At 59.6% G+C, this 82,563-nt stretch carries 61 protein-coding genes and 2 pseudogenes; 23 read left to right on the top strand and 40 right to left on the bottom strand.

The features are described 5' to 3' along the window. Nucleotides 1-133: pseudogene (locus AAFN47_RS25050) on the bottom strand (3-deoxy-8-phosphooctulonate synthase); the annotation flags it as partial. Between the two features lie 306 nt (nucleotides 134-439). Between AAFN47_RS25050 and AAFN47_RS25045 the strand changes: the two are divergent. Continuing rightward, entirely contained in the window at nucleotides 440-646 is a 207-nt protein-coding gene (locus AAFN47_RS25045) for a hypothetical protein (RefSeq protein WP_499812005.1), read from the top strand. A gap of 8 nt (nucleotides 647-654) precedes the next feature. On the opposite strand, the gene AAFN47_RS25040 is transcribed toward AAFN47_RS25045, so the two are convergent. The 7 genes from AAFN47_RS25040 to AAFN47_RS25010 all read right to left on the bottom strand — a co-directional run bounded on the left by AAFN47_RS25040 (nucleotide 655) and on the right by AAFN47_RS25010 (nucleotide 8,571). Further along, complete coding sequence (locus AAFN47_RS25040) at nucleotides 655-2,199, bottom strand: flotillin family protein (protein WP_499812004.1); 1,545 nt, start codon at nucleotides 2,197-2,199, stop codon at nucleotides 655-657. Nucleotides 2,200-2,210: 11 nt separating this feature from the next. Then, nucleotides 2,211-3,671, bottom strand: a complete 1,461-nt coding sequence (locus tag AAFN47_RS25035; RefSeq protein WP_499812003.1) for an aldehyde dehydrogenase family protein — start codon at nucleotides 3,669-3,671, stop codon at nucleotides 2,211-2,213. Continuing rightward, nucleotides 3,661-4,761 (bottom strand): ABC transporter ATP-binding protein, encoded by a 1,101-nt coding sequence (locus AAFN47_RS25030; RefSeq protein ID WP_499812002.1) that lies wholly within the window; start codon nucleotides 4,759-4,761, stop codon nucleotides 3,661-3,663. The genes AAFN47_RS25035 and AAFN47_RS25030 overlap by 11 nt, the downstream gene beginning before the upstream one ends. Continuing rightward, the gene (locus AAFN47_RS25025) at nucleotides 4,761-5,492 is read right to left on the bottom strand and encodes an ABC transporter ATP-binding protein (RefSeq protein ID WP_499812001.1); all 732 of its coding nucleotides are present in this window, start codon (nucleotides 5,490-5,492) and stop codon (nucleotides 4,761-4,763) included. Before AAFN47_RS25025 ends, AAFN47_RS25030 begins: the two co-directional genes overlap by 1 nt. Further along, nucleotides 5,489-6,415 carry a branched-chain amino acid ABC transporter permease gene (locus AAFN47_RS25020; RefSeq protein ID WP_499812000.1) on the bottom strand — a complete coding sequence of 309 codons (927 nt, stop codon included), beginning with the start codon at nucleotides 6,413-6,415 and terminating at the stop codon, nucleotides 5,489-5,491. The genes AAFN47_RS25025 and AAFN47_RS25020 overlap by 4 nt, the downstream gene beginning before the upstream one ends. Beyond that, the gene (locus AAFN47_RS25015) at nucleotides 6,412-7,275 is read right to left on the bottom strand and encodes a branched-chain amino acid ABC transporter permease (protein WP_499811999.1); all 864 of its coding nucleotides are present in this window, start codon (nucleotides 7,273-7,275) and stop codon (nucleotides 6,412-6,414) included. Before AAFN47_RS25015 ends, AAFN47_RS25020 begins: the two co-directional genes overlap by 4 nt. Nucleotides 7,276-7,359: 84 nt before the next feature. Beyond that, on the bottom strand, nucleotides 7,360-8,571 hold the full coding sequence (locus AAFN47_RS25010) for an amino acid ABC transporter substrate-binding protein (RefSeq protein WP_499811998.1): 1,212 nt from the start codon (nucleotides 8,569-8,571) through the stop codon (nucleotides 7,360-7,362). 195 nt (nucleotides 8,572-8,766) lie between these two features. On the opposite strand from AAFN47_RS25010, the gene AAFN47_RS25005 reads away from it, so the two are divergent. Beyond that, on the top strand, nucleotides 8,767-9,504 hold the full coding sequence (locus tag AAFN47_RS25005) for a GntR family transcriptional regulator (RefSeq protein WP_499811997.1): 738 nt from the start codon (nucleotides 8,767-8,769) through the stop codon (nucleotides 9,502-9,504). Between the two features lie 6 nt (nucleotides 9,505-9,510). Here the strand turns inward: AAFN47_RS25005 and AAFN47_RS25000 are convergent, their stop codons facing one another. Then, nucleotides 9,511-10,458: a GlxA family transcriptional regulator gene (locus AAFN47_RS25000; protein WP_499811996.1), complete on the bottom strand. Its 948-nt coding sequence runs from the start codon at nucleotides 10,456-10,458 to the stop codon at nucleotides 9,511-9,513. Nucleotides 10,459-10,648: 190 nt separating this feature from the next. Here AAFN47_RS25000 and AAFN47_RS24995 point away from each other — a divergent pair, with 190 nt between their 5' ends. Next, on the top strand, nucleotides 10,649-13,075 hold the full coding sequence (locus AAFN47_RS24995; protein WP_499811995.1) for a GcvT family protein: 2,427 nt from the start codon (nucleotides 10,649-10,651) through the stop codon (nucleotides 13,073-13,075). 14 nt (nucleotides 13,076-13,089) lie between these two features. On the opposite strand, the gene AAFN47_RS24990 is transcribed toward AAFN47_RS24995, so the two are convergent. The 7 genes from AAFN47_RS24990 to AAFN47_RS24960 form a co-directional block, all read right to left on the bottom strand. Beyond that, a complete protein-coding gene (locus tag AAFN47_RS24990; RefSeq protein ID WP_499811994.1) occupies nucleotides 13,090-13,812 on the bottom strand; it encodes an ABC transporter ATP-binding protein in 723 nt (240 codons plus the stop codon). Nucleotides 13,813-13,815: 3 nt separating this feature from the next. Continuing rightward, nucleotides 13,816-14,520 (bottom strand): ABC transporter ATP-binding protein, encoded by a 705-nt coding sequence (locus AAFN47_RS24985; protein ID WP_499811993.1) that lies wholly within the window; start codon nucleotides 14,518-14,520, stop codon nucleotides 13,816-13,818. Next, complete coding sequence (locus tag AAFN47_RS24980; protein ID WP_499811992.1) at nucleotides 14,517-15,512, bottom strand: branched-chain amino acid ABC transporter permease; 996 nt, start codon at nucleotides 15,510-15,512, stop codon at nucleotides 14,517-14,519. Before AAFN47_RS24980 ends, AAFN47_RS24985 begins: the two co-directional genes overlap by 4 nt. Nucleotides 15,513-15,515: 3 nt before the next feature. Beyond that, entirely contained in the window at nucleotides 15,516-16,388 is an 873-nt protein-coding gene (locus AAFN47_RS24975) for a branched-chain amino acid ABC transporter permease (protein ID WP_499811991.1), read from the bottom strand. Nucleotides 16,389-16,458: 70 nt separating this feature from the next. After that, a complete protein-coding gene (locus tag AAFN47_RS24970; protein WP_499811990.1) occupies nucleotides 16,459-17,718 on the bottom strand; it encodes an ABC transporter substrate-binding protein in 1,260 nt (419 codons plus the stop codon). Between the two features lie 81 nt (nucleotides 17,719-17,799). After that, nucleotides 17,800-18,828 carry a phenylacetaldoxime dehydratase family protein gene (locus AAFN47_RS24965; RefSeq protein ID WP_499811989.1) on the bottom strand — a complete coding sequence of 343 codons (1,029 nt, stop codon included), beginning with the start codon at nucleotides 18,826-18,828 and terminating at the stop codon, nucleotides 17,800-17,802. Next, complete coding sequence (locus tag AAFN47_RS24960) at nucleotides 18,815-19,843, bottom strand: carbon-nitrogen hydrolase family protein (RefSeq protein WP_499811988.1); 1,029 nt, start codon at nucleotides 19,841-19,843, stop codon at nucleotides 18,815-18,817. Before AAFN47_RS24960 ends, AAFN47_RS24965 begins: the two co-directional genes overlap by 14 nt. 259 nt (nucleotides 19,844-20,102) lie before the next feature. On the opposite strand from AAFN47_RS24960, the gene AAFN47_RS24955 reads away from it, so the two are divergent. Continuing rightward, nucleotides 20,103-21,104 carry an AraC-like ligand-binding domain-containing protein gene (locus tag AAFN47_RS24955; RefSeq protein ID WP_499811987.1) on the top strand — a complete coding sequence of 334 codons (1,002 nt, stop codon included), beginning with the start codon at nucleotides 20,103-20,105 and terminating at the stop codon, nucleotides 21,102-21,104. Beyond that, a pseudogene (locus AAFN47_RS24950) lies at nucleotides 21,001-21,630 on the top strand (glycine cleavage T C-terminal barrel domain-containing protein); the annotation flags it as partial. The gene AAFN47_RS24955 and the pseudogene AAFN47_RS24950, both read left to right, overlap by 104 nt. A gap of 31 nt (nucleotides 21,631-21,661) precedes the next feature. Here AAFN47_RS24950 and AAFN47_RS24945 read toward each other — a convergent pair. Next, on the bottom strand, nucleotides 21,662-22,738 hold the full coding sequence (locus AAFN47_RS24945; RefSeq protein ID WP_499811986.1) for a GlxA family transcriptional regulator: 1,077 nt from the start codon (nucleotides 22,736-22,738) through the stop codon (nucleotides 21,662-21,664). A 139-nt stretch (nucleotides 22,739-22,877) separates the two neighbouring features. Between AAFN47_RS24945 and AAFN47_RS24940 the strand changes: the two genes are divergently transcribed. Further along, nucleotides 22,878-24,272, top strand: a complete 1,395-nt coding sequence (locus tag AAFN47_RS24940; RefSeq protein WP_499811985.1) for an FAD-binding oxidoreductase — start codon at nucleotides 22,878-22,880, stop codon at nucleotides 24,270-24,272. A gap of 132 nt (nucleotides 24,273-24,404) precedes the next feature. On the opposite strand, the gene AAFN47_RS24935 is transcribed toward AAFN47_RS24940, so the two are convergent. From AAFN47_RS24935 to AAFN47_RS24900, 8 genes are all read right to left on the bottom strand, one after another. Continuing rightward, nucleotides 24,405-25,088: a phosphatase PAP2 family protein gene (locus AAFN47_RS24935; protein WP_499811984.1), complete on the bottom strand. Its 684-nt coding sequence runs from the start codon at nucleotides 25,086-25,088 to the stop codon at nucleotides 24,405-24,407. Nucleotides 25,089-25,218: 130 nt separating this feature from the next. Next, nucleotides 25,219-26,055 carry an HTD2 family dehydratase gene (locus AAFN47_RS24930; protein ID WP_499811983.1) on the bottom strand — a complete coding sequence of 279 codons (837 nt, stop codon included), beginning with the start codon at nucleotides 26,053-26,055 and terminating at the stop codon, nucleotides 25,219-25,221. Then, the gene (locus AAFN47_RS24925) at nucleotides 26,048-27,190 is read right to left on the bottom strand and encodes a CaiB/BaiF CoA transferase family protein (RefSeq protein WP_499811982.1); all 1,143 of its coding nucleotides are present in this window, start codon (nucleotides 27,188-27,190) and stop codon (nucleotides 26,048-26,050) included. Before AAFN47_RS24925 ends, AAFN47_RS24930 begins: the two co-directional genes overlap by 8 nt. Further along, nucleotides 27,190-28,350: an acyl-CoA dehydrogenase family protein gene (locus AAFN47_RS24920; protein WP_499811981.1), complete on the bottom strand. Its 1,161-nt coding sequence runs from the start codon at nucleotides 28,348-28,350 to the stop codon at nucleotides 27,190-27,192. The genes AAFN47_RS24925 and AAFN47_RS24920 overlap by 1 nt, the downstream gene beginning before the upstream one ends. Then, on the bottom strand, nucleotides 28,347-29,237 hold the full coding sequence (locus AAFN47_RS24915; RefSeq protein ID WP_499811980.1) for a fumarylacetoacetate hydrolase family protein: 891 nt from the start codon (nucleotides 29,235-29,237) through the stop codon (nucleotides 28,347-28,349). The genes AAFN47_RS24920 and AAFN47_RS24915 overlap by 4 nt, the downstream gene beginning before the upstream one ends. A gap of 15 nt (nucleotides 29,238-29,252) precedes the next feature. After that, the gene (gene hpaD / locus AAFN47_RS24910) at nucleotides 29,253-30,233 is read right to left on the bottom strand and encodes a 3,4-dihydroxyphenylacetate 2,3-dioxygenase (RefSeq protein ID WP_499811979.1); all 981 of its coding nucleotides are present in this window, start codon (nucleotides 30,231-30,233) and stop codon (nucleotides 29,253-29,255) included. Nucleotides 30,234-30,245: 12 nt separating this feature from the next. Next, complete coding sequence (gene hpaE, locus AAFN47_RS24905; protein ID WP_499811978.1) at nucleotides 30,246-31,763, bottom strand: 5-carboxymethyl-2-hydroxymuconate semialdehyde dehydrogenase; 1,518 nt, start codon at nucleotides 31,761-31,763, stop codon at nucleotides 30,246-30,248. Nucleotides 31,764-31,773: 10 nt separating this feature from the next. Further along, nucleotides 31,774-32,160 (bottom strand): 5-carboxymethyl-2-hydroxymuconate Delta-isomerase, encoded by a 387-nt coding sequence (locus tag AAFN47_RS24900; protein WP_499811977.1) that lies wholly within the window; start codon nucleotides 32,158-32,160, stop codon nucleotides 31,774-31,776. 172 nt (nucleotides 32,161-32,332) lie between these two features. On the opposite strand from AAFN47_RS24900, the gene hpaR reads away from it, so the two are divergent. The 4 genes from hpaR to AAFN47_RS24880 all read left to right on the top strand — a co-directional run bounded on the left by hpaR (nucleotide 32,333) and on the right by AAFN47_RS24880 (nucleotide 35,967). Continuing rightward, nucleotides 32,333-32,893, top strand: coding sequence for a homoprotocatechuate degradation operon regulator HpaR (hpaR, locus tag AAFN47_RS24895; protein WP_499811976.1), 561 nt, complete (start codon nucleotides 32,333-32,335; stop codon nucleotides 32,891-32,893). Between the two features lie 87 nt (nucleotides 32,894-32,980). Continuing rightward, nucleotides 32,981-33,832 (top strand): alpha/beta fold hydrolase, encoded by an 852-nt coding sequence (locus AAFN47_RS24890; RefSeq protein WP_499811974.1) that lies wholly within the window; start codon nucleotides 32,981-32,983, stop codon nucleotides 33,830-33,832. Nucleotides 33,833-33,871: 39 nt separating this feature from the next. After that, nucleotides 33,872-34,570, top strand: coding sequence for a fumarylacetoacetate hydrolase family protein (locus tag AAFN47_RS24885; RefSeq protein ID WP_499811973.1), 699 nt, complete (start codon nucleotides 33,872-33,874; stop codon nucleotides 34,568-34,570). Between the two features lie 8 nt (nucleotides 34,571-34,578). After that, on the top strand, nucleotides 34,579-35,967 hold the full coding sequence (locus AAFN47_RS24880; protein WP_499811972.1) for an acid sphingomyelinase family protein: 1,389 nt from the start codon (nucleotides 34,579-34,581) through the stop codon (nucleotides 35,965-35,967). Nucleotides 35,968-36,005: 38 nt separating this feature from the next. Here the strand turns inward: AAFN47_RS24880 and AAFN47_RS24875 are convergent, their stop codons facing one another. Next, nucleotides 36,006-36,887, bottom strand: a complete 882-nt coding sequence (locus tag AAFN47_RS24875) for an aldo/keto reductase (protein WP_499811971.1) — start codon at nucleotides 36,885-36,887, stop codon at nucleotides 36,006-36,008. A gap of 137 nt (nucleotides 36,888-37,024) precedes the next feature. Here AAFN47_RS24875 and AAFN47_RS24870 point away from each other — a divergent pair, with 137 nt between their 5' ends. Further along, entirely contained in the window at nucleotides 37,025-37,675 is a 651-nt protein-coding gene (locus AAFN47_RS24870) for a glutathione S-transferase family protein (protein ID WP_499811970.1), read from the top strand. A gap of 260 nt (nucleotides 37,676-37,935) precedes the next feature. Continuing rightward, nucleotides 37,936-41,178: an AsmA family protein gene (locus AAFN47_RS24865; RefSeq protein ID WP_499811969.1), complete on the top strand. Its 3,243-nt coding sequence runs from the start codon at nucleotides 37,936-37,938 to the stop codon at nucleotides 41,176-41,178. A 10-nt stretch (nucleotides 41,179-41,188) separates the two neighbouring features. Here the strand turns inward: AAFN47_RS24865 and AAFN47_RS24860 are convergent, their stop codons facing one another. From AAFN47_RS24860 to AAFN47_RS24840, 5 genes are all read right to left on the bottom strand, one after another. Beyond that, entirely contained in the window at nucleotides 41,189-41,767 is a 579-nt protein-coding gene (locus AAFN47_RS24860) for a dihydrofolate reductase family protein (protein WP_499811968.1), read from the bottom strand. Nucleotides 41,768-41,786: 19 nt separating this feature from the next. After that, entirely contained in the window at nucleotides 41,787-43,754 is a 1,968-nt protein-coding gene (locus AAFN47_RS24855) for a TRAP transporter permease (protein ID WP_499811967.1), read from the bottom strand. Beyond that, a complete protein-coding gene (locus AAFN47_RS24850; RefSeq protein WP_499811966.1) occupies nucleotides 43,751-44,218 on the bottom strand; it encodes a DUF1850 domain-containing protein in 468 nt (155 codons plus the stop codon). The genes AAFN47_RS24855 and AAFN47_RS24850 overlap by 4 nt, the downstream gene beginning before the upstream one ends. After that, on the bottom strand, nucleotides 44,215-45,174 hold the full coding sequence (locus tag AAFN47_RS24845; protein WP_499811965.1) for a TAXI family TRAP transporter solute-binding subunit: 960 nt from the start codon (nucleotides 45,172-45,174) through the stop codon (nucleotides 44,215-44,217). Before AAFN47_RS24845 ends, AAFN47_RS24850 begins: the two co-directional genes overlap by 4 nt. A 322-nt stretch (nucleotides 45,175-45,496) precedes the next feature. Then, complete coding sequence (locus tag AAFN47_RS24840) at nucleotides 45,497-46,222, bottom strand: ribonuclease activity regulator RraA (protein WP_499811964.1); 726 nt, start codon at nucleotides 46,220-46,222, stop codon at nucleotides 45,497-45,499. Nucleotides 46,223-46,967: 745 nt separating this feature from the next. Here AAFN47_RS24840 and AAFN47_RS24835 point away from each other — a divergent pair. The 4 genes from AAFN47_RS24835 (at nucleotide 46,968) to AAFN47_RS24820 (ending at nucleotide 64,616) form a co-directional block, all read left to right on the top strand. Next, nucleotides 46,968-48,662: a PfaD family polyunsaturated fatty acid/polyketide biosynthesis protein gene (locus AAFN47_RS24835; protein ID WP_499811963.1), complete on the top strand. Its 1,695-nt coding sequence runs from the start codon at nucleotides 46,968-46,970 to the stop codon at nucleotides 48,660-48,662. A gap of 37 nt (nucleotides 48,663-48,699) precedes the next feature. Further along, nucleotides 48,700-54,900 carry an SDR family NAD(P)-dependent oxidoreductase gene (locus AAFN47_RS24830; protein ID WP_499811962.1) on the top strand — a complete coding sequence of 2,067 codons (6,201 nt, stop codon included), beginning with the start codon at nucleotides 48,700-48,702 and terminating at the stop codon, nucleotides 54,898-54,900. Nucleotides 54,901-54,923: 23 nt separating this feature from the next. Next, complete coding sequence (locus AAFN47_RS24825) at nucleotides 54,924-62,486, top strand: beta-ketoacyl synthase N-terminal-like domain-containing protein (RefSeq protein ID WP_499811961.1); 7,563 nt, start codon at nucleotides 54,924-54,926, stop codon at nucleotides 62,484-62,486. 1,389 nt (nucleotides 62,487-63,875) lie between these two features. Beyond that, nucleotides 63,876-64,616: a hypothetical protein gene (locus AAFN47_RS24820; RefSeq protein WP_499811960.1), complete on the top strand. Its 741-nt coding sequence runs from the start codon at nucleotides 63,876-63,878 to the stop codon at nucleotides 64,614-64,616. A 207-nt stretch (nucleotides 64,617-64,823) separates the two neighbouring features. Here the strand turns inward: AAFN47_RS24820 and AAFN47_RS24815 are convergent, their stop codons facing one another. Continuing rightward, the gene (locus tag AAFN47_RS24815) at nucleotides 64,824-65,087 is read right to left on the bottom strand and encodes a hypothetical protein (protein WP_499811959.1); all 264 of its coding nucleotides are present in this window, start codon (nucleotides 65,085-65,087) and stop codon (nucleotides 64,824-64,826) included. Nucleotides 65,088-65,772: 685 nt separating this feature from the next. Here AAFN47_RS24815 and AAFN47_RS24810 point away from each other — a divergent pair. The 3 genes from AAFN47_RS24810 to AAFN47_RS24800 all read left to right on the top strand — a co-directional run bounded on the left by AAFN47_RS24810 (nucleotide 65,773) and on the right by AAFN47_RS24800 (nucleotide 69,016). Further along, nucleotides 65,773-66,579 carry a DUF2306 domain-containing protein gene (locus AAFN47_RS24810; protein WP_499811958.1) on the top strand — a complete coding sequence of 269 codons (807 nt, stop codon included), beginning with the start codon at nucleotides 65,773-65,775 and terminating at the stop codon, nucleotides 66,577-66,579. A 1,039-nt stretch (nucleotides 66,580-67,618) separates the two neighbouring features. Further along, complete coding sequence (locus AAFN47_RS24805; RefSeq protein WP_499811957.1) at nucleotides 67,619-68,260, top strand: hypothetical protein; 642 nt, start codon at nucleotides 67,619-67,621, stop codon at nucleotides 68,258-68,260. Nucleotides 68,261-68,713: 453 nt separating this feature from the next. Beyond that, a complete protein-coding gene (locus tag AAFN47_RS24800; RefSeq protein ID WP_499811956.1) occupies nucleotides 68,714-69,016 on the top strand; it encodes a hypothetical protein in 303 nt (100 codons plus the stop codon). A gap of 46 nt (nucleotides 69,017-69,062) precedes the next feature. Here AAFN47_RS24800 and AAFN47_RS24795 read toward each other — a convergent pair whose 3' ends face one another. Continuing rightward, a complete protein-coding gene (locus tag AAFN47_RS24795) occupies nucleotides 69,063-69,275 on the bottom strand; it encodes a hypothetical protein (RefSeq protein WP_499811955.1) in 213 nt (70 codons plus the stop codon). A gap of 90 nt (nucleotides 69,276-69,365) precedes the next feature. Further along, complete coding sequence (locus AAFN47_RS24790) at nucleotides 69,366-70,886, bottom strand: UxaA family hydrolase (protein WP_499811954.1); 1,521 nt, start codon at nucleotides 70,884-70,886, stop codon at nucleotides 69,366-69,368. 178 nt (nucleotides 70,887-71,064) lie between these two features. Between AAFN47_RS24790 and AAFN47_RS24785 the strand changes: the two genes are divergently transcribed. From AAFN47_RS24785 to AAFN47_RS24770, 4 genes are all read left to right on the top strand, one after another. Then, complete coding sequence (locus AAFN47_RS24785; RefSeq protein WP_499811953.1) at nucleotides 71,065-71,838, top strand: IclR family transcriptional regulator; 774 nt, start codon at nucleotides 71,065-71,067, stop codon at nucleotides 71,836-71,838. Nucleotides 71,839-72,232: 394 nt separating this feature from the next. Then, a complete protein-coding gene (locus tag AAFN47_RS24780) occupies nucleotides 72,233-73,348 on the top strand; it encodes a linear amide C-N hydrolase (RefSeq protein ID WP_499811952.1) in 1,116 nt (371 codons plus the stop codon). Between the two features lie 53 nt (nucleotides 73,349-73,401). Continuing rightward, nucleotides 73,402-74,775 carry a glutamate decarboxylase gene (gene gad / locus AAFN47_RS24775; RefSeq protein ID WP_499811951.1) on the top strand — a complete coding sequence of 458 codons (1,374 nt, stop codon included), beginning with the start codon at nucleotides 73,402-73,404 and terminating at the stop codon, nucleotides 74,773-74,775. Nucleotides 74,776-74,815: 40 nt separating this feature from the next. Further along, a complete protein-coding gene (locus AAFN47_RS24770) occupies nucleotides 74,816-75,679 on the top strand; it encodes a hypothetical protein (protein WP_499811950.1) in 864 nt (287 codons plus the stop codon). Nucleotides 75,680-75,709: 30 nt separating this feature from the next. On the opposite strand, the gene AAFN47_RS24765 is transcribed toward AAFN47_RS24770, so the two are convergent. From AAFN47_RS24765 to AAFN47_RS24740, 6 genes are all read right to left on the bottom strand, one after another. Then, a complete protein-coding gene (locus AAFN47_RS24765) occupies nucleotides 75,710-76,138 on the bottom strand; it encodes an ion channel (protein WP_499811949.1) in 429 nt (142 codons plus the stop codon). Between the two features lie 66 nt (nucleotides 76,139-76,204). Further along, a complete protein-coding gene (locus tag AAFN47_RS24760; protein ID WP_499812006.1) occupies nucleotides 76,205-77,224 on the bottom strand; it encodes a linear amide C-N hydrolase in 1,020 nt (339 codons plus the stop codon). A gap of 227 nt (nucleotides 77,225-77,451) precedes the next feature. Beyond that, complete coding sequence (locus AAFN47_RS24755) at nucleotides 77,452-78,897, bottom strand: TolC family protein (protein WP_499811948.1); 1,446 nt, start codon at nucleotides 78,895-78,897, stop codon at nucleotides 77,452-77,454. A 163-nt stretch (nucleotides 78,898-79,060) separates the two neighbouring features. Beyond that, nucleotides 79,061-80,743, bottom strand: coding sequence for an FUSC family protein (locus AAFN47_RS24750; protein ID WP_499811947.1), 1,683 nt, complete (start codon nucleotides 80,741-80,743; stop codon nucleotides 79,061-79,063). Nucleotides 80,744-80,804: 61 nt separating this feature from the next. Further along, complete coding sequence (gene mdtN, locus AAFN47_RS24745; RefSeq protein WP_499811946.1) at nucleotides 80,805-81,857, bottom strand: multidrug transporter subunit MdtN; 1,053 nt, start codon at nucleotides 81,855-81,857, stop codon at nucleotides 80,805-80,807. Nucleotides 81,858-81,863: 6 nt separating this feature from the next. After that, nucleotides 81,864-82,073, bottom strand: a complete 210-nt coding sequence (locus tag AAFN47_RS24740) for a YtcA family lipoprotein (protein ID WP_499811945.1) — start codon at nucleotides 82,071-82,073, stop codon at nucleotides 81,864-81,866. Nucleotides 82,074-82,563 lie beyond the last annotated feature (490 nt).

Below are 82,563 nucleotides of genomic sequence, written 5' to 3'. Positions count from 1 at the left end.
TCCGGACGACGGCTTCCGCCATCTTCATCGAATGGTCGCGACTTTCGATCTGACACGGCCCGGCAATCAGTACGAAAGGCATGTCATTCGAAAATATGACCTTGCCCACTTCGACGGATTTCGCTTGTGACACCGAAGGACTCTCCACTGTGTTAATATCATGCTGTGCCGTAGGCGATTATCGAACCAAGTTCAAGCATCATGCCTTTCGCGATATCACGCAAAAACTGGTTGTTCACTGGAGAGGGAAAATGCAAATATAGTCGCAAAATTATAGGTTTATGTGTCTATTTTTTAGTAAATCAGGAAACTAGGCGACGTGATTGTTAATCATTAGCAAAGCATTAACTATTTTTTTATGGACATGAGAAGCGGCGTCGATATGATTATGCCTTAATTAGTGGGGAAGGGTCAGGGCGTACCCGGTCAAGAGAACGACATGGTTTTTATAATCCTGGCGATCAGTCTGGTATCATTTGCAGGTTGCATGATTGTTGCGACGATGCTGCGTGAAAGCCTTCGTCTGGCGCGTGAAGACATGGAGACAGTCGGCGGCCGTCATCGCTATGCGTCCGTTGCAGCTACCGACACTGCGGCCCGGTGGCGGCACGCAAACAACAATACGCCAGTCTCGACGCGTTACTGATTCAATCGCTATTCCTGCTGCTCATCCCGCTTCGGCTTGCTGGCCGGAGTCGGACTTTCAATGTCCTCGTCCAGGATCCGGCTGACCTTTCGCAATGACGGAAGCTGTGCGGCCATATCGAGTATCGAGTCGATTGTCGCATTGACCGGTGATTTGTCGTTCTCGTCCCTGATCCTGCCGTAGCCGTAACCGCCGGTCACGTGATGAACCTTGATCGATTCGATTTTCTCGGCGGGCTTGACCAGCTGTTCCACAATTCCCGGCAGTGCTTCCAGGCGCGCGATATTGGTCCGCAATTCGGCGATTTCCGCGGTCAGCAGGTTTTCCGCCTCGTTGAGCGCCCTGTTGCCCTCGGCTCTGGCGGCCATTTCCTCTTTCATCGTCGCTATGCGCAGCTTCGCTGCCTTTGCCTGCTCGATTGACGCTTCGGCTTCGGCTTTCGCGCGAGAGACCAGTTCTTCCCGCGAGACCTGCTGGTCCCGACGCGCCGCGACCATGGCGACGTCGCTCGCCCGTTGCGCTTCAGCCAGCGCTTTCGCAGTTGCGATGGCTTCAGCCGCCTCCACGGCTTCCGCCCTCGCAAGATCGGCTGCCGCGATCGCCTTGCTTTCGTCCTGCGTCTTTTTTGCATTGGCGATGGCGCGGTCCTGTTCAGCCTCTTTGATGGCCTGTTCGCGGGCGATGTCGGCCTTGCGGATTTCCTGCTCCATTCGAATGCGGGCTTCGCTGACCGCCCGCTCGCTCTCGGCCTTTCTGGCGGCGATCTCTGCGATCTGGCTGGCCCTCAGGCTCTCCAGTTCCCTTGACTGCTCGATTTCGGCCGCCTGCCGCTCCAGGTCGATCTGCAGTTTGCGCTTGCTTGATTCCATCGCCGCCCGGTGCACGGCGACGTCCGCGTCCGTATCGATGTCGGCGCGTTCCTTTTTGGACGTCGCGATCACTTCGGCGAGCCTGCGCATGCCGACGGCGTTGAAGGCGTTGTTTTCGTCCAGCGACGCGAAGGGGGTCTGGTCGAGCGCTGACAGGGACACGCTGTCCAGCGACAGTCCGTTGCGGGCAAGCGCATCTTTCAGCGCCTCTTGCACGGCAGCGGCGAATTCCGAACGGTTTTCATGCAGTTCGTCCATCGTCCGCTTGGCGGCTTCGGATCTCAGCGTGTCGACAAGCTTGCCTTCGATCAGACCCTTCAGCCGGTCGGCGTCGAAGGTGCGGCTGCCCAGCGTTTGCGACGCTCTGGCGATGGCCTCTTCCTCCGGCTCCACCGAGACGTAGAATTCCGCCGAGATGTCCACGCGCATCCGGTCTCTTGTGATCAGCGCCTGGTTTCCATTGCGTTGCACATCGAGCCGCAAGGTCTGCATGTTGACTCGGCCGATATCCTGAAAATACGGAATGGCGATAACGCCGCCGTCCATGACGACGCGCCGTCCGCCAACGCCGGTCCTGATCAGGCTGACCTCGCGTGTGGAGCGATGATAGAAATAGGCGATCAGAACCACGGCGATCGCGACCACGATCAGCGCGAGAATGACAAGGGTTATGAAGGTGTTCATCTCGTATCTCCTCAGAACACCGGCGGTATGGGACGCTGTCCGCGATCCAGTGTGATCCAGCGTGTTTCGGTGAAGGTTTCATTCGACCAGCGGCCGCCATGCCGGCCGACGCCTGACGACTTGGCGCCTCCGAAGGGAATGTGGGGCTCGTCGTTCACCGAGGTGCAGTTGATGTGGCACATGCCGGTTTCCAGCGCCGAGGCGATGGCGAGACCTCGGCTTTCATTGGCTGTCAGCACGCCGGACGACAGTCCGTACTCGGTGTCGTTGGCGATCGCCACCGCTTCGTCATCCGTCTTGAACGGAATGACAGGAACAACGGGGCCGAAGGTCTCCCTCTGGTAGATCAGCATGTCCGGCGTTACGCCGGTCAGGATCGTCGGTTCGACGAAACGACCGTTGATTCCGCCGCCAAGTTCCACCTTGGCGCCGCGGGCGACAGCGTCCTCGAGCTGTTCGCGCACCTGGCTCGCCTGCTTGTCGTTGATCAGCGGGCCGATGACATTTGCGTTGTCGTCGAGAGGATTGCCGATCTTGAGCTTGGCGGCGCGCTCGACGAAGAGCTTGAGGAACGCATCGTAGACCGTTTCCTGCACCAATACCTTTTCCACGCTCATGCAGATCTGACCCTGATGCATGAAGCTGCCGAAATTGGCGAGTTGGGCTGCTTTTTCCAGATCCGTATCATCACAGACGATCAGTGAATCCTTGCCTCCCAGTTCGACGCAGACCTTCTTCAGATGAGCGCCGGCCTTGGCGGCGACCATGCGGCCGACCGCAGTCGAGCCGGTAAAGGAAATACCCTTGATCAGCGGGTTCTCGATCAGCTCGTCGCCGACAGCCTGGATGTTGTCGCGGGAACACGTGACGACGTTCAAGACGCCGGCCGGCAATCCGGCGGCCTCGCACACTTCGGCGAAGATCAGGCCGCCGCTATAGGGCGTCTCTTCCGAAGGCTTCAGGACAATTGTGTTGCCGGCGGCAAGCGGAATGGCGAAGCTGCGCGATGAGAGGATCGCCGGAAAATTCCAGGGCGAGATCACCGAGACAACGCCCATCGGTCGCCGAACCACCATCGACACCTTGTTGTGTTCGGATGGAAGGATCTCGCCGATCGCCTGATAGTTCATCGCCGCCGCGGCGCGGAAGACCTCGACCACGTAATGGGCTTCGAACATGCCCTTGCCGAACCATCCGCCGCCTTCGCCCTGAAGCGCCTTGACCAGATCGTCCGTTCGTTTCTCAAACTCGTCGGCGAGTTTGAGCATGTAAAGGGCGCGCTCGGTATGGGGCAGGGCGGCCCAACCCTCGAAGGCGTCCTGCGCCGTCTGGATAGCGCGCCTCACATCGCTGATACTGGCGTCGGGCGCCTCTGCCCAAACCGATCCGTCGGCGGGGTTCATGACCTTGAACTTCGAACTGGTCCCAACCCATCCGCCGCCGGCGTATATTCCTTCGAAATTACGAGCCATTGTGGTCATCCTCCGTTGTGTGTGAATTCCTGTCGGCGGCGCTTGCTCCACCGGACCTGGCCGCCCGCGCGGCCTGTTCGATCTCAGCAATGATGCGGGCGACCTCGGGGTCGCGCTGCGCGCTTGCACCCGGGGCGATCGTCGCTGGAAGCGACGCCGCAGGCGATCGACCTGTCGAGGTTCCTGATGCCGGTTTAGCGGCTGTGTAGCGTCCCTGCGCCGATACGGCGGCCCTCGAGATCATGCTGGTAATGGATTCGCCCGCCAGCGCGTCCGTGCTGGTCGGGTTGCGTGTCGCGCCGCCCGGCCGAATAAAATGTTTCTCGGAAGCAGCGGGCGCAGCCGGCGCGCTCGTCTGCCTGCCGCTCGGCGGCTTTGCGCTTCCGGCGCCGAGATAGGCGGCCTGAACGGCGGGGTCGTTCAGCAGCGAAGAGGCGTCGCCGCTTCCCGTTATTTCGCCATTCTCGATCAGGTAGCCCCGATCGGCGATCGCCAGGCTCTGCTTGGCGTTCTGCTCTACAAGCAGCACCCCCATTCCGGCGTCGCTGATATGCGCGAGGCTCTGAAACAGTTCCTTGCAAAGCAGCGGCGAAAGCCCGAGCGACGGTTCGTCGAGCATCAGGACCTTGGGATCGGCCATCATCGCCCGGCCGATCGCAACCATCTGCTGTTCGCCGCCGGACATGGTCCGCGCCACCTGGTTGCGGCGTTCCGTCAGTTTCGGAAACAGCGAATAGACCCAGGAAAGATTAGCGTCCTGCCGCTCGCGCGCACGCTGCGAATAGGCGCCGAGCAACAGGTTTTCCGCGACAGACAGGTCTCCGAAGATCCCGCCCCCCTCTGGTACGAAGGCCACGCCCCGGTCCACGATGTCATGCGGCTCCAGGGTCGTAATGTCCTCGCCCTCAAGCGCGATGCGCCCGGCCACCGAACCCTCGCACATGCCGGCGATGGATTTCAAAAGCGTGCTCTTGCCCGCGCCATTGGCGCCGAGGATGACGACGATTTCTTTCTGCTCAACCGCGATCGAAACCTCGGAGAGAGCCCTGTGCATGCCGTAGGAGACTGAAATATTGCAGACGTCAAGCATCACTCGTCTCCCAGATAGGCGCGGATGACTTCGGCGTCGGAAAGCACTTCGCCGGGCGCGCCCTCGGCGATCTTGTTGCCGGAATTCATCACCACGCATCGGTCGCACAAAGACCGGATTGCGTCCATGACGTGTTCCACCAGGATCACGGTGCGGCCTTCCTCGCGCAGGCTGGCGACCAGGTCCATGCCGATCTGCAACTCGGTCGGGTTGAGGCCGGCCAGCCATTCGTCGAGCAGCAGAACTGCGGGCTCGCCGGCGAGCGCGCGTGCGATTTCCAGCCGCTTCTGGTCGATGTAAGTGAGAGACGACACCGGCTGGTGGCGATGCGCGCCGAGGCCGATGCGCTCCAGCAGGGCTTCGGCGAAGAACCGCGCTTCGTCGCCCCAACGACGGCGATGACCGAAAACAGCGCCGGCCATCACGTTCTCGATGACGCTCAGGCCCGGCAGCACCCGCACAAGCTGAAACGTGCGGGCGACGCCAAGCCGCGCTATCTCGTGGGCCGGCGCCTGAGACAGCAGATGACCGCGCATGTCGATTGCGCCGCTGGTGACCGGCAGCGCGCCGGAGATCAGGTTCATCATCGTCGTCTTGCCAGAGCCGTTCGGGCCGATGATGCCCATCACCTCGTGCTCCTTCACGTCGAAGGTCATGTCGTTGACGGCGACAAGACCGCCGAAGCGCTTGGTGACGTTCCTTACGGTGAGAAGGGTGGAGCCGGTCGTCATGCGCGCGACCTCTCGACCAGATCCTCGATCAGCCCTATGAGACCGCGCGGAATGAAATACACAATCAACAGGAACGCGAGCCCTAGAAGCAGCGTCGTGTAGTTGGGAAATGAAATGCTGATTGCCTCCCAAAGCAGCGTGAAGGGGATGACGCCGACGATCGGCCCCCACAGGCGATGCGTTCCGCCGAGCAGCGCCATGATCACGACGAGGAAGCTGAGTTCCGGTTTGAACACCAGATTGGGTTCGATGTAGGAATAACGCGGTGCGATGATTGCCCCGACAATCGCCGCGAAGAAGCCGGTCGTCATGAAGAGCAACACCTTCGACCAGGCGGTGTTGATGCCGACATGTCGGGCCACAATTTCGTCATTGCCGATGATGCGCAGCGCAAAGCCGAGGCGTGAACGGTTGATCAGCCAGCCCAGGAGATACACCGCGGCCGCCACCGTCAGGAGCATCCAGTAGATGTCGGCGTCGGTAAAATCCGTCAGCACATAAAGGCCGCGCGAACCCAGAAAATTGTTTTGAATCCATGACACCAGGTTGCGGATCATTTCCGCCAGGCCCAGCGTGAAGATAACGAAATAGACGCCGGAAAGCCGCAGCGTTGCAAGGCCGATCAGTGCGGCGAGCAAGGTCGCAACGACTGCGGAAATCGCCATCATCAGCCAGAACGAAAGGTCGTAGTCGCTCATTCCAGTGCCGACCAGATAGCCGCCGATCCCGAAGAACGCTGCGGTCGCCAGAGAAATATAATGGGTCGGCCCGGAAAACAGCGCCCAGCTTGTCGCCAGCGCCATATACATCATCGCCGTGACGCCGATGCTCATCCAGTATCCGTCTGCGATCAGCGGAAAGCAGGCCGCCGCAATGATGCAGACGATTATCGCCGTCAGGCTCTGTACCTCTTTGCCGTTCATGTCGCGCGCCTTCCAAACAGTCCTTGCGGGCGGAACAGGAGAACCAGCAGGAAGATCAGATAGGCGGCTGCGAGCGTCAGCCCAGGATCGATCAGCGACGCCACGGCCGTTTCCACGAGTCCGAGGATCGCCGCTGCAATGATCGCGCCGCGAATGTCGCCGACGCCGCCCATGATCACGATGATCAGGGCCTTCATGGTGAAGATGACCCCGATCGAGGCGTCCAGCGTAATAAATGTGGAGATCAGCGTTCCACCGACAGCGGTGATAGCGCCGCCAAGCGCAAAGGCCAGCGCCGAAACGCGCACAACGTTAATGCCGACGAGTTTCGAGGCGTCGCTGCTGACAGCGACCGCCCGGACCGCCATGCCGGGACGGGAGCGATGAAGCCACAGATAGAGCGCGAGCCCGATAATGACGGCCATGATGAAGGCGATCAGCCGGTTGAGGGCAACAGTCGTTCCGAGGATCGAGAAGGGGTCTGCGAGAAAGGAATAGGTGAAATAGCCGCCCTGTATGCTCACCATGATGCCCACAAGCGCGAAACTCATGCCGAATGTCGCGAGGATCGAATCGACTTCGAGTTGGCCCTGGTTTTTGGCGCGGCGTACGAGCGGGCGCAGGAGAAAGCGATAGATCAGCCAGTTGAGAAGAAAGGCTGCGGGCGCGACGATAAACATCGTAAGAAGCGGGCTGAGCTGTATGCTGACATAGAAAGTGAAGGCGGCCAGAGCGCCCAGCACGAGCATCTCGCCATTGGCGAGGTTCATGATCCGGGCGACGCCGTATTGCAGGTTGAGCCCCATGGCCATAAGCGCATAGGTGCCTCCGAGCAGCAACCCGGAAATGATAATGTCCATCGCGAAGCCCGAAACCTAATGTTCTATTTGCTGTGACAAGTGACGCGCCCGGACAGGTGTCCGGGCGCGGCCTGCGACAACGGTTTATTCCCAGCCGGGTTTTGCGATCACCGGCACGGCGCCATCGATGTTGGACGAGGCGACGCCGCGGAAGACGCCGTCCTGCCACTGTCCGACGGTCCAGAACCGGTTGGAGATCTGCTCGTCGAAGACGATCGGTCCCATGATCGTGTCGAACTCGTTCTCCTTCAGATACTGGGTGACGGCTTCCCTGTCGGTGCTGCCGACGGCCTCGATCGCCTGGCCGAGTATCTGCATGCTGGCGTAGGTGTTAGCAGAAGCCCAGTAATCGGCTTCCTGGCCCGTGATTTCCTTGTGGGCCTTGCGGTACTCCGCGATTGCCGGCGTGTCGGGATTGACGCCGCCGGCTCCGAGAACGCCGTTGATCTTCGATCCGAATTTTCCGCCATAGGCGGGGAAGGCGGTGGCGACTGCGGTGTAGAAGGCCTTGACGTCGAGATCCTCGATCGCCGCCTGTTCGGTGATCGCGAACGTGTCAGGCGGGTAGGACCAGGCGACGAAGGCGTCCGGATTGGCTGCCTTTGCGCCCTTGACGACTGGAGAGAGGTCCGGCGTGCCAAGCGGATAGGATTTGTCGTAGACGATGTCGAAACCGGCTTCCGTGAAGATCGGACGGGCGACGTCGGCCAGTTCTATGCCAAAGGCGTCCGCGACGTTGACCATGGCGATCTTGTTGCCGATCGTGCCTTCGTCGCGCATCTTGACGAGGATGTCCTTGACGCCGTTGACGAAAGACGTGGTGTCGCCGAGCGTGAAGAAAAGACCCGGATAGCGCTCGGTGAGTTCGCCGACAAGGTCCGAAATGGAGGTCACTGCAATCTGGGGATAGCCGTATTTCGCGTAGATCGGCGCAACCGCGACGTTGAAGCCCGTGCCGTAGGGCGCGATCAGGAAGTCGACCTCATCCTGTGTGATTGCGCGCTGCACTGCCTTGATGTGTTCGCCCGGATCTGTCTTGTCGTCATATTCGATCAATTCGATCTTCTTCTGGCCGTCCTTCAGCGTCAGTCCGCCCTTGTCGTTGGTCTGCTTGACCCAGAGCTGGATGCTCGGCCAGTGGGTGACAGTCGATCCGCCGGCAAGTGGTCCGGTCTTCGGCGCAACGGCGCCCAGCTTGATCGTGTCGGCCGCCAGAGCGGTTCCGGCGAGAAGCGCCGCCATGCCTGCTGCGGCGACGGTTTTTGCAGCCGCCGCAACGAAATTGCGTCTGTTCATGATTTCCTCCCTACGGGCGAAACGCCCGGCAACTTTGAGCATCTGATAAATGCAAAAATTATGTATCCATAATAATTGCAATCTTTCAAGGCGAAATTCGAATTTTACATAATATCAGAAAATGTCGAGCAAAAATCCTTGATTCTGTTAAATTATGGATACAAAGTTAGTTGAAATTGGAGGAGACATCCAATCATGAACCAAGATGGCAGCGCTGCTGTCAGGCGTGAAGCGACGGACAGCGCTTCCGGCAATCTGGATACGCCGACATCGGACCAGCGCGCGCTGGCGATCCTGCGCCGCATGATCGTCGACGGTTCCATAGTGCCTGGCGAAAAGGTGACCGAAGTCGGGATTGCGGCGCTGCTGGACATGTCGCGGACGCCGGTGAGGCTGGCGCTCAAGACGCTGGAGGTCGAAGGCTTCATCCGCAAGCGCGACGGCCGCGGTTACACCGTGGTTCAGATCGAACTGGAGGATGTGTCGAAGGCCTACGAGGTGCGCGGCGTGCTTGAAGGGCTGGCGGCCAAACTTCTCGCCCAAAAGGGCTTGTGCGAGGACGTAGAGCGGAAGCTTTCGCGATCCGTCGCCACTTCAGAGCGGATCATTGCGTCGGATATCCCATATGAGGATCGCATCGAAGCCTATCAGAAGGCCAACACGCTGTTCCACGAAACGATCATGCATTCATGCGGCAATGATTATCTTCCGTTCACGCTGGCGAAGCTGGAATCTCTGCCCATGCTGAAGATCGGCAGCGTCGCCTTCAACCGCAAGAACATTGAACGCGAACTCCTGCGCCTGACTGTCGGGCACACACAGCACATGATCGTGTTCGACGCCATAAAAAGCGGCGACGGCCAGCGCGCCGAAGCCATGATGCGCGAGCACGCCAACGCGACGCTCGGCTATGCGGAACTGTTTGCGCTGTAGCGCCTGCTATGCCCGCACAGATGACGGCGTGCGTCCGTATTCCCTCTTGAAGGCCATGGAAAATCGCGAATTGGCGGTGAAGCCAGTCATCTGGGCGATTTCGGTGATCTGCAGGTTGGAGTGCCGGAGCAGGCCCATGGCCTTTTCCAGGCGCAGTTTCATGTAGAAGCGGCGCGGTGTGTCGCCGACCCAGCGCAGGAACAACCGTTCGAGCTGCCGTTGCTGGCAGCGGTTTCTTTGGCAGATTTCGGCGATCGAAAGCGGCGCTTCGATATTGGCGAGCATCAGCCGTATGACATTCTGCAAGAGGCCGGGATAGGTCGAAATCCGGGCCATGGAGCCGTCGGGCTGGTTTTCGCCGCCGCTGCGCATGCGGTCGAGATTGTACTGGTTGGCGACGGCCTGGGCAGTCGCTTCGCCGTGGTCGCGATAGATCAGTTCCAGCACGAGGTCCGCGCCGGCCATGCCGCCGGAACTGGTGTAGAGTTCCCGGTCGATCACGTAGAGATTTTCCTCAACGTCGACTTCCGGCCAGCTTTCGCGGAAGGTCGGCAGAAACTCCCAATGCACTGTACATCGGCGGTCCTTGATCAGGCCGGCTTCGGCCAGAAGGAACGTGCCCGCCGAAACCGCGCCCATGCGCACGCCGCTGCGGTTGGCGCGATGCAGGGCGGCGTTCATTCGTTTCCTGTCGGGCGGGCCAATGTCGAGGCCGGCGCAGATGAAAAGATAGTTGAGATCGCGCGCCGCTGCATCGAGTGGTTCGGTTTCCAGAACCAGGCCGCTGGACGATGTCACAGGACCCCCTTCCAGCGATACGAACGTCCATCCGTAGGCGTCGTATCCGAGAAGCCGGTTGGCGCTGCGGAGCGGCTCGAAACAGGCGACGACGCTCAGGATCGAAAAACGCTCGATCAGCAGGAAGCCCATTCTGGTTGGCGTGTTGTCTTGCATTGTTAAATCGAAATAAGTTTGATGCTGAAATTCGTTACATCTGAAATCGTCGCCGCCTCCATTGCAAGCAAAAAAAAATATAAAAGCGACAAATTTGTCGGTTTTGGCGATTTTTATGTCGGCTGGCATATTCCGTTCCCCGCGCCAGCTCATAGGGTGGAGCGTCTGGATTGCGAGCTGGGAGCCACCAATGAAGAGTCATGCGCAGGCAGTCGTTATCGGAGGCGGCGTGGTCGGATGTTCGATCCTCTATCACCTGACCAAATTCGGCTGGACGGATGTCGTCCTGCTTGAACGCTCGGAGCTCACCAGCGGTTCGACGTGGCACGCGGCCGGCGGCATGCATACCATCAACAGCGACCCGAACGTCTCCAGGCTGCAGAAATACACCGTCGATCTGTACCGCGAGATCGAGGAATATTCCGGCCAGGACATCGGGCTGCACATGACGGAAGGCGTCATGCTCGCCGCCACGCAAGACCGGTTCGAGTGGCTGAAATCGGTGCGGGCGAAAGGCCGGTACATGGGGCTGGAAGCGGAGATCATTTCACCCCGCGAAGCCCATGAACTGATGCCGTTGCTGGATCCGGACCAGTTCGTCGGCGCTCTTTACGACGAGGTCGAAGGCCATCTCGACCCCTATGGCGCGACCCAGGCCTACGCGAAATCGGCGAAGAAGAACGGCGCCGAGATCGAACTCCATACCATGGTGAAAGATCTCGTGCAGAATCCGGACGGCGCATGGCGCGTGATCACCGACAAGGGCGAGATAATCACGCAACATGTTGTCAACGCCGCGGGTCTCTGGGCCCGCGAAGTGGGACGCATGACCGGCCTTGAACTGCCGGTTCTCGCCATGGAGCATATGTATCTCATCACGGAAGACATGCCGGAGGTCGTCGAATTCAACGAGACGGCCGGCAAGGAGATGCTGCACGTTGTCGATTTCGACGGCGAGATATACCTGCGCCAGGAACGCAAGGGCATGCTCATGGGCACCTACGAGAAGGACTGCCGCCCCTGGTCGCCGAAGGTGACGCCCTGGGATTTCGGCCATGAGCTTCTGGCTCCGGATCTTGACCGCATCGCGCCGTCGCTGGAGGTCGGCTTCCGGCATTTCCCGGCCTTCAACAACGCCGGCATCAAGCAGATCATCAACGGTCCCTTCACCTTCGCGCCCGACGGCAATCCGCTGGTCGGCCCGATCGGCGGGGTGAGGGGGCTCTGGTCGGCCTGCGGCGTCATGGCCGGCTTCAGCCAGGGCGGAGGCGTAGGCCTCGCGCTCGCCAACTGGATGATCAATGGCGATCCAGGCTTCGACGTCTTTTCCATGGATGTCAGCCGCTACGGCGACTATGCGACGCTCGCCTACACCAACGCCAAGGTGCAGGAAAACTATGCGCGGCGTTTCTCGATCCGCTTTCCGAACGAGGAACTGCCGGCGGGCCGGCCCCTGCGCACAACGCCGATCTACGACCGCCTGGAAGCAGCCGGCGCCCGTTTCGGCGCCGCGTTCGGTCTGGAGGTCCCGCTCTGGTTTGCACAGGCAGGCGAGGTTGATACCTTCTCGTGGCGCCGGTCGACGGATTTCGATTGCGTCGGCGCGGAAGCGCGGGCGGTGCGCGAAAGCGTGGGCCTGAGCGAAACCTCCTCCTTCGCAAAATATCGCGTGTCCGGAGCTGGCGCGGTCTCCTGGCTCGACCGAATGCTGGCCTGCCGCATACCGGCGCCCGGCCGCATGACGCTTGCCCCGATGCTCAAGCATGACGGCAAGATTATCGGCGATTTCACGCTCGCCAATCTCGGTGACAACGAATTCTTCATCGCAGGCTCCGGCGTTGCACAGGACTATCACATGCGCTGGTTCGAACAGCACCTGCCGGGTGGCGGGTCCGTCTGGATCGCGCCCTACGGTCTCGAACTCGCGGGGCTGTCGATCGCCGGTCCGGATGCGCGCAAGGTTCTTGAGCTGGTGACGGACGAGGATGTCTCCCCTGAGGCATTCAAATTCATGGATGTCCGTCAACTGGACATCGGCTTGGCTCCGGCGATCGTTGGCCGCGTCTCGTTTACCGGCGACCTCGGTTATGAAATCTGGATGAAGGCGGAATATCAGCGATACGTCTTCGATCTTCTGATGGAAGCCGGCGGCGCGTTCGGCATTCGCCTCTTCGGGTCGCGCGCGTTGAACGCGCTGAGGCTTGAAAAGAATTTCGGAACCTGGGCGCGGGAATATCGTCCGGTCTACGGCGCGCTCGAATGCGGTCTGAGCCGCTTTGTGGCGCTCTCCAAGGAAGCCGATTTCATCGGCAAATGGGCTGCGGCAGCCGAAAAGGAAAACGGCGGAAAATTGCGGCTGCGCAGCTTCGTGGTCGACGCCCGCGACGCCGATGTCATCGGCGACGAACCGATCTGGCTTGACGGCAAGGTCGCCGGCTGGGTGACTTCCGGTGGCTACGCTCACGCGTCGGAAAAATCGGTTGCTATGGGTTACGTGCCGAAGGAAGTCGCGGACGTCTCCGAAGGCTGGGAAATCGAATTGCTGGGCGAGCGGCTCCCCGCCCGCCTGCAATCCGTCCCGCTGTTCGACGCCAATGCGCAGCGGATGCGGGCGTAGGGCGCGCAAAACAGCTACTGGCCGAAATAGATCGACCGCAATATCTCGGGCTTGTCCCGCAGTTCCCTGGCCGCGCCGGAGAATCTCAGGCGTCCGCGATACATGACGATCGCCCTGTCCGCCAACTCCAGAGCGAGGTGGGTGTATTGTTCGATCAGCAGGACGCCGACGCCGCGCGTGGCGAGCTTGGGCACGGCTTCCAGCAGGCGTTCGATGATGACGGGCGCAAGTCCCAGCGACATTTCGTCGATCAGCAGCACCTTAGGTCGGCCGACGAGGGCCTGGGCCAGCGCGACCATCTGCTGCTGCCCGCCGGAAAGCAGTCCGGCCCTGTTCGGGAGCAGCCTGTCGAGTTCAGGAAACAGGTCGCAGGCCTCCCTGACGCTTGTGTGCAGGCCGGCGTCGTCGAGCATGGAGCCGGCGGCGCGTAGATTGTCGATGACGGACAGGCCCGGTAGCACCTGGTGACCCTCCGGAACCGCGGCGAGACCGGCGAGCCTGATTCGGTCGGGCTTCAGCCCGGCCACCTCCTTTCCCGCCACCATGACCGAGCCCGACGATTTCGGCAGGACGCCTGCGATCGCCAGGACCAGTTCGCTCTTTCCGGCGCCGTTCGGCCCGACAAGGGCGACGATCTCGCCGGCCTTCACGTCGAGCGACATCTGTTCGACAACCGCTTTGCCATTGCTCTCCACGCAAAGATTGTCGACCTTCAAAACGGGTGCGCCGTCGTTCATGACTTATCCTCCGAGATAGGCGGCCTTGACCTTCTCGTTTCGAAAAACCGCTTCGGTCTCGCCAAAGGCGATGAGTTTTCCGAAATCGAGAACGGCGGTGTGCGAGCAGATCGCGCGGATCAGGTCAACGTCGTGGTCGATCAAAACAACCATCGCTCCGAATTCCTGTTTGATGGCTCCGATGAGCGACTGCAGAAGGCTCGTCTCGTTTTGCGACAGCCCGCCGCCGGGCTCGTCCAGGAGAACGATCTTCGGCGACGATGCGAGGCAGCGCGCGATCTCCGTCAGCCGCCGCTCAGCCGAATTGAGGCGTGCGCCGATGCGCCGCCGGTGTTCGGTCAGGCCGGTGAACTCCAGAACGCGCCCCAGAACCCGTTCGTTGTCGCGCTCGGGCAGGTGCTGAAAGTCGAGCGCCACGCGAATGTGGTCTTCGACGGTCCTGTCCGGCACGATCTGCGCTTTCTGGAACGATCGCGCCAGGCCCCAGCGCGCCCGCGCATGCGGTTTCATCGCCAGCAGATCATGATCGTGTGCAATTACAGCGCCGGAGGCGGGTTCGACAAAGCCCGAAAGCACATTGATCAACGTGGTCTTTCCCGCGCCATTTGGACCTATGATGCCGACAACATCGTCCTTCATCTCCAGCGACAGGTCGTCCAGCGCCCGAACGCCGCCGAAACTGACCGTCAGCGCCTCGATCCCGATCATTGCGTTTCTTCCCGCTTGCGACGCAGCCCGTCGAACGCATCGGCAATCTGGCCGGCCAGGCCGCGTTCGGCCGTGATGATCGCGTGCAGCAACGCCGCGCCGAAGATGATGAGCGACAGGTCTGCGTCCTGACCCAGATTGTTGAAGAGCGCCGGAACGCCCCGGTAGAGGAGGCCGGCGATGACTGCGCCAAGCCAGCCGTAGACGCCGCCGACCACCGACACAGCAAACAGCAGCACGGATTCGCCGGCCGCAAACGAGCGCGAATCGAGTATTTTCAGTGCGCCAGCCAGCAGACCGCCGGCTATTCCGGCGAGAAACCCCGCCAGCACGAAGGCCCGGACCTTGTATACGGTGACGTCGACGCCCGCCGCCATGGCGTTGGCCTCCGATTGGCGGATCATCGCCCAGGCGCGGCCGGATCTCGTTTCCTGATGCAGATGCACGATGATGAAGCAGATAGCCGCGACGGCGATCGTGTAGCGCAGATACGCTTCATCGCCGGGCGCTAGGAGCGGACGCCGCATTTCGCCGGGAGATTGCAGGGCGACGCCCCAGAACCCGTCGCCGCCGTTCGGAAACTGGAACGCGGTAAAGATGATCTGGAAAGCGCCTGCCGCCATCAGCGTGACGAGCGCCAGGTAAAGACCGCGCATGCGCATCGCCGGAATGGCGAGCAGCATGCCGACCAGCCCGGCGCCAGCGCCGCTCAAGAGCAGCGAAACCTCGAACGGAAACGCCGTTCCGTGATTGAGCCGCAGCATGATCCAGCCGCCCACGCCGACCAGCGCGACCTGCGCCAGGTTGACCAGCCTCAATTGTGCGTAGACCAGGGACGTCCCCGCGGCAGCGATCGCAAATATTGTTACTGACGTGAGTACCTTCACCCAGATGGCGCCCAGAACGAGCGGCAGCGCCAGCATCGATGCACTCGCGCAGGCCAGGATCACGAGAGTGTATCGGCTGAACAGGAGTTGAAAGGCCTTGGCCATAATCTAGGCTCCCGTCGCGAAGGTCAGTTTCTGCTTGCGCTGCATCCACAGGATCGCCAGCGCTGCGATGATGAACGGAGTCATCGAGCGAAGCGGCGCTACTGGTTTGAACATGGTCAGCATCGCCTCGACGACGCCGATGCCCAAGCCGCCCAGGAATGTCAGCCAAAGCGATTCCAGCCTGCCGCAAACCGCGGCCGCGATGGCGGGAATGACCATGAACGTGATGACGGTCGGATCGAGCCGGACGAGATCGCCGAACAGCAGGCCGGTGAACCCGGCGATCCCTCCGGAAATCGACCAGGCTGTCGTCTCGACCCTGCTGATCGGAATGCCGATCAAGGCCGCGTGATCGCGTCGATCCGCCAGCGCCCGCATATGCAGTCCCGTACGCGTTCGATCGAGATAGAGCACGGTCGCAACGACGATCGCTATGCACGACAGGAAGGCGATGAGGCGGGTGACGGTGATCCGCACGTTGAAGAGGGTGAGGCCGACAGAATCCGTCGGCAGGACCAGCTTGCGGGCTGCGTCGTCCCACAGGAAGCTGATGAGACCAAGAATGATCAGCGCGTAGCCAAGCGTCGCCACCGCCTTGACAGCCGGGTCACGCCAGGCCAGCCCCGGCGCGATCACCCGACCGTAACTGGCCGACAGAACGACGCCGGTCAGGATGGACGATAGCCAGGCGATCGGTCCCCAGAAACCCCATTCAAGCATCTGCCAGGCCGTCATCGCCGCGGCGGCTGCGATCGCCCCATAGGCGAAATTCAGAAATCCGGTCGCCCGCCGCAACACGACAAGTCCGATGCCGCCGAGCGCGTAGAGCGATCCCACTGCCAGTCCGGAGACTGCGAAAATGCCGTAAATGTTCATGAACAGCGTCCTGCGGCTGTATTGCGCGGAAAGATCGGCTGCGCCTTGGTGCAGCGCAGCCGCAGCGGCGTTACTCGGTCAGGCCGAGCGACGCCTCCTGTTCGCGAATATCGTCGAGATAGGATGAGTCGATATCGTAGCACTCGCGGACGATCTCGAATTTTCCACCCTTGAATACGACCATGCGACCGGCGTGGTTCGGCATGTGCCGATCGAAATCGCCGACATAGTAGGGGCCGCAGAGCAGGTCCGAGGTCTTGCCGGAAATCGACTTGATGGCCTCAGTCACCTTCTCCCGATCGATATCGGCGGGATCCATCTCGAGCAGCGCCTCGGTGAGGAATTTGGCGGACAGAAACCCCGACTGGGAGAATGTGTCCCGTCGATCATCGTCCTGACCGTATTTGTCCATGACGGCGGCCCAGTTGCGATTGTCCTCTCCTTCGGAATCGAACGGCGCCAACTCGATGTTGACATACAGGCGCCCGTCCCAGTAGTCGCCCAGTGCAGCCGGCACGCTGGGGTCATAGAGAGGAGTCGGCGAAACCCACTTGAACTGGTCGCGTCCTCCTTGTTCCTCGGCGACTTTCAAGACCCCGAGGGCGGGGCCCGCCGGCAGCATGAGCAGGATCGTGTCCACGCCTTCCGCGAGCGCTTGGAGGTAGACCGAGTTGAGATCGACGGCGGCCGGATCCATGAGAAACGCTGTCGACTTCTTGCCCTTCGACGCCATATATTTGCCCATCCATTCGCAGGCCCACCCGCCATTGTTGGGGATATTGAAGCCGATGCATGCGGCGTGCTCCGTCCCGAGTTCCTCGACCGCGTATTTCAGTGAGCCGATGCCCGACGGAAGCGGGCCCTGGTTGGAAGATACGATGTTGGCGTTTTCGTAGCAGTCGGAAATGGCGCAGGCCGAAGCCATCGCCATGATGTTTTCTTCTTCATACAGCTTTGCGTTGACAGCCATCGACACGACCGATCCGTTGCCGACCAGCGCCACGACGCCGTCGTCCTTGATCAGTTTCGCGGCGACCTGAGCTGCAAGCTCCGGGTTCCACTGGTCGTTTTCGACGATGTATTCGACGGGCCTTCCATTGACGCCGCCATTGTCGTTCACGCATTTGAAATAGGCGGCCGCGCCGTCTGTTCCGCCGGAAAAGTCACCGGGAGGCGCATTGCCGTTGATGCCGCCGACAAGAATCGGTTCTCCTGCGGCTTTCTCGCCGTTGTTCATTCCGCAGACCGGTTCGGCGGCGTTGGCGGTTCCCGACGAGAACAGCGCCGCAAGGGCGGCTCCCGCCAGCAGTTTGATTGCAAGTGTCTTCATGGTCTTCCCTCTGTTTTTGCTCGAGTTGGGATCACGACCGGACTGCGGCGCTGCCGCGCGCGGCCTGATCCGCATGGAAATTCAAGCGCTGCGCAGGCCTCCCAGCAGGCCGGTTCCCGGCGCGCAATTCACGTACTCGCCGAACTGGCGGTCGGACGGCAGGACCGAGACTTCGTGCCAGAGCCGCAACTGGAGATCCGGCCCGTGCCGGGGCGCGATTTCCAGGAAGGTGTTGAATATTGCGAGGTGGGTCGAATGGTGTTCCGCCCATGCCTCAAGTTCGCCAATCGTGCGGAAATAGGCGAGGCCGAAGGTCCTGTCCGTCTTGCTGCCGTCTTCATCGAACTCCCGCATATAGCGGCAGGAATAGCAGCCGACCTCGTCGCCGGAATCGCGAAGGAAGGTCATGCCGTCCTTCAGGACCGGCTCCATCGTCTCGACATACTCGCGACGCTGCTCGTCCGTAGTCAGGCTCCAGTCCTGACCTGAGCGGATGATGCAGAGGTTTTCGTGCGCGCGCACGCGCACGCGGTTCGCTTGCTCTTCGACGACCGTTATCGCGCCGCTGGCTTCCAGCGGGTCGTCTGCGGAGTGGGGAATGCGGTCGCGCATGCCGCCCCAGTACATGTGTGTCTTTATGGGGCCGGTAATTCCCATTCTGGCTTCACTCATGCCATGGTGATGTTCAGGTCCCGAGAACAACGTTTCGGAACGTTGAAAGGGAATATTGAAGACTTCCCGGAAAACCCCGAATTCGGTTCTGTCGGCGGTGTGCTTTTCCCAGAAGTTACGGAATTCAGCGCTTTCCAGCCAGTCGGCGCAACCGTCTTCGCCCAGCCAGTACAGAACGCCGACGGTCTGTCGCTTTCCATCGCGGTCCTCGCAACTGGCGTAATCCGCAATATCCGCATCGTCTGCAATGGCGCTCAGGTCCTGGACGAAACCGGAAACGTCCTGTCCCGCGTCATGCTGACATCCGATGACGCACATCGAGACCTGTCCCGCGCCCTGCGGAAAAACCGAACTCCAGGCCGGGACCGGCGGATCCCAGTCCGGCGGCATCCGCAATGGATACCGCCGGTCCGTGTCCGGGGAGTCACTCCGCCGCATCGGAAATCTCCAGGGCGGGGTCTGAAGCCGCGCCGTCTTCAAGGACCATGACCCCGGACGCGTCGTCGAAATGCATCACGGGACGCTGGCGTTTCCGGTTAAGCAGCAGTCGCGTCACGTCTCGGCGCGCATAATGGCCGGCAGGGTCGGCAGCCGCCTTGGCGAAGGCGATCATCCCGAGGTCGATCTCCGCCGTCACGAGACCTTCCTCGTCTTCCGCCAACGCGCTGCCGATCGACTGGCCGTCGGGCGCGAATATCTTCGTGAAGCCGCCGCCGACAGGGCAAAGGGCCTCTTTCTGTGGATCGCCCTCGCACAAAATGTCCTGCTGTTCCTTGCTCACGAAGGCGCACGCCGCCACCACGTAACATCCGCCCTCGACGGCGTAGATCAGGCTCGCAGCATTGTTGACGACATCGCCCAGCGCATAGGCGCCTCCGCGATACAGCGCCAGATTGGGCCATGCGGCGCAGTGGATCTGCTCGTTTTGCGCATACATCGCATATTTCGACAGGGGCTGAAGGTGTTCCCAGCAGGAAAGCTGTCCCACGCGGCCGATCGACGTCTCGACGACCGCGAGGTCGCTGCCGTCGCCCTCTCCGAAGACTGTCCGTTCGACATGGGTCGGCTTCAGTTTGCGCCGGCGACTGACGACACTGCCCGTCTCGCCATAGAGCCATTGGGCGATATAGAGGCTGCCGCCGTCACGCTCTGAAAGCCCCATGGAAACCTGTATGTTGTTACGGCGAGCAGCCTCGGCGATCGCTTTGTCTTCCTCCGATCCGGCGACCATGGAGTTGTCGAAATACCGCCCCACGAACTGCATTCCCCAGGCGACCGGGCCGAGCCAGATGTAGTTCGGATACCCGGGCAGCCACGTTTCCGGAAACACCACCAGCCTGCAGCCCTCGCTGGCGGCCTGCTCGATGAATGTCACGGCGCGTTCGACGCCGGAGGCGAGATCAAGAAAGGATGGCGCAGCCTGTACGGCGGCGACCTTGTAGAGTTCCGTCATGGACTATTCTCCCTGCTGGCTTGTCGCCGTCCGTGGTCAACACTCTCAATCGGGTGGACGGGATCCAGGATTTTCGAAGAACTATCAGAGCGAAAAAGCGCCTGCGTTTGCATTCGGGCGCATTCGCGTTCGATTCCGGGTTGCGTTGTGGATTTTTGGCTCCACCTTGCGTATCCTCGCCTGAAAGGCCCTCGATGAAGCCGATCGGACAGCGAAAATACGTGCGGCTTAGCGGGCCAGGCAACGGGGTAATCGAACGATGCTGCAAGCGTCTCAGCATGCCCGATATGACACACACGGGGTACGGGAGCCGGATCGCTTCAGTTTTTGGCGTGAAGCGGTTTGCGACTCCTTTGTGCGGCTTGGCTGTGAGTATGATGGCGGGGGACAGTTCGACGGATCGATCGACATAAACCGATATCCGGTGATCGCCTTCTCGAGAGTAGGCGGAACGCGGCACCGGGTTCTGCGCCGCCGCTACGACATCTCGCGTTCAACCGAGAACGACTTTCTGCTCAGTCTTCAGCTGAGACGCACGGCGTCCGTCGATCAGCATGGCAATTTCGCCGAGCTGCAACCACGCGATTTCGCCATCTATGACAGCACGGAGCCCTACGCGCTGAACCTGACCGACGGGTTCAACATGATGGTTCTGCAATTTCCCAAGGACAGGCTTCTGAGCCGCCTTCCGGACGCGGAGCTTCTGACAGGCCTCAAAGTCGATGGCGAGAGTCCGCTGGGCAGCATGGTGTCGGACAACCTGCTGCACATGGCCAGGCTGATGAACGACCAGTGTGACGTCACCCGCGTTCACTTGCAGGAATCCATTCTGGATCTGGTCGCCGGCGCCCTGGCGGGATTGCGTGGTTCGCGCTACGAACTGTCTCTGCCGGAACAGCATATTCTGTTGCGGGCCAAGACCCACATCATGGCGCATCTGGCCGATCTCGAACTCGGCAGGGAGAGCGTGGCGAAAAGCGTCGGCGTCTCCGTCAGACGGCTCAGCGAAATCTTTGCGTCAGCCGACCTGACGATCGCCGGCTTCATCCGCGAGAAGCGGTTGGAGAGGGCAGCCAGTGATCTGAGGGATCTCCGGTTCACGAACCATTCGATCGCCCAGATCGCATTGCGCAATGGTTTCGGGAACTTTCAGTACTTCTCAAGCCTGTTTCGCCAGCGGTTTCATTGCACGCCATCTGAGCATCGGCTTGGCGCCGGCGATCGTTGGCCGCGTCTCGTTTACCGGCGACCTCGGTTATGAAATCTGGATGAAGGCGGAATATCAGCGATACGTCTTCGATCTTCTGATGGAAGCCGGCGGCGCGTTCGGCATTCGCCTCTTCGGGTCGCGTGCGTTGAACGCGCTGAGGCTTGAAAAGAATTTCGGAACCTGGGCGCGGGAATACCGTCCGGCCTACGGCCCGCTCGAATGTGGTCTGAGCCGCTTTGTGGCGCTCTCCAAGGAAGCTGATTTCATCGGCAAATGGGCGGCGGCCGCAGAAAAGGAAAACGGCGGAAAATTGCGGCTGCGCAGCTTCGTGGTCGACGCCCGCGACGCCGATGTCATCGGCGACGAACCGATCTGGCTCGACGGCAAGGTCGCCGGCTGGGTGACCTCCGGCGGATACGCCCACGCTTCAAGGAAATCCGTGGCGATGGGGTACGTGCCTAAGGAAGTCGCGGACGTCTCCGAAGGCTGGGAAATCGAATTGCTGGGCGAGCGGCTCCCCGCCCGCCTGCAATCCGTCCCGCTGTTCGACGCCAATGCGCAGCGGATGCGGGGGTAAGTTGAGGTCTCTGTAATCCGGTGTTTCGGAATCAGTGATGCGGCCGATTGAGGGCGTAGGTATTTGCCAGGGTGGCGAGATTCTGGAATTTCTTGCGGTAGGCCGCTGGCGTCAGACCCACGCGTTTCTTGAATAACCGCCGGAAGGAGGATCCGTCTTCATAACCGACGGCCGCCGCGATGTCTTCCACCGGCCGCTGGTCCCGCTCGAGTTCCTGCTTTGCCTCTTCGATCCGCAGCGCCTGCACATAGTCGATAGGCGTGTAGCCTGTCGTCGCGCGAAAACGGCGCGCAAATGTGCGGGCACCCAATCCAGATCGATCAACCATGGATTCCACCGGCTTTTCGACCTTGTAGTTCTCGGCGATCCAGGCCTGACAATCGGCGATCGCAGCGTCCTTGACCTCCATGGGACGAGTCATGACGGCATAGGGCGACTGACCTTCGATGTGGTCGGTCATCAGGAAAACCTTGGCGGTGTCGATTGCATGACGATAACCGCAGTATCGCGCGATCAGATAGAACGCCAGATCGTGCCAGGCGCTGACTGCGCCCGCCGTCACGATCCCCTGATCCTGCGCCTTGAGGCAGAGCGCGGCATTATCGAGAAATATGACCTTGGGGTAATAGCGACGAAACATGTCGCGGTAGGCCCAATGTGCAGTCGCTTCGCAGCCGTCCAGCAATCCGGCGTCGGCCAGCACCAGGGAACCGGAACACACCGAGGAAAGCATGACGCCCGCTGCGTGCATATCGCGCAACCATGCGCATTCGCGGGGGTAGCGTCCTGTAGGCGTGGCTGTCACCGCGATATACATGTCGCAGACGACAACAGCGTCGGGAAGCGTCTTGCCATCGTGGAAATCGGCGAACCCGGCATGGGGGCGCACAGGGATGTCGCCGGCGCAGTTGAAAGGCCGGCCATCCGCAGAAACGATTATGATGTCCAACAACTCGCATTCCGGCGCGCCCTTGACGAGTTCGGGGTAGACGGCGCCGACGGTCGTCAAAACATCGTAAAGACCATAGAGCACCATCGCAGAGGTTTCGGGCGAGGCGAGCAACGCAATCGTTGAACGCCGCCGTGTGGCGTCGGTCGATTCTGTCACTTTGTGCACGCTCCTGTCATATTCAGCCGCCCGCGCTGTCAGTTTTGACACGCCTTTGTGGTTTTTGCCACTGCCGTGTCGGGTTGCATTGGCGGATACAGCCCCCGGTTTTGCAACCAGTTCTAACGAGGAGGCTCCTATGGACGCCCAGAATAATGCAGTTGACGACTTGAAGAAAGATTTTGCAGGAAGTGTTTTAACCGAGGGCGACGCGGAGTTCGACAACGCTCGCCAGCTCTGGAACGCCATGATTGACCGGCGGCCGAGGGTTATCGCGCGCTGCCGCGGTGTAGCCGATGTCATCCAGGCGGTGCGCTACGCCGAGTCCCGCGGCATGCCCGTCGCCATTCGCGGCGGTGGACACAACGTGGCCGGCCACGCAGCCTGTGACGCCGGCGTGATGATTGACCTCTCCGGGATGCGCGCCGTCCATGTTGACCCCGCGCGGCGGATCGCCGTGGTTGAAGGCGGCGCGACTTGGGCCGACGTCGATCGCGAAGCTCAGGCGTTCGGTCTTGCGACGCCCGGCGGGCTGATCTCCGAAACCGGGGTTGGCGGCCTCACACTGTCGGGCGGCTTCGGGTACCTGCGTGGCCGGCATGGCATGTCCATCGACAATCTGCTCGCCGCGGATGTCGTTACGGCGGACGGCCGGCTGGTGCGCGCCAGCGCCGACGAAAATTCGGATCTGCTCTGGGCGCTCAAGGGCGGCGGCGGCAACTTCGGCGTCGTTGTCCGTTTCGAGTTCGCTCTGCATGAAGTCGGTCCGGAAGTGCTGTTCATAGCGCCGATCTACTACCTCGATGATGGCCCCGGCCCGATCCGCGCGTGGCGCGATTACGTCGCCCAGCATGATGAAGAACTGGCGATGATTTGCGAGTTCTCAACGGTTCCGGAAGATGACGAGTTTCCGCGCGAGGCATGGGGCAAGAAAGTTTTCGCGCTCGTCGGCGTGGCCCTCGGGGACGCCGAAGAAGCCGAAAAACTGGCCAAGCCGTTACGCGAACTCGGACCGCTAGTGACGGATTTTTCCGGTCGCATGGCGTATGCCGACATTCAGCGCCTCTTCGACGCGCAGACCCCGTTCGGCGAGATGCGCTGCTACTGGAAGGCGCGTTACCTGACTGACCTGCCCGACGAAATGATCGATCTTGCGATCAGGAACGCGGTGAACGCGCCTTCGCCGAACACCATTTCTTCGCTCTGGAACATGGGCCGCGGAGTGCGCGCGGTCCCGGCCGACGCGACTGCGTTTGGCGATCGTTCCATGCGCTGGATGTACTCGGCCGACGGGGTCTGGGCGGACGCGGCGGACGACGCGGCGAACATCGCCTGGGCGCGGGAAAGCTGGTCGCGCGCGGCGCCTTTCGCTCAGCAGGGCCGCGCGTACCTGAACTTCCCCGGCCACGGCGAGGACGGATCACTGACCCGAGACACGTTTGGAGACGGCTACGACCGTTTGCAGAAAATCAAGGCGAAGTACGATCCCGGAAACAAGTTCCGTTTCAACCAGAACATTGCGCCCGCAGACTGACGTTGGCGACCATGCGATACGCGCCATCGCAGGAGACCCGTGCTTCTGCGATGGCGCGAATGCGGGGAGCCCCGGGATATGCCTTGGCTCGATCGGCTATCACACCGGTTCATACTGTAACGTCAGGCCGCCTCAATCACTTCCAAGGATCTTTCGCTTTGCCTCGGCGTAGGTCGGCTGCGCGAGGATCGCGTCGGCGTAGGCCGCTCCGAGCGTCTGCCCGGCGATGACGTCCTTCGGATAATGGACGCCGGCGATCACGCGGCCATAACCGATCTGCACGGCGAGAGCCATCAGGTCGTCGCTGTGTTTCGGAAAGAGGTCGGACAGGATCTTGCCATAGACCATAGCCCGTGTGGCGTGGCCGCTGGGATAGGAAGCCACCGGCCTGGGGTCGCCAACGGGGTGGACGCGCTTGTCCGCCTGAAACGGGCGCGGTTCGCCGTAGATCGCCTTGAGCGCGTCGTAGTTGGCTCGGACCTCATTGATAATGGCGTCCAGCGTGGTATTCAACAATCGGCCGTCCGCGTTGACCAAATCGGTGTTGATGAAGGGCGCAAAACGCTCCAGGTTGAGCGGCTTTTCAACGAACGCCACCTGTTGCGGCGTCCTTGTTTTTTGCAGCCACAGAACGATCGCCATCTGTGTGCGGTGTTCTTCGGAATCCGGAGCCGGCGGCGAGCCGATCAGTTCTTTCGAATCTGCGACGCTCATTGGCAGATAGATGCGCCCGACGTTCTGTTCGGCCATGGCCGACAGCGCCAGTATAAAGACGAGAAAGAATGCAAAAGCGGGCAGTCTCAGTCGCTTGAACACGGTGCAGGTCCTCGGGTGGGTTGGTTGTATTTGTAGTCCTAGAACATCGCTTTTCGCCAAGCCAGTTCGGGAGAGCTTTTTACTGGCCGGATACCGTTCGCCTCAGGGCGCCAATAGTCTCCGTCAGAAGTTATTTCGATTGCGCCGTCGCTGTCATGGTGACCATTCCCATTGCATCGGCGACCGAGAGTTTCAGTCCGCCCTCGGCTTCTTGCGCATGCAGCGTGAAATCCTGGTTGCAGGTTAGGGCCGTGACGCCGCGGTAGCGAAAGGAAGAAAAGCCGCCCAGCCGCTCGCGCGCGAGCATCATCAGAAGCGTCGCCTGCAGCGGTCCATGCACGACGAGGTCTGCGTATCCTTCGACGCCGGTGGCGTAAGGGTAGTCGTAGTGAATGCGATGACCGTTGAAGGTCAGCGCCGAATAGCGAAAAAGCAAGACGGGGTCTGCGTGACGCCGATTGTCCGGCGCCGGCAATGCCGGGGCGGTAGGCGCCGCCGCGCCATGCGAGGGTTCTCGGTGGACGATGTTCTGTATTTCGGAAATCGCCGCCCCACGGTCGGTCGCATAGTCATGGCGCACATTGACGAAGCAGAGTTCGCCGCTGCGGCCGGTCTTGCGGTCTATGCTTTCAATCGTTGATATTCGCTCAACGGTCTCGCCGACCCGGAGATCGCTAAAAAAGGTGAGGGCGCCGCCCGCCCACATGCGCAGCGGCAGGGGGATCTCCGGCAGGAACTCGCCCTTTTTCGGGTGGCCGTCAGGTCCAAGGCGATCGGACGTGAAAACGGGCGGGTCGATGCACCAGTGGATTCCGATCGGCGCCGGGTCTCCGGCCCTGAACTGAAGGTCCTGGTCGCTCACCGTGACCGCAAACCGCCGCGCCATATCAGGGCTGATGGTCTCGACCGATCGTGTCTTGTGGCCAATCCAGCCACCAAAACCGTCTTCCGGCCATTCGCTAGCCATCGCTCGCTGCCTTTGTCTTTCCCGCCTGTGTAAGACTGTTCTCTCCGATTGCGGGAACCGGACCATATTCTCTTTCCGCTCCGGCAAAGCGGGCAGCCGGCGCCGGATAGCGCGCCTCGCCGCTAGGGGTCTTGACCAGAATGCGCCTGAGTTCGGGATGTTTCGACAGGCCTTCCGTGTCGTTAACCACGGCATAGGCTATATCGGCGGCGTCGAGATTGGCGATCAGAACGGCCAGATCGCGCTGCAGGAAGATCTCGGCGACAAGCGCGTCTGTCTCCTTGCGGTTCGTGGCGCGCGCCGTGTTGTCCAGAAATATTGGATCGGCAAGCAAGTCCTCGCGTCGCAGCACATTCCGGCAGAATTTGACCCATTCGCGCTCGCTCTGGACGCAGACCAGAATGTCCTTGCCGTCGCCTGTGCGAAACACACCGTATGGCGCGATCGACGGATGGGCGAGGCCGATGCGTTTCGGCGGGTTGCCGGCTTCGGTGTGGATCAACGGAACAGTCATCCAGTCGGCCATGACATCGAACATGGACACGGTGATATTGGCGCCCTTGCCGGTCTTCAAACGGCCGATAACGGCTTCAAGGACCGCAGCATGGGCTGTCGCGCCTGTTGCGATGTCCACGACCGAAACCCCGACCCGCGCCGCTTCGTCAGGTCCGCCCGTTACAGAAGCCAGACCGGATTCGGCCTGTATCAGCAGGTCATAGGCCTTGCGGCGCGCCATCGGCCCGGCAGGATCAAAGCCTGTGATCGAACAGCAGATCAGGGTCGGGTCCCGTCTGCAGAGGTCTTCCGGCGCAAAGCCGAATTTTTCGGCGACGCCATGCCTGAGGTTTTGCACGACGATGTCTGCGCCGCTGATGACCTCTGCAAGCCTGTCACGGTCCGCCTCGCCTGTCAGGTCCAGCACGACCGATTGTTTGCCGCGATTGAGCCAGACGAAATAGCTGCACTGGCCGCCCGCCGCCATGTCGTAGTCGCGGGCGAAATCGCCTTCGGGCCGTTCGATCTTGATCACGGTCGCCCCGGCGTCGGCCAGCCGCGACGTGCAGTAGGGCGCGGCTACGGCCTGTTCGAGTGTAACGACGGTCATTCCTTCAAGCGGCAGGAACGGTTTCGACATCAGTAGGACCTCGGCATCTCCAAAACGTGCTCGGCGATATAACTCAAAACGAGGTTCGTCGAAATCGGCGCGACTTGATAAAGACGCGTCTCGCGGAATTTGCGTTCCACGTCATATTCGGTGGCGAAGGCGAACCCGCCGAAGGTCTGCACGCAGGCTTCCGCTGCAGCCCATGAGGCTTCTGCGGTCAGCATCTTCGCCATATTGGCTTCCTCGCCGCAATTCTCGCCTTCGTCATAGAGGCGCAGACCCTCAACCAGCAGCAATTCAGCCGCGCGCATCTGCGCATAGGCGCGCGCGATCGGAAATTGCACGCCCTGGTTCTTGCCGATCGGCCGGTTGAAAACCTCGCGTTCGCTGGCGTAGCGCCGCGCCTTGTCGATAAACCACTTGGCGTCGCCAACGCATTCTGCGGCGATCAGCATCCGCTCGGCGTTCATGCCCGACAGGATGTAACGGAACCCTTCGCCCTCGTTTCCGATGAGGTTCTCCGCCGGGATCTCCACATTGTCGAAGAAGATTTCCGTGGTGGAATGGTTCATCATCGTCCGGATCGGACGGATCGTCATACCGTTGTCTTTTGCCGTTCGCATATCGAGCAGGAAAACGGAAAGGCCCTGGGTGCGCCGTGTCGTCTCTTCCTTAGGCGTGGTGCGGGCGAGAAGCACCATCAGATCGGAATGTTCGGCACGCGACGTCCAGATCTTCTGGCCGTTGACGATGTAGCGGTCGCCCTCTTTGCGCGCGAAGGTCTTGAGAGAGGTCGTGTCGTTGCCGGTGGTCGGTTCGGTCACGCCGAAAGCCTGAAGTCTGAGTTCGCCCGTAGCAATCCCCGGCAGGTATTTCTGCTTCTGAGCGGCGTCGCCATGCCTGAGAAGCGTGCCCATGGTGTACATTTGCGCGTGGCACGCCCCGCCATTGCTTCCCGAACGGTGGATTTCTTCGAGGATCGCCGCCCCTCCGGCGAGCGGCAGCCCGGAACCGCCATACTCTTGCGGGATCATGGCCGCCAGCCAGCCGTTCTTGGTCAGGGTCTCGACGAATTCCGTCGGATAACGGTTCTCCTGGTCGAGTTCCCGCCAGTATTCGCCAGGATAACCCTCGCATAATTTGCGGATTTCCTCGCGAATTTCGGGAAAACTCGGGTTCGTTTCCTTCATGACCGGATTCCGGCGGGATCTTCCTGTGCAACTGTATTGCGCAGCAGGCCGATGCCTTCCGCCTCGACCACGACCTCGTCGCCGGGCACAAGCCAGAGCTGCGGATCGTGCCGCGCGCCGGCGCCCGTCGGCGTGCCTGACACAATGATGTCGCCAGGAACGAGCGTGGTGAAGGTCGAGATATAGTTGATCAGCTTGCGGAATCCGAAGATCATCCGGCTCGTCCGGTCGTCCTGGCGCAGTTCTCCGTTCACATGGGTCGTCAGTCTGACATCGGCGACCTGGTTTTCGTCCGTGAACGGAACCAGCCATGGGCCGATGGAACCGCTGGAGTCGAAATTCTTGCCCTGGGTCACGTTGAATTTCGCGTGCCGGATCCAGTCGCGCACGCTTCCTTCATTGCACAGGGTCAGCGCCGCGATGTGGTCCAGCGCATCCGCCTCGGCGATATGTCTTCCAGGCTTGCCGATGACGAAGGCGATTTCGCCCTCGTAGTCGAACTTGTTGGAGACGGAAGGACGGATGATCGGCGCCTCGTGTCCGACGAAGGACCGGGGAAACCGGACAAAAAGGGACGGGTTGCTCTGCGCCGCCTGTCCGTCCTTGTACTCTTCGTTGCGGTCCGGGTAGTTCACGCCGACGCAGATTATCTTTTCCGGCGCGGGGATCGGGATATCCCAACGAAGTTCACCAGGCGCGAAATCAATCTCCCAATCGCCACATTCCTCAGCCAGCGCCGCGAGCCGCCCGGCTTCAATGATCTCCCGAAGCGTTGGCCACTTTGCGCCATGGCGCGCTGAAAGATCAATCAGGCCCCGATCGGTGAGCAGGCCATATCCTTGTCTGTCCTCTGCGCGGAAGGCGGCGAACCGTGTTGTCTGTGTCATGAACTCTTGCTCTGCTCAGGGCGCAATAATCGGCTGCGCCTTCAATTCCGGTTCCTGCAATTCGCTGCCGACGAACGTACTTCCCTGTTCAAACCAGGACCGCGGCGCCGGCGCGCCCCAGAGCGTTTGCCGTTGCGGATCAGTGAGATCCCACTTGATCGGCTCGAGGTCGGGATCGACGGTCTGGTAATCGGAGCAATAAAGCTCGACGCGATGGCCATCCGGGTCGCGCACATAAAGAAAGAAGGCGTTCGATATGCCGTGACGGCCAGGTCCGCGTTCGATATTGGCGAGATAGCCGGACGTCGACATGATATCGAGAAGATCGATGATGTTGAGAGGCGTCGGCACCCAGAACGCCAGATGATGGAGCCGAGGCCCGACCCCGTTGGTGAACGCCATGTCGTGGATGTTGCCCTTGCGGTGCATCCAGGCCGCCCACAGCTTCTTCGATATCTCGTCTTCAGTGTATTCCGTCACCCGGAAGCCCATCTCGTTGTAGAAGGCCACCGACTCGTCGACATTCGGCGTGAAGCAGTTGAAATGGTCGATGCGCAACGGCTTCACGCCGCTGTACCGCTCGTACTTCTGGTGGATGGGTTCAAGACGATCCATCTTCGCGTAGAATTCGAGCGGTATGCCTTGCGGACAATGGGTTCGCAGCGTCCGGCCCTGATAGGCCCTTTGCACCCATTCCGTCGCAAGGCCTTTCCCGGAGAAGAACTCCGCGGCGCGGTCGAGGTCTCCGTCGGCATAGACCTTGAAGCCCAGGAAGTTGGCCGCCGGTTCGTCGCCCTGCTTCAGGATGATGCAATGGTGACCGCGCTCCTCCATGGCCCGCAGGAAGATCTCCTCGTCGTTCTCGTCGGTAACCTGCATGCCAAGCGTGTCGACATAGAAGGCGCGGCTTCGCGCCAGGTCGGTAACGATCAGTTCGATATGGCTAAGACGAACGATATTGAACGCCGGATAGAGATTGGATGGTGGTACAGGCATGCCTCGCTCCTGTCATCGCCCCAGTTTCGGGATTTTGTGGGCCTCCGTCGCGAAGGCCATGTTGACGGTTTCCATGTAGAAATCGAACGACCAGTCGCCCCCGTCGCGCCCGATGCCGGAACTCTTGACGCCGCCGAACGGGGTCGGCAGATGTCGGATATTCTCCGAATTGACCCACATCATGCCGGCCTCGAGCCGGTCGGTCATGCGGAGCGCCCGCGTGAGGTCCGACGTCCAAAGATAGGCTGTGAGCCCGTATTCCACGTCATTGGCGAGCGCCAGCGCTTCCGCTTCGTCCCTGAAGGGCATCGCAGTCAGCACCGGACCGAAAATCTCCTCCTGGGAAATGCGCATGGTATGGGTTGCGCCGGTGAAAAGGGTCGGCTTGACATAACAGCCGCCGCCCGGACCGTCGGCTTTCTCCCCACCTGCCGCGATAGTTGCTCCTTCCGAGCGCGCGATATCGAAATAGGAAAGAACCTTCTTTTCGTGCACGGGATGGATCAGCGGGCCGACGACCGTGTCCGGGTCGAGCGGATGCCCGACCTTGATCTTCGATGCGCGCTCGGCGACCTTGGCGGAGAATGCGTCGTAGATGGAGTCCTCCACAAGAAGGCGGCTTGAGGACGTGCAGCGTTCGCCGTTCAGCGAGTAGATCATGAACACAACGGCGTCCGCGGCGCGTTCGAGGTCGCTGTCGGCAAAGACGATGACCGGGTTCTTGCCGCCGAGTTCGAAATGGACGCGCTTCAGTGTCGCGGCGCCCTGCGCCATGATCATCGAGCCGGTGCGGCCTTCGCCGACGAAGCCGATTGCCTTGATGTCAGGATGTTCGGTCAGAGCCTTGCCGGCGTCTTCGCCCATGCCGTTGACCAGATTCCACACGCCCTTCGGCAGGCCCGCCTCCTCGGCGATCTCGACAAGCAGCCGGGCCGTCAGCGGCGAGAATTCCGCCGGCTTGTGGACCACGGTGCAACCGGCGGCAAGCGCCGGCGCGATCTTCCAGGTCGACAGCATGAAAGGGGTGTTCCACGGCGTGATGACGCCAACCGGTCCGATCGGACGTCTTGATGTGATGTTAAGTTGTCCTTCCTTGCGCAGCGCTTTGCCGTCGCGCGCTTCGGGCGCGCGGTCGGCGAAAAAGCGAAAGTTCTCCGCGCCGCGCAGCGCAGCCTTGGACATGAAGCGGATCGCCTGGCCGGTATCCACGCTTTCGACGAAGGAGATTTCCTCGGCCCGGGAGACGATGGCGTCGGCGATCTTGTGAAGCAGCTTCTTTCTTTCTGCGCCCGGCATGTCGCGCCATTCCGAAAAGGCTTCCTTTGCGGCCTTCGCCGCCCTGTCGACGTCTTCGGCGCCGCCTTTCGCAACAGCCGCGAGCGGCTTTAGATCGACCGGTGATATCGACTGGAAAGTCTCGCCGGAGACAGCGGGGACCGCTTCTCCACCGATGTGGTTGAGCACGCCGTGCTCGCGAAAACGGGCGAGGTAAGTTTCCGCCTTCCCGAGATTGTCTTCAAACGCAGGCATGATGACTCCATCAATTCTTTCTGAAACGCCGGTGGATGGCGTTCTTTTTCCAGCTGGCTTCCGGCGAAACTTCAGTCAGGTAAAGCGACAACGCAAGATGCGGCGTCTCAAGCAGAGGCGCCAGGTCCTCCGCTGCGCGGTCGAAAACCGCTTGTCCCAACATTCTCTTGTCCTCCTCCGTCCGGCCTTTTCCAATCCGGATATCAAGATGAACAAATGCATCATCGGGGTGGTCGTCCGCAATAGCGTAATGGTCGCACGCGTGCGCCCTTACACGGATGGCGCCGGTCTCGAACAGGCCGGTAGCGAGAGCCGCGTCGCGCGCATGCTTGCATAGCATGTTTATATCCACCCCTGTTGCCAGGTTGGCGGAGTATTCGATGATGATATGCGGCAATACGGTCCTCCTTGCGAACGCCCCCCGTCAGGAACTTACAGGATGGCCGTTCAGTTTATCAACAGTCTGCGATTTTCACCCTTAGTGTGTATAATTGCATTGCTACAACCTGTGCTTTTGTGCGACTATGCCCGGCGAGGCGCTTCATACATGAACATAGATGGGAGAATAGATGACATCGGCCGGTAAGATGGGCGGCACGAGGGTAAGACTGCGCAGTTTCACGAATTCACTACCATTAGCCCTGCTCAGGGCTCGAGAAAGCATGATGGCACGGTTTCGGGCGCCATTAAGGACTTTCAACATAACGGAGCAACAATGGCGCGTATTGCGCGCGCTTAGCTCGGTAGAGCGAACGGAAGTAACCGTTCTGGCGAGGGCGACATGCCTTCTGCCGCCTTCGCTTTCGAGGATTCTGAAAGATCTGGAAGATCGCGGTCTTATCACCAAGACACAAGACATGGACGACCTGCGCAGGTCGATCGTCAGCATAACTCCGATGGGGTTGGATGTGATCGAACGCGCAGCGCCACAAGTGGAGGAGTTATACAGCGAGATAGCCGATGCGTTCGGGTCGGAGCGGACAAGGCAGTTGCAGGACTTGCTGAGCGAACTGGAGGCGACCATTCGAAACCTTCCGCCCGTGCCGGAATATGAATCGGCACCGCCTGAATTGCATCACTCAGAGGGGCGTTCCCATATGCGGGGTCGGCCGAAGAAGAAAATCGCCTGAACAGGCGATTTGCAACCTGTTGACTGACGCGCCCTGTTAATCGGCGGCGGGGGTCGTCAGTTCGTTTCTATCCTTGATATCATCTTTATGCAGCGTAACATAACGACAATTGAGGATCTGGAATCCCTTGCCCGGGTTTGCCGCCTCGAACATTCAGCAGGAACGACGCTTTGGCGTATCTGGGGAGAGGGGCCGTCCCTGATCCTGCTCCACGGAGGATGGGGCTCCTGGCGGCACTGGTTTCGCAATATCGAACCGCTTTCACGGCATTTTCAGCTTTTCGTCCCGGATATGCCCGGCTTCGGGGATTCTGACCCGCTGGAGGCAACATCCGTTGCGGCGATAGCGGAAACCCTGTCGAAAAATATTGATGGACTTCCGGTCTTGCCCCGGTTTTCGATCGCCGGTTTTTCCTTCGGCGCCTGGGTTGCGGGACATATGCTCGCCCATCGCCGCAACCAGGTCGAACGCATGATTATGGTCGGCGCTGGTGGCCTGGGGCGGGTCAACAGCCGGCGCAATGCAATGCGCAGCTGGCGGTTTGCGCAAAATAGTGAAGAGCGCATGGCGGCGCATCGCCACAATCTTCAGGCAATGATGCTGGCGCGCCCGGACGCGATTGACGAAACGGCGATCCTCATCCAGGCGCAAAACGCCGAAGCGACGCGGTTCCGACACGGCCTTGCGAACGATCCTATGCTGCTGAAGGATTGCCTGGAGCGTTGGCCCGTCAGCGTGTCGGCGATCTGGGGGCAGGAAGACGCGGTCGTGAAAGGTTATTTTGAGGAGCGCCGCGAAGCGCTCCTGGCCATCGACCCGAAGAGCCGCTTTCATCTTGTGCCGAACGCCGGGCACTGGGTGCAATATGAATCGCCGGACACCGTCAACGCCTTGTTGATCGAAGAACTTTTGCGCAAAAGGGAGATAGCGAACGCGTAGAACCGAATCAGGTTAACCGAAACAGGAAAGAATGTTGTGATGACCGAAACGCTGTTTGACATCCCTGCCGCTCCCGTCATTCCCGTCAAGGGAGAAGCAGCCGGCTTCCCCGTTCACCGCATCTTCTGCGTCGGTCGCAACTACGCAGCCCACGCCGCCGAGATGGGACATGAAGTCGATCGCGAGGCGCCGTTCTATTTCACCAAGCCTGCGAGCGCGATCGTTCTCAGCGGCGCTGAAACGCCCTATGCGCCCGGAACAGAAGATCTGCATCACGAAGTCGAGTTGGTCATCGCCATCGGCGCTCCGGCGTTTCGGGTGAGCGTCGAAGATGCGCCCTCCGCGATCTTCGGTTATGCGGTTGGCGTCGACATGACCCGGCGCGATCTGCAGCAACAGGCGCGGGTGAAGGGGCGTCCCTGGGATTTCGGCAAGGCGTTCGAGAATTCAGCGATCATTTCGGAGATCACCAGGGTCGCCGAATTCGACGAAATCGGTCCTCAACGGATCTGGCTCAAGGTGGGAGGCGAAACGAAACAGGACCAGAAGCTGTCCGATCTCGTGTGGAGCGTTCCGGAAGTGGTCAGCCACCTGTCCGGATATTATCATCTGCAGCCCGGCGATCTCATCTACTCGGGCACGCCGTCCGGCGTCGGTCCTGTACAGCCTGGAGATGTGTTGACGGGCGGCGTGGACGGCCTGGCGCCGATTGAATTCAAGATTGGTCCTGCGGAGTAATGCGGGCAATGTGGCCGTTTGCAAGGGCGCTGGCCGGTCTCTATCTGATCCTGCATCCTGTCGCCGCCGGCGCCGCCGATTCGTCTGGCTTCTTCGGTGTGGTGTCGGATGTTCACTTCAATCCGTTTCAGCCGCCGGAACTTGCAAGGGAACTGAGAACGATCGAGACCAGCCGCTGGAGCGCGCAATTCTCGAAGTTTCCAGAGGAACGGGCTTCGCAATGGGGGAGCGACACCAATTTTGTGCTCCTTCAATCCGCGCTCGGCGCCATCGCCGAGAGGTTGGCGGACGTTGATTTTGTCATATATCCCGGCGATCTTCTGTCCCATAATTTCGAGACGGACGCCGCGAGTGCGTTTGATGTCGCCGTTGGCTCTGTTGAACAGCGCCGCTTTGCCGAGCACACCGCCCGGTTCGTAATTGAGTCGCTGGCCAGCGCGCTACCTGACAAGCCTTTGATCATTGCATTGGGCAACACCGATTCCGAATGCGGGGACTATGAAATAGCGCCTGGCGGAGAATTCCTCGCACAAACCGCGGCATTCGTTCGAAACGCCGCTGGCAGCGAACGCGTCGCGACGGATTTCAATGAAAGCTACAGGGCGGGCGGTTATTATGCGTTGCGCCACCCCACCGTCGAAAACGGCGTGATCATCGTCCTCAACGATATCCTCTGGTCTCGCGAATACGCCAACAGATGCGGCGGCGATGGGCGAGACGCCGCCAGGCTGCAACTGCAATGGTTGCGATCAAAACTTGCCGAACAGGTAGCCAAAGACGCCATCGTCTGGATCGTTCACCACATTCCGTGGGGCATCGACGCCTATTCGACGCTTCAGACGAAGGCCCGGAACTGCCGCGCCGGCATCGTTCCGTTCCTGCGGGATGACATCGCCGGTGATCTTGTCGACCTGCTTCGATCTCATTCCAAACGGATGGAGATCAACTTTTCCGGCCACATCCATTCCGATGATTTCCGACTGCTTCTGGATAAAGACGGGCAGTCGGTCGCCGTTGACAAGATCGTTCCGGCGATCAGCCCGGTCTTCGGACAGAATCCCGGGTTCCAGCTGTTCACCTATGACGTCGAGAGCGGAAAACCGCTGGACTACACGACGTACTATCTTTCCAATCTGCGATCTTTGTCATCGACAGTAGCTGGCGACTGGCGGCAGGAATATGTATTTTCCGAAGAATACGGCCAGAAGGAATTTTCTGTGCAAGCGGTCGCAACGTTGTGGAGAGATCTGGCCCGGCCAGGCTTGGTCCGCGACGTCTACAGGCGGGATTACAACCAGCGCCACAAACCGCTCTCGGCAGCGGATCTGCCCGCCTACGCCTGCGCCATTGCGAACCTGGATCCGGAGAGTTTTGCGCAATGCCACTGCGCGCCATAGGACTCCTTTTGTAGGGGTGATGCGTTTGCCTCGCCTTTTCAGTCCTCGATGACGCGGCCGAAATATTGCATGGAAGCGACTTCCGGATCGGCGCCGGCCCTTTGACCGCGGTCGAGCGCGTCCATTGCGGCGATGTCGCCGGCTTCGAGTTCAAAATCGAATATGTCGGCGTTCTCGCGAATGCGTCCGGGGTTCACTGATTTGGGAATGATGGAAACGCCGTTCTGCAGATGCCAGCGCAGAATGATCTGGGCCGGGGTCTTGTCGTATTTGCCGGAAAGCCTGATCAGAACTTCGTCCTCCAGCGGAATGAGCGAGCCGTCGCCCGAATAGCTGCTGACGCCCCCGATCGGCGACCAGGCTTGCGGGACGACGCCCATCTCGAGGATCGCTTCGCGCAATGCGGCCTGTGAGAAATACGGATGCATCTCGATCTGGTTCAGGACCGGCTTTACTCCGGTCGCTTCCGTCAGCTTTCTCATCTGGACCACAGAGGCGTTGCAAACGCCGATGGCGCGTGTACGCCCCTCTTCGAGAAGGCGCGACAAGGCCTTCCAGCTCTCGATCGTCAGGTCGAACAGTTTCGGCTGCGGCCAGTGCAGCAGATAGACGTCCAGGGTCTCGAGGCCAAGCTTGTTCATGGACCGGTCGAAGCCGTGCAGCGCTTTGTCGAAGCCGTAGTCGCTCATCCAGAGCTTCGTTTGAATGACAACCTCTTCCCGCGGGACGCCGCTTTCACGCAGGCCCTGGCCGACATAGGCCTCGTTGCCATATGCCGCCGCCGTATCGATCATGCGATAGCCGACGGAAAGCGCGGCTTTAACCGCCTCGACTGTCCCGTCTTCTCCGGACTGGAAGACGCCGAGGCCGATAGCAGGTAGATCGACGCCGTTGTTGAGCTTGAAGACAGGGTGTTTCATATGGCGTCCTCCGATAGGATGCGGCCCGGTTGCCGCGGTCTGCGACAAGCGTATGAGCTCGATCTTGTCAGACACATTCTGACAGTCATGGAAGCATAAAGTAACTATCTCGGACACTTCAGCAATTGGAGATTTCAATGCCAGCCTCAGACAGAGTGACGCTTTACTATTCACCCCGAACGCGCGCGTCAGGCATTCGGGTCCTGCTTGAGGAACTGGGCGCCCCGTATGAGCTTCACACCCTCAACATGGCGACGGGCAAGCAGCGTGAGCCCGACTATCTCGCGATCAATCCTCTTGGCAAGGTCCCGGCGATCCGTCACGACGACGCCTTAGTGACGGAGCAATCCGCGATCTACATCTATCTGGCGGACGCCTTTCCGGACGCCGGACTGGCGCCGACGATCGGCGACCCGGACCGGGGCGCGTTTCTGCGCTGGATCGTTTTCTACTCGTCATGCTTCGAACCGGCCCTGATCGACAAGTCAATGGGCCGTGAACCGCCGCCCGCCAGCCGTTCGGCTTACGGCAATTTTGAAACCGTTATCGACGCCATCCAGTCCAACCTGTCCGCTGCGGCGTTCATGGCGGGCGACCGCTTCACCGCGGCGGACCTTCTCTGGGGTGGGGCGCTCAGACTGATGACGGGTTTCGGACTTGTGCCCAAGACACCCGTATTCGACGCCTATATCGAGAAAATCACCTCCCGTCCGTCTTTCGCAAAGGTCGCGGAAGACGACGAAATTATGGCTGCTGCGCACGAGGAAGAGGCCGCAGGGGGCGCGTAGAAGACTTGATCGAATCTGCGAAGTAACAGAATCGTCTTTTCAAGTGATTCCGCAAACATACTGATAATTATCGATAAAATACCCTGCCACATGGGTAGTCTCTTCGATTGCTTTTGGGCGACGGGGTTGGGTTTTGTTTCGCCGAAACCTGGTTTCGGGTAATAATCGGCTATCGGTGCGGCGGTGATTCGCTCCTGACGACCGGGCGCAGGAACAATACGCACTGTTACTGAGTGAGAAGCCCGGGGAGAACCGTGACCATGAAAAAGGTCCTGGCGGCCATAGCGGCCCTGGCGCTTCTGTTTGCTGCTATCATTTACTTGCTGCCGCTCGCCTTCGGCACGGATTCGCTCAGAACAATGCTTGCCCGGCAGGTGTCGTCGGCGTCGGGCGCTGACATCACGCTCGCTGGTCCGGTCCGTTTTTCCGTTTTTCCCGACTTCGGAATTGTTGCAAGCGACGTCGCCTACCTTTCGGCGGACAAGGCGCTCGCCGCCAATGCCGGCAAGGTGGTCGCCTCCGTTCGGGTGATGTCGCTTCTGTCCGACAGAATTCAGATCACTGGAATTGAACTCGAAAAACCACAAATCATACTATCCGATTCAGCGGCCCCATCCTCCGCGGAGGCGCCACAGACCGGACAGGAAGAAGACGTGTTCGAAATGGCCGCCGGCTATCTCGAAAAACTCGCGATCGATCGGTTTCGTATTCGCGACGGCGAAGTGCTGGAAGACGGCGGCGCCGGCGTCCGGCAGATCGCCGGCGATCTGAATCTGGACCTGACGGTCCCAGGTATCGAGAAACCGGCTAAGCTTGCCTTTTCCGGAACGATTGATGGCACGGCCATGACGTTCGAAGGCGAGATCGGTTCTCTGCGCGACCTCCTGAACCGGCAGCCGTCGCAATTCACGTTCTCCGGAACCATGCAGCCGCCGCCGCATCCGGCGGTGGAAAGCGTCAGCGCCAAGGGATCGATCCAGTTGGCCGCGGATGGAAGTTATCGGGTCGCCGACGGCGAGATCATGAGCGCGGGCCAGCCGATGCGGCTGGACATGGCCTACACGCCCGGCGCCCGTGACCATGTCAGCGTCGGCATCAGGGCCGGCGTGCTCGACTATGCCGCCTTCGAACCGGAAGTCGGCGCAGGCGAGGCGACCGACGCCACGGTGGGCAATAGCGGCGGAGCACCGGACCTTTCCGCGCTCAGGCAGTTTGATGTGGATTTTGATCTTCAGGCCGAAGCCGTCAAGGCCGGCGACGCCGTCGCGCGAGGCGTTGCGGCGCAGGCCACGCTCAAGGATGGAGAATTGGACGCGACCGTGATCTCGCAGCAGGTCGCCGGCGGCGGCCTCAAGGTTGGAGTGCGGGCGGATTTCAATTCTGATACGCCGGCGATCCGTGGTTATGCGACGGTTACAGGCATCGATATCGCAAGCCTGATGCAACTCGCTGGCGTGTCTGCGCCGGTGACGGGCAGGCTCGGTTCCGACGTGCAATATGCCTTCTACGGCCTCGATGAAGACACGATCCGCAAATCCGTGAACATGAAGGGCGTGGTGACGATCGCCGACGGCGCGGCTGTTGTTCCCGAATTGGCGGAGGCGATCGGACCGGGCGCGGAAAACATAACCGGTCTCAATATCAGGGCGGAAGTGTCGGATATAGCAAACCCCGTCGATGTGTCCGGGACCATGAACTGGAATGGCGAGACGGTGGGACTTTCGACGTCGGTCGCACTCGCGGGGCTTTTGAGCGGAGAGCCGGGGCCGCTGACGGTCGAACTCAGGTCAAAGCCGGTCGATGCGCGCTTCTCTGGAACGGTCGGTCTCGACGGCAGCGCCAACGGCAATGCCTCGATCGAGACGGCGTCGCTGAGCGGTCTTCTACGCTGGCTCAACAATGATCCGGGAACGCCGATCGGCCGTTTCGCCTATAGCGGCGCCATTGCGGCAAGCAGCGATCGGGTGTCGCTCGACAATGCGCGCATTACGCTGGACGACATGACAGCGACCGGCAGCGCATCCGTCAGCATGGCTGGAAAGACCACCATCACGGCGTCGCTTGCCGTCGATACGCTGGATTTCGCCAAGCTGACCGGCGCAGGTGATGAATCAGGCGCAGGCGGTTCGAGCTCCGCTTCGGCCCTCGCATCGCAGTCCTCGACCCCCGTTGACCTGTCCGCGCTGCGCGATCTCGACGCCGACATACGGTTAAAGGCGGAACGGATCGGATATGGCGACGTCAAGGCGGGGCCAGCGACGGCTTCGCTGTCGGTCAAGAATGGCGTCGCGCGTCTCACCATACCGGAAGCAGGTTTTTACGACGGTTCGGTTTCCGCCGAAATCGTCGCCGATGGCACGGGGACGCCGGCTGTCGAAATCTCCGCCCGGCTCGCCAATGTCAGCGCCATGCCGTTTCTTGACGACGCGGCCGGATTTACGAGGCTCGAAGGCGCGCTCGACGCCGCTGTCGCGCTCAAGGGCGCCGGTGACGACACCTATGCTCTGGCGCGTTCGCTCGATGGCGAGGCGCGCGTGGTCTTTTCCGACGGCGCGATCCGCGGCGTCGACGTCGCCAAGCTCTTCAGCAATGTCCAGGCGCTGATTTCGAGCGGAAGCGCGCAGCAGGACGCAGGAGACAAGACGGAATTCACCGAACTGTCGGTGACTTTCACGGTTGCCCAGGGCGTTGCCAAAACCGACGATCTGAAACTGCTGGGACCGCTGGTGCGCATGGACGGAACAGGCTCGGTCGATCTTGCGGACCAGACCATCGACATGCGTCTGAACCCGCGGGTGGTGCGTTCGCTCAACGGGCAAGGCGGTGAATTCGACGTGGCGGGTCTTGGTATGCCGATCATCATCACCGGCCCCTTGTCCGGCCCGCGCATTTATCCCGATATCAGCAATATTCTCTCAAACCCGGCTCAGGCGCTCCAGACATTGTCGGGTCTCGGGAGCCTGGTCGGCGGTCTCGCTGGCGGCGCCTCAGGCAACGCCGGCTCCATCACGGACCTGCTTGGCGGCGGGGAGAACGCCAACGCTGACAAAGCGATCACAGGCGTGATCCAGCAACTCGGAAACAGCGGCGGAAACGCATCCGGAGAAACGTCCGGCGAAAGCGGCGATCTGGTCAATTCCCTGCTGCAGGGCGTTCTCAACAGTGGCGGCTCAAACCGGCGCGACAGATCGAACCGTCAGGCGGCTTTGCCGACCGGGGACGGGCAATCCGATGCTCCGGTGGTTCGGGAGCAGACCGCCACCACCCAACCTCCCGCAGGGGTGGAAAACCTGGAGCTTGTGCCTCCGATCGAGATCGTGCCGATCCCGCAGCCTAATCCGCTCCGCACGGCGTCGGTCAACAATGCGCCTGCCGAACAACCCCGGCAAGAGCGGAGCCTGACCGACCAGGCCCTCGAAACGGTACTGCCGGAATCGCAGGACGGGACGGGCGACGAGCCGCGGGACCTGATCAAGAACCTCTTGAACCAGATGGGCAACTAGCTGCCGAAACTCAATGTGGCGTTGCGTCGTTGGTCAGCGCGCGCTGGTAGTGCATCGCAACGACGCCGTTTTGAAGCGGTCTCGACGAGACAAGCTCCAGATGCCGCGCGCTCGGCAAGCCGATCTCGTAAAGAGTGGGGCCGTGGCCGATGACCCTGGGGTGGACGAGGAACTTGTACTCATCGATCAAATCCAGCCGATCCAGTTCAACCGCGAGCTTGCCGCTGCCAAGGAGCACGCCGTCCGGGGTTGCGTCTTTCAGTTTCTGTACGCCGGATTGCAGATCACCCTCAAGGTGGTGGCTGTTGGTCCACGGGAAGTCCTTTCGCGTCGATGACACCACGTATTTCGGCTTGATCTCCAGGTTGACCGCCCACTTGCGCATCGCTGGCGGCGCGTCCACCTCGCCCCGGGCGACCTTCGGCCAGTAGCTCTCCATCATTTCGTAGGTAACGCGGCCCCACAACATCGCGCCGTTCTCGTTCATGAGATCGGAGAAGAAGGTGTGTGTCTCGTCGTCGGCTATCCCCGCCTCGTGGTCGATACAACCGTCCAACGTGACGTTTATGCTGAAGGTCAGGATTCCCACTCGGCTGGCTTTCGGAAATCTATGTCGAAGATTGAACCGGCCCGGCATGTTTTCGGGCGCTGAACCAGTTCAGGGCGAACAGCACGACGATCAAGGCTGCGCCGGCCGCCTCGATCGGTATCGACTGCCAGAAAATGGCGATTACTCCGGGGATGATCAGCGCGCGCTGCCAGAGGGGAATCGGTCCGAACAGGAACGCCTCCAGAGCCGCGGCAAAGGCCGCCAGGGCGAGTATCACGATCAGGCCGTTCCACAGCACAAGCAGTATCGGCCCGCCTTCGATGATCGACGGATTGTACACCATGAAGAGCGGAATGAGATACAGGCCCTTGGCGTATTTCCACGCCTGTACCGACGTCTCCGTCGGACTGGCGTTCGCAATCGCCGCCCCTGCGAAACCCGCAAGGGCCACCGGGGGCGTCACGTTGGAATCCTGGCTCCACCAGAACACGACGAGATGCGCGATCAGCAGCGGCACGCCGAACTCGCTGGTCAGCGCCGGACCGACCAGGATGATCAGGACGATATAGGCGGCCGTCACCGGCAGCCCCATGCCTAGGATAAGGCTTGCGATCACGACGAGAACAAGCGCCAAGAGGAGGTGGCCGCCAGAGAAGGCGAGCATCATGGCCGAGAACTTCAGGCCAAGCCCCGTAAGCCCCACCACGCCGACGACGATGCCCGCCACCGCGCAGGCCATCGAGACGGGAACCGCGTTGCGCGCGCCAAGTTCGAGCGCTTCGAGCGTCTTCATCACGCCGGCTTTTGCAAGCGCGACCAGGCCGTCCAGCGTTGGTTCGTTCGTGGCGTAGTTGTACAAACCCCGCACCGCCGCGGCGGCGACGACGGCAATGATGGCGTAAAAACCGACGCGCATCGGCGAATAGCCGAGTACAAGCAGCCATATCAGCACGACCAGCGGAAGCAGGAAATGCCAGCCTTCGGCCAGCACGTCGCGCACCCGCGGCAATTCGTCGGACGGAATGCCCTCCATGCCCTGCTTCACTGCCGCGATGTGGACGAGCAGGTAGACCGAGCCAAAATACAGGATCGCGGGGAAGATCGAGATCATGACGATCTCGATGTAGGGAATGCGCGTGAATTCGCTGACAAGGAAGGCGCCGGCGCCCATCAGCGGCGGCATGATCTGGCCGCCGGTCGAGGCGGCGGCTTCGATGCCTCCGGCCTGCGCCGGCCGGTATCCCAGTCGTTTCATCAGCGGGATCGTGAAGGCGCCCGTTGTCACCACATTGGCGATGGCCGAGCCGCTGATCGACCCCATGCCGGCTGAGGCGATGACCGCGGCCTTGGCCGGGCCGCCGCGCTGGCGTCCGGTCGCGGCATAGGCGAGATCGATGAAGAACTTGCCGGCGCCGGTGACTTCGAGAAACGCGCCAAAGAGCACGAAGACGAAGATGAAGGTCGCCGCAACCCCGATCGGCAGACCGAACAGGCCCTCCGCGCCCAGCGTCAACTGGCTGGCCAGCCGATCGATCGAATAGCCACGGTGATTGAGAATGCCGGGCATGAAGTCGGCGAGCCAGGGCAGTTCGCCTCTGTTGCCGGCGAAGGCGTAAATGATGAACACGACGCCGATGATCGTCAGTCCCATGCCGATGGCGCGGCGAGTCGCCTCGAGCACCACCAGGACCGTAATGATGCCGACGATGACGTCGATCTGGCGAGGGATGATTGCGTTCGCGATGATGTCGATATGCGACGGCACCCAGTAGCCGGCAAGCACGCCGCACAGGATAAGCGGACCGTCTATCGCCCAGCCAATGACGCCGCGCGGGCGGTCGCCGGTTACCGGCAGCATCAGGAAACACAGGACGAGAATGAAGCCCAGATGGATCGGGCGCAGGATAAACAGGCCAAGCGGCTGGATGCCCGACGCGTAGAGCTGGAACAGCGACAGCAGGATTCCAACGACGGTGATTGCGCGAAGAACGATCTTCGGCTGGCCATATTGCGTTTCGTCGCTCATTCGCCGTCTCCGGTTTCAAGCGTTATGCGCACCCGGGCGTGGGCGGCGAGGGCCGAGAGCGAAACCTCGCCCGACGCCGCGCTCAGCCGATGATTCACGGCCATGCTTCCGGGTCTGAGAATGTAGGAGTCCTGCGGCACCGGCTCGTCGATATCCTCGATCCAGTAACCGCCGTCGCCGTCCGATACCTGCCGTCCCCGGCCGATCAGATGCCCGAGGCCGGCAGCAAAGTCCGGCTGGTGCGATCGTACGAGCACCATGTGACCCGCGCGGTTTTCGTAGCAGTCCTTGACCTCGAAGCCCTGTACGGAATGGCGCCAGAGAACGCACCACCCTGCGCCCTCGGGCACAGGCAGGCGCGCGACTTCCGCGCCATCGATCACTGTTGCGGTCAGCATGCCTGCGGCGGCCGGTTGCGACAGAAGAAGGAGGGCCAGAAGCCCTCCTTTGTGCGTCAGTGTCACTGGCGCAGTTTTGCGGGAATCTCGGCTCCGATTTCTTCGAAATACCGGATAGCGCCGGGATGCAGGGGCACAGGCGTCGCAGCCATCGTGAAGGCGACGGTTGTTTCGTTCGCCGCCGGATGCACGGCCTGCAGTTCCTTGATATTTTCGTACATCGCCTTGGTGATCTCGTAGACCGTGTCTTCGTCCATTTCAGACGAGACGACGAGCACGTTCGGAACACCGATAGTCGGCGTTTCTTCGCTTACGCCGGTGTAGACGCCAGCCGGCAGCGCAAGCGGCGCCATGACCGAATCCTTGCTGACCACAGCATCGATCTGCGCCTGGGTGAGCGGTATCATGCGGATATTGTTCGTGGTGGCGAGGTTGAGGATCGACGATGTAGGAGCGCCGACGCTCCAGAAACCGACATCGATATCGCCATTGTTGAGGGCGTCTGCTGTTTCGTTGAAGTTCAGCCGCTCAACGGTGAAGTCATCGAATGAAATGCCGTTGGCGTTGAGAAGCGTCTTCGTATTGACCTCGGTGCCTGAACCAGGCGCGCCCACGGAGACCCGCTTGCCGGGAACGTCCTCGATCGATTTGACGTCGGAATCGGCGAGCGTCACGATCTGAACCATGTTGGCGTAGAGCGATCCGATGGCGCGGATCATCGGCAGTTGCTGGCCGTCGAAGCGTCCGGTGCCCGAGTAGGCCTGCTGTACAGTGTCGGCGAGACCAATCGCCAGATCCGCGTCGCCGGTGGCGATCAGACCCATATTCTCGACCGATGCGCCGGTTACTTCCGCCGTGGCGTTGTAGCCTTCAACGTGCTTGTTGATGATCTCGGCCAATCCGCCGCCCATTGGGTAGTAGACGCCGCCGGTGCCGCCGGTCGCGATCGAAAGCTGCGTCTGCGCCAGCGCCGGTGTTGCGACGAGCGCTGCGGCAAATGCGATAGATTTCAGTAGTTTCATGGATGCCTCCCGTTTCAAGGAATGGATTTCTCTGTTTGCTTGCCATCCCGGCTCTGCAAACTAGCAGGGAGCTATCGGGATTCAAGAAGAATAAGCAAGTCGGATCTGCGGTCCGGCGCAATTGCTTGTTATTCTTGAGATTTGTTGCAGTTGAGCGAATGCGTCGACGGAAATGCCGCCAGGTCTTTATTTTTAATGACATTTTGCCGTTTTACATTCGTGCGTGGGTAAGCTGCGGCAGGCGGGCGCCAAAACCGCGACGCGTGCCGTCTACGACGAAGGTTTAATGTCCGACAGTGGGTCAGCTTGCGGCGCGAAGCGGCTAATGCCCGCCTTCTTTCCATTTCTCGTAGCGCGCGCGGGTTTCGTCATTCATAGGATAGAGCCCCGGCAGTTTTTCTCCGCGCTCGACTTCCGTCACGATCCAGCCTTCCAGACGCTCCTGTTCGGGCGCTTCCTTGAGAATGTCGCCGAGAAAGGCTTTCGGGATCAACACGGCGCCGTCCCGGTCGGCCACCACGATGTCGCCGGGAATCACGCACACCCCGCCGCAGCCGACTGTCTCTTCCCAGCCGACGAAAGTCAGACCGGCGACCGAGGGCGGCGCGGCGGCGCCCCGGCACCAGACGGGAAGTCCGGTTCCCAGAACGCCTTCCAGATCGCGGACAACGCCGTCGGTCACCATGCCGGCTGCTTGTCGTTTGACCATGCGGGCGCACAGAATGTCTCCGAACACGCCGGCGTCGGAAATCCCCATTGCGTCAATGACCGCGAAGGCGCCCTCGGGCATCGCCTCGATCGCCGCCCGCGTCGAGATCGGACTGCCCCAGCTCGCCGGTGTCGCCAGGTCCTCGCGGGCCGGAACGAAGCGAAAGGTGAAAGCGGGTCCCACCACGCGTTCCTGGTCGGGTCGCAATGGCATTGCGCCGCGCATCCATACATTGCGCAACCCCTTCTTCAAAAGGATCGTCGTCAGGGTGGCGGTCGTGACCTTTTTCAGGATTTCGATCGCACCGGCGTCGAGCGTCGGTGTTTCGGGTTCAGACATGGCCGGATTTCCTCTTTGCATTATGCGAGAGCTTTAACCGAGATCGGACCAAGAGAGAATGGTTATCGTGGGTCGGATGAAAGGACTGGGGCGTCATGCAGCCTGACGAAATACCCGGTATCAATTTTTACGGGTAAGGCGTCAATGTGTCGATCGTAGAGAATTGGCGTTTATGGAGTGATCCCGGGTTCCTGTTTCCGGATTACAGCGCCAGGCTGTTCGTTCGCCAGCCGCGTGATTTTCGATCGCATGCGCATCTCTCCGTCCCGGCCAGAGGCCAAGTCGTAGACCATGAGATATATCCATTTGGTTCTTACGGCATTAAGTGCGCTGGGTGGCCCAGTCAAAAAACTGAGATATCCAACCTCCTGCTTTCATTGGGAAATTACCCAGCCCTTTTACGGGCAATTCATCGATGCAGGCGCGTTGATATGCTCTCGTGAATATGCGCGCCGATCAAAGGCCAGTCACTGAATAGGTATGATCGGGTAGGGGGAGGTGACAAATTTATGGTTGATTGAGTTGACTCGATACACTTAATAAGTTAAATTATAAAATTTTATGCAAATTTCAAGGATTAATAAACAACTAAGAATCGCATTTATAGTGCTTGTTAAAACAGGAATTAACATGTACATTATATATGAAGACGGTGAATATAATAGATTAATAATCCATATATTGTATATTTATGGAGTTTAGATACTTGTGCGCCCAGGTAATATAACTGGAGGCTGAGACGCATTTGAATAAGAACTTTGATAAAGCGCAGGGCGGGCGCTACAAAGACGCCGATCAACTGGAGTTGGATGTAAAAGACGGTCTTGGGATCAAGGCGCTGTTGCACCCAAAAATTGCAGACATTGTTAACTTTCGGAAGCCTGTCGGGGTTTTCAAGACGTCTCATGGCAGATTTGCGGTCGGTCTGGAGGATAATGAAGTCTATGCCGAAGCTGTAGAAGCCTCCGCCAAAGCCTTGCATGAGCCGTCCGCAATGGACGCCAACGCTTCACTGATTGCCGTTTTGCCGACGCAATATCCGGAGTGGCTTGGGGGTCGATACTTCACCACGGCCCACAATTGTCGTTTTCCCTATGTCGTCGGAGCGATGGCGCGCGGGATTACGACTGCGCGGATGGTCGTAGCCGCCAGCAAGCACGGATTGTTGGGGTTTTTTGGCGCAGCCGGCTTGCGGCCGCCCGTAATCGCAGAAGCCCTCGATGAAATCAAAGCCGGCGTCGACGCTGGCGCGCCCTGGGGATCAAACCTCATCCACGCGCCGGACCGCCCCGAACGTGAGCGCGAGGTCGTCGATCTGTATCTCGACCACGGGGTTTCCAGGGTCTCGGCGTCGGCTTTCATGAAGCTTTCTCCAGAAATCGTGCGTTACGCAGCCAATGGCCTGACGCTGAATCCGAATGGCGAGATCGAGAGAAGCAATCATGTCTTTGCAAAGGTCTCGCGGCCGGAGGTGGCCGCCCAGTTCATGGCGCCGCCGCCGACCGATATTCTTCGTGAACTGGCGGCGGCCGGTCGCATCACCGAACTCCAGGCAGAACTTCAAAGCCGGTTGCCGGTGGCCGAAGACATATCCGTCGAAGCCGACTCTGGTGGACATACCGACAATCGTCCACTTCAGGCTCTTTTCCCAGCCATTGCCGCCTTGAGGAACAGCCTTGTCGAGAAACACGCATTCGATCGACCCGTTCGCCTTGGCGCAGGCGGCGGTCTTGGAACGCCGGAGGCTGTGGCAAGCGCGTTCCAGATGGGGGCTGACTACGTCCTGACAGGATCGGTAAACCAGGCCTGCGTCGAATCCGGACTTTCTGAATCGGGAAAGCAGCTTCTTGCTGACTGCGATCTCGCCGACGTCATGATGGCGCCGGCCGCCGACATGTTCGAAAGAGGCGTGAAGGTCCAGGTGCTGAAGAAAGGATCCATGTTTCCCGTCAAGGCGCAGCGACTTTATGAAATCTACCGCCGCTACGACGCATTCGGCGATTTGCCTGAAAAAGATCAGCAATGGCTCGAACGTCAGATTTTCCTGGAGAGTTTTTCCCAGGCCTGGGCCCGCACACGCGCGCATTACGCCGACTCCAATCCGGCTCTTGCCGAGATGGCGGATACGAATCCGAAACAACAATTGGCGCTGGTGTTCCGCCGCTACCTGTTCATGGGGGCGCAGTGGGCGCGTGAAGGAAATGAAGACCGACGCATCGACTATCAGATCTGGTGCGGGCCGGCGATGGGATCCTTCAACGACTGGGTCCGGGGCTCTTTCCTGGAGCCAATGGAAAACCGGACCGTCGGTCAGGTGGCGCTCAACCTGCTGGAAGGCGCATGCGTGGTCACCAGAATGCACCAGCTAAGGGCGGCGGGCGTCGAAATGCCCTCTGCATTGTTAACGTTCTCACCACGACGGCTGACGCTCATTCGATAAGGCCGGACAAAAAGTTAGTTCAACAGGAGTAATCAAAATGTCCAGCGAGAAAACGAGACTGCACACACCGATTGCAATTGTTGGGCTTGGCTCCATGTTCCCGGGCCGCGGCACGGACATAGGCTACTGGCGCGATATTCTCGAGGCGCGCGACGTTACGTCCGACGTGCCGGAAACCCATTGGCGCGTTGAGGATTACTACGATCCGGATCCCAAAACGCCGGACATGACCTACTCGAAGCGCGGCGCTTTCATTCCATCGTTTGCATTTGATCCAATTGAGTTTGGCACTGCGCCTGCGGTGGTGCAGACGACTGACACGGTGCAACTCATCGCGCTCTACGTCGCCAAACGGGTGTTGGCTGAGGCTACGCGAACTTCTTTCGACAAGTTCGACACCGACCGGACCAGCGTCATTCTCGGCGTCGCCGCAGGGACTGAACTCATCGGAGACATGGCCAGCAGACTGAACCGCCCGATATGGCTGAAAGCCATGAAGGAAGCCGGCATATCGGAAGACGAGGCTGGTCGGATCGCAGAGAACATTTCGAGCCACTACGGGGAGTGGAATGAAAGCACATTCCCCGGACTTCTCGGCAATGTGGTCGCCGGGCGCATCGCCAATCGTCTGAACCTGAACGGCACGAACATGACCGCCGACGCTGCATGCGCCAGCTCGTTGGCCGCCGTCAAATACGCGATGCAGGAACTTTGGCTCGGTGATTCCGATCTGGTTCTGACGGGCGGCTCCGACGCACTCAACAACATATTCATGTATATGTGTTTTTCGAAGACTCCGGCGATGTCGCCGACCGGCTATTGCCGGCCATTCTCGGACGACGCCGATGGAACGCTGATGGGCGAGGGCTGTGGCATTCTGGCGCTGCGCCGGCTTGAGGACGCGGAACGCGACGGCAATACGATCTACGGCGTCATCAGCGGCATTGGATCATCGTCGGATGGCTCGGGAACCGCCGTCTATGCGCCGCGCGCCGGCGGGCAGGCTCTGGCTTTGAAACGCGCCTACGAAATGGCGGGGTACTCCCCGAGGACTGTCGAGCTCATCGAAGCGCACGGCACCGGCACGCGCGCCGGGGACGCAGCGGAATTTAACGGGCTGTCAGAAACCTTCAACGCCGCAGCGGATGGCTCCAAAGCCTGGTGCGCGCTCGGATCGGTGAAATCCCAGATCGGACACACCAAGTCTGCGGCCGGCGCCGCTGGACTTATCAAGGCCGTCCTGGCGCTGCATCACAAGGTTCTGCCGCCGACAGTCAACATCAACAAGCCTAATCCCAAGCTCGCAATAGAGGACTCGCCCTTCTATCTCAACACGAAAGCCTTGCCGTGGTTCAAGGCGGAAGGGGAGCCGCCGCGTCGGGCGTCCGTGAGTTCCTTTGGCTTCGGCGGTTCGAATTTCCATGTCGCTCTCGAAGAATACACGGGCGCGGGACAACGCCCCGCCAAATACCGGACTTCGCCTGCCGAACTTTTCCTGTTCTCCGCCTCGTCTGCGGAAAGTTTGCGCGAAAGCATCGAAGGGCGCGTCGCATCCATAGCCGCCGACGCCGACCTGCCGCATCATTCTCAGGAAACGTTGCACGCCTTCAAGGCAGCGGACCAGTTCCGACTTTCCATCGTCGCGTCCTCTCTCGATGAGCTGAAACAGACGGTCGGCGCTGTTTTGCCAATTGTCGAAAAAGCCAAGCCCTTTTCCACGCCTGACGTAACTTTCGAAACCGGCCCGACCCAACCCGGCCAAATCGGCTTCGTCTTCTCGGGGCAAGGCAGTCAGTATCTCGGCATGGGCGGCGACCTCGCCATGCAGTTCGACTGTGCCCGTGAAGCATGGGAACACACCGACGCGGCGACGCCTGAAGGTCTCGAACTGCCATCGAAGGTGGTTTTCTGCCCCGAACCCTTCGACGACGCAAAACGCGCAGACCAGCTCAAGCGACTGACGGCGACCCAAAACGCCCAACCGGCCATTGCGGCCATGGCGTTGTCACACATGTCGGTGCTTGCCGGTCTCGGAATCCTGCCAGCGGTCGTCACCGGTCACAGTTTCGGTGAACTCATGGCGCTTCATTCCGCCGGTGTCTTCAATGAAGCTTCGGTCGTCAAGATCGCGCACGGCCGTGGAGGAGCAATGGCCCAGGTCGCAAGCGGCGCCGACGCTGGCATGCTTGCGGTCATGGCGGGCAAGGAAACCGTTGAACCGGTTCTTTCGGCGGCCAATGGAGAGGTGGTCATTGCGAATGACAACAGTCCCGGGCAAGTGATCCTGTCAGGAACAAAAGCTGCTTTAGCGGTAGTCGCCGAGCGGCTGGTGGCGATGAAGCTGCAAGTCAGGGAGTTGCCGGTATCGACGGCGTTTCATTCGCCGATCGTCGCGGCCGCGGCGCGGATCGTCCATTCCGTCATTGCCGGTCAAGGCGTGCATGAACCTTCCATTCCCGTCTATGCGAACACAACGGCGTCGCCTTACCCCAGCAACGTGGAGTCAATCATTGAAATCGTGGCCGAACAGATCGCGAAACCGGTCCGGTTTCGCGAAACGATCGAGCACATGCATGCGGACGGCGTGAGGACATTCATCGAAGTCGGCCCGAAATCCGTCCTTACCAAGTTGATTGGCCAGATCCTGGCCGACAAACCGCATGTCAGCGTGGCGCTCGACGATGGGCGCGAAAACGGAATGAAGGCTTTGATGCGCGCCGTCGGCAGACTGTGTGTGTCGGGATTGCCGGTCCAGACCGACTTCCTCTTCAAGGAGGCGCCGGCGCCGGCGCCGCTGCCCGTTCCGAAGAAACACGCCCTTTATCTGAATGGCGCGAACTACCGGAAACCCTATCCGCCGAAAGTTGAGAAGCGGGAGGCAGAAGCGCCCGTACGGAAGGAAAGCGCAGTGCTGGAAGTGACTGGAACGACTGAAACGGTGCAAACGACTGCAGGTCAATCTGCGGTTCTACCTGTGGCGCAGCCACTAGCGGCGCCGACGCCTCCCGCTGCGCCTGTTCCTGTCGCAGCGACGCCTGCTCCCGTAGCTCCGGCGCCCGCGCCCGTTGCCGCGTCTCCGGCTGCGGTCGCCAATGACGTCAGCGCCATCGTGCGCGACATTGTCTCGGAGAAGACTGGTTATCCCGCTGAAATGCTCGACCTCGACATGGATCTGGAAGGCGAACTCGGCATCGATTCCATCAAGCAGGTCGAGGTCCTTTCGACCCTGCGCGAGCGCATGCCCGACATGCTGGAAATCGAGCCTTCGCGTCTGTCCGAACTGCGAACCCTCAACCAGATCGCCGCTGCAATCGGAGGCGCTGTGACCGCGCCAGCACAGGTCGCCTCCGTGGCGCCAGCGCCCGCCGCAGAGATCGTTGCGCAGCAAATCGAAGCGCCAGCGCCTGTCGCAGCCGCGCCTGCGTCCGTCGTCGGTGATGTCAGCGCCATCGTTCGCGACATTGTCTCCGAGAAGACTGGTTATCCTGCTGAAATGCTTGACCTTGACATGGATCTCGAAGGCGAACTCGGCATCGACTCCATCAAGCAGGTCGAGGTCCTTTCGACCCTGCGCGAGCGCATGCCCGACATGCCGGAAATCGAGCCTTCGCGTCTGTCCGAACTGCGAACCCTCAACCAGATCGCCGCAGCAATCGGCTCTGCCGCGCCGGCGCCAGTGGAGGTCGCCCCCATAGCGACAGCGCCCGCCGCAGAGGTTGCGCAGCAAGTCGAAGCGCCAGCGCCTGTCGCAGCCGCGCCTGCGTCCGTCGTCGGTGATGTCAGCGCCATCGTTCGCGACATCGTCTCCGAGAAGACCGGATACCCTGCCGAAATGCTCGATCTCGACATGGATCTCGAAGGCGAACTTGGCATCGACTCCATCAAGCAGGTCGAGGTCCTCTCGACCCTGCGCGAGCGCATGCCCGACATGCCGGAAATCGAGCCTTCGCGTCTGTCCGAACTGCGAACCCTCAACCAGATTGCTGCTGCAATCGGCTCTGCCGCGCCGGCGCCAGTGGAGGTCGCCCCTGTTGCGCCGGCGCCCGCCGCAGAGGTCGCGCCGCAAGTTGAAGCGCCCGTGCCTGTCGCCGCCATGCCCGTCGTCGGTGATATCAGCGCCATCGTTCGCGACATCGTCTCCGAGAAGACCGGCTATCCTGCCGAAATGCTCGATCTCGACATGGATCTGGAAGGCGAACTGGGCATCGACTCCATCAAGCAGGTCGAGGTCCTCTCGACCCTGCGCGAGCGCATGCCCGACATGCCGGAAATCGAGCCTTCGCGTCTGTCCGAACTGCGAACCCTCAACCAGATCGCTGCTGCAATCGGCTCTGCCGCGCCGGCGCCAGTGGAGGTCGCCCCCATAGCGACAGCGCCCGCCGCAGAGGTTGCGCCGCAAGTCGAAGCGCCCGTGCCTGTCGCCGCCATGCCTGTCGTCGGTGATATCAGCGCCATCGTTCGCGACATCGTTTCCGAGAAGACGGGCTATCCCGCTGAAATGCTCGACCTCGATATGGATCTCGAAGGCGAACTCGGCATCGACTCCATCAAGCAGGTCGAGGTTCTCTCGACCCTGCGCGAGCGCATGCCCGACATGCCTGAAATTGAGCCCTCGCGTCTGTCCGAACTGCGAACGCTCAACCAGATCGCAGCCGCAATTGGCTCTGCCGCGCCGCTTGGCGTATCGGTGAGCGATGCAAAAGAAGCGACGAAAGTCACGCTGGGGCAGTCGGATTATTCAGGGTCCGGTCTTTACCGGCAACGCGTCGAACTGGAGCACAAACAGGCCAGCCGGCAAAAAAGTCGATGGCTTGGACCCGACAAGCGGATTGCTCTCACAAACTGCGAGCCACGGGTAGCCGATGCTCTGGCGGCCGGGCTGCGCAAGAATGGGTTGGACGTTTCGATCATCCATCCGGACGAAGCGGATAAATTCGACACCCTTATCGTTACAAGCGGCCTGTCGGAGAACCTGTCGAAAGAGGATGTGCATCTAGCAGCCTTGCGCGCCGCTTCGAAAATTGCGCCGGAGTTCTCGACGAAAGGCGGCGCATTCATCACGCTCCAGGACACCGGAGGCGATTTCGGACGAACGATGAAGGACGTCTACCGCGCAAGCAAGGGCGGCTTGACAGGCCTGGTCAAGACGGCGCGTCACGAATGGCCGAATGCGTCCTGCAAGGCGATCGACATCGAGCGGCGTCATGATGAGGACGGCAATCTTCATCCCGATACGGTTCAGAAGCTGATCGAGGAAATCCTGCAAGGCGGGGAGGACGTCGAGGTTGGACTGACATCCGACGGTCGCCGCCTCGTTCCGGTATGCGTCCTCGAACCCGCGACGGACGAGGTTTCGCAGCATCAGATGCTCGATGAAGGCTCGGTCGTCATCGTGTCGGGCGGCGGTCGCGGCATTACGGCGCAAACCGTCATCGAACTCGCCAAAAAGAAGCGTCTGAAGTTCGCGCTGCTCGGGCGTTCCCCGCTCGTTGATACGCCGGCGGGCATTTCGCCGACCGCCACAGAGGAACAGATCCGCGGAGACTTGTCGCGGATGGCAGCCGCAGAGGGAAGGAAGGTTTCGCTGAAATCCATTTCCAGCCAGGCTGCCCGGATCATCGCGAGCCGGGAAATCCGGAGCAATCTCGCGATCCTCCGAAATGCGGGCTCCGAGGCCGAATACTACCCTGTCGATGTAGCCGACATGCCGGCCGTGATGCATGTCTGCTCCGTTGTCCGCAGCAAGTGGGGACCGATCAGCGGCATCATTCACGGCGCCGGCCAGTTGGCCGACAAGCTGATCAAGGACAAGACCGAGGAGCAGTTCAAAAAGGTCTTTACCGTAAAGGTCAGAGGCATTCACGCCCTGCTCGCCGGTTGTTCGATGGACCCATTGAAATTCGTTGCCCTTTTCAGCTCCATTGCAGGCCGGTTCGGCAATCCCGGACAAGCGGACTATGCAATGGCCAACGAAGCGCTCAACAGAACTGCCTGGGCCATACGCAATTCGCGGCCTGACTGTTTCGTCGTCGCAATCAATTGGGGGCCTTGGGACGGTGGCATGGTCAGTGATGGCATTCGCGCGGCGTTTGAAGAGCGCGGCATCCAGATCATACCGGAGCATGTCGGCACGGAAGCCTTCGTTCGCGAGGCTCTCGACAGTCCCGACGGGCATCCGGAAGTCGTCTTCGCCGGTCTTTCTGAAGACATGTCGGCAAAGCTGACCGAAGCGGCCTGAAACCGGGGGCGAGGGGAATTCGGATGTCCTTTGTTCCAATCGCGCTGGTCGGACAGGGGTGCATCCTCCCCGGCGCCTCTTCACCGGATGCGCTGTGGGAGGCCGTGGAGCAAGGACGCGACCTGACGACCCCTGCGCCGAAAACCGCGTGGCCTGTTGAACCCGACAAGATCATCGGGCCGGATGGCGAGGCCTTTCGGAGCGGATCGCGCCAGGTCCCGCAGCGGGGCGGCTTTATCACCGGCTTCGACGAGATGTTCGACACGTCCGGGTTCCGCATCCCGCAGGATGAGGTCGCCACTCTCGACCGCTCAGTCAAATGGCTTTTCGACGCTGCGCGACAGGCCATGCGCCAGGCGCGCATCGATGATCTGGCCGGTCGGCGGTCAGCCGTCGTTCTCGGCAACAATTCCTACCCCTCCGCCAGCCTCGTCGAAATCGCCCAACGGGTCTATCTGGAAGAGCCGTTGGGTTTGGCGTCGCGCGTGCCAGGCGATACGCCGGAAGGACGCCGATACTGGGCGAACCGGTATTCTTCAGGTCGTCCGGCGCATCTGCTTGCCCGCGCGATCGGCGCAGACGGTCCGGCTTTCTGCCTCGACGCAGCCTGCGCCTCATCGCTCTACGCCATCAAGATCGCCTGCGATTATCTGCAGAACGGCTCGGCTGATATTGCGATCGCCGGCGCCATTTCGGGAACCGACAATATTTTCCTCCACCTCGGCTTTTCCGAGATCAAGGCGCTCAGCAAGACCGGCAAAAGCTCTCCCTTCAGTCGCCAGGCGGACGGATTATTGCCAGCGGAAGGCGCGGCGGCGCTCGTGCTCAAGCGACTTGACGACGCCATTGCCGACAGGGACGACATTCTCGGCGTGATCCGCGGCGTCGGTCTGTCCAATGACGGACGGCGCGGCGGATTGCTCGCGCCCGATCGCGACGGACAGATTTCGGCGATCAAACGGGCCTACGAGATGGCCGACATTGCGCCGTCGACGATATCGATGCTCGAGTGCCATGCGACCGGCACGCCGACCGGAGACAGGATTGAGCTGACGAGCGCCCAGGCCGTGTTCGGTGGATCCGGGGACCTGCCGGTCGGATCGCTGAAGTCGAATCTGGGTCATCTGATCACGGCGGCTGGCGCCGGCGCCCTGATCAAGGTCACGCAGGCCATGCGGCGCGGCAAGCGTCCGGCGACCATCCATGCCGAGGATCCGATAGACGAGTTCCAGGGTTCCTTCCTGCGGCTTTTGAAATCGACGGAAGATTGGCCCGAAGGCGACGGCCGCCGCGCCGGGATCAGCAATTTCGGTTTTGGCGGAAACAACGCCCATCTCATCCTCGAAGAATACAGGCCCGATAGGCCCGTCTATTCCGTCGTCCCGCCGGTTTCCGACGACCCGGTCGTCATCTGCGGCGTCGGCGTCATCGCCGGAGGCGTGAACGACCTGGATGACCTTTCGGCTGTGCTTGGCGGCCGCGATGTCTCAGCTGCAAACTCTGTCGACAGTACGGAAACGGTCTTGAAAGGCCTGAAATTTCCACCAAACGACCTCAAGAACAGTCTGGCCCAGCAGACGGCCATCCTTGCCGCCAGTCGCAATGCGATGGAAGGCGTCGGGGAGGCGGCCGCAGAGCGTTGCGGAGCGCTGATCGGCATGTCGTGCGACATCGACGCAGCCCGACCGGGTCTGCGCTATCGCCTAGGAGCGGTTCTGGAGCGCGCCGGCGTGCAGCCGACCCCGGATCAGGAAAAGGAACTGGTTGACGCGATCGGCGGCTTGACCGGCCAGAATTACGTGATGGGCAGCATGCCCAACCTGCCGGCCAACCGGATCAACGTCCAGTTCGACTGGCGTGGCCTCGGTTATACAGTCGCCAGCGAGGAACTGTCCGGCGCATGCGCCCTGGAGATTGCGAGCCGGGCGCTCAAGTCCGGCGAACTCGACCTTGTTCTGGCGGGCGCCGCCGACTTCTCCCGCTCGACGGTGGACGACCTCGCGGCGGAGGCCGTGTTGCCGGCGTCGAAGCGGCAATCCGGCGACGCTGCGGTCGTCTTCGTTCTCAAACGGCGCAGCGACGCGGAGAAAGCTGGCGATCCCATTCTGGCGGAGCTGGATGTCGCATCTGCGCGACGGGCTCAGGACGAGCAAAAGCCTGCTTCTGGCGACGGACATCCGTTTGGTCACGCCCACGCAGTCGACTCCATTCTTGACATGGCCTGTCTTCTGGCGAAGGCCACGTCCCGCGCCGAAATTGCGGATCAAAAGCCCGGGATATCGGTGCAGACCCATCCGCAGTCTATCTCGAACCAGTCCTTCACGGGACAATCGCAGACGGTGACGCTCTCCAATATCGGCGCAGCCGCCGGTTTCGGCCTGGAACCAGATGCACCGCATATGTTCTTCGCGGCCGCAGATGATCTCGATGGGCTGAAGGCGGCGTTGGCAAGCCGTGCGCAGTCTGTCGACGGTAAAGTGCGGATTTCCATCGTCGCGCCAGGTCGGGAGGAGCTTGAGCGAAAGATTGCGGTCGTGATCGGCCTGATCGAGCAGGGACGCCCTGTCGTCGGACCGGGCGTTGCTTTCGGTGACAGCGCCGTCGAAGGCGAAATCGCATTCGTCTATCCTGGATCGGCCGCCGCCTATGTCGGAATGGGAGAAGCCTCAGGCGTGGCGTTTCCCGAAATCATTTCAGCGCTGGAGGCGACCCACGCCCCCGGTCTGGACCGCGCTACAAAGTATCGAAACAGACCGGTCACGGCTGCCGATTATCTCTTCGAAGCCGCGGCGACGACGCTGGTGGCGACGCTCAATACGCGTATCCTGCGCGACCATCTCGGCGTGATCCCGAATGCTGCGCTTGGCGTTTCCATCGGCGAGGGCAACATGCTTGTCGCCAACGATGTTTGGAAAGCGCCGGAAACCATTATGGACGACCTCGAAGCCGAGGATTTCTACGAGCAGTTGGCGATCAACCACCAGATGATCGCAAAGGAGTGGGACCTTCCTGCCGGAGAGCCCGTTCAATGGGAGAACTACGAGATCTTCGCGCCGGTGAGTTCGGTCGAGGCGGCGGTCGAAGACTTGCCGCGCTGCTGGGTCACGATCGTCGTGTCCCCGAACCAGTGCATGATTGGCGGAAGCGCAGAAGACTGCGCGCAGGCCCTGAAGCGGTTGCCTGACGCCAATGTCGTGCGCTCGGACACGAATCTCGCCTTCCATGGTCATTTCGCACACGACATCGGCGACTTCTACCTGCGCGCCCACACGCGTCCAGTGACCGAAAATTCCGCCATGCGCTTCTATTTCAACGCGCGCCACGACGTCGTTGAGCAGGACAGCGACGCGTTCGCGCGGTGCTTCCGCGACCAGGGCGTCAACCCGATCGACTTCCGCCCGACAGTTCTCAAGGCCTGGGACGACGGCGTCCGCGTATTTGTCGATATCGGGCCGCGCAGCGGAATGAAGGCAGCGATCAAGGCGACGCTCGGCGACAAGCCGCATCGGGTGGTCGGAATGGACAGCCGGAACCGCGACAGCTTGTTGCAACTGACCGAAGCCGCCGGCATGCTTTTCGCCGCCGGCCTTCCGGTCGACCTGAGCAGCCTGTCGGCGCGCCTTGCGCGCCTGAGAGGCGAAAGAACTGCCCGGCAAGACGGCGAAGCCGACGACAGAAAGCTGTCGATCAGCACACATTTGCCGCCCGTGGAAACCGAAGTGATTGGCCAGTATCGAAAAAGGGACAGCGACATGAGCCGTATACCGGAAAAGACAGCGCAGTATATGCAGTTCATGCCGCTTCCGCCCTATCTTGCGCCGCCGGTCGGTTTGCAGATGACATTCCCTGTTCCACAGCAAACACCGCCAGTGGCCGACAGGCCGGCGGCGTCGGAAAAGACCAGCGCGCCTGAGGCGGCTGCGGCAGGGGCGCCGAAACCACCGAAACCGGTAAGCGCTTCGGCCAATACATCCGGCTTCGACGCGGCGCCGGGCTGCGTGACGCCAATCGAGATCCTCCCTCCGGAAGGGCCTGCTTTCGATCGCCAACGGCTTGAAATCCTGGCCGGCGGCAAGATATCCAATGCCTTCGGCCCGCTGTTTGCGCAGCAGGACGGGTACAGGCGCCAATGCCGTATGCCGCAACCGCCGCTTCTGCTTGCCGACCGCGTCCTCGGCATGGCGGGCGAATCGGGGTCCATGGGCACGGGCGTATGCTGGACGGAAACGGATATTACGAGAGACGCCTGGTATCTCCACCACGGATACATGCCCACCGGTCTTCTGATCGAATCCGGACAGGCCGACCTCCTGCTGATTTCCTGGCTTGGCGCCGATTTCCTCAACCGCGACGAACGCGTGTACCGGCTGCTCGGCTGTGAAATCACCTTCCATGACGGACCGCTCCCGACGGTCGACGACACCGTACGTTTCCAGATTCACATCGACAGTCACGCCAAGCTTGGCGATACGCGGCTGTTTTTCTTCCGCTACGACGCGCGCATCGGCGACCGTCTGGTCAGTTCCGTGCGCAGCGGCCAGGCCGGCTTTTTCTCCGATGAGGAACTCGCAAATTCCGCTGGCGTCCTCTGGTCGCCGGAGAAAGACGCGCCTGTTCAGAACGCGAAGCTCGATCCCGCGCCATGCCCGAGCGCCAAGAGCAGCTTCTCGCACGATGACGTGCGCGCCTTTGCGGCCGGCAACGCATTCGCCTGTTTCGGCGCCGGTTTCGAACTCGCGGCCGCCCATCAGCGCACGCCCGGCATACCCTCCGGGTGGATGCAGCTGATCGATCACGTCAGCGCGTTCGATCCCGCCGGAGGCCCCTGGGGGCGCGGCTACATCAAGGCGGAATACGAAGCGCCTACCGACGCCTGGTTCTATGACGGCCACTTCAAGAATGATCCGTGCATGCCAGGAACGCTGATGGCGGAAGCCGCGACCCAGACGCTGGCGTTCTACATGGCGGCCCTCGGCTTCACGCAAAAGCGCGACGGCTGGATATTCCGTCCGGTCACCGAAGAAGCCTTCAAGTTCGTATGCCGCGGGCAGGTCATTCCCGACAAGCCCCACGCCATCACCTACGAAATCTTCGTCGAAGACATCTTCGACGGGGACGAACCCACCATCTACGCCGCGCTTCTTGCGTCCTGCGACGGCCACAAGGTGTTCCTGTGCCGCCGTTTCGGGATGAAGCTGGCGCGCGACTGGCCGCTCTATCACCGCGAAGCCGCGCATGACGCCGCATCCGACCCGCGCGTCGTATCGCCGACCGGCGACGTGCCCGGCGACCACCGGGCCCTGCTCGCCTGCGCCTGGGGCAGACCCTCCGACGCCTTCGGTTCGATGTATGAGCGCTTCGACTACGAGAGCAGCGTGCCGCGCCTGCCTGGACCGCCCTATCACTGTGTCTCCCGGATCGTCTCCGCCGATTGCGAGCCGGGCAAGCCGACGCCCGGCGGCAAGGTCGTCGCCGAATTCGACGTAAAGCCGGACGCCTGGTACTTCGCAGACGGCGGCAATGGCGTGATGCCGTTTTCGGTTTTGTCCGAAGTTCTGTTGCAGCCCTGCGGGTGGCTTGCCTCCTACATGGGCTTTGCGCTCGCCGGCGATCTGAAATTCCGCAATCTCGACGGATCGGACGTCCTCCTGGAGCGCGAGGTGCGGCCTGACGCCGGCGTGCTCACCATCGAGGCGACCTTCACCAAGAGCGTCGTCGCCGGACCGATGACGATCGTCTTCTACGAGGTCGTCTGCCGCTCGGCCGAGGGCGTGATCCTCAGCCTCAAGACCGATTTCGGATTTTTCCCCGCCGATGCGCTCGCGAGCCAGAAGGGCCTTCCGGTAACGGACGTAATGCGCGCCGCCCTTGCGGAGCCCAGTCCTGTCGACGTGGCGTCGATCGCCGAAGACAGGGTCTCCGCCGGACGCCCCGTCGGCAAGCTCGCCATGGTCGACGCCGTGACGGGTTTCTGGCCCGGGGGCGGCAAGGCGGGGCTCGGACGCGTCACCGGCCGCCAGCGGATCGATCCCTCGAGCTGGTACTTCAAGGCGCATTTCTACGAGGATCCGGTTCAGCCCGGTTCGCTCGGTCTGGAAGCACTGTTCAGCCTGTTCAAGGCCGCTGTCAATCTCAAGGGTCTGACCGTCGACTTTCTGTCGCCGCGGTTCGAGGCGCCGGCGGCCGGTTCAACGCTCGGCTGGAAATATCGGGGCCAGGTTGTTCCGACGAACAAGGAGGTGATCACCGAAATAGACATCGTCTCCGTCGAGCAGGAAGGCGATACGGTTCTTGTCACCGCAAACGGCAGCCTGTGGGCCGATGGTTTGAGAATTTACGAGGTTTCGGGTTACGCCCTTCGAATTTGTGAGGCCAAGCCCGGCGCCGAGCGCGCAAGCCCCGAGCCTGAAGGCGCGGCGCATCACGCCCCTGCCGTCGATCTGTCAGGCTGGACGGTCGATCTGCGGGAAAAGCCCTGGTTGAAGGATCACTGCCCCACCTATTGCCTTCCCGTGTATCCGATGCTTGCGATCGCCGGCGACCTGTTGAATGCAAAGCGATCAGAGCCTCTGACAGCGCTCGAAGATCTGGAACTGAGCGGCTGGTTGCGTCTCGATCAGGGTCCGGTCTTGCTGACGTCGAAGACGTTCCCAATGCCGGACGGACGGATCAGCCGGCAACTCTTCCGCCGGGACGGAGAGCGGGAGCGTCGCATTGGACGGGTTTGCGAACCGACCGTCGCTTTGCACGACCCGGCCCCTGCGCCGTGGACGGATGTGGCGATTGACGGCGAGGGGATCGATCCCTACGCCTCCGGCGAACTGTTTCATTTCGAGGCGTTTCAGGTTGCGCGGGATTTAGCGCGCGCCAAAACGGAATCCCGTTTCTGGATCGATGCTGGCGATGCGCTCAAACGCGCGGACGGCGACCCGGCGATACTGCTGGACGGCATTGCCCATGGCTTTCCCCACCTGCAGCCGGCGCTCTGGTTCGGCGAGGCGGCAAGGGACATGGCGGCTTTCCCCTATCGTATCGAAAAGCTGCAGCTTTACGGTCCGCTGCCGGCAGAAGGCCGCATCGACGTCTTCACGCGAGCTGCGGGAATGCCGACGCCCCGCACGATCAAGATGGAGATCCAGGCGCAGATGGACGGCGTCGTCATCCTGGAGCTGACAATGATCGAGGTGCTCCTGCCCATCGGTCATTACGGCAAGCTCGATCCGACCGTCAGGCGCGCCTTTGCGGAAGACAACAAGTTCGTCGAAAGCTGGTCGGTCGCCGATATCAGCAACGACGGCGCGATCGTGGACCGCGAACTGGTCAACCTGACGAACTGGCTGCCGGGCACGCTGGAAGCGTTATACGGACTTCCCGTCGATGGCTCCATATCCCCGGAAGAACTCTGTGAATCGATCGCCGTAAAGGACTATTACGCAAACCGCTTCCGCCTGCATCCGTCAGAGGTTCGCATCGACGGCGATCGCATCATGGTTGGCGCCGACCGGACGTTTCCGGCGTCGGAGTTCGAGGGGCGCTGGTCGGATGACGGTCACTACGAGATCAGGCACGGGGAGGTCGTCGGTTAACCGGTGAGGGTTCAATCGCTACAGCGTCGCCTGACGTATGGCTCCCGCGAAATCGCCCCTGTCGCTTCATCCTTACGCTTGTGCGGACCGTGTCGCAGTGACCTCGCATTGACGGCAGATGCAAATAGTGTTGAGCGCATACTTCAATTTTAAGATGTTTATTTTTATAAAATTCAATTAATGGTATGTATTAATTGAGCACAATGATACGATCTTCCAAGGTGTATGATACGTCTGTCCATGGACTAAAATCAGCAGAAACCGCATCATCAAACTATACTACGCAGTCTATATAGCATAGTTGGCATAACTCGAAGCGCCCATCGATGTCAGCTAAGAATTTACTGAAGAAAGTATATTAAATAGCTAGGTTGTATTTACTCAATGGTAATATGCCTCCAGGCAGCCTCTGGTTAGCAGAGGTGATGCTTTGTTGGACAAAGCCGTTCCTGAGCAGGTGAAAACTCAAGAGAGTGTTTTTCGCTTTCGAGTTTTTCAAGCCCTTTCAGGGACGGCTTTGGCCCAACGGTCAAAACGGTGATCGCCGCGGTGTTTTCGTTGTGGGAACGAGGCGAGTTACTGTGCATGAATTGTATTGACTGGGTAGGAATGGCGCTGGAGAACGCATTTTGCGCTGATCCGCCGCCAGGCGGATTGTTGACGCCTGTCAAGTATCAGTATCTTTGCTGCATTTACTTTATCGCGGCTGTGGATGAAAATTTGTTTCAGCCTTAGATAGAAATTCATTACATCTTTGGGTGGATGTCTATTGCATCCATAGATAGAAAATGATTTAATTAACTCGTTCTGAAAAATGTTTCGAACGCAGTGTTTGAACCGTTTTCGGATATGTACAGGGCGCAGCAGCTACGAAGATGCATGAAATCTCGCTGAATTGTTTTGCGGGCATGCGTCTGGATTTTATACATGCAAGAAATACGCACTTCGCCCCGGTTGGCGAAAGCGAACCTGCACGCATAAAAGGCTTCATTTGTAAGAAATATAAATAGGAAACATATAGTTAAGGCATATACGTGAATTAAAGAAGTTCGTTTCCTGTTATAAGGATATCCGGATTCATGATCAGGAATTATCTTGACAAGAAGATAGGCGCCATGAAGCGCTTGCCCTGTTCGAGCATATTCCACGTTTTCAGGGGCTTGGCGGGCCCAACCGTGGAAACCGGGACACGTCGCCGCTTTATCATTTTGGAGATCAACCGGTTCGAGCAAGTTCGATCTGGAGCGGATGCGCGAACCTTGGCCGGTTTGCGCACGGTTCTCATCCGGCGCGTGCAGGAAGGTGTTTCCGCCTGGCGCCTAAAGCCGGCCCGCTTTCGCTATTGCGTAGTCAATTGCCAAACTGTCACCACAGCCTGAAGGAAATACAATGCTGATGAACACTGACTGGTCGGTAAGGGAGTGTAGCGAGCCTTGGGAACTGGAAGCGCTTTTCCGTTTTCGATACGCGGAATATGTCGAGAAAAAGGGATTGTTCGAGAACGTCGCCGATCACAAGAACCGGTTTCTCAAAGATACCATTGATACGTTCGCGACGAACTTCGCAGCCTTTGACGGGAACAATGAAGTCATCGGGTCGATACGCTTCAATGGTTTCGACAGATTTGTTCAGAACTTTTGTATCACGGAATTCAGGATTCTCGACGTGAGCCCGTTGACTATGGAAAGAGGAGGCGTGGTCACGCGGGCCATGGTGCGTGAAGATTGGCGGTCAAAACCCGTATTCAGCGAACTGGTTCTCGCCGCCGCCCGTTCCATGAACGAAAAGAGAATCCGATGGGTGTTTATCGATACCGCGGCATCGCGCGCCGCCGATGATGAGCAGAGGTTTCTTTCGCTCTACGCCTCCATGGGTTTCAAGGTGTGGAGGGATGATGTGCTGGTTCCGGGCGCCGGTTTCGGCGCCGCGATGCTTCTGGACATGGAAGCAGCCAAGGAAAATCGGAAAAGCCTTGCAAGAATGTATCTTTGCAGCGAGGCGCCGCCGAAAAGATCGCTTGAAAAGGCGCGGAGGCCGTTGTTTCCTGGGGCGCTAGCCTCCGGTAGGGAGCATGAAACTGGAACCCGGGTGGGAATCGGGACTTCTGAACCGGGAGTGTGGGATCGGTAATTTCGGAGAATGCTGCTACCATTGGTAGGCGTATGATAATATGGGGCGCCTGGTTATCATGAAAAGGCGTCGCGCCGGACAGCAAAGCGTCGTCAAAGCCCCTTCGACAGTCGTAGATTCCGATTGGATGGAGAATGAGCGTCATCCAGTCGGAAAGGGTAGTATGAACTGGAGTCGACCCGGAACAGTGCAATCAGGAATTTAATTTTATTCGGCCATCGCTGTGAACTTCAAATTGTGTTGCAGCTTGCAGACCGGCAGTGAAGGGACGACGGGATCGAAACGTGACAGCCGGCTTTTACGCGGTTCTGGCGCCGGGCGAGCTGTGACAGTCGAGAAGCGGACCAGGGAAGCGCTGTGGTTGTTACTCTGAATAAAAATATAAGTATCAGAAAATATTAGAAAAAGGAAGAAGCCGAATTTGGCTTCGGTCACACTGAACCGCGTAAGCTGCAGGAGACGCCAGGTCATGCGGGATCTTGGCGGGCGAAAGGTGTCTCCAGTCCCGAACGATTTTGATCAGGCCAGATATGCACGATAATAAAGCAACTAAAAGTTGACTTATATGATTTTTTTGGTGTATATGTTATTTAAAATAAGTGACCTTGATCATTGCGTCAGAAAAACACTGAAAAATAGAGAATCCATCGGTTGGTTCGTTCTGTTGGAGAGCGTTCCGTGCGAGAGATTTTGGTTTTTTCGGAATGACCGAGGCGCCCAGAATACAATCAGACGGAGAGTAATGGCAATTGTGGCTCGTGGACTGCCGCCCGCACAGTGGTCCCGACGGATATGCGTGTTCTGACTTTTGCAAGGAGAGCCGGACGGCGTGAAAACATTGTTGTTGATCGACAAGTATTTTCCGGGAATTGGCCGGGTTCTGGTTTGCCTGTTTGAGGTGGAGCGCGGGTCATTGCCGACTGCGCAACGGGCGGTTTTACCGACCTGCGTCCGTTCACCCGTATTTTGGCGCAATTTCAGAAACGCCCAATGGATCATCGACGCTCGAAATAATCCGGGGGCGTTCGGGTGAAACTCTTCAGGGGCCGGCGGATTGCGCCGCGCAACCAATCGGGATGTCTCGCGCCGCTACGCAAACCAGGATTGCGTTTTGCTGAAGTCAACGAGGACCTGTTTAACCTTTTGGGAGTGCGCCATGTCCGTCTCGCTTGCCGATTACAAAGCTGATCGTAATGAACCGCTCAAGGTAGTGCCTTTGCGGTCAAGGCTTGACGCCGCCTATCTGTGGTTCAACATTGCGGTGTTGATAGCGTCATTCGGCTTCGTGTACGTGGTGCGCGCAATAATCGGGCGTTATCCGTTTTCGCTATACAGGGATTTCGAATGGTCGTTCGCCTATCAGGCGCATACCGCCATCGGTCTGTTTGTGTTGCTGTTGTTACTCTTTCAACCGGCTACCGGTCTACTGGGTCAAAGTCGCAAGTTTCCGAGAAAACTGCACAAGCGTTTCGGCATGTGGGTCTTTGCCCTGTTGATGATATACGGGATTACCGCAACAGTTTCCTTCGTCTATTGGAACATTTATCATCCGGAGCCATACAACCGGGGCGTCTACTCTACCTTCGGATTGATCTGGGCCGGCGGTGGCGCAACAGTGTTTCTGATCCGTGCGATTATGGAAATTAAGCGGAGAAACATCCTCGAGCACAAGATCGACATGATGTTTGCGTGCGCGATCTTTTCGTCAGTCGGTCTGACCAGGATGGTTACGTTCACATTGAAAACACTTGGGCATGATCCTTTCACGACCACATATACGTTGGGCTTCCTCCCGGAAGACGCAATCACCTATATGGAAATGCAGACATTCGTCACTTCGGCGTTGTTTGCAGTGGTCTGGTTCGTTTATGCGGCGTTTCGAGGCGTCTTGCCGACGCAGCGGTGGAAAAACGCCTATTGTATTGTGCCATTTCTGGTGTTCTCGGTCGTGCTCGCTTTGTAGAGCAGTGGGGTTGAAACCTGCGGCGTGGTAAAAATTTGCGGGCGGACGCCAGGAACCAGTTCATCCGTCAAAAGCGAAGACGCGTATCTTGTCCGCACCAAGTGTGTCGCCGTGGGCGGACGGTTTATCGACAGGATTTGGCGCACGGCATGGAATGAGAGGTTTTTCGAAGGCCTTCGGCGGCATGTCGCGCATATCCGGGCCATCGACCCCCATATAGACCGCTGCTCCTCAGGCGATGATTGCCTTCGCGCGGGCGACAAAACTGCGATTAATCCGCTTTGTCAGATAAGTTGACGCCACGGCAATGCGGCTGGCGATGGCGCAATTGTCGAGCCATCAACGAACGTTTCCTTCTTTATTCGGATTTCATTGACGGTTGATCGCCGGCGGCGGTCAACATCGATAGCAATTTCAATGTCAGACAGGTTCATCTGATCAAGGTGCTTCAGAGCGTCACCAGGAATTCGCTGCGCAGGCCGGTCGTGGCTATCGTTCAATATTGCATAAAATACTGGAGTCTTGATGATGAAATTTTACATAGATTTATGATATAAAAATCCATGGACTTGGAAAAGATTAATCTACATCATCAGAATATAAGTATTATAAATAAGTTGCATGAATATATAGAATAAATCAAAAATTGTATAAGCGAGTTTCATAAGTAAAAAATAAAAATTGGATTTATTTTTAATATAATAAAAATTTTATACATCTGTATGGTGCAATGAGTATTAATTGGCCGCCTTTGATATGGAGGTCAGGAGAGAAAGATGCAGGCAAGCGTGTATATATTTCGAGCCTTTTCAGAGGCTTTGCAGGCTCAACAGCTGCATTCGGGATGTGTCGCGTTTGTATTACAGTGGAGACCGGCCAGATCAGGCAAACCTGATTTGGAGGGCGCGCGTAAAGTTTGGCAAGTTTGTCGTCGAGCAATATTCGCAAACATGTCTCTTCTCCCCGCTCCTGAAACCGGTCCAAATTTCCCGCGGTGTAACAAATCGTCGAGCCGCGGCTGCAGGCTGAGGGAAATGCAATGCTTATGAATGCCGACTGGTCGGTAAGGGAGTGTCGTACGCCTTCAGAATTGGAAGCGTTGTTTCGCTTCCGCTACGCGGAATATGTCGAACAAAAAGGATTGTTCAAAAGTGTCGCCGATCATGAGAGTCGGCAACTCAAGGACACGATCGATACTTTCGCGACGAATTTCGCCGCCTTTACCAGAAACAATGAAATCATCGGGTCGATACGCTTCAACGGTTTCGACAAATTCGTGCAAACCTTCTGCCTCACTGAATTCAAGATACTTGATGTAAGTCCGATGGTTCTGGAGAGGGGTGGTGTGGTGACACGGGCCATGGTGCGTTCCGATTGGCGATCAAAGCCGGTGTTCAGCGAGCTTGTGCTTGCCGCGGCTCGCTACATCAACCTGAAGAAAACCCGCTGGGTGTTCATCGACACAGCCACTTCGCGCACTGCCGATGATGAAAAGAGGTTCCTTTCGCTCTACGCCTCCATGGGCTTCAAGGTGTGGAGGGATGACGTGCTGGTTCCGGGCATCGGCTTCGGAGCCGCGATGCTTCTCGATCTGGAAGCAGCCAAGTACAATCCAAAAAGCCTTGCCAGGATGTATCTTAGCGATGCCGTTTCGCCGGAAGCCTCGCTCGAAAGCGTCTAGGCTCTTCGCCGATCAGGCGTCCGTTGTCTGTCGGGAGAACGATAAATAATTCTGAGAGGTCAAACCTGCGCGTAGGTATCAGGAGATTTGTCAAAATCCGGTCGTCACGACGTAGACGAATATGAGGCCAAGCACAATTGAGCCGGCCCATCCGATTATGGACTTCGTCTGATGCCACCGGATTTCGAAGAATGCGTCGCTCATCGTCAAATTCTCTCGTCCGAGAAAATTTCGATCCGTATAATTGATGAAGAAGTCAATGACGAACAGAGTCGAAGCCGTCATAAGACGCGCGAAAAAGAACTGTCCGCTCAGTGTGCTTACGAGCCCCGAAGCGGATTGCGCGATGACTTCCGTCAACTTTGGCAAAGTGGGGCCCGTGCTCTGCACAACGATAAACAGACAACGTAGGTCAGGATCGCCCACCAGGGAGCAGGGGTTCCAAAGACGTATATGGCGCCTGTTTCAGACAGCCTGAAAAACAACGTCGCCCACGCCTTGCCGCCGGATGTCGCTGGAGTTCTCAAGCACATCATTGGCGACGTGGGAATTCCAGGACAGCTTTTTGGCAAACCCTTTCTTCACTGCACGCCGGACGAGGCGCAATCGGAGTTCTTCGCTCAGATTGGAGGCGGCGCCGACGCCTTCGATCTCGATTTGAAACGGGACATAGTCTCGGTCGACTGGGGGCCGGGGGTGGAGTTCCTCGAAGGCGCGCACGCAGACTATACGCGCCAGAAGGAGGCAGAGCCGTAACCAGCGCCATGACGAAGCCTTCACCACGGCGACCTCGTCGCCATTTTCAAATGCGCGGGTTGCCGGGGAGACCGTGCTCGAAAGTCACCATTACGGCATAAATATTCCGACGCTCGAAACTGCGACCTGATCCGGCAAATACGCGATTCAGACCATTCTCGAGGCCGAAGGCTCCGATCTCAGGATTGTTCCCTTCGATCGCCCGCTTCACGCGCGCAAGTTCAAACTGGCTCAACGGATCATCGGCGCTCGAACGCATCGATAGTTCGCGCGCCGATGAGATTACTTTGTCGTGCAGTGACGGTCTCGGTCGTATTCGTCTCGCAAGACGCGAGCGCTGGCCGATCTCCTACATCACAGCGCCGATGTGCCAGGGCGCGAATTCGTTCGAGCCATAGCCGAGCGCTTCCGATTTCGTGCGCTCGCCGGAAGCAACCCGCAGGATCATGTCGAAAATCTCTCGCCCCTTGGCTTCCAGCGACGTTCCCTGAAGGACATCGCCGGCGTTGAGGTCCATGTCCTCTTCCATCTTTTCGAATATTGTCGTGTTGGTGGCGATCTTGATCGAGGGGCAGGGCTTGTTCCCGTAGGCCGATCCGCGCCCGGTCGTGAAACACATCACGTTGGCCCCGCCCGCCACCTGTCCCGTCGCCGAAACCGGATCATATCCGGGCGTGTCCATGTAGACGAAGCCCCTTGCGGTGACCGGCTCGGCGTATTCGTAGACCGCCTCAAGAGGAGCGGAGCCGCCCTTCGCCACGGCGCCGAGAGATTTTTCGAGGATCGTGGTCAGGCCGCCCAGCTTGTTGCCGGGGCTCGGATTATTGTTCATTTCCATCAGGTTGCGGGCGGTGTAGTCCTCCCACCACTTGATGCGCTGGATCAGTTTCTCGCCGACGTCGCGGTTCGCGGCGCGGCGCGTCAGAAGGTGTTCGGCGCCGTAGATTTCGGGCGTTTCCGACAGGATCGTGGTTGCGCCCTGAGCGACCAGCAGATCGGAGGCGACGCCAAGCGCCGGGTTGGCGGTGATGCCGGAATAGCCGTCCGAGCCGCCGCATTGCATGGCCAGGATCAGTTCACTGGCCGGGACCTCTTCGCGTTCCACCGCGTTGACGACGGGCAGCATCTCGCGGATCGCGGCAACGCCCGCCTCCACGGTCTTGCGCGTGCCGCCCACCTCCTGGATCGTCATGGTGCGGAAAGTTTCGCTCTCGGTAATCCCGTAGGCCTCTTTCAGGCGGGGGATCTGGAAGCCCTCGCACCCCAGTCCCACGACGAGTGCTCCGCCCATGTTGGGATTGCTGGCGTAGCCCCACACCGTGCGTCGCAGGATAGTGAAGATCGTGCCGGAATTGTCGACGACGCACCCCTGCACCTGCTTCAGCGCGATAATGCCGTCGATGTTTGGATAGTCCCGCAGCTCGCCCGACTGTTCGATCTCGTTCACAATCGCGGCGGCGACCGTGGTCGAGCAATTCACGCTGGTGAGCACGCCGATATAGTTGCGCGTGCCGACCTTGCCGTTGGCGCGGCGAAAGCCGCGAAAGGTAGCTTTCTCCGTCGCTTCCGGTACGGGACGCTTTTCGGCGCCGATCGCATAGTCGAGCTCGGATTCGCCCATTCCGACATTATGGTCGTGCAACCAGATCCCGGGCGCGATATCTTCCTTGGCGTAGCCGATGACCTGACCATATTTGCGCACGGCGCCGCCCGCCGGGATGGCGCTCAAAGCCACCTTGTGGCCGCGTGGCACGTCTCGCAGAGCAGTCGCTCCGCCGGGGATAGGGGTTCCTTCGCGAATTATCGAGATAGCGACCGCGACATTGTCGGCTTCGTTCAGTTTCAGGATATTCGCATCCGCATCTGCCATCGCTTCCTCCCTGGTGGAACACGTTCTGGTTTCTAATATTGTCACTTGGTGAAAGTATGCGTTACCAAATGATCGTACCGATCTTGTTTTCTCCGCGTCAAGTGGGTGGCGCAAGAGGACGGTCATCACATAAAGGAGCGAAGGACGGTTTCAAAGCCGATTCCGGGAGTGGATGGGAATGGAAGGCATCAAGACCAACAGATCGATCCTGAGGGGGCTCAGCGTAATCGAGACGCTCGCGGCCGTCCGGGGCGGCTTGACGCTGACCGAGATCGCCGAGCGGACGGGTCTGGACAAGGGCACGGTCACGCGCCTTCTTCTGACATTGATCGAGGCCGGCTATGTGCGTCGCGAGACGAACGGGCGGCAATACTTCCTGACCACCCGTATCCTGCAGATCGCCGGCAGCGCCGGCATCCGGATGGACGTACGCGGCGCCGCCCATCCGCATTTGAGGAGCCTGCGGGACGAGATCAACGAGATCGTCCATCTCGGCATCGTGGAAAACGACCGCGTCGTTTACATCGACAAGCTCGAACCGCACAAACAGGCGCTGCAGATCATTACGGGCGTCGGCCAGTCCATGCCGGTGCATTCGACGGCGCTCGGCAAGTGTATTCTCGCACATATGACAAGGCCCGAGGCGGAGGCCATAATCGCTCGGCTTGAGCTGACGCCTGTCACGGCCAAAACCATCACGGACCGCGACAAGTTGCTGTCCGAACTCGACCGCATCCATGCCGAGGGCTATGCGATCGACGACGAGGAGAACATGGACGCGATAAGCTGTGTAGCCGCGCCCGTTTTGGACAGTTCGGGTCAGATCGTGGCTGCGATCAGCTCTTCGCTTCCCACCTTCCGGATACAGGACGGGATGGAGAAGCTGGCCGACCTCATCTGCGGCACGGCCGCCAAAATATCGTCCGATCTCGGATATCATACCGCTTCCTGAAGGCGGCCTGATTCAGTCGTGCCGTCTCCGGGCATAAAATCCCGGTTTTACCCTTTGGCGAACGCAATCGCAAAATCCCGAAATAAAGCCGGAGTCTCCTTCGGGCGGTAATGGTTACGCAAGTAATTGTTTCAAAAATATATTGTAGAATTCAAAAATGTCGGTTGAATAACGGCTGAGTGTGTTCGATCTTTGGAGTTTGTATAGAAAGCGTCCAGAAGAGTCGTATCACTATTCTTGAGTGAAAGAACTTTCCTATGCGCTCCGCGATGGCGTTGACAAACGTCTAGCGCTCAGGGAGGTTGGGTTCGTATTGCCGCCCGGCGATACACTTGCCTGTTCTGGGCAAATTTCCTGCCATTACATCGAATATTCAAGACGAGTTAGAGGCAACATGTGCACTTCGCTGATTTATCGTGACACAGAAGACAAAGTCTATTTTGGTCGGACATTGGAACTGACGTCAGACCTGCCTTACCAGTTGATCTATCTGCCTAAAGGCGTTCCCTTCCAGTCTGCGGTAGAGGGGCATCCACCCGTCGACTACACCGGAAAGTACGCCATGCTCGCCGTTACGATGCCTGCGCGGTTGCCGAAACCGGGGTCGCCGCTTGGCCTCGCAGATCTCAAGGCGCTCGAAGGCATGAACGATCAGGGGCTAACCTTCAGCCTATTGTCTTATCCGAACTCCGGTGGAACGCAAAAGGCGGTTGAAGCGACCAGAGCTGTTCTCTCCGCCTCGGACCTCGGTTCCTGGGCCCTCAGCCAGTTCGCAACTGTAGCTGAGCTCAAGACGGCGCTGGCCAGCCAACCCGTGATGCTGGAGGCGCTGGCCCTTCTCGGCGGGGTCGAGTCTCCGTTCCACTATGTCGTGCATGATGCAGCCGGGGACGCCTTCGTCATCGAGTTCAACGAGGGGCAGATGACGACCTATGACAATCCGGTTGGCGTCATGACCAACGGACCGGAATTCAGCTGGCATCTGACCAATTTGAACAACTATACCTTCCTCACCAATGTCGACAGGTCCAGCGCGACCTTCGGAACTTACGCGGCTGTACAACCCGATTCCGGCGTCGCTACGGCCGGCCTGCCCGCCTCCAACACGTCCGTCGGCAGGTTCGTGCGCGCCGCTTTCTACTCTCAGTATACGGAAAAGGCGGACACGCCCGATCTGGCGGTGCAGACTCTCGCCCACATCATGAACAATTTCGACCGGCCTCGCGGCGTCACCATCGATTATCCGAGTGAAGGCGGGGGTCACATGGAGGTCGCGGGACTGGAGGCCGACGCAAAGACGGCCTACGCGACCGAATTCACCTGCTGGACCAACCTTTCGGACCTTGACCGCAAGCAATTCCACCTGCGGACCTATCGCAGTCTGAATTACGCCAGCTTCGACCTGAAGGCGCTCGCCGACGCCGATGGCCCACGGGTTCTTCCACTCGGACATCTGGACGGACAGGCTGGTGACTCGACAGATCTTTTGAAAGCGGCCAAGGCCGCCTGAGGCCCGGACATTTCCGGCACGCTACCGTGTTATGACGGACAAGGAGAAGGCAATTGCGCGACGATCTCAAAGATCAAATCTACGGCGCCGAAGATAGTTCCCGGGATCTGCCAAAATCCGAATTTCCTGACGACGAGCGCGATCCGCGCCGGGTTTATGCTTCGGTTCGCGACGAACTGATGCTCGACGGCAATTCGCGCCAGAACCTTGCGACGTTCTGCCAGACTTGGGAAGAGCCGGAAATCCACCAACTGATGGACGATTGCATCGACAAGAACATGGTCGACAAGGATGAGTATCCACAGACGGCCGAAATCGAAGAGCGTTGCATTCGTATGCTGGCCAACCTGTGGAACGCCCCCGAGGGCTCGGCGGTCGGCACATCAACCACCGGGTCGAGCGAGGCGGCGATGCTTGGTGGGTTGGCTATGAAGAGGCGTTGGGAAGCGCGGCGGAACGCCGCCGGTAAATCTGTCAACAAACCCAATCTTATCACCGGGCCGGTTCAGATTTGCTGGCACAAGTTCACTCGGTATTGGGATATCGAACATCGCGAAATCCCGATGGAGGACGGGCGTTTGCTGATGACTCCTGAAGAGGTGTTAAAGCTTTGCGACGAAAACACGATCGGCGTAGTGCCAACGCTTGGGGTGACGTTTACCGGTGAATTCGAGCCGGTAAAGGCTGTCAGCGACGCATTGGACCAATACGAAGCGGAAACCGGCTACGACATCCCGATCCATGTTGATGGCGCTTCTGGCGGATTTCTCGCCCCGTTCTGTGCGCCCGAACTGGAGTGGGATTTCCGGCTTCCGCGGGTCAAATCGATCAATGCGTCAGGCCACAAATTCGGACTTGCGCCGCTGGGCGTCGGCTGGGTGATGTGGCGCGAGCAATCGGACCTGCCGGAGAGCATGGTCTTCTGGGTGAATTATCTTGGCGGGAACATGCGCGACATAGCGCTTAACTTTTCGCGTCCCGGTGGGCAGATCGTTTGCCAGTACTACAACTTTCTGAGGCTTGGACGCGAGGGCTATCGAAAGATCCATTCTGCCTGCTATCGCAGCGCGGAGTATCTTGCAGACCATATCGGCAAGATGGGACCGTTCGAAATTGTTTTCAACGGCGATATGGCGCGGGGAATTCCGGCGGTGTCATGGAAGATCAAGAAGGACTTTGACGCCGGCGGTTACACCTTGTTCGATCTTGCAGATCGTCTGCGCGTGCGTGGCTGGCAGGTTCCGGCATACACGCTCCCGGCCAATTGTCAGGATCAGGCCATCCAGCGTATCCTGGTTCGCAACGGCGTAAGCCTCGATCTGTGTGAGCTTCTGATCGGGGACATCGGGTCAGCGTTGCGCCATTTCCAGTCTCATCCGATTCGCAACTCTCTCACTAGCGAGGAGGCTTCAGGCTTCCATCATTGAGACAAGCGATGCCAGGGTGCGTTGGGCCAGGGAGTTGTTCATGAGCGGGGCCTGTCATGATCCCAGTTCTGTCGACATGCACAGTGAAGGGCCATGGCCTTTTATCACGCTGCGAAAGTACTATCATCACGGACGCCTGATCCTCTGGCGGGCGCGACAGCATCGCAAGGGACTTGTTCCGGCTGAACGCGGACTGGAAGTCGACCGGATCCCGTTCTGGCAAACACGACGCTACAACTGGATCACCGGGCTGTTCTTCAGCATCGGTTCGTTGCTGTTCATGCTGGGAGCGATGTTCTCGCTTATGCCGCGTGACTGGGTGGCGACCCCGTCTGCATTTGCCATCGGCGTGACGTTTTTTCTTGGCTCAATTCCCTTTACCACCGCCGGTTACCTGCAGCATTTCCAGGCGGCGAATGCGTCGGAGTTCCGAACAAACTTCGCGCAGGATAAGCCAAATCAGCGGGTATCCTTTGTCGGATGGCATCCGGCGAGCCCAGGTTGGCTGAGCACATTCACTCAGTTCATTGGGACGATTGCTTTCAATATCAATACTTTCAATGCAATCCGTCCGGCGACTGGCTGGTACAGTCAGGACCTGACGATCTGGTTGCCCGGGATGATCGGTTCGGTCCTGTTTCTCGTCTCCGGCTACCTCGCCTTCATCGAAACCTGCCACGGTTATTGGGCCTGGCGCCCCTGGCAACTCGATTGGCGAATTGTGTTCGTCGATCTGCTCGGCTGCGTGTTTTTTATGGTCGCCGGCGTTCTGGCCTACGTGCCGAAGAACACCGAACCGGCCTGGATGCCGGCGATGGCCAATACCCAGCTCTGGCTCGGTGGGCTGGGGTTTCTGGTTGGCGCGCAACTGCTGATGCGGGAAAGCCGACAGGCGGCGGCCTGAACAGAAACGGCTTCAAACGCTCAGGTGATGTCAGTACCGGATGCCGAACCGGCGGGCGCTTACCGCAAGAACCTGAAACAGGACAGCCGTCGACCAGCCGAAGAGAAGAACGCCGTTCATGGCTGTCATGGGTCCCAGAACCTGCCATGGCGCTTCGGGAACGAGATGACCGTATCCCAATGTCGTGTAGTTTACGAAGGCAAAATCGAAATCTGCGCTACTGTCGGGCGTTACACCGAGCAATCGATAAAATACGCTCCAGATCCAAACCTCCATCAGATGCGCCAGCATAAGAATGGCGGCCGCAATGATCATGATCAGGGCTTCCCGGAAAACGACGTTTGGTTGCGACAGCCGCTCTGCATCCCGGTGGACCGTGCGCACCATGACCACCGTAAAGACCGCATGGACTGCAATATTCATAAGGCTGATGCAGACGCCGATTCCGATTGCAAACACTGTCGCGTTCTCCGCGCGGGTTGGTGAACACACCGGGCTTGGCGCCCGGCGTTCAGTGAGGCTTTTCTATTCCTGTCCGGACCGCCGCGCGCCGAGGAATTGGAACGGCGCTGCTTCGACAAAGTCGTCTGTTGCGTTGCCCGAAAAGATGTTGCGCTGAGCTTCTCCGAGATCCAGCTTCTTGACCTTGCCTGCATCCTTCGAGAAATCGATCTGCTTCAGATCAACCCAGAACGTGTTGGGCGTCAAAGCAGATTCGAAGAAATAGATCTTGCGACTCTGGTCCGAGACGGTTCTCCAGCGGGTCGAAGAGATGTTCGGTTCATCCGGCGTCGAAATCCCGTAAGGGACAGACACGTTGCGGATGATCGAAAATACGCCGGCGACCGCCAGATTGACGTCGGTGAACTTCGGAATGGAATTGACGTAGAACGATGCGCGGGCGAAGCGGTCGGCGGCACGGTTCGTGCCAGGCATGAATACCGTGCCCCTGATTTGCTCCCAGTATTCATCCAGCGCCAGTTGCTTGTCGTAGGTCGGAGAATTGGTCATCACCTGGTAGGATTTGTCGTGATGAATGACCTGTTTGCCGTCGACATATTCGACGATGGCGCTGTCGCCGCTGGCGTCCGAAATGGAGAGATGGAGGGCTGCGAGCCGTGTTTCGCCCGGCACCTGATCGGTGACAATGACGAATGCGTCCTTCTCAAGTTCCGCCACGGCCTCCTCAACCGTCGCGAAATTGTCGAGAATGTACTGCGCCCACGCGGAAATCGACAGACCCGGCTTGTCGCTTTCGGTCGGATACTCGGATTCCGCCAGCCACAGGACGTTTGCGACCAGACCCTCTTCGTTCATGCCGTCCGTGGTCGCGATATCGTAGGCCGAGGCGATGACGCTTCCGTATCTCGATGTCCAGGAAATGGAGTTGGGACCTGTCTCACCACTGCGCTCGATACCGCGCGGCAAGATCCAGAGATTTGTCGCTATATCCGTTTTCCAGTCCATCGACCGCGCCGTGTAGACAGAATCGCTGGCGCCCAGATACACCAGTCGCGTGCATGCATAGGTATGGGTAGTGAACATGATAGACAAAATGGCGATGAAGAGCGCCAGAGGCGCCTTGCCAGGCAGACAAAGCCGTTTGTTCTGCATCAATTTCTCCTGCTGCAGACATGGGGTTGCAAGTTGTGGTGAGGAATTCCCCGTACAGGACGGAGGAGAATCGAAAGTATTGTCGCTGTCCAGCGAGTATAGTTCAAGGCAGTGAGACAAATCGCGCAAGCAGAAACGCGCTGAGGCCGTCACCGATTTCAGTTCGAAAACAGCAAGGCGGCGGACGTCCGCGACGTCATGGCGCCGAGTGAGAACGCCAGAGTGGAGGCGGCGACGAGCGCCGAAGCATGCGCGTCAGCCTGAGCCTGGCGGGCGTCGAGCAAGCCGGTTTCGGCCTCGATCGCATCGGTGACAGTGCCGACTCCGTTCTTGTAGGCGTCGAATGCCGCGTCATAGGTGACGTTTGCAGCCCGCACCAGTTCGCTCGCCGATGCGTAGGCTTGCAAGGCGGAGCGCAGCGTATCGGAGGCAACGACGATTTCCTGGACTGCGGTGTTGCGTGTCTTCTCGAAGGACGCCTCCGCGGCCGCGACAGCGGATTGCGCCTGGCGTCTCGTGCCTTCGCGAATGCCGCCGCTGTAGAGCGGCACTGTCAACCCCACGAAAACGCCGGAGGTCGTGCCCTGGCCGGCAAGACCGGGCAGATTGCCGCTCTGAATCGTGCCTTCACCCATTGCAGCGATTGCGCCGAGATAGACTTTCGGCATGAAGCGGGCTTTTGCAGCGAGTTCATTTGCCTGGCTTGCCTTCAACTCTGCATAGCTTGCGACCACATCCGGACGACGTGAAAGGGCGGCTTCGATGACCTGTTCCGTGGGGAAGGATTGTGCGCTCGGGAGTCTGCGATTGGCGGATGAGGCGATCCTGATCTTGGAAAGAGACGAAATGCCGACAGCGGCCAGCACGTCCTGATAACTGTCGCGAAGCGTATCCTGCGCCTGGACGAGCCTGTACTTTGCTTCCGCCTCAAGCTGTTTGGACTGTGCAACGGCGATAGTGGTGCCAATTCCGTTGGCGTAGCGCGATTGCGCCGCATCCCTGATGCGTTTGCTATTCGCCAGAGCCTGCTCTGCGATTTTCACGTTGCTCTGTGCGGCTCCGTAGAGGTAGTAGCTGCGGGTTACGTTGTAAATAACAGCCTGGTGCGTGCCATTGAAAGAAACATTGGCCGCATGGAGGTTGTGCTTGGCGGCCTCCCGCAGGGATTTGCGCTGACCGAAATCGAAAACCAGCCATTCCAGGGCGACGTTCGGCGCAAAGCCGCTGGCCGTGGTGGCGACATCAGACGTGCCGCCGCTCAGGTCTGGCAACGGCGTGACGAAATTCTGGTAACCGCCGATCACATTCGCGGAGATGGTCGGCAGATAGGCGGCTTCGGACATGCCTACCGCGAGCGCCGCCTGTCGCGCCTGTTCCCATGCAATCCGGGTTGCGGGATTTTTTGACTGCGCGAGGTCGATCAACTCGGTCAGCTTGTAGACCTTCTGTGAATCGACGCCTTTTTCAAGTTTGGCGACAGCCGGGTCGGCAGGCACCGAAAAATCCGAACTGGATGTCGTCGAACCCTCTGGCCGCCACGCCTGGTCGGGTGAATCCGAGGCCAGATCCAGGCTCTTGCTGATGCAGCCTGTCGCGGTGATCATGACTGCCGCGGCGAGCAGACTCAAGGAAGCTGGGCGGGATTGCGATATGAAAAAGGTCATCAGGCCGCACTTGCTGGTCGTACATTTTAATGCTGCCTGATGCGTAAAGCAGTTTGGTTAACCTGTTATGACTTCGACTTGCTTCCGCGCGAAGCCGCTCACTCTACTGGCGAAGAGCCTTCAGCCTCGAGCCAATATCGCTGCTGTCGGCATCGCCTGTAAACAGGCATCCGGCAAGATCGCGGCTTTCGGAAATGGCGTCAGCGGCTGTATCCAGTTCAAACGCCGGGGGGCGCATTTTCGCGGGCTCGAACATGGTCGTCTCCAGAAGCTGTGTCGCAGCGTCCAGCCTTACATAGGCTCCGGAAACTTCTGCGACCTTGAGGCGTTTGTCGGTCGACGGATGTCCGGCGAGGCGCATGAGCCCGTCGAGCGCCGAGTTGATGTTCTGCCTGACTGTAGCCATCGCGCTTTTTGGCCAGAATTGCGTGAAAATGAAATAGATAACGACATTGCCGAGCAGAATGCCGACGATCCTGTCGCTGGCCTGCGAAAACTCGAAACTGGGGCCGAAACCGTTGAGGATCGTCAGCAGAAACGCCAACGCAATCTGGACGCCCACATAACTGATGCGTTCATTTCCGGACGACACCCAGCCAGCGATAAACACGCCAGCGAACACAAGCAGCATGAGACCGCCAATGGACGTCAGCGACGGCATGATGAACAGCAGAGCCAGGGCGCCCATTGCTGCGCCGATCAGGCATCCCATGATGCGCAGCGCCAGTTTGCGCACGGTTTCTCCGGTCGAGCCGAGGGCAGCGACGTAACAGGTGATCATCGCGGTATGGATGCCATCCCAGTGCAGCCCGGTATAGAGGAGATAGCAGATGACGGCCGCCGCAGACGTCTTTAGGGCGTATCGCTGATGATCGGGATTGGAGAACGCATCGGGCGAGAAGAGAGGCGGTTTTTGCGGTTGTGGCGACCCACCGCCGTCCGGTTGAGAAAGATCAGCGATTTCGCGCCAGATGTCGACGCCAGGCCCTTTCGGATGTGCACGCGCAGAAACGGTGACATTGCGATCTTTGGCGGAAACCTTGCCTGCGAGATCAAGCAAGGCGTTCGCCAATCGGCATCGTTCGTCGTCAGACAAATGCTTTGTGATGTGGGACGCGGAAACCAGAATGGCGTAGCTGGTCTCGACAGCGCCGTTCAGCCACTTCGAATAGTTTCTGGGGCTCAGATACAAAAGTTTCACAAGCTGCATTTGTGACAACGGCGTTTCGTTTCCTTCGCCGAGCAGATCGTCGATTTCGTCTGTCTTGTCCTGTCCGCGTAAATGCTCGGCCGCGACCGACAGCCGCTTGGCAACCTTGTCACGGACCTGCCGTTCTGTCGAAAAGCCGAGAAACAGGTTGAACACGATCATGAGCAGCATGGGCATGGCTGCCATCTTCCAGGCCATGAGCAGTCCCTGGTCGCCAATCTGCCCGACCGGCACGTCCGTGACCAGCGTCATCAGAAAAGCAATGATCAGGCCCACAATGGCTGCTTGCTCGCCGAGAGGCGTCGTGGAGCTCAAAAACAGGAACAGGTACGATGCAAAGAAGATGATCGCAAGCCGGGCCGGAGGATTTTCAATCGTAAGGTTGATGACCGGGATCATTATCACGACGACAATGCTTGCAAGCAGGATAAGGCCGGCCCCCATGATGATGTTCTGGGCTGCGTCGGGTTTCATCAGAAAGATGACGAGATAGCAGCTGATTGCAGCTTCCGGTATCTTCATTAACATGGCCGTGGCGGAAACCAGACTGCACAATAGCGCGATGCGCCACGTCATCCCGAAGCGTCCGGGAAACGGTTGCAGGTCAGTCCTGGCCTGTCGATACAGGTGTCGCCAATTATAATGTGCAGGCATCGCCGCGCTGAATGATCGAAACGGCGGACGCGCCCACCCGCATCAGGTCGGCTGGTGGATCGTTCAGCCGGATGCGGACGGGAAACCGCTGTTGCACCCTGACCCAGTCGAGTGACTTCGGAATGATCGGAAGGGCGTTCGGCAGAAGGATCTGCTCTTTGGAACTCACACCCCAGCCGATTCCGTCCACGACGCCCTGGATGGCGCGACTGCGATCGGCTAGCACGTATACGGTTGCGCAATCGCCGATCTCGATACCCGGCAACGCCGTCTCGACATAGCCGGCCGAGGCGAACCATGATTGGGAATTGATCAGGGTGAAGACCGACTGTCCGGGCAGGACGTACCCGCCAGCCGAAACGGACAGTCCAACGATCCTGCCGTCATTGGGCGCTCGCACCACGGTTTGCTCGAGCTCAAATTCGGCAATGGCCAGAGCCGCCCGTCTCGCCTTGACCAACGCCTTGGCGGCCTCCTCGTCGCTGATCAGCGCCTCGGCTGCTTCTTCTTGGCGCAGGGCCTCGTTGAGACTGACTTCGGCGTCCCTCTTGGCGGTGCGCGCGTCGTCCACCTGTTGTGCGGACACATAGCCCTTGGACTCCATTGGCAGCAGCCGATCAAGGGTCTGTGTCGCAAGATCCAGGTTCGCGCGCGCCCGTTCTATCTGTTCGGCGGCGATGATCGCGTTCGTCTGTTCGGCCTTGATTGTGCGAGCCTTGTCGTTGGCGCTTGCGACGGCGATGGCGAGATCGGCGCTGGTCTGTTCGACAGCCAGTTGATAAGGCGTCTTGTCTATTTCGAAGAGGATCTGCCCTTTCTCAACGTAGTCGTTTTCCCTGACCTGTATCCTGCGTATGCGCCCGGCGACCGACGGGGCGATATGGACGATATCGGCTCCAATGGTGACGTCGTCGGACATCGGATTGCTTCGTGTCTTGGTCAACTGGTGATAGACAAGGACGCCGGCGGTGAGGATGACAAGAAGACTGGCGCCGCCGCCCAGGATCAGTTTCAGATTGTTCGAAAGAGACGCCATTGCACGCTAACTGTTAAAGACAAGCGAAAGGATGATGTAGTTCACAATCAGCATCATGCTGACATACACGGCGACCTTCCAGCGCAGAACGTCATCAAGCCCTACCGCGACGAACAGGCCTCTCAGGATCATCGTCAACACGACCGCCCCCAACAGGCAAAGAAGCCATGCCGGAAAGAAACTGCCAAACATCGGGATAGAAGGCGCCAGGCTCATAAACAGGATCGATTGAATTGCTTCTGTGCGAATCGTGCCTTCAACTCTATATGCTATGCGGTCCGGATGACAATTCGGTTCTGTTCTGGAACAAAAAAGGAACTTTTTGGGAGAATTTTTGCTGAATTTGTGCTACAAGACAAGACCGATGAATTTAGTGGTCTTCACCCATCGAACAGACGCAATCGCAAAATCCCGAAACAAAGCCAGAGATCGCGGGAGCCAAATTCTGAAACGAACCCAAAGCCCGATTTCGCGAATTCCCGAAACAAAGCCAAACGCGTGAAAACCGGATTCCCGAAACAAAGCCAGATTCCTCCGAAGCCAAGAGGTCACAGGTTAAGTTATTGTTTTGATCTATTTTTTTTGAGCTTATCGAGAGATAGCTGACATTTCATTCCGGACACATGGTTTACACAACGCGCATTTGGGGGAGCCCGAATGCCTTGGAAAGAGTGTAGACCAATGGATGAACGTCTCAAATTCATAG

This window comes from Hoeflea sp. CAU 1731 (assembly GCF_039888615.1).
In the GTDB taxonomy this organism is placed as follows: Bacteria; Pseudomonadota; Alphaproteobacteria; order Rhizobiales; family Rhizobiaceae; genus Flavimaribacter.
The sequence above is the reverse complement of the archived record's forward strand: the minus strand, read 5'-3'. Positions and strand labels throughout refer to the sequence as shown.

Excerpts from the sequence above, each read along its gene's own strand:
- AAFN47_RS25045 (WP_499812005.1), top strand. The coding sequence starts at position 440 with ATGGTTTTTATAATCCTGGCGATCAGTCTGGTATCATTTGCAGGTTGC.
- AAFN47_RS25040 (WP_499812004.1), bottom strand. The coding sequence starts at position 2,199 with ATGAACACCTTCATAACCCTTGTCATTCTCGCGCTGATCGTGGTCGCG.
- AAFN47_RS25035 (WP_499812003.1), bottom strand. The coding sequence starts at position 3,671 with ATGGCTCGTAATTTCGAAGGAATATACGCCGGCGGCGGATGGGTTGGG.
- AAFN47_RS25030 (WP_499812002.1), bottom strand. The coding sequence starts at position 4,761 with ATGCTTGACGTCTGCAATATTTCAGTCTCCTACGGCATGCACAGGGCT.
- AAFN47_RS25025 (WP_499812001.1), bottom strand. The coding sequence starts at position 5,492 with ATGACGACCGGCTCCACCCTTCTCACCGTAAGGAACGTCACCAAGCGC.
- AAFN47_RS25020 (WP_499812000.1), bottom strand. The coding sequence starts at position 6,415 with ATGAACGGCAAAGAGGTACAGAGCCTGACGGCGATAATCGTCTGCATC.
- AAFN47_RS25015 (WP_499811999.1), bottom strand. The coding sequence starts at position 7,275 with ATGGACATTATCATTTCCGGGTTGCTGCTCGGAGGCACCTATGCGCTT.
- AAFN47_RS25010 (WP_499811998.1), bottom strand. The coding sequence starts at position 8,571 with ATGAACAGACGCAATTTCGTTGCGGCGGCTGCAAAAACCGTCGCCGCA.
- AAFN47_RS25005 (WP_499811997.1), top strand. The coding sequence starts at position 8,767 with ATGAACCAAGATGGCAGCGCTGCTGTCAGGCGTGAAGCGACGGACAGC.
- AAFN47_RS25000 (WP_499811996.1), bottom strand. The coding sequence starts at position 10,458 with ATGCAAGACAACACGCCAACCAGAATGGGCTTCCTGCTGATCGAGCGT.
- AAFN47_RS24995 (WP_499811995.1), top strand. The coding sequence starts at position 10,649 with ATGAAGAGTCATGCGCAGGCAGTCGTTATCGGAGGCGGCGTGGTCGGA.
- AAFN47_RS24990 (WP_499811994.1), bottom strand. The coding sequence starts at position 13,812 with ATGAACGACGGCGCACCCGTTTTGAAGGTCGACAATCTTTGCGTGGAG.
- AAFN47_RS24985 (WP_499811993.1), bottom strand. The coding sequence starts at position 14,520 with ATGATCGGGATCGAGGCGCTGACGGTCAGTTTCGGCGGCGTTCGGGCG.
- AAFN47_RS24980 (WP_499811992.1), bottom strand. The coding sequence starts at position 15,512 with ATGGCCAAGGCCTTTCAACTCCTGTTCAGCCGATACACTCTCGTGATC.
- AAFN47_RS24975 (WP_499811991.1), bottom strand. The coding sequence starts at position 16,388 with ATGAACATTTACGGCATTTTCGCAGTCTCCGGACTGGCAGTGGGATCG.
- AAFN47_RS24970 (WP_499811990.1), bottom strand. The coding sequence starts at position 17,718 with ATGAAGACACTTGCAATCAAACTGCTGGCGGGAGCCGCCCTTGCGGCG.
- AAFN47_RS24965 (WP_499811989.1), bottom strand. The coding sequence starts at position 18,828 with ATGCGGCGGAGTGACTCCCCGGACACGGACCGGCGGTATCCATTGCGG.
- AAFN47_RS24960 (WP_499811988.1), bottom strand. The coding sequence starts at position 19,843 with ATGACGGAACTCTACAAGGTCGCCGCCGTACAGGCTGCGCCATCCTTT.
- AAFN47_RS24955 (WP_499811987.1), top strand. The coding sequence starts at position 20,103 with ATGCTGCAAGCGTCTCAGCATGCCCGATATGACACACACGGGGTACGG.
- AAFN47_RS24940 (WP_499811985.1), top strand. The coding sequence starts at position 22,878 with ATGGACGCCCAGAATAATGCAGTTGACGACTTGAAGAAAGATTTTGCA.
- AAFN47_RS24930 (WP_499811983.1), bottom strand. The coding sequence starts at position 26,055 with ATGGCTAGCGAATGGCCGGAAGACGGTTTTGGTGGCTGGATTGGCCAC.
- AAFN47_RS24925 (WP_499811982.1), bottom strand. The coding sequence starts at position 27,190 with ATGTCGAAACCGTTCCTGCCGCTTGAAGGAATGACCGTCGTTACACTC.
- AAFN47_RS24920 (WP_499811981.1), bottom strand. The coding sequence starts at position 28,350 with ATGAAGGAAACGAACCCGAGTTTTCCCGAAATTCGCGAGGAAATCCGC.
- AAFN47_RS24915 (WP_499811980.1), bottom strand. The coding sequence starts at position 29,237 with ATGACACAGACAACACGGTTCGCCGCCTTCCGCGCAGAGGACAGACAA.
- hpaD (WP_499811979.1), bottom strand. The coding sequence starts at position 30,233 with ATGCCTGTACCACCATCCAATCTCTATCCGGCGTTCAATATCGTTCGT.
- hpaE (WP_499811978.1), bottom strand. The coding sequence starts at position 31,763 with ATGCCTGCGTTTGAAGACAATCTCGGGAAGGCGGAAACTTACCTCGCC.
- hpaR (WP_499811976.1), top strand. The coding sequence starts at position 32,333 with ATGACATCGGCCGGTAAGATGGGCGGCACGAGGGTAAGACTGCGCAGT.
- AAFN47_RS24890 (WP_499811974.1), top strand. The coding sequence starts at position 32,981 with ATGCAGCGTAACATAACGACAATTGAGGATCTGGAATCCCTTGCCCGG.
- AAFN47_RS24885 (WP_499811973.1), top strand. The coding sequence starts at position 33,872 with ATGACCGAAACGCTGTTTGACATCCCTGCCGCTCCCGTCATTCCCGTC.
- AAFN47_RS24880 (WP_499811972.1), top strand. The coding sequence starts at position 34,579 with ATGTGGCCGTTTGCAAGGGCGCTGGCCGGTCTCTATCTGATCCTGCAT.
- AAFN47_RS24875 (WP_499811971.1), bottom strand. The coding sequence starts at position 36,887 with ATGAAACACCCTGTCTTCAAGCTCAACAACGGCGTCGATCTACCTGCT.
- AAFN47_RS24870 (WP_499811970.1), top strand. The coding sequence starts at position 37,025 with ATGCCAGCCTCAGACAGAGTGACGCTTTACTATTCACCCCGAACGCGC.
- AAFN47_RS24865 (WP_499811969.1), top strand. The coding sequence starts at position 37,936 with ATGAAAAAGGTCCTGGCGGCCATAGCGGCCCTGGCGCTTCTGTTTGCT.
- AAFN47_RS24855 (WP_499811967.1), bottom strand. The coding sequence starts at position 43,754 with ATGAGCGACGAAACGCAATATGGCCAGCCGAAGATCGTTCTTCGCGCA.
- AAFN47_RS24845 (WP_499811965.1), bottom strand. The coding sequence starts at position 45,174 with ATGAAACTACTGAAATCTATCGCATTTGCCGCAGCGCTCGTCGCAACA.
- AAFN47_RS24840 (WP_499811964.1), bottom strand. The coding sequence starts at position 46,222 with ATGTCTGAACCCGAAACACCGACGCTCGACGCCGGTGCGATCGAAATC.
- AAFN47_RS24830 (WP_499811962.1), top strand. The coding sequence starts at position 48,700 with ATGTCCAGCGAGAAAACGAGACTGCACACACCGATTGCAATTGTTGGG.
- AAFN47_RS24825 (WP_499811961.1), top strand. The coding sequence starts at position 54,924 with ATGTCCTTTGTTCCAATCGCGCTGGTCGGACAGGGGTGCATCCTCCCC.
- AAFN47_RS24820 (WP_499811960.1), top strand. The coding sequence starts at position 63,876 with ATGCTGATGAACACTGACTGGTCGGTAAGGGAGTGTAGCGAGCCTTGG.
- AAFN47_RS24815 (WP_499811959.1), bottom strand. The coding sequence starts at position 65,087 with ATGACCTGGCGTCTCCTGCAGCTTACGCGGTTCAGTGTGACCGAAGCC.
- AAFN47_RS24810 (WP_499811958.1), top strand. The coding sequence starts at position 65,773 with ATGTCCGTCTCGCTTGCCGATTACAAAGCTGATCGTAATGAACCGCTC.
- AAFN47_RS24805 (WP_499811957.1), top strand. The coding sequence starts at position 67,619 with ATGCTTATGAATGCCGACTGGTCGGTAAGGGAGTGTCGTACGCCTTCA.
- AAFN47_RS24800 (WP_499811956.1), top strand. The coding sequence starts at position 68,714 with ATGGCGCCTGTTTCAGACAGCCTGAAAAACAACGTCGCCCACGCCTTG.
- AAFN47_RS24795 (WP_499811955.1), bottom strand. The coding sequence starts at position 69,275 with ATGCGTTCGAGCGCCGATGATCCGTTGAGCCAGTTTGAACTTGCGCGC.
- AAFN47_RS24790 (WP_499811954.1), bottom strand. The coding sequence starts at position 70,886 with ATGGCAGATGCGGATGCGAATATCCTGAAACTGAACGAAGCCGACAAT.
- AAFN47_RS24785 (WP_499811953.1), top strand. The coding sequence starts at position 71,065 with ATGGAAGGCATCAAGACCAACAGATCGATCCTGAGGGGGCTCAGCGTA.
- AAFN47_RS24780 (WP_499811952.1), top strand. The coding sequence starts at position 72,233 with ATGTGCACTTCGCTGATTTATCGTGACACAGAAGACAAAGTCTATTTT.
- AAFN47_RS24770 (WP_499811950.1), top strand. The coding sequence starts at position 74,816 with ATGAGCGGGGCCTGTCATGATCCCAGTTCTGTCGACATGCACAGTGAA.
- AAFN47_RS24760 (WP_499812006.1), bottom strand. The coding sequence starts at position 77,224 with ATGTTCACTACCCATACCTATGCATGCACGCGACTGGTGTATCTGGGC.
- AAFN47_RS24755 (WP_499811948.1), bottom strand. The coding sequence starts at position 78,897 with ATGATCACCGCGACAGGCTGCATCAGCAAGAGCCTGGATCTGGCCTCG.
- AAFN47_RS24750 (WP_499811947.1), bottom strand. The coding sequence starts at position 80,743 with ATGACGTGGCGCATCGCGCTATTGTGCAGTCTGGTTTCCGCCACGGCC.
- mdtN (WP_499811946.1), bottom strand. The coding sequence starts at position 81,857 with ATGGCGTCTCTTTCGAACAATCTGAAACTGATCCTGGGCGGCGGCGCC.
- AAFN47_RS24740 (WP_499811945.1), bottom strand. The coding sequence starts at position 82,073 with ATGAGCCTGGCGCCTTCTATCCCGATGTTTGGCAGTTTCTTTCCGGCA.